Source organism: Mesorhizobium sp. WSM4311, from assembly GCF_002295115.1.
Classification (GTDB): Bacteria; Pseudomonadota; Alphaproteobacteria; order Rhizobiales; family Rhizobiaceae; genus Mesorhizobium.
In genome coordinates, this window is the sequence record NZ_NSFV01000009.1 from 53,432 (window position 1) to 166,943 (window position 113,512).

General features: G+C 63.9%; 106 protein-coding genes and 3 pseudogenes (1 of these 109 only partly in view). 67 read left to right on the forward strand and 42 right to left on the reverse strand.

The genetic code is table 11. The features are described 5' to 3' along the window. Window positions 1-18 precede the first annotated feature (18 nt). Entirely contained in the window at window positions 19-234 is a 216-nt protein-coding gene (locus tag CK226_RS23125) for a hypothetical protein (RefSeq protein ID WP_095787977.1), read from the reverse strand. A 230-nt stretch (window positions 235-464) separates the two neighbouring features. Between CK226_RS23125 and CK226_RS23130 the strand changes: the two genes are divergently transcribed. Continuing rightward, on the forward strand, window positions 465-701 hold the full coding sequence (locus tag CK226_RS23130) for a hypothetical protein (protein WP_095772144.1): 237 nt from the start codon (window positions 465-467) through the stop codon (window positions 699-701). A gap of 29 nt (window positions 702-730) precedes the next feature. Here CK226_RS23130 and CK226_RS23135 read toward each other — a convergent pair whose 3' ends face one another. Then, window positions 731-1,084, reverse strand: coding sequence for a hypothetical protein (locus tag CK226_RS23135; RefSeq protein ID WP_245318089.1), 354 nt, complete (start codon window positions 1,082-1,084; stop codon window positions 731-733). 182 nt (window positions 1,085-1,266) lie between these two features. Between CK226_RS23135 and CK226_RS23140 the strand changes: the two genes are divergently transcribed. From CK226_RS23140 to phoB, 7 genes are all read left to right on the forward strand, one after another. Continuing rightward, the gene (locus CK226_RS23140) at window positions 1,267-5,436 is read left to right on the forward strand and encodes a PAS domain-containing protein (RefSeq protein WP_095793149.1); all 4,170 of its coding nucleotides are present in this window, start codon (window positions 1,267-1,269) and stop codon (window positions 5,434-5,436) included. Window positions 5,437-5,952: 516 nt separating this feature from the next. After that, entirely contained in the window at window positions 5,953-7,008 is a 1,056-nt protein-coding gene (pstS, locus tag CK226_RS23145; protein ID WP_095772147.1) for a phosphate ABC transporter substrate-binding protein PstS, read from the forward strand. Between the two features lie 66 nt (window positions 7,009-7,074). Further along, the gene (gene pstC / locus CK226_RS23150; RefSeq protein ID WP_095772148.1) at window positions 7,075-8,058 is read left to right on the forward strand and encodes a phosphate ABC transporter permease subunit PstC; all 984 of its coding nucleotides are present in this window, start codon (window positions 7,075-7,077) and stop codon (window positions 8,056-8,058) included. A 3-nt stretch (window positions 8,059-8,061) separates the two neighbouring features. Continuing rightward, window positions 8,062-8,913, forward strand: coding sequence for a phosphate ABC transporter permease PstA (gene pstA, locus CK226_RS23155; RefSeq protein ID WP_095772149.1), 852 nt, complete (start codon window positions 8,062-8,064; stop codon window positions 8,911-8,913). Further along, window positions 8,910-9,713 (forward strand): phosphate ABC transporter ATP-binding protein PstB, encoded by an 804-nt coding sequence (gene pstB / locus CK226_RS23160; protein ID WP_095793150.1) that lies wholly within the window; start codon window positions 8,910-8,912, stop codon window positions 9,711-9,713. Before pstA ends, pstB begins: the two co-directional genes overlap by 4 nt. 25 nt (window positions 9,714-9,738) lie before the next feature. Then, the gene (phoU, locus tag CK226_RS23165; RefSeq protein ID WP_010911897.1) at window positions 9,739-10,446 is read left to right on the forward strand and encodes a phosphate signaling complex protein PhoU; all 708 of its coding nucleotides are present in this window, start codon (window positions 9,739-9,741) and stop codon (window positions 10,444-10,446) included. Window positions 10,447-10,465: 19 nt separating this feature from the next. Next, entirely contained in the window at window positions 10,466-11,155 is a 690-nt protein-coding gene (phoB, locus tag CK226_RS23170) for a phosphate regulon transcriptional regulator PhoB (RefSeq protein WP_010911896.1), read from the forward strand. 347 nt (window positions 11,156-11,502) lie between these two features. Here phoB and CK226_RS23175 read toward each other — a convergent pair whose 3' ends face one another. Continuing rightward, window positions 11,503-12,747, reverse strand: coding sequence for an ROK family protein (locus tag CK226_RS23175; RefSeq protein ID WP_095793151.1), 1,245 nt, complete (start codon window positions 12,745-12,747; stop codon window positions 11,503-11,505). Between the two features lie 273 nt (window positions 12,748-13,020). On the opposite strand from CK226_RS23175, the gene xylF reads away from it, so the two are divergent. The 4 genes from xylF to CK226_RS23195 all read left to right on the forward strand — a co-directional run bounded on the left by xylF (window position 13,021) and on the right by CK226_RS23195 (window position 18,154). Beyond that, window positions 13,021-14,061, forward strand: coding sequence for a D-xylose ABC transporter substrate-binding protein (gene xylF, locus CK226_RS23180; protein WP_019861602.1), 1,041 nt, complete (start codon window positions 13,021-13,023; stop codon window positions 14,059-14,061). A gap of 144 nt (window positions 14,062-14,205) precedes the next feature. Further along, window positions 14,206-15,537: a sugar ABC transporter permease gene (locus CK226_RS23185; protein ID WP_095793152.1), complete on the forward strand. Its 1,332-nt coding sequence runs from the start codon at window positions 14,206-14,208 to the stop codon at window positions 15,535-15,537. Window positions 15,538-15,550: 13 nt separating this feature from the next. Next, window positions 15,551-16,363 carry an ATP-binding cassette domain-containing protein gene (locus CK226_RS23190; RefSeq protein WP_095772154.1) on the forward strand — a complete coding sequence of 271 codons (813 nt, stop codon included), beginning with the start codon at window positions 15,551-15,553 and terminating at the stop codon, window positions 16,361-16,363. 150 nt (window positions 16,364-16,513) lie between these two features. Continuing rightward, window positions 16,514-18,154 carry a CHASE domain-containing protein gene (locus tag CK226_RS23195; protein WP_095793153.1) on the forward strand — a complete coding sequence of 547 codons (1,641 nt, stop codon included), beginning with the start codon at window positions 16,514-16,516 and terminating at the stop codon, window positions 18,152-18,154. Between the two features lie 98 nt (window positions 18,155-18,252). Here the strand turns inward: CK226_RS23195 and CK226_RS23200 are convergent, their stop codons facing one another. The 6 genes and pseudogenes from CK226_RS23200 to CK226_RS23225 form a co-directional block, all read right to left on the reverse strand. Next, window positions 18,253-18,498, reverse strand: a complete 246-nt coding sequence (locus tag CK226_RS23200) for a YMGG-like glycine zipper-containing protein (protein WP_095772156.1) — start codon at window positions 18,496-18,498, stop codon at window positions 18,253-18,255. Between the two features lie 82 nt (window positions 18,499-18,580). After that, window positions 18,581-18,906 (reverse strand): annotated as a pseudogene (locus CK226_RS23205) (hypothetical protein). A gap of 131 nt (window positions 18,907-19,037) precedes the next feature. Continuing rightward, window positions 19,038-19,211, reverse strand: coding sequence for a hypothetical protein (locus CK226_RS35005; RefSeq protein ID WP_179295874.1), 174 nt, complete (start codon window positions 19,209-19,211; stop codon window positions 19,038-19,040). Window positions 19,212-19,318: 107 nt separating this feature from the next. Continuing rightward, window positions 19,319-20,353, reverse strand: a complete 1,035-nt coding sequence (locus CK226_RS23215; protein WP_095772157.1) for a sensor histidine kinase — start codon at window positions 20,351-20,353, stop codon at window positions 19,319-19,321. Window positions 20,354-20,542: 189 nt separating this feature from the next. Further along, window positions 20,543-20,707, reverse strand: coding sequence for a DUF1328 domain-containing protein (locus CK226_RS23220; protein WP_010911886.1), 165 nt, complete (start codon window positions 20,705-20,707; stop codon window positions 20,543-20,545). 299 nt (window positions 20,708-21,006) lie between these two features. Next, entirely contained in the window at window positions 21,007-21,801 is a 795-nt protein-coding gene (locus tag CK226_RS23225; protein WP_064990804.1) for a response regulator, read from the reverse strand. A 218-nt stretch (window positions 21,802-22,019) separates the two neighbouring features. On the opposite strand from CK226_RS23225, the gene CK226_RS23230 reads away from it, so the two are divergent. Both CK226_RS23230 and CK226_RS23235 read left to right on the forward strand, forming a co-directional pair. Continuing rightward, on the forward strand, window positions 22,020-22,223 hold the full coding sequence (locus CK226_RS23230; protein WP_010911884.1) for a NepR family anti-sigma factor: 204 nt from the start codon (window positions 22,020-22,022) through the stop codon (window positions 22,221-22,223). Between the two features lie 3 nt (window positions 22,224-22,226). Next, on the forward strand, window positions 22,227-22,778 hold the full coding sequence (locus CK226_RS23235) for an RNA polymerase sigma factor (protein ID WP_095772158.1): 552 nt from the start codon (window positions 22,227-22,229) through the stop codon (window positions 22,776-22,778). A 32-nt stretch (window positions 22,779-22,810) separates the two neighbouring features. On the opposite strand, the gene CK226_RS23240 is transcribed toward CK226_RS23235, so the two are convergent. After that, the gene (locus tag CK226_RS23240) at window positions 22,811-23,170 is read right to left on the reverse strand and encodes a response regulator (RefSeq protein WP_095788050.1); all 360 of its coding nucleotides are present in this window, start codon (window positions 23,168-23,170) and stop codon (window positions 22,811-22,813) included. Between the two features lie 169 nt (window positions 23,171-23,339). On the opposite strand from CK226_RS23240, the gene CK226_RS23245 reads away from it, so the two are divergent. From CK226_RS23245 to CK226_RS23255, 3 genes are all read left to right on the forward strand, one after another. Continuing rightward, on the forward strand, window positions 23,340-24,101 hold the full coding sequence (locus tag CK226_RS23245) for a Crp/Fnr family transcriptional regulator (RefSeq protein WP_095772159.1): 762 nt from the start codon (window positions 23,340-23,342) through the stop codon (window positions 24,099-24,101). Between the two features lie 123 nt (window positions 24,102-24,224). Then, window positions 24,225-24,551: a DUF883 family protein gene (locus CK226_RS23250; protein WP_069090305.1), complete on the forward strand. Its 327-nt coding sequence runs from the start codon at window positions 24,225-24,227 to the stop codon at window positions 24,549-24,551. A gap of 8 nt (window positions 24,552-24,559) precedes the next feature. Further along, window positions 24,560-25,018, forward strand: a complete 459-nt coding sequence (locus CK226_RS23255; RefSeq protein ID WP_095793154.1) for a hypothetical protein — start codon at window positions 24,560-24,562, stop codon at window positions 25,016-25,018. A gap of 32 nt (window positions 25,019-25,050) precedes the next feature. On the opposite strand, the gene CK226_RS23260 is transcribed toward CK226_RS23255, so the two are convergent. Further along, window positions 25,051-26,583, reverse strand: coding sequence for an HWE histidine kinase domain-containing protein (locus CK226_RS23260; protein ID WP_095793155.1), 1,533 nt, complete (start codon window positions 26,581-26,583; stop codon window positions 25,051-25,053). A gap of 134 nt (window positions 26,584-26,717) precedes the next feature. Here CK226_RS23260 and CK226_RS35010 point away from each other — a divergent pair, with 134 nt between their 5' ends. Further along, window positions 26,718-26,909 (forward strand): hypothetical protein, encoded by a 192-nt coding sequence (locus tag CK226_RS35010; RefSeq protein WP_210202254.1) that lies wholly within the window; start codon window positions 26,718-26,720, stop codon window positions 26,907-26,909. A gap of 29 nt (window positions 26,910-26,938) precedes the next feature. Here CK226_RS35010 and CK226_RS23270 read toward each other — a convergent pair whose 3' ends face one another. Further along, on the reverse strand, window positions 26,939-27,859 hold the full coding sequence (locus tag CK226_RS23270) for a diacylglycerol kinase family protein (protein ID WP_095793156.1): 921 nt from the start codon (window positions 27,857-27,859) through the stop codon (window positions 26,939-26,941). A gap of 281 nt (window positions 27,860-28,140) precedes the next feature. Between CK226_RS23270 and CK226_RS23275 the strand changes: the two genes are divergently transcribed. Beyond that, window positions 28,141-29,460 carry a PRC-barrel domain-containing protein gene (locus CK226_RS23275; protein WP_095772164.1) on the forward strand — a complete coding sequence of 440 codons (1,320 nt, stop codon included), beginning with the start codon at window positions 28,141-28,143 and terminating at the stop codon, window positions 29,458-29,460. Between the two features lie 29 nt (window positions 29,461-29,489). Here CK226_RS23275 and CK226_RS23280 read toward each other — a convergent pair whose 3' ends face one another. Next, complete coding sequence (locus CK226_RS23280; protein ID WP_095793157.1) at window positions 29,490-31,058, reverse strand: alkaline phosphatase family protein; 1,569 nt, start codon at window positions 31,056-31,058, stop codon at window positions 29,490-29,492. 226 nt (window positions 31,059-31,284) lie between these two features. Here CK226_RS23280 and CK226_RS23285 point away from each other — a divergent pair, with 226 nt between their 5' ends. The 4 genes from CK226_RS23285 (at window position 31,285) to CK226_RS23300 (ending at window position 34,346) form a co-directional block, all read left to right on the forward strand. Then, a complete protein-coding gene (locus CK226_RS23285; RefSeq protein ID WP_095772352.1) occupies window positions 31,285-32,217 on the forward strand; it encodes a VOC family protein in 933 nt (310 codons plus the stop codon). A 3-nt stretch (window positions 32,218-32,220) separates the two neighbouring features. Beyond that, window positions 32,221-32,841, forward strand: a complete 621-nt coding sequence (locus CK226_RS23290) for an alpha/beta hydrolase (protein ID WP_095793158.1) — start codon at window positions 32,221-32,223, stop codon at window positions 32,839-32,841. Window positions 32,842-32,843: 2 nt separating this feature from the next. Further along, complete coding sequence (locus CK226_RS23295; protein WP_095772167.1) at window positions 32,844-33,143, forward strand: GNAT family N-acetyltransferase; 300 nt, start codon at window positions 32,844-32,846, stop codon at window positions 33,141-33,143. Window positions 33,144-33,287: 144 nt separating this feature from the next. Next, window positions 33,288-34,346: a dipeptidase gene (locus tag CK226_RS23300; RefSeq protein ID WP_095772168.1), complete on the forward strand. Its 1,059-nt coding sequence runs from the start codon at window positions 33,288-33,290 to the stop codon at window positions 34,344-34,346. Window positions 34,347-34,356: 10 nt separating this feature from the next. Here CK226_RS23300 and CK226_RS23305 read toward each other — a convergent pair whose 3' ends face one another. From CK226_RS23305 to CK226_RS23320, 4 genes are read right to left on the reverse strand one after another with little or no spacing between them, the layout of a single operon-like run. Further along, a complete protein-coding gene (locus CK226_RS23305; RefSeq protein WP_095772169.1) occupies window positions 34,357-34,602 on the reverse strand; it encodes a hypothetical protein in 246 nt (81 codons plus the stop codon). 2 nt (window positions 34,603-34,604) lie between these two features. Next, a complete protein-coding gene (locus tag CK226_RS23310; protein ID WP_095793159.1) occupies window positions 34,605-35,864 on the reverse strand; it encodes an aminomethyltransferase family protein in 1,260 nt (419 codons plus the stop codon). A 3-nt stretch (window positions 35,865-35,867) separates the two neighbouring features. After that, window positions 35,868-37,433 (reverse strand): NAD(P)/FAD-dependent oxidoreductase, encoded by a 1,566-nt coding sequence (locus CK226_RS23315; RefSeq protein ID WP_095793160.1) that lies wholly within the window; start codon window positions 37,431-37,433, stop codon window positions 35,868-35,870. Continuing rightward, window positions 37,420-39,039, reverse strand: a complete 1,620-nt coding sequence (locus CK226_RS23320) for an NAD(P)/FAD-dependent oxidoreductase (protein WP_095793161.1) — start codon at window positions 39,037-39,039, stop codon at window positions 37,420-37,422. Before CK226_RS23320 ends, CK226_RS23315 begins: the two co-directional genes overlap by 14 nt. A gap of 278 nt (window positions 39,040-39,317) precedes the next feature. Between CK226_RS23320 and CK226_RS23325 the strand changes: the two genes are divergently transcribed. From CK226_RS23325 to CK226_RS23345, 5 genes are all read left to right on the forward strand, one after another. Continuing rightward, window positions 39,318-40,100 carry a methyltransferase domain-containing protein gene (locus CK226_RS23325; protein ID WP_095793162.1) on the forward strand — a complete coding sequence of 261 codons (783 nt, stop codon included), beginning with the start codon at window positions 39,318-39,320 and terminating at the stop codon, window positions 40,098-40,100. Between the two features lie 27 nt (window positions 40,101-40,127). Beyond that, on the forward strand, window positions 40,128-40,793 hold the full coding sequence (gene betI / locus CK226_RS23330) for a transcriptional regulator BetI (protein ID WP_245318091.1): 666 nt from the start codon (window positions 40,128-40,130) through the stop codon (window positions 40,791-40,793). 48 nt (window positions 40,794-40,841) lie between these two features. Continuing rightward, a complete protein-coding gene (locus tag CK226_RS23335; RefSeq protein WP_095793163.1) occupies window positions 40,842-41,924 on the forward strand; it encodes an ABC transporter substrate-binding protein in 1,083 nt (360 codons plus the stop codon). Window positions 41,925-42,121: 197 nt separating this feature from the next. Further along, window positions 42,122-43,198, forward strand: a complete 1,077-nt coding sequence (locus tag CK226_RS23340; RefSeq protein WP_095793271.1) for an extracellular solute-binding protein — start codon at window positions 42,122-42,124, stop codon at window positions 43,196-43,198. After that, complete coding sequence (locus tag CK226_RS23345) at window positions 43,195-44,478, forward strand: flavin monoamine oxidase family protein (protein WP_095793164.1); 1,284 nt, start codon at window positions 43,195-43,197, stop codon at window positions 44,476-44,478. Before CK226_RS23340 ends, CK226_RS23345 begins: the two co-directional genes overlap by 4 nt. Before the next feature lie 46 nt (window positions 44,479-44,524). Here CK226_RS23345 and CK226_RS23350 read toward each other — a convergent pair whose 3' ends face one another. From CK226_RS23350 to CK226_RS23360, 3 genes are read right to left on the reverse strand one after another with little or no spacing between them, the layout of a single operon-like run. Then, window positions 44,525-45,598 carry an ABC transporter ATP-binding protein gene (locus CK226_RS23350; RefSeq protein WP_095793165.1) on the reverse strand — a complete coding sequence of 358 codons (1,074 nt, stop codon included), beginning with the start codon at window positions 45,596-45,598 and terminating at the stop codon, window positions 44,525-44,527. A gap of 52 nt (window positions 45,599-45,650) precedes the next feature. Further along, on the reverse strand, window positions 45,651-46,472 hold the full coding sequence (locus CK226_RS23355) for an ABC transporter permease (RefSeq protein ID WP_095793166.1): 822 nt from the start codon (window positions 46,470-46,472) through the stop codon (window positions 45,651-45,653). Then, window positions 46,469-47,386 (reverse strand): ABC transporter permease, encoded by a 918-nt coding sequence (locus CK226_RS23360; RefSeq protein WP_095793167.1) that lies wholly within the window; start codon window positions 47,384-47,386, stop codon window positions 46,469-46,471. Before CK226_RS23360 ends, CK226_RS23355 begins: the two co-directional genes overlap by 4 nt. A gap of 334 nt (window positions 47,387-47,720) precedes the next feature. Here CK226_RS23360 and CK226_RS23365 point away from each other — a divergent pair, with 334 nt between their 5' ends. Continuing rightward, complete coding sequence (locus tag CK226_RS23365; protein ID WP_095793168.1) at window positions 47,721-49,139, forward strand: aminotransferase; 1,419 nt, start codon at window positions 47,721-47,723, stop codon at window positions 49,137-49,139. A 38-nt stretch (window positions 49,140-49,177) separates the two neighbouring features. On the opposite strand, the gene CK226_RS23370 is transcribed toward CK226_RS23365, so the two are convergent. Continuing rightward, a complete protein-coding gene (locus CK226_RS23370; RefSeq protein ID WP_095793169.1) occupies window positions 49,178-50,380 on the reverse strand; it encodes an aromatic ring-hydroxylating dioxygenase subunit alpha in 1,203 nt (400 codons plus the stop codon). A gap of 460 nt (window positions 50,381-50,840) precedes the next feature. Between CK226_RS23370 and CK226_RS23375 the strand changes: the two genes are divergently transcribed. Continuing rightward, the gene (locus CK226_RS23375) at window positions 50,841-51,251 is read left to right on the forward strand and encodes a hypothetical protein (protein ID WP_095772182.1); all 411 of its coding nucleotides are present in this window, start codon (window positions 50,841-50,843) and stop codon (window positions 51,249-51,251) included. 242 nt (window positions 51,252-51,493) lie between these two features. Here the strand turns inward: CK226_RS23375 and CK226_RS23380 are convergent, their stop codons facing one another. Together CK226_RS23380 and CK226_RS23385 are read right to left on the reverse strand one after the other, a co-directional pair. Then, window positions 51,494-53,581: a PAS domain S-box protein gene (locus CK226_RS23380; protein WP_179295882.1), complete on the reverse strand. Its 2,088-nt coding sequence runs from the start codon at window positions 53,579-53,581 to the stop codon at window positions 51,494-51,496. 89 nt (window positions 53,582-53,670) lie between these two features. After that, on the reverse strand, window positions 53,671-54,444 hold the full coding sequence (locus tag CK226_RS23385; protein ID WP_171880411.1) for a response regulator transcription factor: 774 nt from the start codon (window positions 54,442-54,444) through the stop codon (window positions 53,671-53,673). A gap of 45 nt (window positions 54,445-54,489) precedes the next feature. On the opposite strand from CK226_RS23385, the gene CK226_RS23390 reads away from it, so the two are divergent. Further along, window positions 54,490-55,191 carry a response regulator transcription factor gene (locus tag CK226_RS23390; protein WP_095793272.1) on the forward strand — a complete coding sequence of 234 codons (702 nt, stop codon included), beginning with the start codon at window positions 54,490-54,492 and terminating at the stop codon, window positions 55,189-55,191. 67 nt (window positions 55,192-55,258) lie between these two features. Here CK226_RS23390 and CK226_RS23395 read toward each other — a convergent pair whose 3' ends face one another. After that, on the reverse strand, window positions 55,259-55,426 hold the full coding sequence (locus tag CK226_RS23395; protein WP_019861555.1) for a hypothetical protein: 168 nt from the start codon (window positions 55,424-55,426) through the stop codon (window positions 55,259-55,261). A 197-nt stretch (window positions 55,427-55,623) separates the two neighbouring features. On the opposite strand from CK226_RS23395, the gene CK226_RS35020 reads away from it, so the two are divergent. Further along, window positions 55,624-55,935: a hypothetical protein gene (locus CK226_RS35020; protein ID WP_179301112.1), complete on the forward strand. Its 312-nt coding sequence runs from the start codon at window positions 55,624-55,626 to the stop codon at window positions 55,933-55,935. Between the two features lie 221 nt (window positions 55,936-56,156). Then, complete coding sequence (locus tag CK226_RS23405; RefSeq protein ID WP_069090292.1) at window positions 56,157-56,612, forward strand: L,D-transpeptidase; 456 nt, start codon at window positions 56,157-56,159, stop codon at window positions 56,610-56,612. A gap of 129 nt (window positions 56,613-56,741) precedes the next feature. On the opposite strand, the gene CK226_RS23410 is transcribed toward CK226_RS23405, so the two are convergent. Together CK226_RS23410 and CK226_RS23415 are read right to left on the reverse strand one after the other, a co-directional pair. Continuing rightward, window positions 56,742-59,825, reverse strand: coding sequence for an efflux RND transporter permease subunit (locus CK226_RS23410; protein WP_095787951.1), 3,084 nt, complete (start codon window positions 59,823-59,825; stop codon window positions 56,742-56,744). Continuing rightward, a complete protein-coding gene (locus tag CK226_RS23415; RefSeq protein ID WP_095787950.1) occupies window positions 59,822-61,147 on the reverse strand; it encodes an efflux RND transporter periplasmic adaptor subunit in 1,326 nt (441 codons plus the stop codon). Before CK226_RS23415 ends, CK226_RS23410 begins: the two co-directional genes overlap by 4 nt. A 145-nt stretch (window positions 61,148-61,292) precedes the next feature. Here CK226_RS23415 and CK226_RS23420 point away from each other — a divergent pair, with 145 nt between their 5' ends. After that, window positions 61,293-61,862, forward strand: coding sequence for a TetR/AcrR family transcriptional regulator (locus CK226_RS23420; RefSeq protein WP_095772185.1), 570 nt, complete (start codon window positions 61,293-61,295; stop codon window positions 61,860-61,862). Between the two features lie 39 nt (window positions 61,863-61,901). On the opposite strand, the gene ugpC (CK226_RS23425) is transcribed toward CK226_RS23420, so the two are convergent. The 6 genes from ugpC (CK226_RS23425) to CK226_RS23450 form a co-directional block, all read right to left on the reverse strand. Continuing rightward, window positions 61,902-62,975, reverse strand: a complete 1,074-nt coding sequence (gene ugpC / locus CK226_RS23425) for a sn-glycerol-3-phosphate ABC transporter ATP-binding protein UgpC (RefSeq protein ID WP_095793171.1) — start codon at window positions 62,973-62,975, stop codon at window positions 61,902-61,904. Then, window positions 62,962-63,900: a PfkB family carbohydrate kinase gene (locus tag CK226_RS23430; RefSeq protein ID WP_095793172.1), complete on the reverse strand. Its 939-nt coding sequence runs from the start codon at window positions 63,898-63,900 to the stop codon at window positions 62,962-62,964. Before CK226_RS23430 ends, ugpC (CK226_RS23425) begins: the two co-directional genes overlap by 14 nt. Further along, window positions 63,900-64,922: an SIS domain-containing protein gene (locus tag CK226_RS23435; RefSeq protein WP_095772188.1), complete on the reverse strand. Its 1,023-nt coding sequence runs from the start codon at window positions 64,920-64,922 to the stop codon at window positions 63,900-63,902. Before CK226_RS23435 ends, CK226_RS23430 begins: the two co-directional genes overlap by 1 nt. Continuing rightward, window positions 64,919-65,764: a carbohydrate ABC transporter permease gene (locus tag CK226_RS23440; RefSeq protein ID WP_095772189.1), complete on the reverse strand. Its 846-nt coding sequence runs from the start codon at window positions 65,762-65,764 to the stop codon at window positions 64,919-64,921. The genes CK226_RS23435 and CK226_RS23440 overlap by 4 nt, the downstream gene beginning before the upstream one ends. Next, complete coding sequence (locus CK226_RS23445; RefSeq protein WP_095772190.1) at window positions 65,764-66,648, reverse strand: sugar ABC transporter permease; 885 nt, start codon at window positions 66,646-66,648, stop codon at window positions 65,764-65,766. Before CK226_RS23445 ends, CK226_RS23440 begins: the two co-directional genes overlap by 1 nt. A gap of 185 nt (window positions 66,649-66,833) precedes the next feature. Further along, window positions 66,834-68,072: an extracellular solute-binding protein gene (locus CK226_RS23450; RefSeq protein ID WP_095793273.1), complete on the reverse strand. Its 1,239-nt coding sequence runs from the start codon at window positions 68,070-68,072 to the stop codon at window positions 66,834-66,836. Window positions 68,073-68,292: 220 nt separating this feature from the next. Between CK226_RS23450 and CK226_RS23455 the strand changes: the two genes are divergently transcribed. Together CK226_RS23455 and CK226_RS23460 are read left to right on the forward strand one after the other, a co-directional pair. Beyond that, on the forward strand, window positions 68,293-69,507 hold the full coding sequence (locus tag CK226_RS23455; RefSeq protein ID WP_095793173.1) for an ROK family transcriptional regulator: 1,215 nt from the start codon (window positions 68,293-68,295) through the stop codon (window positions 69,505-69,507). 102 nt (window positions 69,508-69,609) lie between these two features. After that, on the forward strand, window positions 69,610-71,187 hold the full coding sequence (locus CK226_RS23460) for an inorganic phosphate transporter (RefSeq protein WP_095793174.1): 1,578 nt from the start codon (window positions 69,610-69,612) through the stop codon (window positions 71,185-71,187). A gap of 163 nt (window positions 71,188-71,350) precedes the next feature. Here the strand turns inward: CK226_RS23460 and CK226_RS23465 are convergent, their stop codons facing one another. The 3 genes and pseudogenes from CK226_RS23465 to CK226_RS23475 form a co-directional block, all read right to left on the reverse strand. Beyond that, window positions 71,351-72,196, reverse strand: coding sequence for an MFS transporter (locus CK226_RS23465; protein WP_095793175.1), 846 nt, complete (start codon window positions 72,194-72,196; stop codon window positions 71,351-71,353). Between the two features lie 414 nt (window positions 72,197-72,610). Then, on the reverse strand, window positions 72,611-73,771 hold the full coding sequence (locus tag CK226_RS23470) for a patatin-like phospholipase family protein (RefSeq protein ID WP_095772194.1): 1,161 nt from the start codon (window positions 73,769-73,771) through the stop codon (window positions 72,611-72,613). Beyond that, window positions 73,764-74,553 (reverse strand): annotated as a pseudogene (locus tag CK226_RS23475) (acetoacetate decarboxylase). Before CK226_RS23475 ends, CK226_RS23470 begins: the two are co-directional and overlap by 8 nt. Window positions 74,554-74,799: 246 nt before the next feature. On the opposite strand from CK226_RS23475, the gene CK226_RS23480 reads away from it, so the two are divergent. The 13 genes and pseudogenes from CK226_RS23480 (at window position 74,800) to CK226_RS23540 (ending at window position 88,651) form a co-directional block, all read left to right on the forward strand. Next, entirely contained in the window at window positions 74,800-75,588 is a 789-nt protein-coding gene (locus CK226_RS23480) for a 3-hydroxybutyrate dehydrogenase (RefSeq protein ID WP_095793176.1), read from the forward strand. A gap of 70 nt (window positions 75,589-75,658) precedes the next feature. After that, complete coding sequence (locus CK226_RS23485; protein ID WP_095793274.1) at window positions 75,659-76,432, forward strand: phosphodiesterase; 774 nt, start codon at window positions 75,659-75,661, stop codon at window positions 76,430-76,432. 219 nt (window positions 76,433-76,651) lie between these two features. After that, window positions 76,652-77,980, forward strand: coding sequence for an NAD(P)H-dependent oxidoreductase (locus CK226_RS23490; RefSeq protein ID WP_095772197.1), 1,329 nt, complete (start codon window positions 76,652-76,654; stop codon window positions 77,978-77,980). Window positions 77,981-77,982: 2 nt separating this feature from the next. After that, window positions 77,983-79,011 (forward strand): thiamine pyrophosphate-dependent dehydrogenase E1 component subunit alpha, encoded by a 1,029-nt coding sequence (locus CK226_RS23495; RefSeq protein ID WP_095793177.1) that lies wholly within the window; start codon window positions 77,983-77,985, stop codon window positions 79,009-79,011. Continuing rightward, window positions 79,011-80,009 (forward strand): alpha-ketoacid dehydrogenase subunit beta, encoded by a 999-nt coding sequence (locus tag CK226_RS23500; RefSeq protein ID WP_095793178.1) that lies wholly within the window; start codon window positions 79,011-79,013, stop codon window positions 80,007-80,009. The genes CK226_RS23495 and CK226_RS23500 overlap by 1 nt, the downstream gene beginning before the upstream one ends. Before the next feature lie 3 nt (window positions 80,010-80,012). Continuing rightward, window positions 80,013-81,386, forward strand: a complete 1,374-nt coding sequence (locus CK226_RS23505) for a pyruvate dehydrogenase complex dihydrolipoamide acetyltransferase (protein WP_095793179.1) — start codon at window positions 80,013-80,015, stop codon at window positions 81,384-81,386. A gap of 210 nt (window positions 81,387-81,596) precedes the next feature. Further along, complete coding sequence (locus CK226_RS23510; protein WP_095793180.1) at window positions 81,597-82,583, forward strand: ABC transporter substrate-binding protein; 987 nt, start codon at window positions 81,597-81,599, stop codon at window positions 82,581-82,583. 59 nt (window positions 82,584-82,642) lie between these two features. Then, a complete protein-coding gene (locus CK226_RS23515; protein WP_095793181.1) occupies window positions 82,643-84,346 on the forward strand; it encodes an iron ABC transporter permease in 1,704 nt (567 codons plus the stop codon). Further along, the gene (locus tag CK226_RS23520; protein ID WP_095793182.1) at window positions 84,334-85,410 is read left to right on the forward strand and encodes an ABC transporter ATP-binding protein; all 1,077 of its coding nucleotides are present in this window, start codon (window positions 84,334-84,336) and stop codon (window positions 85,408-85,410) included. The genes CK226_RS23515 and CK226_RS23520 overlap by 13 nt, the downstream gene beginning before the upstream one ends. Continuing rightward, a pseudogene (locus CK226_RS35025) lies at window positions 85,410-85,629 on the forward strand (MBL fold metallo-hydrolase); the annotation flags it as partial. The gene CK226_RS23520 and the pseudogene CK226_RS35025, both read left to right, overlap by 1 nt. Then, the gene (locus tag CK226_RS35030) at window positions 85,621-85,992 is read left to right on the forward strand and encodes a hypothetical protein (protein ID WP_348629097.1); all 372 of its coding nucleotides are present in this window, start codon (window positions 85,621-85,623) and stop codon (window positions 85,990-85,992) included. The pseudogene CK226_RS35025 and the gene CK226_RS35030, both read left to right, overlap by 9 nt. 106 nt (window positions 85,993-86,098) lie before the next feature. Beyond that, window positions 86,099-87,316 carry a DUF930 domain-containing protein gene (locus tag CK226_RS23530; RefSeq protein WP_095793183.1) on the forward strand — a complete coding sequence of 406 codons (1,218 nt, stop codon included), beginning with the start codon at window positions 86,099-86,101 and terminating at the stop codon, window positions 87,314-87,316. A 282-nt stretch (window positions 87,317-87,598) separates the two neighbouring features. After that, entirely contained in the window at window positions 87,599-88,651 is a 1,053-nt protein-coding gene (locus CK226_RS23540; RefSeq protein ID WP_095793184.1) for a DUF930 domain-containing protein, read from the forward strand. A 1-nt stretch (window position 88,652) separates the two neighbouring features. On the opposite strand, the gene CK226_RS23545 is transcribed toward CK226_RS23540, so the two are convergent. Next, window positions 88,653-89,327: an HAD family phosphatase gene (locus CK226_RS23545; protein ID WP_095793185.1), complete on the reverse strand. Its 675-nt coding sequence runs from the start codon at window positions 89,325-89,327 to the stop codon at window positions 88,653-88,655. A gap of 105 nt (window positions 89,328-89,432) precedes the next feature. Beyond that, window positions 89,433-90,074 (reverse strand): hypothetical protein, encoded by a 642-nt coding sequence (locus CK226_RS23550; RefSeq protein WP_095793186.1) that lies wholly within the window; start codon window positions 90,072-90,074, stop codon window positions 89,433-89,435. Between the two features lie 191 nt (window positions 90,075-90,265). On the opposite strand from CK226_RS23550, the gene CK226_RS23555 reads away from it, so the two are divergent. From CK226_RS23555 to ptsP, 5 genes are read left to right on the forward strand one after another with little or no spacing between them, the layout of a single operon-like run. Continuing rightward, window positions 90,266-90,703, forward strand: coding sequence for a transcriptional regulator GutM (locus CK226_RS23555; RefSeq protein ID WP_095787930.1), 438 nt, complete (start codon window positions 90,266-90,268; stop codon window positions 90,701-90,703). Window positions 90,704-90,754: 51 nt separating this feature from the next. After that, window positions 90,755-91,516 (forward strand): PTS glucitol/sorbitol transporter subunit IIC, encoded by a 762-nt coding sequence (locus CK226_RS23560; RefSeq protein WP_095772208.1) that lies wholly within the window; start codon window positions 90,755-90,757, stop codon window positions 91,514-91,516. 16 nt (window positions 91,517-91,532) lie between these two features. Next, on the forward strand, window positions 91,533-92,537 hold the full coding sequence (locus tag CK226_RS23565) for a PTS glucitol/sorbitol transporter subunit IIB (RefSeq protein ID WP_010911816.1): 1,005 nt from the start codon (window positions 91,533-91,535) through the stop codon (window positions 92,535-92,537). A gap of 26 nt (window positions 92,538-92,563) precedes the next feature. Continuing rightward, window positions 92,564-92,944, forward strand: a complete 381-nt coding sequence (locus CK226_RS23570; RefSeq protein ID WP_095787928.1) for a PTS glucitol/sorbitol transporter subunit IIA — start codon at window positions 92,564-92,566, stop codon at window positions 92,942-92,944. Between the two features lie 56 nt (window positions 92,945-93,000). Continuing rightward, the gene (gene ptsP / locus CK226_RS23575; protein ID WP_095793187.1) at window positions 93,001-94,983 is read left to right on the forward strand and encodes a phosphoenolpyruvate--protein phosphotransferase; all 1,983 of its coding nucleotides are present in this window, start codon (window positions 93,001-93,003) and stop codon (window positions 94,981-94,983) included. Between the two features lie 121 nt (window positions 94,984-95,104). On the opposite strand, the gene CK226_RS23580 is transcribed toward ptsP, so the two are convergent. Further along, window positions 95,105-95,899 (reverse strand): hypothetical protein, encoded by a 795-nt coding sequence (locus tag CK226_RS23580; protein ID WP_095787926.1) that lies wholly within the window; start codon window positions 95,897-95,899, stop codon window positions 95,105-95,107. Window positions 95,900-96,054: 155 nt separating this feature from the next. Here CK226_RS23580 and CK226_RS23585 point away from each other — a divergent pair, with 155 nt between their 5' ends. Then, complete coding sequence (locus CK226_RS23585; protein WP_095772212.1) at window positions 96,055-97,080, forward strand: sugar-binding transcriptional regulator; 1,026 nt, start codon at window positions 96,055-96,057, stop codon at window positions 97,078-97,080. Here CK226_RS23585 and CK226_RS23590 read toward each other — a convergent pair. Genes CK226_RS23590 through CK226_RS23600 form a run of 3 tightly spaced genes read right to left on the reverse strand, consistent with a single transcriptional unit; the run spans window position 97,067 to window position 100,248 of the window. Next, window positions 97,067-97,918: a TIGR01459 family HAD-type hydrolase gene (locus tag CK226_RS23590; RefSeq protein WP_095793188.1), complete on the reverse strand. Its 852-nt coding sequence runs from the start codon at window positions 97,916-97,918 to the stop codon at window positions 97,067-97,069. The genes CK226_RS23585 and CK226_RS23590 overlap by 14 nt on opposite strands. After that, the gene (locus CK226_RS23595) at window positions 97,915-99,189 is read right to left on the reverse strand and encodes an FGGY-family carbohydrate kinase (protein WP_095793189.1); all 1,275 of its coding nucleotides are present in this window, start codon (window positions 99,187-99,189) and stop codon (window positions 97,915-97,917) included. Before CK226_RS23595 ends, CK226_RS23590 begins: the two co-directional genes overlap by 4 nt. 15 nt (window positions 99,190-99,204) lie before the next feature. Continuing rightward, window positions 99,205-100,248, reverse strand: coding sequence for a class II aldolase/adducin family protein (locus CK226_RS23600; RefSeq protein ID WP_095772215.1), 1,044 nt, complete (start codon window positions 100,246-100,248; stop codon window positions 99,205-99,207). A 176-nt stretch (window positions 100,249-100,424) separates the two neighbouring features. Here CK226_RS23600 and CK226_RS23605 point away from each other — a divergent pair, with 176 nt between their 5' ends. From CK226_RS23605 to CK226_RS23660, 12 genes are all read left to right on the forward strand, one after another. Beyond that, window positions 100,425-101,207 carry a DeoR/GlpR family DNA-binding transcription regulator gene (locus CK226_RS23605; protein WP_095772216.1) on the forward strand — a complete coding sequence of 261 codons (783 nt, stop codon included), beginning with the start codon at window positions 100,425-100,427 and terminating at the stop codon, window positions 101,205-101,207. After that, on the forward strand, window positions 101,204-102,583 hold the full coding sequence (locus tag CK226_RS23610; RefSeq protein ID WP_095793190.1) for a carbohydrate kinase: 1,380 nt from the start codon (window positions 101,204-101,206) through the stop codon (window positions 102,581-102,583). The genes CK226_RS23605 and CK226_RS23610 overlap by 4 nt, the downstream gene beginning before the upstream one ends. Next, window positions 102,580-104,124: a sugar ABC transporter ATP-binding protein gene (locus CK226_RS23615; RefSeq protein ID WP_095793191.1), complete on the forward strand. Its 1,545-nt coding sequence runs from the start codon at window positions 102,580-102,582 to the stop codon at window positions 104,122-104,124. Before CK226_RS23610 ends, CK226_RS23615 begins: the two co-directional genes overlap by 4 nt. Then, on the forward strand, window positions 104,121-105,113 hold the full coding sequence (locus CK226_RS23620) for a ribose ABC transporter permease (protein ID WP_095787919.1): 993 nt from the start codon (window positions 104,121-104,123) through the stop codon (window positions 105,111-105,113). The genes CK226_RS23615 and CK226_RS23620 overlap by 4 nt, the downstream gene beginning before the upstream one ends. Window positions 105,114-105,193: 80 nt before the next feature. Then, window positions 105,194-106,132: an ABC transporter substrate-binding protein gene (locus CK226_RS23625; RefSeq protein WP_095793192.1), complete on the forward strand. Its 939-nt coding sequence runs from the start codon at window positions 105,194-105,196 to the stop codon at window positions 106,130-106,132. Between the two features lie 69 nt (window positions 106,133-106,201). Next, window positions 106,202-107,095, forward strand: coding sequence for a sugar phosphate isomerase/epimerase (locus CK226_RS23630; protein WP_095793275.1), 894 nt, complete (start codon window positions 106,202-106,204; stop codon window positions 107,093-107,095). A 140-nt stretch (window positions 107,096-107,235) separates the two neighbouring features. Continuing rightward, on the forward strand, window positions 107,236-107,589 hold the full coding sequence (locus CK226_RS23635; protein WP_095793276.1) for a cupin domain-containing protein: 354 nt from the start codon (window positions 107,236-107,238) through the stop codon (window positions 107,587-107,589). A 147-nt stretch (window positions 107,590-107,736) separates the two neighbouring features. Beyond that, window positions 107,737-108,663: a transcriptional regulator gene (locus CK226_RS23640; RefSeq protein WP_095772221.1), complete on the forward strand. Its 927-nt coding sequence runs from the start codon at window positions 107,737-107,739 to the stop codon at window positions 108,661-108,663. A 104-nt stretch (window positions 108,664-108,767) separates the two neighbouring features. Further along, window positions 108,768-110,273, forward strand: a complete 1,506-nt coding sequence (locus CK226_RS23645) for an alpha-N-arabinofuranosidase (protein WP_095793193.1) — start codon at window positions 108,768-108,770, stop codon at window positions 110,271-110,273. Window positions 110,274-110,387: 114 nt separating this feature from the next. Next, entirely contained in the window at window positions 110,388-111,662 is a 1,275-nt protein-coding gene (locus tag CK226_RS23650) for an extracellular solute-binding protein (protein ID WP_095793194.1), read from the forward strand. Between the two features lie 58 nt (window positions 111,663-111,720). Continuing rightward, window positions 111,721-112,605 carry a sugar ABC transporter permease gene (locus CK226_RS23655; protein ID WP_095793195.1) on the forward strand — a complete coding sequence of 295 codons (885 nt, stop codon included), beginning with the start codon at window positions 111,721-111,723 and terminating at the stop codon, window positions 112,603-112,605. Then, entirely contained in the window at window positions 112,602-113,444 is an 843-nt protein-coding gene (locus tag CK226_RS23660) for a carbohydrate ABC transporter permease (RefSeq protein ID WP_095772225.1), read from the forward strand. The genes CK226_RS23655 and CK226_RS23660 overlap by 4 nt, the downstream gene beginning before the upstream one ends. A 37-nt stretch (window positions 113,445-113,481) precedes the next feature. Here the strand turns inward: CK226_RS23660 and ugpC (CK226_RS23665) are convergent, their stop codons facing one another. Beyond that, on the reverse strand, window positions 113,482-113,512 hold the end of the coding sequence (ugpC, locus tag CK226_RS23665) for a sn-glycerol-3-phosphate ABC transporter ATP-binding protein UgpC (protein WP_095793196.1). 1,055 nt of this gene lie beyond the right edge of the window; 31 of the gene's 1,086 nt are visible here — the last part of the coding sequence; its start codon lies beyond the right edge, outside the window; its stop codon occupies window positions 113,482-113,484.

Sequence of the window (113,512 nt, forward strand, 5' to 3'; positions counted from 1 at the left end):
CGCTTCGGAGCCAATTGCTCAGTGGCTCGGGCGCCGTGCCTTGGCGTGCCGCGCCAGATCCGGGGTCTCGAAGACATAGTCGCTCCAGGCCGATTCCGGGATGTGCCCGGCCAGATAGCACTCAAGCAACAGGTTTTCCTCGGGATTGAGCGGTCGTGGCGCGCGCTCGTGGTCCAGCCCGAGAGAATGAAGAAGGTCTCTTGTCAGTTCCGATACCGTGAAGTGGATCGACATCTGCGTTCTCCCTATGCCTTGAACGCGGCAGTCAGGCAAAGGTTCAGCGTCAAGCTTCGGTAACATCGGATTGATCGCTCGCTCGGGCAGCCCACGGCCCGGCAATTCCGATAGTCGCCGGCCCGGGACAGGCGCTGCAGCGCGCCGTCATGATGAAGCCGGCTATGGGGCCTGTCTGGAACGGAGGGGCGCTCACGGCGTTGTGATCGACATCAGCCGGGAGAAAAGCCATGGCCACGTTCAGGGAAATGCGGGTTCTGGAGATCGTCGAAGACGGCTCCCTGACCCATGACGAGAAGGTCGCCGAACTGCGTAAGATCGAATCCGAGGCGCGCGGCCTGCAACGGGCCGCGTCGGAGAGTTCCATGGGTGATGATGACGGCTGGCAGGACGATTTGCGCCAGGTTCGCCTTGCGCTCGACAAGCTTGGCGCGAAGCAACCGAAGAAGGGCGCGGCATCGCTGTAAGGCTGCGGGGAACTCTCCCCGAATTGCGCCTATTCGCAAACCATGCGAACGCGCTCGCCTGGTGCGCTCACGTTCCTGCATGCCAGTTGTTTTTCCGGACCCGACGGCGGGGGAGGCGGCGGTGAATATCGCGTCTGATGCCGTCTGTGCCCGGCAGGTTTCGAAACCTTGCGTTCGGCAAATTGTCCGGGCGGCTGTGGCGGCACCGGAAAGGCGCCGTTGTCGGCCGGCGGCGTGTAGTCGACATTGGGTGGCGGCCGGTCCCAGAAGCGCCTGGCGTCGAGCGGCCGCGGGATGATGACCGTGCCGTCATAGCTGCGCGCACAGCCACTGCCGAAAAGCAGCGCCACGCCCAGCAAGAAAGGCCCTATCCGTCGATACATGAGCAACACCCCTGCGCGGCTTATAACGCGGCCTCGGGCCGCCCGACAACCGGACGGAATAACGCAGGAAGAGCGTGCCGGTTGCGCCGTTAAGGTTAGCGGATCGTTAATGCTTCTCGGGCACATTCCGCCGACGAACCGCGGAGGGAGGGTTCGGCCTTGATTTTCGGGGTGGGGACAGGATGGCGGAAGCGGAAGAAGTCGGCGCGCGCGGCAAGCGTGGGCCCGAAAAGCCGGTGCATCGCGGCGACGCGCCGCCACGCGCGGACATGGATTCGCCCGACGCGCTTCGCCAACTGCTCGATGCAGGCTCGGACTGGGTCTGGGAGACCGATGCCGAACTGCGGTTCTCCTGGCTTTCACCCACCTACCAGGCGGCCACCGGCATCGATCCGGCTGATGTGCTGGGTCGGTTCCGCTTCGATTTCCTCAACCAGGTCCTGAAGGGTAACCACAGCGCGACGGCGCATCTGGAGGACCTGCAGGCGCGCCGGCCGTTCCGCGACTTCGTCTATGAACTGAAGGGAGGCGGCGCCGCCTGCCGCTGGGTGCTGACGTCAGGCTTCCCACGGTTCGACAACGAAGGAAAATTTGCCGGCTACCGCGGCATAGGCCGCAACGTCACCGCATTGGCCGGCGCCTTCGAGACCATGGAGCAAAACCGGTCGTCGGGCAGCGATCCCGACCGGCATCTTGCCGACCTCGAACGGACGATGGACGCCATGCACATGGGCGTCGTGCTGCTCGATGGCAAGCTCGACACGCTGATCGTCAACAAGGCCTATCGCGACCTGTCCAGCATTCCGGACGGGGTTGTAACCGTTGGCGCTCCCTTCAGCCAGTTGATGGAACTCAACCGCCGCAACGGCATCTATGGCGATATCGACGAACAGCAGTGGCAGCGCTACCTCGCCGGCCGTATCGAGGAGATTCGCGCCGGCTCCGTCGCGCCTCGCGAATTTGTCCATGCCGGCGGCAGGACGATGATGTTCTCGGTGACGGCGCTGTCCGGCGGCAAGCGGCTCTTGACCTACTATGAGGTTACCGAACTCAAGCGTCGCGACGCCGAGATCGAAGGCGCCAACGCCAAAATCGCCGAGACCTTCGTCAATCTCCGCACCATGGTCGATGAGATGCCGATCGGTGTTCTCGTGCTGGATGCCGATATGCGCGCCGAAGTCATCAATCGCGCCTTCTACGACTTCTGGAGGATCGATCCAGGCCGCGCCGGGATCGGCTCGGCCTTTCGCGAACTCATGGAAGCCAGCCGCGCCATTGACCCTTACGGCGCCGATGACGCTGCCTGGCAACGTCATACCGCCGAGCGCGAAGCCGAAATCAGGGCCGGCGTCGCCGGCTCCAGACAATTGCCGCACAATGACGGGCGCACGCTTGTCGCGTCGCTGGCACCGCTGCCCGGCGGCAAGCGGCTCATCTCCTATGTCGACGTCACCGACATGAAGGGGCGTGAGACCGAGGCACAGGACGCGCGCAAGTACCTAGCCAGCGTGCTGGAATCGCTGCCGGCCGGCGTCATCATCTACGACCGCGACGACAAGTTCGTCTTCGCCAACCGCAAACTGCAGGACACGCTGCCGGCGCTGAAGCCCTTCTGGCAGCCTGGCTGCAGCTTCCGCGAGGCGCTGGAATTCGGCCAGTCGGTCGGCTATTTCCGCTCGAGCGGCGATGCCGGGATCGACAGGCTGTACGGGGTCGAACCCGAACGCTGGCTCGACAGCATACTGGCCCGGTACCACCTGCCGAATTCTTCCTACGAGCGCCTCAATGCCGATGGGCGCTGGTACCAGGTCTACGACATGCGCACCGATGACGGGACGTTCATCGGCGTGCGCGTCGACATCACCGACATCAAGAGCCGCGAGGCGGCGCTGCGCGACTCGATGCGCCAGATCGATCTCTTCCGCCACGTGATGGACGAGTTGCCGGTGGCCGCCTTCATCAAGGCGCAGGACCTGAGCATCGAATTCGTCAACAAGGCTTGGTGCGCGCTGACCGGCATCGCCAAGGAAGACGTCATCGGCCGGACCGACCGTGAGCTGTTCGGCACACAAGACGCGGAAGGCTACAGCCATGACGATACCCAGGTCGTCGTAACCGGCAAGGGCCTCGAGGTCGAAGAACCTGTCACCCATAGCGACGGCACGGTGCGGCAGTTGATGACGCGCAAGAGCCGCCTGGTGGCGACAGACGGATCGGTGCATCTGGTCGGCTCCAGCACCGATATCACCGACGTCAAGGCGCGCGAGAAGGCTCTGGAAGAGAGCATGCGCGAGAACGAGGTGTTCCGCAGCCTGATCGACAATGTACCGGTGTCGATCTACGCCAAGCGCTCCGATCTCAGGCAGTTCTATGTCAACAAGGGCTGGTGCGATCTGACCGGTCTCAGCAGGGAAGATGCGATCGGCAAGACCGACATCGAGATTTTCGGGGAGGACGGCGAGGCTTTCGTGGCCGGCGATCTCGCCGTGCTGCGCACCGGCGACACCCAGGAGGTCGAGGAGACGGTGCGGCTTGCCGACGGCAGCGTCAGGCATCAGTTCGCGCGCAAGGGCGCGATGATCGCGTCGGACGGTTCGCTCTACCTGATCGGATCGACCACCGACATCACAGAACTGAAAATGCGCGAGGCGGAGCTCAGCGAGGCGCGCCAGCGTGCCGTGCTCGCCGACCGCGCCAAGTCGGAATTCCTCGCCAATATGAGCCATGAGATCCGCACGCCGATGAACGGTGTGCTGGGCATGGCTGAACTCCTGGCCAAATCCAATCTCGATCCCAAGCAGAAAACGTTCACCGACATCATCGTCAAGTCGGGCAACGCGCTGTTGACGATCATCAACGACATCCTGGATTTCTCCAAGATCGATGCCGGCCAGATGGTGCTCGATCCGGCGCCCTTCAACCTTGCCGAGGCGATCGAGGACGTGGCGACGCTGGTGTCGACACGCGCCAAGGAAAAGGATCTCGAACTCATCGTGCGTGTCGAGCCGAGGCTCGAAAGCCTGTTCATCGGCGATGTCGGCCGCATCCGGCAGATCGTCACCAATCTGGTCGGCAATGCGGTGAAATTCACCGACGAAGGCCATGTGCTGGTCGACGTGACCGGTGAGAGGGTTCCGACCGGAACCAGGCTGACGATCTCGGTCACCGACACCGGGATCGGCATCCCCGAGGAAAAACTGAAGCTGGTGTTCGAAAAATTCAGCCAGGTCGACACCTCCTCGACACGGCGGCACGAGGGCACCGGGCTTGGCCTTGCCATCACCTCACGGCTGGTCGAACTGATGGGCGGCACCATCGGCGTCGAGAGCGCCGAGGGAAAGGGCTCGACCTTCTGGTTCACCGTGACGCTGCCCAGGGCCGGACAGAGCGGGCAGCGCATCATGCCGGTGGATGTGACGGGCGCACGCGTGCTGATCGTCGACGACAATGCCGTCAACCGGGCCATCCTGACCGAGCAGATGACCTCGTGGACGTTCGATTCCTGCGCGGCCGAAAGCGGCGCGGAGGGCCTCAAGGTGCTGATCGCGGCCGCCGCCTATGGCGTGCGTGTGGATTGCGTCGTGCTCGACTACCAGATGCCCGAGATGAGCGGCGCCGAAATGGCGCGTGTCGTGCGCAGCACCGAAGGCCTAGCCGACACGCCCATCATCATGCTGACCTCGGTCGACCAGTCGCTCGCCAACACCAGCTACCGCGATCTCGGCATCGACGCCCAGCTGATCAAGCCGGCGCGCTCCTCGGTGCTTCTGGAGACGCTGGTGGCGACTATCCAGCGTCATCGCCACGCCACGGACAGCCAGGCCGTCCAGCCGCTCGCAGCCGAAAGGCCCAATGCTCCCCAGCCGCCGCCGCTGGCGCTGTCCGAACAACGCGCGCAATTGCAGCCGCCGCCGGTTCGGCCTCGGCTGCCCGTCACTGGCGGTGATGGACACAGGCTGGATATACTGGTGGCCGAGGACAATGAGGTGAACCAGATGGTCTTCACCCAGATCCTTGGCGAGACCGGCCATGGTTTCGAGATCGTCGGCAATGGCCGCAAGGCGCTCGAGGCTTTCGGCAAGCTCAATCCATGCATGATCCTGATGGATGTCTCGATGCCGGAGATGAGCGGGCTCGAAGCGACCGCCGCGATCCGCCGGCTGGAGCAGGAAACCGGCACGCATGTGCCGATCATCGGCGTGACCGCGCATGCGCTCAAGGGCGATCGCGAACGCTGCCTGGAGGCGGGCATGGACGACTATCTGCCCAAGCCGATCAGCCCCAGGGCCCTGCTGGACAAAGTCGAGCGCTGGCTCGGCGCCGGCCGCCAGGTCCAGCGCAACGCGGGATAGCCCGGCGTCGCCCGGTTCCAAGGATCCGAATCAATCGCGGATGATGCTGCTACCCCTGCGTGCAATGCCTATGGTGCGATCGCACCATACCAAAGCCGGCGCCGAGCCGGGACAATGGCAAAATCGAATTCCGCCCTTGCAGTTACGGGCGGGAGCAGCGACCGCCGGCAACAAACAGCGTCAACCTACCCCAACGGACCTGTTTTTGGCGATGGCCCGGCCATGACACGCTCTGGCCTTGAGCAACGCGCTCCCGTCCGGATTTTCTTCATCCGAGAAAGCCCCGTCGAATCCGGCGGCGGCTCCGGCCGGTGGATGGCTCAAGTCCCTGATTCCGGGCGCAAACCCGGATCAGGCCACGGCCATCCGACGCGACCGCCTTTTGCACAGCCGGCGACGCGTTACCGGGCTGACACGAAACTGTCATGCGACTGTAATAATCCAAGGCTATTGGCCTCAGCGGGCGCTGGTTTGGAATGGCGCCGAGAGACCATCTTCCGAACAGGAGCAGGCCACATGAGACATTTCATCCGCTCGGCGGCCGTTGCGATCGCAATGGCTACAGCGTCTACCTTCACCCTTTCCGCAGCCATCGCAGCTGATCTTTCCGGCGCTGGCTCGACCTTCATCTATCCGGTGTTCGCCAAGTGGGCCGACACCTACAAGAAGGACACCGGCATCGGCCTCAACTATCAGTCGATCGGTTCGGGCGGCGGCATCAAGCAGGTCATCGCCAAGACCGTGACCTTCGGCGCCACCGACAAGCCGATGTCCGACGCCGATCTGGAAAAGAACGGCCTCGTGCAGTTCCCGATGGTGATGGGCGGCATCGTGCCGATCATCAACCTGACCGGCGTCAAGCCGGGCGAACTCGTCCTCGACGGCAAGACGCTCGCCCAGATCTATCTCGGCGCCATCACCACCTGGGACGATGCCGCGATCAAGGCGCTGAACCCCGGTCTCACCCTGCCGTCGACCGCGATCGCCGTCGTGCATCGTTCGGACGGCTCGGGCACCACCTTCAACTTCACCAACTATCTGGTGAAGCTCTCGCCCGACTGGAAGGACAAGGTCGGTTCGGACTCCGCCGTCGAATGGCCGACGGGCGTCGGCGCCAAGGGCAGCGAAGGCGTTGCCAACACCGTCAAGCAGACGGACGGCGGCATCGGCTACGTCGAATACGCCTATGCCAAGCAGAACAACCTGTCCTACTCCAAGATGCTGAACGCAGCCGGCAAGGTCGTCGAGCCGTCGCTCGAATCCTTCGGCGCTGCCGCTTCGAATGCCGACTTCAAGGGCGCCAAGAACTTCAACGTCATCATCACCAACGAGCCCGGCGACACCACCTGGCCGATCGCTGCCTCGACCTGGGTCCTGATCCACAAGGCTCCGGATGATGCCGCTGCCACCGGCGAAGCCCTGAAGTTCTTTGCATGGGCCTACAAGGACGGCAAGGAAACCGCCAAGGCGCTCGACTACGTCTCGATCCCCGACAGCGTCGTCGACCTGGTCAAGGCTTCGTGGAAGGCCGACATCCAGGCCGGCGGCAAGCCCGTCTACGTTGGCGAGTAACATCCTCCAAAGGAGCGCCGCGCCCGCGGCGCTCGTTTTCCTTCAACCGAAAGAGCCGAGCTTGACATGAGCGCTGTCCAGGAAGCCTTGCCAGCCGTTAGAAGTTCGCGCGATGCCACCGTTCGACGGTTCGCACTGACCGACGCAATCTTCCACGCGACAACCCGCGCCGCCGCGATATTGGTGCTGGTCCTGCTCGGCGGCGTTGCGATCTCGCTGTTTGCCGGTTCCTGGCAAGCCCTGTCGACCTTCGGCTTTTCCTTCCTGACCAGCGAAAGCTGGAACCCGGTGACGGAGAAGTTCGGCGCCCTGGCCCCGATCTACGGCACCATCATCACCTCGGCCATCGCCATCCTGATCGCCGTGCCGCTCGGCATCGGCATTGCCATCTTCCTCACCGAGCTTTGCCCACGCCCGCTGCGGCGTCCGATCGGCATGGCGGTTGAACTGCTGGCGGGCATCCCTTCGATCATCTACGGCATCTGGGGCCTGTTCGTGCTGGCGCCGTTTCTGCAGACGACGGTGCAGCCCTTCATCATCAGCGTGTTCCACGGCATTCCGGGCCTCAACAGCCTGTTCGCAGGCCCTCCTTATGGCATCGGCCTGCTGACCTCGGCGATGATCCTGGCCATCATGATTCTGCCTTTCATCACCTCGATCACCAAGGACGTCTTCGATACGGTGCCGTCGGTGCTGAAGGAATCGGCCTACGGCATCGGCTGCACGACCTGGGAGGTCACGCGCCGGGTCGTCATTCCCTACACCCGCATCGGCATCATGGGCGGCGTCATGCTCGCCCTCGGCCGCGCCCTCGGTGAAACGATGGCGGTGACCTTCGTCATCGGCAACGCGCACCGCATCTCGACGTCGCTGTTTGCGCCGGCAACGACCATCTCGGCGACCATCGCCAACGAATTCACCGAAGCGGTCGGCGACCTCTACACTTCCTCGCTGGTCGCGCTCGGCCTCATCCTGTTCGTTATCACCTTCCTGATCCTTGCCATCGCCCGCTACATGCTGATGCGCATCGACGCCCGCACGGGAGCCTGACCGATGTCGACAGCCGCATCGCTTCACCAGAGCCGCAAGCGCAAGAATGGCGTGATGATGGCGCTGTGCGTCATCGCCGCCTGCATCGGCCTTGCCTGGCTGGCGCTGATCCTTGGCGCCTTGCTCTACAAGGGCCTGGCCGGCGTCTCCCTCTCGGTCTTCACGGAAATGACGCCGCCGCCCGGCGACGCCGGCGGCCTGCTCAACGCCATCTACGGCAGCATCGTGATGACCATCATCGGCATCATCGTCGGCACGCCGATCGGCGTGCTGGCCGGCACCTATATGGCCGAATATGGTCGCTTCTCGAAGCTCACTACGGTGGTGCGCTTCATCAACGACATCCTTCTGTCGGCGCCGTCGATCATCATCGGCCTGTTCGTCTATGAGCTGATGGTGCGGCCGATGGGGCATTTCTCGGCGATCGCCGGTGCCGTGGCACTCGCCATCCTGGTCATCCCCGTCGTCGTGCGCACCACCGAGGACATGCTCAACCTGGTGCCCAACGCCTTGCGCGAAGCCGGCACCGCGATCGGCGCGCCGCGCTGGGTGGTCATCCGCTCGGTTGCCTATCGTGCCGCGCTTTCGGGCATCGTCACCGGCATATTGCTGGCCATCGCCCGCATCTCCGGCGAAACCGCACCGCTTCTTTTCACGGCGCTGAACAACCAGTTCTGGTCGAGCAATCTCAACGCGCCGATGGCCAGCCTGCCTGTCACCATCTTCCAGTTCGCTCTCAGCCCCTATGAGGAATGGCAGCAGCTGGCCTGGACCGGTGCACTCATAATCACATTGACGGTTCTCGCGCTCAGCATCTTTGCGCGCAGCCTGACCGGACGCAGAGAGGACAAATGAGCCAGATGTTGTCTCCAGACATGACGATCGCCGCAGAGGCGGCGACCAAGGCCAAGATCGAGGTCAAGAACCTCAATTTCTACTACGGCCAGTCGAAGGCGCTGAAGGACATCACGCTGTCGCTGCCCGAGCGCAGCGTCACCGCCTTCATCGGCCCGTCGGGTTGCGGAAAGTCGACGCTGCTGCGCGTCTTCAACCGCATCTACGAGCTTTATCCCAGGCAGACCGCCGAGGGCCAGGTGCTGCTCGACGGCCAGAACGTTCTCGACCGCTCGCAGGACCTCAACCTGCTGCGCACCAAGATCGGCATGGTGTTCCAGAAGCCGACGCCGTTCCCGATGTCGATCTACGAGAACATCGCTTTCGGCGTCAGGCTCTACGAGAAGATCAGCAAGGCCGAGATGGACGGCCGCGTCGAGCAGGCGCTCAAGCGCGCGGCACTGTGGACCGAGGTCAAGGACAAGCTCAATGCTAGCGGCCTCAGCCTGTCGGGCGGCCAGCAGCAGCGGCTGTGCATCGCCCGCACCGTGGCGGTGAAGCCAGAAGTCATCCTGCTCGACGAGCCTGCCTCGGCGCTCGACCCGCTGTCGACCGCCAAGATCGAGGAGCTGATCGACGAGCTGCAGGCCGACTATACGATCGTCATCGTCACCCACAACATGCAGCAGGCGGCGCGCGTCTCGAAGCAGACCGCCTTCATGTATCTGGGCGAACTGGTCGAATTCGACCGCACCGAGAAGATCTTCACGTCGCCCCGCGAGAAGCGCACGCAAGACTACATAACCGGCCGCTTCGGCTGATCGCACGCATACGAGGACCAGGATCATGGCCGAACACACAGTCGCAGCCTTCGACGAGGATCTCGGACAGATCAGCAGGCTGATCAGCGACATGGGCGATCTCGCCGGCTCGATGGTCGGCGGCGCCACCAAGGCGCTGCTGAACTCCGACAATGCGCTCGCCCAGCGCGTCGTCTCCGACGACGCCATCATGGATGCGCGCCAGCGCGAACTCGACGACCGCGCCATCACGCTGATCGCCAAGCGCCAGCCGATGGCCGACGATCTGCGCCATGTCGTCGGCTCGATCCGCATGGCCGGCGACCTCGAACGCATTGGCGACCTTGCCAAGAACATCGCCAAGCGCGTCGGCACTGTCGGCCTCAGCGCCACGCCGCGCGACCTGTCGCATTCCATCGACGCCATGGCGCAGCTGGTGCTGATCCAGGTGCAGGGCGTCATCGAGGAGTATGCGGCGCGCGATGCCGCGGCACTGGCGAAACTGCGCGCCGACGATGAGCGCATCGACGTCAAATACACCTCCGTCTTCCGCGAACTGCTGACCTATATGATGGAAGATCCGCGCAACATCACGGCTTGCACGCATCTGTTGTTCTGCGCCAAGAATCTCGAACGCATCGGCGACCACGTGACCAACATCGCCGAGAATGCGTACTATGTCCTGACCGGCACGCAGCTGCCCGCCAACCGTCCAAAACAGGACGAGACGGCGATGTCGGCGCCGGCGGCCTGAGCGCAGGGGTAACCAACCGATGATCGCACCACGCATCATGGTGGTGGAGGACGAGGAGCCGCTCGGCGTGCTCCTCCGCTACAATCTGGAATCGGAGGGTTACCAGGTCGAGGTGGTGACACGCGGCGACGAAGCCGAAATCCGCCTGCAGGAGAACGTGCCCGACCTGCTCGTGCTCGACTGGATGGTGCCGGCGGTATCCGGCATCGAACTCTGCCGGCGATTGCGGATGCGGCCCGAGACCGAGCGGCTGCCGATCATCATGCTGACCGCGCGGGGCGAGGAAAGCGACCGTGTACGCGGGCTTTCCACCGGCGCCGACGACTATCTGGTCAAGCCGTTCTCGACGCCGGAATTCATGGCCCGAGTCAAGGCGCTGCTGCGCCGCGCCAAGCCGGAAGTGCTGTCCAGCGTGCTCAAGGTCGGCGATATCGTGCTCGACCGTGAATCGCACCGGGTCTACCGCAAGAAGAGCGAGATCCGGCTCGGGCCGACCGAATTCCGCCTGCTCGAATTCATGATGCGCCATCCCGGCCGCGTGTTCTCGCGCAGCCAGCTGCTCGACAATGTCTGGGGCGAGACGATCTACATCGACGAGCGCACCGTGGACGTGCATGTCGGCCGGCTGCGCAAGGCGGTCAACAATGGCCGCATGCCGGATGTCATCCGTACCATCCGTGGGGCGGGCTACGCGATCCGCGAGGATTGAGCGCTTTGGCGCGGAAGTCCTGAGGGGCTTGGCACTTCCAACATCCACGCTGGTGAGTAGCCGAGCCGTTTGTGCTTCGTCATCCACGGGCGGAGCAAGGAGCGTAGCGACGCGGCGCATACCCCTGGAGCTACTCCGCAGCCCAAGGGATCCATGCCGGGACTTCCGAGCGTTGCCACGGTCCAGAATTCTGCTCCGTTGCCCTCTACGTCCGAGGTAACGGAATGGATCCCAGGGTCTCCGCGACGCCGCTTCGCGGCTGCTCCGCCCAGGGATGACGACCTGGCAGGGGCTCCGCCAATCTCCGATGTCTGCAATGACCCTCGGAACTAACGACCGAAAGCTGGCTACGCCACGTTTTTCCCGGCGCTCGATTTCGTTGGCACGCCCGGCGCGAAAATCTCCTGGTCGACGAAGGTCAGCGCGCGCATGGCGCAACCTTCGCGGATCAGCGGCAGTTCGTTCGGTTCGGTGTCGAAGGAGATCGATTCCGAGTGCTGACCACCGGCGGTCTGGGCGATCGCCTCGCGCAATGCCGGCTCGATGAGATCGAAGGCGGCGGCGCTGACGCCGACCATGGCAACGGGCGCCGGATCGATCAGCGCGAACAGGCTGCCGAGGCCGTAACCCAACGCCTCGCCGGCCTTGCGATAGGCTTCGCGCTCGGGTCCGTCCCGTTCCCGTGCCGTCGCGGCCAGCGCCCGCATCTGCGCGTCGCTGACATCGGCCACCGGCTCGGTGTCCTCGCCGAGCTGCCTGGCATTGCGCCAGATGGCGTAATTGCCGGCATAGGCCTCGACACAGCCGCGCCGCCCGCAGCGGCAGAGCGCGCCGCCGGGCCGATGGATCATGTGGCCGAACTCGCCGCCCGAGGAATGGGTGCCGGTGAACAGCTCGCCCTTCAGCACCAGCCCCATGCCGATGCCGTGCGAAAGCAGGATGGCGATGAAGTCGTCGCGGTAGCGCTCGGGATCGCGCCTGCGCAGCGCCACCGCCATCATGTTGCAGTCGTTTTCCATGGTGGTGGGGATGCCGAACTCGGCTTCGAGTATGTCGGCGAAGGCGATGTCGGTCTGCGGCGTGATCGGCGACCACAGCATCGCCCGGGCCTCGGTATCGGTGATGCCCTGGATCGCCAGCGCGATGCGGGCGACGCTGCGCACGTCAATGTCGGGATCCTCGAGGCGCCGCCTTACGATGGCCACGCATTCGCCGATCAACGCCTCGCGCGACATGGTCAGCGTGTCCAGCCGGCGCTGTTCTTCCGATATCACCTGGCCGGCATAGTCGATGACTGCGACCGACAGGAAATTCAGCGACAGCACCACGGTCATCACAGCCGCGGCCTCCGGAGTGAGGCCGAGGCCGACCTGCGGCCTGCCGCGTTTCAGCGCGCCGGCCTCGCTCGGCTTGCCCTCGGCCAGGATGCCTTCGCCGATCAGGTCTGAGGAAATCGCCGATATGGTCGAATGGCTGAGGCCGGTGGTCGCGGCGATCTCGGTGCGTGAGGGCCGGCCAGCCTGGCGCACGGCCGCGATCACCATCGCGCGGTTGCGCCGGCGCAGATCGTCGTGGCGGATTCCGACCGACATGTTTTTTCACATCCTCCCGGTCGCCGCGGTTCTTCCGGCCTCCCTCGAACGCTGCCGGCGACACGGTCAAATACTGGCAGAAGCGGCCGGTGCTGTCATTTATTTATTGCGAAGCTCGAAAAAAATTCAGAGGGACATCAAAATCCATCAGAATCGTTGTTGACAGCGTTCCGGTGTTGGATCAGTGTTTTTTCGGGGCTCGAAAAAATAGGGCCTCTGTGCCGGCCTTAGGGCCAGTTTGGTCGCGCCATACGCGGCGCAGGGAGGAATATCATGAAGAGATTCACGGCCGCCATCCTGGCGGGTGTCGCCATGTCGCTGACGCTTGCGTCGGTCGCGCAGGCGAAAGACAAGGTCATCGGCGTTTCGTGGTCCAACTTCCAGGAAGAGCGCTGGAAGACCGACGAGGCCGCCATGAAGAAGGCGATCGAGGCCGCCGGCGACAAGTACATTTCCGCCGACGCGCAGTCCAATCCCGGCAAGCAGCTTACCGATGTCGAGAGCCTGATCTCGCAGGGCGCCAATTCGCTGATCATCCTGGCCCAGGATGCCTCGGCCATCGGCCCGGCCGTGCAGAAGGCGCTGGACGAAGGCATTCCGGTCGTCGGCTATGACCGCCTGATCGAGAACAAGGACGTCTTCTACCTGACCTTCGACAACAAGGAAGTCGGTCGTTTGCAGGCCAGCGCGGTGTTCAAGGCCAAGCCGGAAGGCAACTATGTCTTCATCAAGGGCTCGGGCGCCGATCCGAATGCCGACTTCCTGTTCGCAGGCTCGATGGAAGTGCTCAAGGCCGCCATCGACAGCGGCAAGATCAAGAATGTCGGCGAGGCCTATACCGACGGCTGGCTGCCTGCCAACGCCCAGAAGAACATGGAGCAGTTCCTGACCGCCAACGACAACAAGGTCGACGCGGTCGTCGCGGCCAATGACGGCACCGCCGGCGGCGTCGTCGCGGCGCTGACGGCGCAGGGGCTTGCCGGCACCGTGCCGGTCTCGGGGCAGGACGGCGACCATGCCGCGCTGAACCGTATCGCGCTCGGCACCCAGACCGTGTCGGTGTGGAAGGACGCGCGCGAACTCGGCAAGAACGCCGCCGAGATCGCCTCGCAGCTGGCCGACGGCAAGAAGATGACCGATATCGCCGGTGTGAAGGACTTCACGACGCCTGGCGGCAACACCGTCAAGTCGCTGTTCCTGACCCCGGTCGCCATCACCAAGGACAATCTCAACGTCGTCATCGATGCCGGCTGGATCAAGAAGGACGAAGTCTGCGCGGGCGTTGCCGCCGGCAGCGTCGCCGCCTGCAACTAAACGGCGCAATACCGTTCGATATCGACGCCGCGGCCCAAAAGCCGCGGCGTTTCTCGAGGGGCTTCCCGCTTCAAATGACCGCGGAAAGCAAATAGCATCCATGTTCGGTACCCGCGCCAGACGGTAAACCGGTGGGAGGACAGCATGACCGACACGACCTCTAATCAACCGGTCGGCAGCACGGCAGCGGACAGGGCGCGTGCATCCGAACTCAGCGCCGTCGGACGGTTCCTCAAGGCTACCGAGCTCGATACGCGCATGCTCGGCATGATCGGCGCGCTGCTGGTCATCTGGGTCGGCATCCACATATTGTCGGGCGGGCTTTTCCTGACGCCGCGCAATCTGTGGAACCTGTCGGTGCAGACCTCGTCGGTCGCGATCATGGCGACAGGCATGGTGCTGGTTATCGTCATGCGCAACATCGACCTCTCGGTCGGATCCGTCGAAGGTGTGATCGGCATGATCATGGGCGTGGCGCAGGCCGAATTCCTGATCCGCGTCGTCGGTTTCCAGCTTGGAAACCCCTGGCTCTGGATCATCGCGCTGGCGGCCGGCGTGGCGCTTGGTCTCCTGATCGGCGCGTTCCAGGGCTTCATCATCGCCTATATGGAGGTCCCGGCCTTCATCGTGACGCTGGGCGGCCTGCTGGTCTGGCGCGGCATGGCGTGGCTGATCACCAGCGGGCGCACGGTCGCGCCGCTCGACACGACCTTCCAGCTGATGGGCGGCGGACCACGCGGCTCGATCGGCGCCACCGCCAGCTGGATCGTCGGTGTCGTCGCCTGTGTGGCGGTCGCCTTCATGCTGCTCAACGGCAGGTCGCAGCGCAAGCGGTTCCACTTTCCGCTGCGCCCCGTTTGGGCCGAGACCTTGCTTGGCGTGGTTGCCTGCGCCGCTATCCTTGGCGCCGTCTGGATCGCCAATTCCTATCCATGGCCGATCGGCATCGTGCGCCAGTACGCCCAGCAGAACGGCATTACCGTTCCCGAAGGCGGGCTGTACATCGCGCATGGCATTGCCATACCGGTGCTGATGGCGGTGGCCGTGGGCATCATCATGACCTTCATCACCAAGCGCACGCGTTTCGGCCGTTATGTTTTCGCCATTGGCGGCAATCCGGAGGCGGCCGAACTTGCCGGCATCAACACCCGCTGGGTGACCATGAACGTGTTCATGATCATGGGCGTGCTGGCCGCGGTCAGCGCGGCGATCTCGTCGGCCCGGCTCAACGCGTCGACCAATGCGCTGGGCACGCTGGACGAGCTTCTGGTCATTGCCGCCGCCGTCATCGGCGGCACGTCGCTCGCCGGCGGCTCCGGCACGGTGATGGGCGCCATGCTGGGCGCGCTTCTGATGCAGTCATTGCAGTCGGGCATGGTGCTGCTCGGCATCGACTCACCGCTGCAGAGCATCGTCGTCGGCGCCGTGCTGGTCATCGCGGTGTGGCTCGACACCGTCTATCGCAAGCGGGTTTAGGGGAGAAACGATCATGGCCGACAAAATCGCTCCCACAACTGCCCCCATTGGCACGCCGCTGATCGACATGCGCAACATCTCGATCGCCTTTGGCGGCATCCGCGCCGTCGACGATGCCTCGATCGATCTTTTCCCCGGCGAGGTCGTGGCGCTGCTCGGCCATAACGGCGCCGGCAAATCGACGCTGATCAAGATCCTGTCGGGCGCCTACAAGCGCGATGCCGGCCAGATCTTCGTCAATGGCGAGGAGGCTTCGATCTCCAACCCGCGCGACGCCAAGAAATACGGCATCGAGACCATCTACCAGACGCTCGCCTTGGCCGACAATGTCGACGCCGCCGCCAATCTGTTCCTCGGCCGCGAGCTGATGACGGGCTGGGGCACGCTCGACGACGTTGCCATGGAGGCCGAGGCGCGCAAGGTGATGGGCCGGCTCAATCCGCGCTTCCAGCGCTTCAAGGAGCCGGTGATCAAGCTGTCGGGCGGCCAGCGCCAGTCGGTGGCGATCGCGCGCGCGATCTTGTTCAACGCCCGCATCCTGATCATGGACGAGCCGACGGCAGCCCTTGGTCCGCAGGAAACGGCGCAGGTCGGCGAACTGGTCAGGCAGCTCAAATCCGATGGTATCGGCATCTTCCTGATCAGCCACGACATCCACGATGTCTTCGAGCTGGCCGACCGGGTCTGCGTGATGAAGAACGGCCAGGTCGTCGGCACCGCGCGTACCACCGATGTCACCCAGGACGAGGTGCTCGGCATGATCATCCTGGGCAAATGTCCTCCGGGCGCCATCCCCGGGCCGGGCGCGCTGAAGATCGCCGCCTGAGGCCTGCCGACGGCCCGAAATGGGCTGATCGGCGTGGCCGGTTGCCGCTCACACGATATGCCAGTGATCGCGATGGCTTGGCCTTGCCATTGTGTTGGCCTGATGACTTGCCCATAAAGGTCCGGTATTGCTCATGGACCGCATCATCCGTTGAAGAAACTTTTTCCAATCGTTGCGTTCATCGCCGTAGCGCTGATCAGCATGACCATGGCGGGGTTCGCCTATTTCGCGACGCAGGAAGCCTCCCGCATCAAGTTCGGGGCGGCGGCCGACGACGCCCTCAACCGGATCGAGAGCCGTATCGACCTGCATTTGTCGCTGCTGCGGTCGACACAGGCCCTGTTCGACGCCCGCAATGGGGATATTTCTCAGAGCGAGTTCAAGGCGTTTTTCAACGCGCTGGACATCGACAACAATTTCGCCGGCCTGCGTGGCATCGGATTCCTCAGGCTGGTCAAGACAGGTGACGAGGCGGCGGTCGAACGCGACATCCTGCACGATTTTGGCGCCAGCCATCCGGTCTATCCGGACACGACGCAGCCCTGGCGTGCGCCCATCATGCTCTTCGAGCCGCTGGATCCGTCCAACCAGAGCGGCATCGGATACGACATGTTCAGCGAACCGGTGCGGCGCGCGGCGATCGAAAAGGCGATGGCCGACGACCGCCAGCACGCGAGCGGGCTGGTGCAACTGGGCCAGGGCACAGGCGCGAAACAGACCTTCCCCGGCTTCCTGGTTTTCGTGCGGCTCAACGTCGAAACCGCGCCGGAGGTCATCAACGCATCACGATCCTCGACCGCGGGCTTTCTCTATGCGGCTTTCCGGGCCAGCGACCTGTTCCAGATCGCGCTCAGCCGCGCGCCGCTGCTGCCGGTCAACACCGAGATCTATGACGGCGCGGTGAACGGCGACAATCTCTTGTTCCGGTCGGAGACGCCGCCGGCCTCCGCCTTTGGCGACCGGCTGCTGGTCACCCGCAAGATCACGGTAGCCGGCCGCCCGTGGACTGTACTGTTCCGGCCGACCAGCGCCTTCTCGCAGCCTTCGTCGCGCGCCATCCCGATGATGCTGGGGCTGTTCGGCCTGCTCGCGGCGGGCGCCATCGCGCTGGTGGCGCGCTTTCAGGAGCGCGCCTATGAGGCGGCCTCGCGCCTGCACGAGACGACCGAAAAGAGCCTGCTCGAAAAGGATCTGATGCTGCAGGAGATGAAGCATCGCATCAAGAATTCGATCACCCGGGTGCTGGCGATCGCGCGGCAGACGGCGTCGCGGGCGACCGACGTCAACGAGTTTTCGGCGTCTTTTTCGGCCAGGCTGCAGGCGATGGCAGCCTCCCAGGACATGCTGACGCGCTCGCGCTGGCAGAAGGCCGATCTCGCAGACCTCCTGCGCATCGAGCTTGGCCAGGTGTTCGGCAAGGACCTGCCCGAGGGGTTGTTGTCGGGACCGGAGGTGCTGCTCGACGAGACCACGACGCAGGCGCTTGGCCTGACCTTCCATGAGCTGGCGACCAATGCGCTGAAATATGGCGAAGCCGGCAATTCCGCCAATTCGCTCAGGAGCGACTGGGCGCTCAAGGTCGAGTGGTCGGTGGAAGGGCGCGGGCGGGAGCGGACACTGGTGCTGAACTGGCGGGAGGCCGGGAAGAAAAAAGTCGAGGCGCCGGCCGAGACCGGATTCGGCACCAAGCTGATCGACCTCAACGTCACGCGCGAACTGCGCGGCACGATCAGGCGCGATTTTCGGGCCGACGGTCTGAAGGTGGAAATCAAAATTCCGCTGACAGGCTGAGACGAATATTCAGGGCGATGGCAAACGGCACGCCCATACGTGGAAAATCCGGAGGCCGGCGGACCGGCCTCCGGATCGAAGTTTCGACTGTCGCCGAATCAGTTGCAGCGCGCCGTGTAAATCCGGCCGCGATGATCGCGATACTGGCAATAGCCGTTGCGCAGGTTGCGCACCAGCAGGCCGGAACCGGCACCGACAGCCGCACCGATCAGCGCGCCCTTGCCGCCACCGACCAGACCGCCGACGCCGGCGCCAATCAAGCCGCCGCCAACCACGTCCTGCTCGGTGGTGGTGCAGCCGCTGAGAGCGGCCACCGCAACCATGGCAATAATCATCTTCCGCATTGAGTCACTCCTCACTTGTGTCCACACTTTGGTAAGCTCCAGCAGTCATTTAGCATGAAATGACGGCCTTTGCCGCGCGAATTTATTCTTGGCTAAGATAGTCTTTTTCTGGGCGCACCGCATTCGATGCCATGACAAGGCTGGAAATAGCAAGAGAGGCGTCGAGGCTCCCGTCGGACGCACCTTCCAGACGACCTGGTCGTAGTCATCCTCAAGTGCTGGATCGACAGCGAGACAGCTGGCGACGATGTGCTGCGCCTGCCCCTGCACGTCGCCCATGGCAAACGGCCGTTCGGCAGTGCATTCGTCGGCGGTTTCGAAAATGCTCACCGGCACCTGAAGCTCACGACAATCGGTCATCGAGTTGCTGCAGCCGATGACAAGCAACAATGCAGCGATGTGTTCCATGGCGACATGTCCTCTCGCCACAACAACGGCCCATATCGGCCAAAAGTTCCTGAGCGGGCGGCGTGACATGCGAATAGTGCCCGGCGCTGCAAACGGTTAACAGCGCGCACTGTTGCCAGCAGGGGATTCGGTCAGGTCAGCTGGAACATAGCGATGAGGAGAATTGTCGAGGCTGCCGCAAGGACGATGCCCCACAGCAATGTGTGATGCGGCGTAAGCGGCTCCGCGGACGCTTCGGGATCCTGGAATTCGCCCATCGAAACACGGGCAGCCTGTTCCAGTCTGTTCATGTCGGTGACCGTCAAGCATTCCTCCCATACCGTGCCGCAACCCAGCGGATTGCAGCGGCATCTGGGTAAAATCCGCCCTTATGGTGAACAGCCGGTTAAGGATCGTTGATTGCGCCGGCCGTTCAGTGCGTCTCGAAATTGCTGTGTGGGACGACAAGACGGTATTCAAGGCGGCCGTCCGCGATGTCGAGCCTTGCGGTTCCGCTCAGGGATGCCGGCACCACCCGCTCCAGCGCGATGCTGCCGAAACGCTTTTGACTCCCCCGGCCGCCATTGGTTCCGATGGCTTCGGCCCATGTCAGCGAGAGTGTAACCTCGCCAGGGGTGATGATGTCGAGATTGGCGGTCACTTCGACGAATCCATCCGGCCGGGAGAGAGCGCCGTAGCTGACCGAGTTTACGGCAAGCTCATGCATCGCCAGGCCGATATGCAGCGCGGCATTGGGATTGAGATAGGGGTTGGCACCCCGGAGGCGAAGGCTGTGCGATGTGTTCGTCCCATAGCGCCCGACCTGGCTCGTCACCAGTTCATGAAGGGCCGCGCCTCGCCAGTTGGAGGATGTCACCAGATCCTGGGAGGAGGAGAGCGACTGCAGCCGGCCGCGAAAGCGCGTGAGGAAGTCGCCGATGCCGTCGGAATAGCGACCGGTCTGCGTCGCGATGCTCTGGATGATCGCCAGCAGGTTCTTCGAGCGATGGCTGACCTCGCGCAGCAGCGTCGTCAACGTCTGTTCACGCCGCTTCTGCTCGGTCGTCTCGACCATGGTGGTGACGACACCTTGCACGTCGCCGACGTCGCCCCGGTCGGCATCGACCCAAACCTGAAACCAGCGTACGCCGTTTTCGACCGGGACACTGATCTCAAGGCGCTCCGGGTTGCCGGTGGCGACCACGTCGCGCTTGGCGGTGCTGATGCGGTCGGCCTGCGCCATCGGCAGGATGCCATTGCCGTCGGAGCTGTCCGAAATCCAGGGCGCGCGCATATTGCGGGCCCAGACGGTTTTCATGTCGCGGTCCTGATAGAGGACGGAAATGCCGGCATTATGTAGCGCGTGGAGAAGCGCCCGGCCAAGCTGCATGCCACTTTCGGCCGGATGCATGGCGATGACTTCGTCGCTCCGTGCGCCTTCCGTCTTATCTTCACTCCTGGAACGCATCGGCCGATCTGTCCACTCAACTCACGCTGAACGGCTCACTATGAAATGGGTTCCCAAATGAAGTTTCCGAGAAACCATCCCCCTAAAAACGGTCCGCCGGACGGTCTCCTTTGAAGGATACCGCCCGGCGGTGGCTGGAAACCGTTTGAGGGGTGCGGCTTCCAGTGTTCGCTCGAAGAAGCGTTCGCCTCACGCCCGTCTGAACAGGCCGGCCAGGAGCGAAATGACCAAGAAGGCGAGAAAGATGAAGAACAATATCTGCGCTATGCCGGCGGATGTACCGGCGATGCCGCCGAAACCAAGCGCGCCGGCGATAATCGCCACAACGAGAAATACGAGCGCCCAGTAAAGCATGGTTCATCTCCTTCCGAATGCTGCATGGAAAACGTGGGTGGGTGCGGTTTGTTCCACCCTTTGCCGAAAAAGGCGATGCTTGCAAACCGTTAGAGCAATTCCAGGAAAAATGTGAGCGCTTTCCCTTGGGAATTGCGCCAAAACAACAACTTAGAGCAGCTCGCCGTTTCCGTGAAACCGGTGAACCGCTCGAGGCAAAGCGCCGCGAAATTCGGGACGGATGGGTCCGGTTTGCCAAAAAGGCCGCCCGACGCATCGCATCGGGCGGCCTTTGGGTTGGCTTCCCGGCTGGAAGCGACCTATGCGGCGGCCTTCGCCTGACGGTCGAAGAACAGCGCCTGGCTGATCAGTGCCTTGACCATGTCGGGATTGAACGGCTTGGTCACCAGGAAGGCCGGTTCGGGGCGCTCGCCGGTCAGGAGGCGTTCGGGAAAGGCAGTGATGAAGATCACCGGCACAGAGGTTGACGACAGGATCTCGTTGACCGCCTCGATGCCCGAACTGCCGTCGGCGAGCTGGATGTCGGCCAGCACCATTTTCGGCCGCGTCTTGCCGAACATCGTCACCGCTTCGGCGTGCGTGCGCGCGGTTCCGACAACACGATGACCGAGGCTCTCGACCATCTCCTCTATGTCCATGGCGATCAGCGGTTCGTCCTCGATGATGAGCACATCGGTCGCCACCTGGCGGGAAATCTCGTTGCTTGCCTGGGCAAGCAACTCGGAGAATTGCTGGTCGCCGACGTCAAGGATCTCGGCTGCCTCGTCCTCGCTGAAACCCTCAACGGCAACCAGCAGGAAGGCCTGGCGCGGAAGGGGCGCGATGGCGTTGAGATTGGCGGCGGCGCGCTGTTCCCACGCCGATTGGGCCTGCTCCTGCGGCACGCGGATGGCGACGGACGTGAAAAGTTTTGCGAAGACCTTGTAAAGAGCGATACGGTCGCTCGATGCTTCGGGGAAGATGTCGACATCGGCGATGATGGCCTCAAGCATCGCAGCGACCAGCGCGTCGCCGCTCTCTTGCGATCCCGAGACGGCGCGCGAGAAGCGGCGCAGGAACGGCAGGTGCGGTGCGATGGTGGCGGATAAACTCATGATAAGACGTCTCCCTCAGTATGACGCGATTGCCCGAAATGCAGGCCAAGCTGATCGCAAGCCCCACTAATACAACGCGGGCTTTCTCAAAAAGTTCCGGCCGGTATGGAACGAAAAGCCGGGAACGGCGTTTGGGGTCGGGATGGGCAACCAGACGAGGGTGCCGCTTGTGTTGAGTTTGAGTATGGGCGGCCTAGTGCTGGGAATATAAGGGCGAAATGAAGGATATGACGAAAGATATTTTGGCTGGCGCCGAGGGCAGGCGCCGGAACGGTGTCGGCGACCCGCTCGGGCCCAACTCCGAAATCGGACGCAAACTCAAACAATATTATGACGAGCTGGTCTCCGACGATGTGCCGGATCGCTTTGCCCAGTTGCTCAGCCAGCTGGAACAAGCCGAACCCGCACAGAAGAAGGACTGAGGCATGGCAGCGGTCTCCCAAGGCTTCAAGACCGATCTGCTTGGGGCAATCCCGAGCTTGCGGGCCTTTGCCGTGTCGCTGACGCAGAATGCGGACAAGGCCGACGACCTCGTTCAGGAAACGCTGGTCAAGGCCTGGGACAAGCATGAGAGCTTCCAGCCCGGCACCAACCTCAAGGCATGGCTTTTCACCATCCTGCGCAATGAATTCTATTCGCAGATGCGCAAACGCGGCCGCGAAGTGCAGGACAGCGACGGCATCATGACGGCCAGGCTCGCGGTGCATCCGGCCCAGCACGGCCAACTCGATCTCAAGGATTTTCGCAGCGCTCTGGAGCAGTTGCCGGAGGACCAGCGCGAGGCCATCATTCTCATTGGCGCATCCGGCTTTTCCTATGAGGAGGCCGCTGAAATCTGCGGTTGCGCGGTCGGAACGATCAAGAGCCGGGTCAGCAGGGCGCGCACGCGCCTGCAGGAGATTCTCAAGATTTCCGGCGAGGACGAATACGGTCCCGATGCGATCTCGGCCCAGGTCACGGGGACTGCGGCGCATTGAGGTGGATCCGGGTCGCGGAACCCGGATCTATCTCACCCTGGAGAGCCGCGCCCATAGGCCAGCGCCACCGCTTCGACGAGATCTTCGCCTGAATAGGGCTTGGTGACCAGCTTCACCCCTGGAAAGGATGCCTTGATCTCGTCCGCATCGGAATAGCCGGAGGCAAACACGAAAGGCACGCCTGTTTCACGCAGGCCGGCGGCGAATTCGAGCGTCGATGTGCCGCCCAGCATCAGATCGACGATGGCCGCGTCGAATTGCGTCGCGACCTTTCGGCCATTGAGCTCGGCCAGGTCGCGGGCAACCACCACCTCGCCGGCGCCGTGGTCGCGGCAGAGCTGCTCGACATCCATGGCGATGAGGAATTCATCCTCCAGGACAAGAATTCGCAATCCGTCAAGCAAGTGGGGCACGGGTAATTCGCTCCTTGAAACGCTGGGGAGTCATGATCGCAATTCGGCGCGCTGTCATTTAAAAAAGACATGCCCTTTCGCGGAACTCCGATTCAGGCAAAACGTTTAGGCACACCTGCTGACCGGCAGGCTTTCGAAGAGGGTCGAAATGCCAGGCCAGAATGGGCGTAACTTATCCAGTCGGCAGTATCCTTGCGAGAATTGTCCTTTGCGGCCATTGCCGGTTTTCCGCGAGTTCGAAAAGCAGGAGCTGGCCTTCATCAGCAGCTTCAAGAAGGGCGAACTGGCGGTCGACAAGGGCGCCACGGTCCTCGTGGAAGGAAGCCACAGCGCCCATCTCTACACGGTGCTGTCCGGCTGGGCGTTCCGCTACAAGCTGTTGCCGGACGGTCGCCGACAGATCCTCAACTATCTCATGCCCGGCGATCTCATCGGCCTGCAAGGCAGCGTCATGGGGGAAATGCAGCATTCCGTCGAGGCCCTGTCGCCGATGCTGCTTTGCGTCTTCGAGCGCGACAGCCTGCATGAACTCTACCGCAACCATCCGGGTCTCGCCTACGACATCACCTGGATCGCGTCGCGCGAAGAACGCATGCTGGACGAGAACCTCCTCAGTGTCGGCCGCCGCAGCGCGATCGAGCGCGCCGCCTATCTGATTGCCTTCATCGGCAGCCGTGCCAAGGTCGTGGGGCTGAACGGCAAGCAATCCATCCAGATTCCGATCACCCAACAACATATCGCCGACACGCTTGGCCTTTCGCTGGTTCATACCAACAAGACGATCCGAAAACTGATGGATCGCAAGCTGATCCTCTGGCGCGATGGCGGTTGCGAGGTGGTCGATGCGGAAAGGCTCAAGCAGCTCGCCGGCTGGGAAGGGCTGGGCGAGGGGCGTCGCCCCCTGATCTGAGACGCTTCTGGCCATGGATCGACGATTGGTGCGTATGCGCGTGTTTTCGGCTAGTTTGCCACGATGCCGGAACCATGAGACGCAAGGCGCGTTTGAAATCGAGCAATCACAAGGAGTTAAGCAATGGCAACCGCCGCAGGGAAGACCGCCAACGAGGCGCGGGCGAATTCGGACCTCGAAGCCGACATCAGGCAGTTGAAGGCCGATATCGACAAGCTCACCAAGCAGTTGGCCAAGACTGGCGAACACGGCTATGGCACTGCCCGCCGCGCGGCCACCGAGGGCGTCGAGCAATTGCGCGCGCAGGGCGAAGCCGCCTTCGACAGCCTGCGCGGCAGTGCCAAGGACATCGAGGCGCAGTTGCTGGCAAATGTCCGCGAAAAGCCGGTGACGTCGCTGGCGATCGCCGCCGGTGTCGGCTTCCTTTTCGCGCTGCTCGCACGTCGCTAGTTCCCCAAATGGGACTTCTGGCATCCCTGCTCTCGGGTTTCGCCTCGGGCGAAACCGTGGCCGCCGTGCGTCGCGTACGTACGGCGGCCATCGTCTATGCGCTCGCCGCTTTGGCGGCTTTGTGCGGTCTCGGCTTTCTGATCGGGGCAGCCTATATCTGGGCCGCCGCCCGCTATGGATCGTTCGCCGCGGCGCTTGACTTCGGTGTCGGCTTTCTGGTGATCGCCGGTCTCGTTCTCCTGGTCCATCGTTTGACGTCGGGCGCCCGTGCCCGCCGCGAGGCAAGGCGGCGCAGCGCCGACATGAAGGCGATCGGCATCACCGCCGCACTCGCCGTGCTGCCGACCTTGCTCAAGGGAAAAGGCGGCCTCGGGGTCATTCTAGGCCCGGCCGTGGCGCTCGCCGCCTATGCCATCTATCGGGAGAATGTGAAGCCCGACGATCCGGATGCCGGCGAGGGGAAATAGCGCCGGCACCCCGGCCTGAGATCAAAGATCCCTCACTTGGACAGATCTTCCAGCGGCATCGATATTTCGGCGAACACCCCTTCCGGCCGGAATTCATGGGTCACTTCGCTTGAGATGACCTTGGCCAGGCTGCGGCGGATGAGGATCGAGCCGAAGCCGTGGCGCTCCGGCGGGGCGACTTCAGGGCCGCCGCTTTCGCGCCAGGTCAGCACAAGGCGGCGCTTGCCCTTCCTGCCTTGCGTCTTCCAGTCGAGGGCGACCTTGCCCGATGCAATCGACAGCGATCCATGCTGCAGCGCGTTGCTGGCCAGTTCGTGCAGGATAAGCCCGAGCCCGACGGCCTGGTCCGGCGACAGCAAGAAATCGGCGCCGGAGATCGTGATGCGCGGCTGGTCGGCGGTGTCAAACGGCCTGATCTCGATCTGGACGAGTTCGCGGATGCCGATGCCGCGCCACTCGCGGTCGGACAAAAGGTTGTGGGCGATGCCCAAGGCCTGAAGCCGGGCGCCGAAGGCTTCGAGGAATTCGCTTGGCTGGCGGGCATGACGCACGGTCTGCGTCGCCAGCGCCTGGACGGTCGCCAGCGTGTTCTTGACGCGGTGGTTGAGCTCGCGCAGCAGAAGCCGCTGCCGCTCGTCGCCGAGCTTGCGTTCGGAGATGTCGTAGTTGACGCCGAAGATCAGCGTCGGCTTGCCGTCGCCGTCGCGTTCGATGACGCGGCCGCGCGTGGCCACCCAGCGCGGCGGATGAAAACCTTTCACCCGGTATTCGCCGAAATAGTCGTCGCTGCCGGACAGGGCATCGCGAAAGCGGGTTTCGGTCTGGTAGACATCGCGCGGATCGATGGCGGTCAGGATGTCGTGCGCCCGCAGCCGGGTGGAGCGCGGCAGGTTGAACAGTTCCGACAGGCGGACATCGCATTCGATCATGTCGGTGCGGATGTCCCATGCCCAGCTGGCGAGCGAAGCGGCATCCAGCGCGATGGCGCGCCGCTTTTCCTCGCGCGCCAGGGCTGCCTCGGCCATGGCGCCGCTGCGGGTGGCGTGCTTCAAGGTGAAGAGGCTGGCGGCGAGGCCGGCCAGCGTCTTCAACTGGTCGAGCTTGGCCCCGGAGGGATAGGCATGCGGTTTGCGGTCGAGCACGCACAGCGTGCCGATCCTGGCGCCTGCCACCACCATCGGCGCGCCGGCATAGAAGCGCACATGATGTGTGCCGGTGACCAGCGGGCTGGTTCTGAAACGCGGGTCCGTCGCTGCGTCCGTCACCACCATGGGCTCGTCGCCGGCGGCGATGGCATGGGCGCAGAAGGAGATGCCGGTCGCGGTTTCGGTCTCGTCGAGACCAAAGCACGACTTGAACCATTGCCGTTCGATATCGACGAGCGTGACAAGGGCGGTGGGCGCCTGCATCACGGCCGCGGCAAGGCTGGTGATGCGGTCGAAATCCGGGTCAGCCGCCGTATCGAGCATCTCCAGCCCGTGCAGCACGTCCAGCCGGTTTTCGGCATTGACCGCGAGCGCCACCTCAGCCGGCAGGCTCGCTCGTATTTCTACCTTGTTATCCACCCCAAACCCCAAATGCCCATGCCGGTCTTCGCCGTCCTGCCGACGCACCGGCCCGTGACAAGCTTGCCCCGGAACCATCCTAGCGAGGAACCGTTACCCGACCGTGATTTGCCGAGTGCGCCAACGGGCGCAAAATGAAACAAGGATCGGCCATGCCCAAGATCATTCCCGAGGACAAAGCGCGGCAGGGGCGGTGGGGCTGGCACGGCCTGCGCATCCTGATCGCCGGGTTGCTTCTGGCCTTTGCGGCCTGGGGCATCGCCGAAATCTATGGCGAGGTGGCCAAGACACCGGCCACGCAGCAAGGAAGTGCGCCGAGCGGCTAGATTTTCGGCCGTCACGGTTGGAGATTTCATCAGGCGGCCTTTGCCGCGGCAATGCTGGCCGGCACCAGGACATTCAGCGCGCCGGGCTGGATTTCGATCGTCGTCTCAGGCTCGAGCCTGACCAGTTCGCCATCCATGACGGCGCGGAACTTTCTGCTGCCGGAATGGATTTTCAGGACGGCGCAGTCAGCCTGGTGGATCTCGACATGTTCATTGTCGCGCCATTTTCCGCGCGCCACGTTGAATAGGAATTTCATCAGTTCGGCGCGCTGTTGCGCCACCGTGACGTAGATGCCGAGCACGCCGCCCGAAGGATTGTCCGCATAGGGCAGATGGCCTTCACCGAACAGATTGTTGGTGACGCCGATGCCTGAGATGCGCGCCGTCATCTCGGCCTTGCCGATAGCGAGCGTGACGTTCATCGCCGGCGGGTTCTTGATTGTCGCCCATGCCGCCTTGGCCGAAGCGCCGATCTTGCCCAGGCGCGAGCCGAATTCCATTCCCTGACGCAGTTGCACCATCTTCGCATGCATGCCGATCGAGAATTGATGAACGAAGGGACGGCCATTGGCGGTGGCCATGTCGACGGCGATGATCTCACCGTCGGCGAAGGATTTCAGCGCGGCATCGAGCGACTGCGGAATGCCGAGGCCACGCGCGAACAGGTTCATGGTGCCGGCCGGCAAGATGGCGAGCGCCTTTTTCTTGCCCATCAGCCTAGCGGCCGCCGCTGAAATGGTTCCGTCACCGCCACCCGCCAGCACGACATCGACGGTGCCGCGCGAGGCGGCGCTGTCGAGGCTCTCCACGACGTCCTTGCCGGCAACCACGTCGATGCTCAGCGAATGGCCTGCCGTTTCCAGCGTCTGGCGCATCCGGTCGGAGAAGGCGGCGAGGTCGGTGGCGCGCAAGGTGCCGCCATCCCGGTTCAGCACCGCTGCAAATTTCATGCCCCGCTCCGTTATGTCAAAACGGGCCAGGACGAACCCAGCCGCAGGCTGAAACGTGGTGATACCGGAAAGGTTCCGCTGGAAACGGCGCAATTCAGCGCGTGTTCATCAGCGCTCGCGCAACTGCTGCGTGTTTTTCCGGCGCGAAATCCACGCCAGTTTTGTCGGAACAACGGCATGGTCACGACGTTGTGAACCCGTGGAGATGCCGCGCCCGATCTTCCCAGCGACGGTTCAATCGGGCGCGGCGTGCATGAAGTCAGGCACCAGGAGAGACTACCATGATACGCACCCTTTTTACCACGACCGCACTCGCAACGTTGATCGCGACCGGCGCGTTCGCGCAGAGCACGACGACCCCCGCACCTGCCGCACCGTCCGTTCAGGAGCCGGCCGCGGCCGCTCCGGTGGCGCGCGCCGAAGGCAGCATCGTCACCAACATCATTGGAGAATCCGTCTATAACGGCACCAGCGACGACGCCGAGAACATCGGCAAGGTCACCGATGTCGTCTTCGACAAAGACGGCATGGCCAAATCCGTCGTCATCGGCGTCGGCGGCTTTCTGGGCGTCGGGGCGAAGAATGTCGCCTTCGACTATGACAAGCTGCAATGGGCCGAAAAGAACGGCGACCGCTGGCTGGTGGCCCAGACAAGCAAGGACGAACTGAAGGCGCATGCGGAGTTCGACAGCAAGCCCTACGGGCCTGCGCCGGCTCCTGCCACTTCCACCGACGCGGCAGCACCGAAAGCGCCTGCGACGACGGATACCGCACAGGCTCCCGCAGCCGCTCCGGCCGAGCCGGTGAAGCGCGCCGACGGCAACCTAGCCACCAACATCATTGGTGAGACTGTCTACAACGGCACCGGCGACGACGCGCAGAAGATCGGCAGCGTCAACGACATCGTGCTGTCCAAGGAAGGCAAGGCCGAATCGCTGGTGATCGGCGTGGGCGGCTTCCTTGGCCTCGGCGCCAAGAATGTCACCTATGATTTCAACAAGGCCCAGTGGGCGGAGAAGAACGGCGACCGCTGGCTGGTGGCGCAGACCACCAAGGAAGAGCTGCAGGCGCAGCCGGATTTCAACCGCAAGGCCTATGATCCGGCACCGGCAACGACGGCATCGAATGAGCCGGCGCCAACAGCTCCGGCCGCGACCACCGCTCCCGCCGCCGCCCCAGCGGACAAGACGGCCGCAGCACCGGCGGCTACGACCCCTGATGCCACCGCTCCTGACCAGACGCAGACCGCCGCCATCGACAAGTCCAAACTGACCGCGATGCCGGTCGGCGAAATCAAGGCCGACGATCTGAAGGGCACCACGGTCTACGGCGCCAATGACGCCAAGGTCGGCGAGATCGGCGATGTTGTGCTGACGCCCGACAAGAAGACGGATGCGGTGATCGTCAACGTCGGCGGCTTCCTCGGCATCGGCGAGAAAGAGGTGGCGGTCGGCCTGGATAATCTGAAGTTCATGACCGACAAGAACGGCAAGAAGTACCTCTACACGACCTTCACCAAGGAACAGCTCGAGGCGCAGCCTGCCTATGACAAGGGCAGCTATGCCGAGAAGCGCGACCAGCAGCGGTTGATTGTGAAGTAGGCAGTAGGGCAGTAGGCAGTAGGCGCGCCCTATTGCCTACTGCCTATTCCCTTGCTCACATGTCCCACCACGCCATTTTCCGTCAGCTCCGCCAGCGCCAGCGACTGGTCGAGATGTTCGGCGCGCCAGGCGAGAAGCCGCTCGGCGAATTGCAGACGGGTGGACAGATGCGCAGGGCTGGTGGCGAGGTTGGTCAGTTCGCCAGGGTCTGCCTCGACGTTGAAAAGCAAAGGCGGCAAACCGCCGCCAAAATGCACGTATTTGAATTTTTTGGTGCGGATGACCGCCAGGTTGCACTGGCGCGAGGCAATGCCGAAATGCGCTTCGGCGTCGCCGTCCGCGATCGAGCGAAAATCGAACTCCCAATGCGCGGCGTCGCGCCAGGTGGCGGGGCTTCCGCCGCTCAGGAATGGTTTCAGCGAGCATCCGTCGAGATGCGGTTCGGGGGGCTCGCCAAGCAGGTCCATAAGCGTGGGCAAGATGTCTACCGCTTCGGTGAAGCGATCGACCGTGCTGCCGGCCGCCTTGCGATGCCGCGGGTCGCGAATGATCAGCGGGATGTGGTAGCTGCCGTCGAAGTAGCCGCCCTTGCCCAGCATGAAATGGTCACCCATCATCTCGGCATGGTCCGAGGTGAGAACGATGATGGTGTCGTCCCACGCGCCTGAAAGCTTGAGCGCCTGCCATATCAGGCCAAGCTGGGTGTCGACCTCCGAGATCATGCCGTAATAGATCGCCCGGATGCGGCGGAAATCATCCTCGCTCCAGTCGTGCACCTTGCCAGTGGCGCCGGGGCGGAAATTCGCGCGATACCGCCGGCTGAGATCATAGGCGAGATAGGGATGGCCCTGCGCTTCGGCCCGCCAGCTTTCCGCACGGTGGAAGGCCGGGCCGTCGGCCGGATCGTATAGCGTGTTGTAGGGCTCTGGCACGATGAAGGGCGGGTGCGGGCTGATGAAGGACAGATGCGCGAACCAGGGCGTGGCCTGTTCCTGCTCGCCGAGCCAGCGGATGAACTCACCGGCAAGGAAAGCCGCCGGCGTATGGTCCTTCGAATAGATTGGCGGCGCCTCGGTCACGCTGTCATCGTCTTCCTCGCCGGCAGGACGGTGGATGTCGGGAGAACCGGCGCTGGCATCGATGCCCTGCTGCTTCAGCCAGGAGAGCCACTGCTTTTGATGCTCCGGCAGCAGCTGGCGCACCGTGAATCCGGGCAGCACGCCTTCATAGGTTTTCAGCCTGGGATCACCTGAAGCCAGCAGGCGCGGGTCGAGCGACACGTCGGTGTAGCCGAACAGCGTTGGATCGTAGCCGATGCCGCGCGCGTGCTGCGCGATGTTGCCATGACGGGCGTCGAGCGGTGAGCCGTTGCGGCAGACGCGGTTGTTCATCTGGTAGAGGCCGGTGTAGAGGCAGGCACGCGCCGGCGAGCAAGGGGCCGCGCCGCCATAGTGCTGCTTGAACAGCACGCCCTCGGCGGCCAGCGCGTCGGCATTCGGCGTCTTCACCACGGGATGGCCGGCGGTCGACACGCAGTCACCGCGCCATTGGTCGCAAGTGATCAGGAGAACGTTCGGGCGCCTGGCTTTTCCTGTCACTCGCGATACCTTTCGCTGCATGGTCGAATGCCATTCATGGAACCGATTTCCGCCAAGGGCGCAAGACCGCCCGTGTCAGTCGATTGGTGAACAAAATTCTTTCCATCGTTCACTTTTACAGCACAGTCCATTCTGTGTTTGGCGCCTTTGCCGCAAGCGGTCGCGTCCTCATATTGGCGTGGACAGCGGCGAGGGCCGCACAAACAACAAGGGAAGGAGCAAGACAATGCTCGACCAGATCAAGGGTCTCCATCACGTCACCTCGATGGCCAGGGATGCCCGTCAGAACAATGATTTCTTCACCCACAAGCTCGGCCTGCGCCGCGTCAAGAAGACGGTCAATTTCGACGCGCCCGACGTCTACCATCTTTATTATGGCGACGAGGTTGGCACGCCCGGTTCGGTGATGACCTATTTTCCGTTTCCCAACATCGGCAAGGGCCGTCCCGGCGTCGGCGAAGTCGGCACCACGGTCTACTCAGTGCCGGAAGGCACGCTCGCCTATTGGGAAAGGCGCTTCGCCGACGAAGGCGTGAGCGGTGTTTCCCGCGAGGAGAGTTTTGGTGAGAAGCGGCTCAGATTCGCCGGCCCCGATGGCGACGGTTTCGCGCTTGTCGAGGACAAGGCCGATAGCAGAGCGCCGTGGGCCAAAGGCGGCATCGCGACCGACGAGGCGATCCGCGGCTTTCACTCGGTTTCGCTCAGGCTGAAGGATGGCGGCGCCACCGAGGAGCTGTTGAAATTCATGGGCTACGAGGAAGTCGACAAATCGGGCAATGTCAGACGGCTTGCCGTGAAGAACGGCAACGGCGCCGATGTCGTCGATATCGAATCGCTGCCGACCGCGGCCTTCGCCGACCTTGGCGCCGGCTCGGTGCATCACGTCGCCTTCGCCGTCGAGAACCGCGCCAAGCAGCTCGAAGTGCGCAAGGCGTTGATGGATACGGGCTACGGGGTGACGCCGGTGATCGACCGCGACTATTTCTGGGCGATCTACTTCCGCACGCCGGGCGGCGTGCTGTTCGAAGTCGCCACCAACGAGCCGGGTTTCGACAGGGATGAAGACACCGCGCATCTGGGTGAAGCGCTGAAGCTGCCGACGCAGCATCAGCATTTGCGGCCCTATCTCGAACAGCATCTGCAGAAGCTGGAAGGCTGAGCCATGAGCAAGGACACTTACATCCACAAGGTGCTGCCCGGTTCGCCGGGCGGTCCCATGCTTTTCGTCTTCCACGGCACCGGAGGTGACGAGAGCCAGCTTCTGTCGCCGGGGCGCGATCTCGTGCCCCAGGCCACCATCATCTCGCCGCGCGGCGATGTCTCCGAATACGGTGCGGCGCGCTTCTTTCGTCGCGCCGGCGAGGGCGTCTACGACATGAGCGACCTTGCGCGGGCAACGGACAAGATGGCGGCATTCGTGAAGGCGCATGTCGAGGCTGCGAAGCCCACGGCGGTGCTCGGCCTCGGCTATTCCAACGGCGCCAACATACTGGCGTCCGTGGTGTTCGCCGAGCCCGAACTGTTCGACGCTACCGTGCTGATGCATCCGCTGATCCCGTTCGAACCGCGGGTCAAGGGCAGCCTCGCTGGCCGCCACATGCTGCTGACCGCCGGCAAGCGCGATCCGATCTGCCCGCCGAACCTGACGACGCGGCTCGAGGCCTATTTGCGTGCCGACGGTGCAGATGTCACAGTGGAATGGCACGAAGGCGGGCACGAGGTGCGGCCAAATGAAATCGAAGCGGCCCGGCGGCTCTTTGCCGGTGTCGCTCAAGGAGTTTAGACATGCCCGACCAACTGCCTGAAATCGAACTGGAAGACCGCGGCTCCAAAGGGCGCTATGTGCTGCGTGGCCCCGGCGGCGCCGAGGCCGAGATGACCTTCACCAAGATCGGTGAACACCAGATCATCATCGACCACACCGAAGTGCCGGACGCGTTTCGCGGCCAGGGCGCCGGGCTTCGGCTCGTCACCCGCGCCGTCGAGGATGCGCGCGCGGCGGGCAAGAAGATCATCCCGCTGTGCCCGTTTGCCAACGCCCAGTTCCGCCGCCACGCGGAATGGGCCGACGTGCTGAAACAGTAGGGGAGCGCAGCACGTCATCGATAGGCTGCAGCGGGGATAAGGGGCAGTCCCCGCTGCCGGTTGGCTTTGTCATTTGCCGCGACCGGATATCTTGCCTAGATATGATGTCTCGCCGTGCCGACAAACGAACTGAATGATCCCCCGATGACCGAAACCGACCTCGTCCCCGTCTTCGACGGCCACAACGATACGCTGCTCAGGCTGTATCAATCGAAGGACAGGGACGTCGAAAAGCTGTTCGTCGAAGGCAAGTCGGGCGGCCATATCGACCTGCCGCGCGCCAAGGCGGGCGGCTTCGCCGGCGGCATGTTCGCGATCTTTCCGCCGCCGGTCGAGAAAGCCAGGCGCAGCGCCGTACCCTTGGCGCCGAGCGACAGCGAGCCGCTGCCGCCGGAGGTGCCGCGCGCCGATGCGCTCAACTCGACAATCGCGATGGCCTCGATCCTGTTTCGGCTGGAGCGGGCTGGGGCTCTGGCCGTCTGCCGTACAGCCGGCGACATACACAACGCCATGGCCAAGGGCACGATCGCCGCGGTGTTCCATATCGAGGGCGTCGAGGCGATCGATCCCGAACTGACCATGCTCGACGTGTTGCATGCCGCCGGCCTGCGCTCGCTCGGCATCGTCTGGAGCCGGCCGAATGCTTTCGGTCACGGCGTGCCGTTCCGCTTTCCATCCTCGCCGGATACCGGCCCGGGGCTGACCGATGCCGGCAAGGCGCTGGTCAAGGCCTGCAACGAACTGAAGATCATGATCGATCTTTCGCATCTCAACGAGAAAGGTTTTCGCGATGTCGCTGGTCTCAGCGACGCGCCGCTGGTCGCCACCCACTCCAACGTGCATGCTCTCTGCACCCATTCACGCAACCTCACCGACTGGCAGCTCGGCGCCATACGCGAGTCCGGCGGCATGGTCGGGCTGAACTTCGCCACCGGCTTCCTGCGCGAGGACGGCCGCATGAATGCCGACACCAGCCTCGACATAATGGTGCGTCATGTCGATTCCCTGCTGCAGGCGCTGGGTGAGGACGGCGTCGGCCTGGGCTCCGATTTCGACGGCGCCATGATCCCGGCGGTCATCGGCGACGTCGCCGGCCTGCCGAAGCTGATCGACGCCTTGGCCGCGCGTGGTTTTGGCCGTGCCCTGATCGAGAAGATCGCTTACCGCAACTGGCTGAGCATGCTCGAAAGAACCATTGGGTAGCGCGCTGGCGCTACTCGAAACCGATCCTTTTGAGCCAATCCTTGCCGACGCCGCGGTCGCGGATGATCGGCAGCGGATTCTCCTTGTCGAGCCGCGCGCAGATGCGGTAGACCTCGAGCGTCTCGGCGCTCATCTCGCCGCGCTTGTAGAAGAACATGGCGGCGGCATAGCGCGTGCGGCCCGACCATTTTTCGCCGAGCGGCGTGTTGACCAGCTCCCACTGCTCGGCGGCCTCCAGCTCCGCTTCGTCGGTCATGGTCAGAAATCCGCCGGCGGAGTGGCGGTGCGGCGGTCGAGCTTGATGAAGGGCCGCGCCACCACCGTGGCCCGTTTCATCAGCTTCTGATACTGCAGCTCGCGCATGGCGTAGATCTCGACCCAAAGGTCTTCCACGACAGTATCACCATAGGGCCGCGCCAGCGAGGCGATGGCGATGTTGCGCTTGGCCATTGGCGACCACATGGCGGCGCTGACCAGTCCGACCTCCTGATGCTTCCTGTGATAGACGATGGCGTGTTCGGCCGGGATGTTGCCCTCGATCTCCAGCCCGACCAGCACATGGCGCAGCCTGCGTTTGGCGCGCGCCTCGAGGATGGCGCGGCGGCCGTTGAAATGGGCTTTCCGCGGATCGATCATGAAGCCGAGACCGATCTCGTCGGGCCTGCGCAAGCGATCGGCGCGGATGGCGTGCTCGGCGGTGGTGAAGTCGGCATTGGCAACGATCAGCCCGGCCTCGAGTCGCGCGCGATTGAGGGCGGTGTAGCCGATGGCGCGGATCCCGCGCAGCTCGCCCGCCGCCATCAGCCGGTCCCAGAGGCTCAGCGCCCTGTCGGCTGGCACGAACAGTTCGTAGCCTAGATCGCCGGTGAAGCCGGTGCGCGAGATGGTGACGGAAGTGTCGTCGTGCGGGAAATACGCAAGGTCGAAAACCCTGAGCTTCTCGACACCAGCGAAGCCGGCATCGCGCAGCACTGCGAAGGAGGTTGGCCCCTGCAATGCCAGCCCGGCGACGGCCTCGGTTTCTTCCTCGACGATGACGTCGAAACCAATGGCGCTGTCGAGCAGCCAGGGCAGATGCCGCTCCTGCGAACACAGGCGGAAACGCGTCGGCGACAGGCGAAACAGCGTGCCGTCGTCGAGGACAAACCCCTCGTCGTCACACCATGCCGTGTAGTGGACACGGCCGGGCCTGAGTTTTGTCACATCGCGCAGCGTGACGCGGTCGAGGAAGGCTTCGGCATCCGGCCCCTCGATCCGGTATTTGGTCATCGGCGAGATGTCGAACAGCGCCGCCTGGCTGCGGATGGCGAAATATTCGAGTTCCTCGTCCCACAGCGAATGCGGCGCGTGGTAGCCGGCCCAATTGTACCAGTCCTGGGTTTTGGCCAATGCGTCGAGGCGGGGCTGGAACGGCGTGCCGAGGCGCAGCGTGCGGAAATGCGATTGCGCGGCGATGCGGGCGGAGACAGCCGCATCGGCCGTCTTTGCAACGGACTTCTTCCTGGTTGCCTGGGCCATGACCTATCCCTTCATCGCAATGATGCGCCGCGCCGCGTTGAGGCCTGGGGCGCCGGAGACGCCGCCACCGGGATGCGAGCCGGCGCCGGCCAGGAACAGCCCTTCGAGCGGCGTGTCGTAGCCCGACCAGCCGGAGACGGGCCGCGAGATCAGCATCTGGTCGGCCTGCAACTCGCCATGGTGCCAGTGACCGCCGGGCATGCGGTAGCGCATCTCGATATCGGCCGGTGTCAGAAGCTCGGCGTGAACGACGCTCTTGCCGATGCCGGGCGCGTAAGCCTCGAGCTGCGCCATGATCGCCTCGAGGAATTTCGGCTTGCCGGCAACCCAGCCTTCCTTCAACGCGTAGGGCGCGTATTGCACCACTGCCGACAGCACACAGGCGCCGTCGGGCGCGAGCGACGGATCGGCGAGGCTGGGCAGCGTGATTTCCAGCACCGGCTCAGGCGAGAATTCGCCATACTTGCATGGGTTGAAGGCGCGCTCGACATGATCGGGCGAGGGCGCGATGACCAGGCGGCCCTTTTGAGCGGCGGCATCGGCACCGGTGAATTGCGGCGGCCGGTCGAGCGCCAGATGAAGCTTGGCGGCGTCGCCCTTCATGCGGATGCTTTTCATCTTGCGCACGAAACCGGTGTCGATCTCGCGCGGCCCGACAAGGTCGAGGAAGGTCGTTGCCGGATTGATCGCCGAGACAACAGTCCTGGCGCGCAGTTCCTCGCCACTGTCGAGCGCGACGCCGACGGCATGGCCCTTCTCGACGGTGATTCTTGCCACGGCAACCGACGTGCGGATGGCGACGCCGGCCTTCTCCGCCGCGGCGCGAATGGCGGCGACGACGGCGCCCATTCCGCCTTGCGGCAGGACCTGCGCACCGGCCGCTCCGCCGGTCTCGCCGGCCAGGCGATAGTAGAGGCCGAGCAACGAGGTTGGCGAGCGCGGGCCGAGATGGCTGCCGAGGGTGGCGTCGAAGGCGAGCAGGCCTTTCAGCCTGATATCTTCAAGTTGCTCGTCGAGCAGGTCGGCGACGTTCATCAAGAGCACGCGCAAGAAGTCGCGCATGTCTTCCTTGCCGAGTTTTTTCAGCGCCAACGCGGTCTGGCCAAGCCCTGCGGTCTCCATCAACGACATGCCGGCGAGATCGGGCGGCCGGCGGGAGAGGAAGGGCTTGAGGATGCCGGCATAACGCAGCAGTTGCGCGCGCAAGTCCTTCCAGGCGGACTGTTCGGAGGAACTGGCGCCGGTCAGCACCTCGCCATAGGCGCCATGCAGCATCAGCGCCGGACCGTCCATCGCTAGCGCCACAGACGGCAGGAAGTCGGCGCGGGCGAATTGCAGCCCATGCGTCTCCAGTTCCAGCGTCTTCACCACGTCGGGGTGCAGCCGATTCAGCAGGTGAGCGATCGACGAGACGCGAAAGCCCGAGGCGAATTCCTCGGTGCGCGCGGCGCCGCCGACTTCGCTGCCTGCCTCCAGCACCAGCACCTTGCGGCCGGCCTTGGCCAGCGTGGCGGCGGCGACGAGGCCGTTGTGGCCGCCGCCGATGACGATTGCATCAAATGACGTCATGGGCCGGGCTCATATGCGAGGTGGATTTGGCGAGATCGCGCAGGATTTCGGCTGCCGCATTGCGGCCGGGCGCGCCCATGACACCGCCGCCCGGGTGGGTCGAGGAGCCGCACATATAGAGCCCGCCGACCGGCGAGCGGTATTGCGCGTAGCCCGGCACCGGGCGGTTGAACAGAAGCTGGTCGAAGGTCAGTTCACCCTGGAAGATATTGCCTTCCGTCAAGCCGACCTCGGCCTCGATTTCGCGCGGCGTGCGCACCTCCATATGGACGATGCGGTCGCGGAAGCCGGGCGAGTACTCGGCGATCTGCGCGATCACGCTTTCGGCGAAACCGTCACGGTCGGCATCGGTCCAGTCGCGGCCGTTCACCTTGGGCGGCGCGTATTGCACGAAGCAGCTCATGAAGTGCTTGCCCGGCGGCGCCATGGTCGGGTCGAGCGTCGTCGGGATGACCATGTCGAGGAAGGGATCGGCCGACCAGCGCCCGGCCTTCCAGTCGTCATAGGCGCGCTCCATGCGCTCCATCGAATCGGTGAAATGCATGTCACCGCGATAGACCGGCGAATCCTTCGGCAGCGCCGGGAATTCCGGCAGCGAATCCAGCGCGATGTTGACCTTGCCGGAGGAGCCGCGGATCTTGAAGTTCTTCACCCGGCGCAGGAAAATGTCGGGCAGTTCCCTTTCCCCGACGAGCTTCAGGAAGGTGCGCTTCACGTCGGCATTGGAGACGACGAGCTTGCCGTAAACCTCCTCGCCGCCGGCCAGCACCACGCCCCTGGCCTTGCCTCGGCTCACCAGCACATGGTCGACCTCGGCGCCGGTGCGGATGGTGCCGCCCGAGGCCTTGAACGATGCGGCCAATGCCTTGGTGACCGCGCCCATGCCGCCGCGCGCATAGCCCCAGGCACCGACCGAGCCGTCGACCTCGCCCATATAGTGATGCAAGAGCACGTAGGCCGTGCCGGGTGACATCGGTCCGAGCGCGGTGCCGATGATCCCCGACAAAGCGAAGTTCGCCTTGATGACATCGGTCTCGAAATACTCATCGAGGAAGTCCGAGATCGACATCGTCCAGAAGCGCAGCGTCAGCGCCATTTCTTCCGCCGACAGGCCGGCGAATTTCTTGCCGAGATAGAGCAGTTCGCCAAGGTCGCGCGGCTTGAAACTGGTCGGGTCGGGCGCGGTGCGCATCAGCAGCGGCTGGATGAAGCGGCATTGCCGCGTCACGTCGCGAGCGTAGCGGTCATAGGCCTCGGCGTCGCGCCTGGAGAAGCGGGCGAATTCGCGGCGGTGCGCATCATGGTCGCGGTAGTTGGCGAGATAGTCACCATCCCTCGTGAACACCGCGCCGCCCTCATAGGAAATGACCTGCAGGCCGAAGCGCGGCAGTTCGAGGTCGCGCATGATTTCCGGGCGAAACAGCGAGCAGACATAGGAGCAATTGGAATAGACGAAGCCCGGCGTCACCTCGCGGCTGGTGGCCGCACCCCCGACCCAGCCGTTCTTCTCCACCACCAGCACGTCGAGCCCGGCGCGCTGCAGGTAGCAGGCATTGACCAGGCCATTGTGTCCGCCGCCGATGACGATCGCGTCCCAAGCTTTCATTGTGGCCCGGCCTGTTTGTTTCCAAGCAGTTCCCCAAGGAAAGCGCTACGCGCTTTTCCCGGGAAGACCGCTCGCACCTTTCCTGGAATTGCCCTGTGCGACCCGCTGTTCATTTTTGCGTGATCTGTTCCCGAATACGCGGAATTTGGCATGGTATCGGCCATTCTGTCCAGTCATTCTGAATGAATGTTCAACAAATGATATTGCGTTTTCCCCGGTATGCGCTACGCTTTGCCGGCGTTCGAAACGAGCATTCATCGATTGGGGATCGAGGGCTGATGATCGAAACGGCAGATGCCGAGTATGACGATACCGCCATCCGCTTCCTCGAGGCGCTGTGGGGCGATGGCTACCTGTCGCCGGGTGGACCTGAAGAAGTCGACCGGGTTGTCGAAGGGCTCTCGCTCAAGGGCAAGACGATTCTCGATATTGGCTGCGGCTCCGGCGGCATCACGCTGCATCTGGTCGAGCGCCATGGCGTCGCCCACGCCACCGGCTTTGATGTCGAACAGCCGGTGATCGAGGCGGCCAGGCGGCGAGCCGCCGCGGGTGGCACCGAGCGTGCCAGCTTCATTCAGGCGCCGCCCGGGCCGCTGCCTTTCGCCGATCGCTGTTTCGACGTCGTGGACGCGCTGCTGCATGTGCCTGACAAGGACGGCCTGTTCGCCGAGATCTTCCGCGTGCTGAAACCGGGCGGCGTCTTTGCCGCCTCCAACTGGATGATCGGTCATGACGGCGAACCGTCGCCCCAGATGAAGGCCTATATCGCGGCGGAAGGGCTGTCCTTCGCCATGGCCTCGCCGGTGCGCTATGCGCAAGCGATGCGGCACGCCGGCTTTGCCAATGTCACCGTCAGGGACCGCAATCCCTGGTACCGCGAGGTGGCGCGTGGCGAGCTGGAAAGGCTGAAAGGACCGCTCTATGCGCCGGTCGCCGCCGTGGTCGGCGCTGCCTATGTCGACAAGAACATCAGAACCTGGGAGGCCATGCAGAAGGTCCTTGACAGTGGCGAGCACCGTCCCACTCATCTTCGCGGGTGGAAGCCGGATGCGATTGGATAGCCGGCGATGCTGGAGACGATCACACCCATGAAAACGGCAGACGCCAAGGATGCCCTCCTTGAACCGGCGGGGAAAGCCGAGACCGAGAAGCGGGGACGCAAGGCTTCGAAGGAGGTCCGTCAGCTGCAGCTGATCGAGGCGACGATCGATTCGCTGGCCAAGCGCGGCTATGCCGAGACGACGATGGCCGATGTCGCCGATGGCGCGGGCCTGTCGCGCGGCATCGTCAACTTCCATTTCGAGAGCAAGGAAAAGCTGCTGATCGCGACGCTGCAGCACATGTATGACGAGTATTCGGCGCATTGGCGCGCCGCCCTGCAGAAGGCAGGCGACGATCCGGCGCGGCAGCTGCAACAGCTGGTGTGGGCCGACTTCGACCGCTCGATCTGCAACAAGCGCAAGCTCGCCGCCTGGCTGGCCTTCTGGGGCGAGGCCAAGTCGCGGCCGACCTATCAGGCGCTGAGCAGCTCGCGCGACGCCTATTACCAGCAGGTCTTCGTCGATCTCTGCACGACGCTCAAGCACAGCGGCCCGTATGCCTATGAGCCGCAGGTGATGGCGCTGGCGCTGTCGGCCATGCTGGAGGGGCTGTGGCTGCGGCTGATGATGGGTACCGAGGACACAACGCGCGAAACTGCCTTGCAGGCCGCCAACGCTTTTTTGGCCGCTGCCTTCCCGAAGCACTACGGTTAGCAACATCCGGCCGCCAAGACCGGCAAGACCAAAAGAGGATGGAACAGCATGAAAAAGCTTAGCCGACGCCTGACATTGACATTGGCGCTGGGTGGCGCGCTTGCGGCTTCGGCGGCAGCGTTTGCCGTTGCCGCCGACAAGGACCTGATCGTGTTCGACTGGTCCGGCTATGAGGATGCGAGCTTCCATCCGAAATATGTCGAGAAGAACGGCGATTCGCCGACCTTCGCCTTCTTCGGCGACGAGGACGAGGCGTTCGAGAAGGTGCGCTCGGGCTTCAAGGCCGATCTCGGCCACCCCTGCTCGCAGAGCGTGACGAAGTGGCGCGAGGCAGGCCTCCTGCAGCCGCTCGACACGGGGAAGATCACGGGCTGGAAGGACCTCAATCCCGGTATCATGGCGATGAAAAATCTCGCCACCACCGATGATGGCAAGGCGTGGTTCATGCCTTGGGATTGGGGCAACACGCAGCTCACCTACAACTCCTCCAAGATCGACGCCAAGGACGTCCAGTCGCTGAAGGCGTTTGCCGATCCGAAGTTCAAGGGCCGGGTGTCGATCGGCGACAATGTCGACGACGCCTATGCGCTGGCGAGCCTCGCCATTGGCCTCAAGGACTGGACCAAGATGACGGACGACCAGTTCAAGCAGGCTTCCGACTTCCTGCGCCAGGTGCACAAGAACGTCCGCTCCTACTGGACCGACACCACCGATATCGTGCAGCTGTTGAGCGGTGGCGAGGTCGACCTCGCCTGGGCCTGGAACGATGCCACGGTGCAGTCCGTCAAGGCAGGCGTGCCGATCAAGTCGATAAAGGATACGAATGAAGGCATCTCGACCTGGGTCTGTGGTTATGTGCTGTTCAAGGACGCGCCCGGCAACATCGACAAGGCCTATGATTATCTGAACGCCATCAACGATCCGGAGACAGCCAAGGTGCTGGTCAAGGACTGGGGCTATGGCCAGGCCAACGCCAAGGGCATGGCCGGCGTCGACCAGGCGATCCTCAGGGAAAAGGGCTATGACGACGTGCAGAAATTCGTCGACAAGACGCTGTTCCAGTCGCCGCTGCCGTCCGATCTCAAGCTGAAGATGATCGCCGAATTCGAGAAGATCAAGGCCGGGTACTGAGCATGATCCCGAAAAGCGGGGGCCGGTTTTCTCGGACAAACGGGAGCCCGTTTTGTCCAGAGATCGTGCTCAAACAAGGAATGTAAGCTCTCGTCCCGGCTGCCCGCACGCTGCCGGCACGACGGCGGACGGGCCTCGCCAAAGCGGATGATTTCTCCTAACCTCGCAGAAGCTTTTTCGCGATGGGGGAGTTTGCCATGACGCCGATGCTACGCCGCCTGGCGCTTGCCGCCGCCTGCACGATCGGCGCCGGCGCGGCCTATGCTTGGGCGCAAGGCGGCGGCGATCTCGTGGTGTTCGATTGGTCCGGTTACGAGGACCCGCTGCTGCATCCCGCCTATACCGCCAAACACGGCGCCGAGCCGACCTTCGCCTTCTTCGGCGACGAGGACGAAGCCTTCGAGAAGATGCGGGCGGGCTTCAAGACCGATATCGCGCATCCCTGTTCGCAAAGCGTGGCGAAGTGGCGCGACGCGGGCCTGCTGCAGCCGCTCGACACGTCAAGGATCACGGGCTGGAAAGACCTCAATCCCGGCATCACGGCGATGAAGAACCTCGCCACCACGCCCGACGGCAAGGCCTGGTTCATGCCGTTCGACTGGGGCAACACGGCATTGCTCTACCGCACCGACAATGTAACGGCTGACGAGGCGCAGTCGCTGCGGATCCTGGCCGACCCGAAATTCAAGGGCCGCGTCACCATCGGCGACAATGTCGACGATGCCTACGCGCTGGCGAGCCTGGTCATTGGCTTGAAGGACTGGACCAAGATGACCGACGCGCAGTTCAAGGAGGCGTCTGATTTCCTGCGCCAGGTGCACAAGAACGTGCGTCTCTACTGGACCGACTCGAGCGACATCGATCAGGCCTTTTCCGGCAATGAGGTCGACCTTGCCTGGGGTTGGGGCCAGACACTGATCGCGATGAGCGGGCAAGGCGTTCCCATCGCCATGAACCGCGACACAAGGGAAGGCATGTCCACCTGGGTGTGCGGCTACGTGGTGATGAAGGACGCGCCGGGCAAGCTCGACCAGGCCTATGATTTCCTGAACGCGGTCAATGCGCCCGACATTTCGAAATACATGGTCACGACATTCGGCTACGGCCATGGCAACAGCGCCGGCATGGCCGCGATCGACCACAAGGTGCTGGCCGAGCGCGGTTTCGACGATATCGACAAGTTCCTCGACAAGACGCTGTTCCAGCAACCGATCGCGCCCGAGCTGAAGAAGCGCATGGTCGACGAATTTGAGAAGATCAAGGCCGGCTATTGACGGACGAACTGGAAAGAACCGACGTCGTTATCGTCGGTGCCGGCTTCACCGGCCTGTCGGCGGCGCTTGAGCTGAAGCAGGCCGGCATCGATTTCGTGCTGCTCGAGGCGCGCGATCGTGTCGGCGGGCGGGTGGAAGCCGTTCGGAATGGACTTGGCGAGCGCATCGACAGCGGCGGCCAATTCCTGTGCGAGGACATGCCCGAAGTGATGGCGCTGGCGAAGGCGCGCGGCAAGACATTCGTCGAAACCTATGTCGAGGGCGACTTCACCACACATCCGTCGATGCGGCCCAAGGACGCCAAGCAGACCTATCACGGCGCGATGGCGATCCGCGAGCGCATGAACGGCGTCGAGCCGGACGACCCGTCGATCGCCGGCATGAGCGTCGCGGCCTGGCTGGAACAGCAGCCTGATCCCATCGATGCCAAGACGGCTTTCCGCTCTCTGATCGAAGGCCTGTGGTGCCTACCGATGGATCAGGTGCCGCTCTGGCACCTGATCGACAATGACCGGCGCATCACCAACGAGGTGCCGGAGCTGCAGTATTCCCTGCGCGAGACCATGCAATCGCTGGCCGAGGATCTGGCTGGCGATCTCGGCGATCGGGTGCGGCTTGGCGAACCGGTCACGCGCGTCGAAAATGGGTCGCAAGGCGTTCGTGTCGTCACCGATAATGGCGTGACCCAATCGCGCCGGGTGCTGGTCGCCCTGCCGCCGGCGACGGCCGCGAAGCTCGCTTTCGCGCCGGCCTTGCCGGCGACACTCGCGAAGGCACTTGGCGTCTGGGAGAGCGGCGCGGTGATCAAGATCCTGGTGCGCTATCCCAAGCCATTCTGGCGCGAGCAGGGTTTGAGCGGCATGGTGATGTGGCGCGACCTGCCGGGGCTGTTTGCCTGCGACGCCAGCAGGGACGCGGAGCATGCCGCGCTCGTCGTCTTTGTCGGCGGACCGCTAGCGTTTCGATGGCGTGCACTCAGCGATGCGGCGTTGCGCGCGGAAGTGACGGCAAGGCTGGTGGCTGCTCTTGGTCCGGGCGCGGCCGATAGTGAAGATTTCAGCCAGCGCGACTGGATCCATGACCGCTGGAGCGGCGGCGCTTACAGTGACCTCATCGTCGATGCGACGGCCAGGGATGCCGAGCGGACGATTCTCGCGGGTGCACCGCCGGTGCATTTCGCCGCTTCGGAACTGTCGCCGTCATTCCCCGGCTATGTCGAAGGCGCGATCGTCGCCGGGCGCATCGCAGCGAGAAACATAATTGCTGAGCTTGTTAGCTGAGCATGATCTTTTCCCAAAACCAGTTTCCACTTTTGGGGATCATGCTTCAATCCCCCATCGCCACCAGCGCCTCGGGATCGTAGGCAAGGCGGATCGGTGTGCCGACCGGAATGTCGTCGGCGCCGAAATCGTTGGTCTCGGTCACCGACAGCGGCTTTTCCAGCCCCGGTATCTCGACGATCAGATGGGTGATCTCGCCGAAATAGTGGCGTTCGACCACCTTGCCGGCAACCTCGAATTTAGCTGTCGCATTGTCCCACAGCACGCGCAGACGCTCGGGGCGGATCCCCAGCGTGGCCGCGCCGCCATTGCGCATGAAGGCCTTCGGCTTGTCGGTTTTCACACGGCCGAATCCCAGTGTGTCGACGATCAGCGAGGCGCCGTTCTCCTCGACGATCTCGGCCTTGACGAAGTTCATGCCGCCGAGGAAGTCGGCGACCTGGCGGTTGACCGGGCGCTGGTAGATTTCCTTGGGCGAGGCGACCTGCGCGATCCTGCCGCCGAACATCACCGCGATGCGGTCGGACATTGCGAGCGCCTCATACTGGTCGTGGGTGACCAGCACGAAGGTGATGCCGACGGCCTGCTGCAGGCGGCGCAGCTCGACCTGCATCTGCTCGCGCAATTTCTTGTCGAGCGCCGACAGCGGCTCGTCGAGCAGCAGCACCTTCGGCCGCATGACCAGCGCACGGGCGAGTGCCACGCGCTGGCGCTGGCCGCCGGACAGTTCAGTGGCCAGCCGCTTGCCAAGCCCGGTCAGCGAGACCTGCGCCAGAGCCTCCTCGACGCGGCGTTTCTCCTCTCCGCCCTGCAGCCTCAGCCGCTTCAGCCCATAGGCGACGTTCTGCTCGACATTAAGGTGCGGGAAGATCGCATAGCTCTGGAACACCATATTGGTCGGCCGGCGGTTGGCCGGAATGCCTTCCATCGGCTGGCCGCCGACCGCGATCGAACCGCTGGTCGGGTTGTCGAAGCCGGCGATCATGCGCAAAAGCGTGGTCTTGCCGCAGCCGGACGGGCCGAGCAGCGAGAAGAATTCGCCTTCCTTGATGGTCAGGGACGCGTCGTCGAGCGCCTTGAACGACCCATAGCTGCGGGTGACGTTGCGGATCTCGATCATCGACCGATCAGATTGGGCTGGATCGGATTGGGGGCGCTCGATCGGCGGCTGTTCAGGCATAGAGGCCTCCCTCGTTCTGGGTGCGCCTGGCCGCGCGGCGACGCAGGACTTCGGCGACGGTCATCAAAACGAAGGAGGCAACCAGAAGCAGCGTGCCCAGCGCCAGCACGCCGGGCAGTTTCGAGGCGAAGCGCAACTGGCCCCAGATGTAGATCGGCAGCGTCGCTTCGGTGCCGGTCAGGAAGAAGGCGATGATGAACTCGTCGAGCGAGATGGTGAAGCAGACGAGCAGGCTGGAGATGATGGCCGGCGCCACCATCGGCAGCGTCACGCGGCGGAAGGTGCCGAAGGCGCTCTCGCCGAGATCGGCGGAGGCTTCCTCCAGGCTGCGGTCGAAGCCCTCGAAGCCGGAGGTCAGCACCGTCATCGAATAGGGAATGCAGATCAGGACATGGCCGAGCACGACGGTGAACAGGGAGAGGCTCAAGCCCAGCTGCAGCATCACCAGCAGCATCGAGATGGCGACGATCACCTCGGGCAGCACCAGCGGCGCCATTATCAGGCCGTTGATGGCGCGGCGGCCGGGATAGCGGTAGCGGGTGATCGAGCGGGCGGCGAGGATGCCGAGCACGGTGGCGAGAACCGACGCGCAGACCCCGACCTTCAGGCTGTTCCAGGCGGCGTCGAGCAGCGCCGGCGTGTGCGGCAGGTCCGCATACCATTGCAGGGTGAAGCCGGTGAGCGGGAATTTCGGCGTCGGCGCCGTGTTGATCGAGAAGATCGGCAGGAAGATGACGGGCAGATAGAGGAAGACGATATAGAGAAACGCATAGACCGACAGCCAGCCGCCCGACAGGAGGCGCCGCGCCCTCATCGTGCCAGCCTCTGCAGTGCGCGGATGATCAGCACCGTGGCGCCGGCCATCAGGGTGACGATCAGCATGGTGGTGACGGAAAGGGCGGCCCCCAGCGGCCAGTTGGCCGCCTTGCCGAACTGCGCCTGGATGGCGTTGGCGATCATCACGCCGTCCTTGCCGCCGACCAGCTTCGGCGTGACATAGTCGCCGACGGTCGGGATCATGACGATCAGCGCCGCCGAGATGACGCCCGGCGCCGACAGCGGCAAGGTCACGCGCAGGAATGAACGCAAGGGACCATCGCCGAGATCGGTGGCTGCCTCGACCAGCGTGCGGTCGACCTTTTCCAGCGAGACGAAGATCGGCAGGATGGCGAAGGCCGCCCAGGCATGGGTGAGGGTAATGATGACGGCGCTCGAATTGTAGAGCAGCGCCGTCGACGGCTCGTCGATGAAGCCGAGGCCGATCAGGCCGGAATTGAGCACGCCATTGTAGCCGAGGATGACCTTCCACGACATGACGCGCAGGAGATAGCTGGTCCAGAACGGGATGGTGATGAGGAACAGCCACAGGCTCTTGTGACGGCCGCCATGGAAGGAAATGAAGTAGGCGATCGGGTAGGCCAGGATGACGGTGAACAGGCTGACCGTCAGCGAGATGTAGAGCGAGCGCCACAACAGATCGCGGTAGATCGGCTCGGTCAGCGCCACGCGGTAGTTTTCCAGCGTGAAGGTGCGGTCGATTGTCAGGTAGTGCTGCGTCCAGAAGGAGTGGGCGATGACCACCAGGATCGGCAGGACCAGCAGGACGAGGGCGTAGAGAAAGGTCGGGCTGATCAGGGCAAAGCCCTGGACAGGTTCGGATTGCAGAAGGGCATTTCGTCTGGCCCGCGTCATGCGCAACGGGGGCGACCCTTCCACGGTCGCCGTCATTGCCAGACTCCGGGGGGCAGGGCTCCGGGCGTGATCGCGGTTGCTGGCCTGGACTGTTCCGCCATGCGCATCCCATTGTGCTGATACCGGCTGTTTGTTCCCACTTATCCTTGGAACGCGATCGAAAACAAAACCGGTGACCACTTTTGCTGGTCGCGTTCCTGGCTTGCCGGCTTTCTTTCATCATGCGCGCATCCGTGGATTGAAATCAAGCGCTATTTCTGAGATATTGATTGAACGGACATTCAAAATTAGGTGAAGAAAGCCGCCATTTCCGGCCTTTGCCGCCGAATTTTAAGCTCAAGAGAAAATCGATAGAGATGTGGAGGCGACAATGGCTGCGGTGAGGGACCTGAAGGCGACCGAAATGGCGGCGTCCGGCGGTGACGATGCCATTGAACTGGGCAAGCGCCATCTCATCCAGCCCTGGCCTTATGCCGGTTCCGTCGGTGCCGAAGCCCGCGCGCTGATCGGCGAGGGCGACGGCATCTACATCACCGACAGCACCGGCAAGCGGCTGATCGACGGGCCTGCCGGCATGTGGTGCGTCAATGTCGGCCACCGCCGCGAGGAACTCGCCAGGGTGATGTACGAGCAGGCGATGGCGCTGTCCTACAACACGCCCTGGTACACGATGAACGCGCCGTCGGCCGAACTTGCCATGCGCGTCGCCGGCCATGCGCCGGGTGATCTCAGCCATGTCTTCTACACCACCGGCGGCTCTTCCGCCGTGGAGACGGCGCTGCGCTTCATGCAGTTCTACAACAATGTGCGCGGCCGACCGGAAAAGAAGCTGATCCTGTCGCGCGGCGGCGCCTATCACGGCTCGACCTATCTGTCGGCCTCGCTCAACGGCCGCCCGCGCGACCGCGACTGGATGGACGGCGCCGACAAGCTGGTGATCAAGCTGTCCTCACCCGATCCGTTCCGCCGCCCGCAAGGCATGGGCCTTGCCGCCTTCACAGACTTTCTCGTCGACCAGTTCCGCGACACGGTCGCCCGTGTCGGCGCAGACAAAATAGGCGCATTCGTCGGCGAGCCGGTGCAGGCATCGGGGGGCGTCGTGATCCCGCCCGACGGCTATCTCAAGCGCATCCGCGAGATCTGCCGCGACAACGACATCCTCTATGTCTCCGACGAGGTGGTGACGGGCTTCGGCCGGCTCGGCCATGTCTTCGCCTCGGGCGACGTGTTCGGCATCGATCCCGACATGATCACCTTCGCCAAGGGCGTCACCTCGGGCTATTTCCCGCTCGGCGGCGTCATCATCTCGGAACGGCTGCTGCAGGAGTTGCGCCGTTCGAACCATCCCGACGCGATGTTCGGCCATGGCCTGACCTATACCAGCCACCCCATCGGCTGCGCCGTGGCGTTGAAAAACCTCGACCTGCTGGAAGAGAGCGTGCTTGCTCACACGCGCGCGGTCGCGCCCTATTTCCAGGCGCGGCTGAAGACGCTGGAAGAGCTGCCGCTGGTCGGAGAGGTGCGCGGCGCCGGGCTGATGGGCTGCGTCGAATGCGTCGCCGACCGTGAAAGCAAGAACCCGCTGCAGCTCGACAAGGATGTCGGCAAACGCATCGACGCCCACTGCCATGAGCTCGGCCTGCTGGTGCGGCCGCTGATCAACATGTGCGTGATGTCGCCGCCGCTGATCATCACGCGCGAGCAGATCGACGACATGGTCGGCATTTTGCGCGAGGGCATTTCGCGGACCATGGATGATCTGAGGAAAGAGGGAATGTGGCGGGGGTGAAGGTCCTTCCTTCTCTCGGTAGGGCGGAGAGAAGGAAGCTACGGCCGCGACCTCAGCGCGTCGTTCAAATTCCACATGTCCTTCTCCTCGGGCGCCGTTTCCAGGCCCAGCACCGGCAGCATCTTGCGCAGATGATCGTGGTGGGTGCGCACGCCATATTCGAGGTCGGAGAGATAAAAGCCCTCGAAGGCTTCGGACAGCATGGATTCGTTCGACCACACCGACAGCTGGACATCTTCCGACATGGTGTCGCGGTCGATGCGGAAGGAGAGGTAGCGGGCGGCGGCCTGCTCGCGGCTTTCGTCGCGGTAGCGGTAGATGGCGCCGCGCAGCAGGGTCTCGCCCGTCGACAGCGGAAACTCCTGATAGAACTGCACGGATTCCGGCATCACCGAAATGACCGCATTGGGGAAGATGCCGTAATAGACCCAGGCCTTTTTCAGATAGTCCGGCAGATGCGCCGGCTCTGGCGCGATCTTGACGTAGTTCTTGACGCTCCAGCGGCGGCCGGCATGCGGATTGTAGGTGGCGAAGGAGCGCGATACGCCATTGATGAAGGGCTCATCGAAATAGGTCGCGCCATAAAGATCCTGCAGGGCAGGATGCGCCATGGCGACGTGATAGCCCTCATTGTCGACATCGCGCACCGACTTCCAGTTGACCGGCGTCTTCTGGGTCCAGATGCCCCAGGACGGCACCATGTCCGCGGCGTTGTAATGCGCGAATTCGGGCTCGATCGGCTTCATCAGCTCGGCGACCGAAGGCTGCGGTCCGCCATTGCGGAAGCGGATGAAGATAAAACCCATCCAGACTTCGAGGTCGAGCTGCATCAGGCCGAACTCGGTCTTGTCGAGATCGGGGAAGGAGCGCGGGCGCGCGGCGCCGCGCAGCGTGCCGTCGAGATTGTAGACCCAGCCATGGAACGGGCACACCAGCGCGTTCTTGCAATTGCCCTGGCTGTCGGCGACGACACGGCTGCCGCGGTGGCGGCACATATTGTTGAAGCCGCGCACGACGCCGTCCTTGCCACGCACGATCAAGGCGCGTTCGCCGACCACGTCCATGGTCAGATAGTCGCCGGCGTTCGGGATGTCGCTGACATGGCCGACGATCTGCCAATGGTTGCGGAAGACTTGCTCCTTCTCGAGCTCGAGAAGGGCATCGGAATGGTAGCTCCAGCCCGGTAGTCCCCGCCGGTCCCAACCGTTGGGGATCGCCACGTCACGGAGGTGCGGGTTCATAAAACGTCTCTTCTTTTTGTTGAATAATCATTCAATAAAATCATATTTTGCATTGAAATGCAATGGGTTGCGAAAATTCGAATGATTTCGACGCGGCGACTGCCCGGGAAAATCGCGGAGAATCCGGATGTTAGCCCCGGTTCCGAAATGCCGTTGCCACGTCGTTTCACAAGCGCGGAAGCAGACGAACAAGACGCCTTGCCGGTTGCAAAAAGCGCTCGCTGCGCCGCGGTCGATCTGCCGTCCGGCAGGCGTTGGGGTGGCGCTGCCTGGCTGAAGGCGAACTGGGATTACCTTGCCTCGGCGAAGTGTGAGCCGGAATGACCGATTCTGCCCGGTTTTGCCCGATACCGCTGTTTCAATTCCGTTACATTGCCAGAGCTACACCAATTTTGTGCTGTTACAAAGTGCGATTAAGTTCGTTTCATCATCAAAAAGAAACGCAGCGAAGGGGAAGGCAATGCATGCGAAAGTCGAGATCGTCACCAGCGAACACCGCCTCCAGGCTCCAGAGCGCGCTGACCGCCGTCCGAAACTGGCGCTGCGCCAACGCGCCAGCGACCACCCCATGGCCATGTTCATGGGGCTGGCTGCTTGCGCCATCATCGGCATGGCGCTCACGCCGACAGTCGGGCCGGCCTTCGCCTCGCTAAATCCGCCGGCCAATGTGGTCGACGGGGCGCCGACGACAGTCAAGACTGCTCGGCTGCCGATGCCGGCGCTCGACTTTGCCTGCAAGGGGCAGGCATGGGGCGCCGAGAGCGTCGATTGCCTGCGCGCCATCGCCGAACAGTCCGGGATGCACAAGGCCCGCGCGATCCGGATGATCGCCAATGCCGCGCCGCTGACCACCACGCCAAACATTTTCTGATTTCCGTCGAAGCGTGATCCCGGAACCGTTCCCTTTCGGGGTCCTGCTCTGACCTCCCCGAGCGCTCCTCCAGCGCTCCATTCAGCTCCCGCCGCACAGTCGGCCGGGAGCTTCTTTTTTAGCAATTCCAGCAAAAGCGCGAGCGGTTTTCCCGGGAAAAGCGCGTAGCGCTTTCCCTTGGGAATTGCGTCAGAACAAAGGGTTAGAGCCGGTTCGCCATTTCCATGAAACGGTGAACCGCTCTAGCCCTTCAACACGGTCTGCTCGGCAATGGTTGAAAGCACGCTGCGCACATCCAGCGTGCTGAACGGCTTTTCCAGGATCTGCGGCCGCTGCTGCGCCGGCAAGGCTTCTATTTCCGCCTTGGCGCCGATCAGATCGCCGGTGACCAGCACGAAACGCCGTGCCAGTTCGGGCCGCTCGGCAAGCAGCTCGCGGTAGATGGCCATGCCCGATGTGCCGGGCATGCGCAGGTCCGAAAAGACGATGTCAGGCGGCATATGGCCGCTCAAGGTGGCGGTGCCCGATTCCCAGACCGGCGCGATGCGCGACTTGATGCCCATCAATTCGAGAATGTCGGACAAGGAGCCCGCGACATCAGGCTCGTCGTCGATGATCAAGGCATGGCGCAGGCCGCTCGAGCGTGGCTGGCTCTCGCCGGCAGCAGCGATGCCCGCCGAAATGGCTGGCAACTGGACAACGAAACGCGCGCCTCGGGGCTGCACTTCCTCGAACCAGACATTGCCATTGTGCCGCTCGATGATCGATTTCGAGATCGACAGGCCGATGCCGGTGCCCACACCGACCGGCTTGGTGGTGAAGTAGGATTCGAAGATGCGGTTGCGGATCGCTTCGGGAATGCCGGGCCCGTTGTCCTCGACCGAGAAGCCGGGATTGCCGCGATCGCCGCGGAAGGTCCGTACCTTGATCAGCCGGTCGCCGGCAATGCCGGCCAGGGCGTGCTGGCTGTTGATGAGGAAATTGGCCGCCACCTGCGTCACATGGTCGGCGTCCGCCATGGCCAGCAGCGGACCCGGCGCGAAATCGGTGTCGATGATGATGCCGCTCGAGCGTGCGCCATAGGCGGTCACCTCGAGGGCAGCGCGGATCACCTGGTTGAGATCGGTCTCGGCCTGGGCCGCGGGGTGAAGCCGGACCATCGACAGGAAGCTCTTGACGATGCGGCCGCAGCGCTCGGCCGCGGCGCGCACCTTCTCGGCGCGGACCTTGGTCTGCGGGTCGGAGGCGAATTCGTGCAACAGCGTCGATTGCGCGACCACCACCGCCAACGGATTGTTGAGCTCGTGCGAAACGCCGGCCAGCAGCGAGCCCATCGCCGCCATCTTCTCGTTCTGGTGCAGCTTCTCGCGCTGCCGGTTGATCTCTTCCTCGGCACGCAGCCTGTCGCGCAGGTCGCGGATCGAGCCGAAGATCAGGCGGCGGTCGGCGACCCGCATCTCGGTCGCCGTCAGCTCGATCGGAAACACCTCGCCGGCGGCATTCTGCGTCACGGTCTCGAGTCGCTGGCCGACCATCGGCGCGCCGCGGCCCGACATGTAGTCGGCGCCCGAGGAATAGCCCTTGCGGTAGTATTCCGGCACGACGGTGTCGAGCAGATCCTTGCCGAGGATGTCGCTGCGCTGGAAGCCGAACATCTTTTCGGCGGCAGGATTGAATTCGATGATCGATCCAGCCTCGTCGATGACGATGATGGCGTCGAGCGAAGCCTGCAGCATAGTGCGGCGGATCACTTCGCTGGCATGGGCGTCGGAGGGCGAGTGCTCGATGGCGTCGCCGATGGCGAGCGCGATGATGTGCAGCGTCGCCTCCTCCTCGTCGGTCCACTCGCGCTCGTCGACGCAGTCATTGACGGCGAGCGTGCCCCACAGATGGCCATGGGCGAAGACCGACACCGACAGGAACGACTTGATGTTCTGCTTTTCGAAATCGGTTCTCAGGAATCCTTCGAGATTGCGCGTGTGCCCGGCAAAGATCTTGCCCTGCCGTTCGTCCTCGGCGACGCGCTCCAGCAGAGGGTCCGAATTGACGATCGACTGCATGATCACGGTCGGCGAGGCCAGTTCGCCGCCAAAGTCGGGGTCGATCCAGTAGGCGGCAACCGACTGGGCAAAACCCTGGCCCGGCAGTTCGCGCAAGCGGAACAGGATGCCACGCTGGCATTCGATGGCCCGGCAAAGGGTTTCCAGTATGCCGTCCATCTCGCGCTGCCAGTCGCCGGCCTCGCGCAGCCGGCGAACGACGCGCACGGCCGCCATCGCAGCACCTTGCCTGAAACCCTGCATATCCCTGCTTGTTGCTTCGCCCGTCATTTCAGCCGTTATTCCAAAGTATGCCAATCCGGTCGGCCATTCGATCGGCGAGCAACGGCTGTGAACCCGAGACCCTGTGGGCCTGGCGCTCAGTTGCTGTCGCCGGTCGGCAGCGAGAAAATATAGCCTTCGCCGCGCACCGTGCGCAGGAATTTCGGGTTGGCCGGATCCGCCTCGATCTTCTTGCGCAGGCGCATGATGCGGATGTCGACGGCGCGCGATGATTCCGGATCCTCGGTGAAGCCGATCGCCTCCGAGATCGCGGCGCGGGTCAGCAACCGGTTGGCGCGGGTCAGGAAAACCTCCAGCACATCGAATTCGCTCTTGGCCATGTCGATCACGGTACCGTTGGCGCCGGTGACCAGCCTGCCGTCAAGATCGGCCTGGAACGGGCCGAAGGCGACGGAACGGCGGTCCGTCCTGGTCTTCCTGTCGAGCAGCTCCGTTGGCTGTGGAACGCGGCGCAGCACGCTGCGCACCCTCGCCAGCACTTCGCGCAGTTCGTATGGCTTGACGATATAGTCGTCGGCGCCGAGCTCCAGCCCGACGATGCGGTCGAGCGCCGTGCCGGCGGCGGTCGCGTAGATGATGCCGATCGGCATTCTCGAGCGCAGCCAGCGGCCCAACGACAGCCCGTCCTCGCCGGGCATGGCGATGTCGAGAATGGCCAGATGAAAGGCTTGGGTCTCGATCAGGCTGCGCGCGGCGGCGGCGGTTTCAGCGGTCGCCACATCATAGCCGGCGGCGCCGAGATACTCGGCAACCGCGTCCCTCAGGTCGGGCTCGTCCTCGACGATCACTATTCTTGCCCGCACGATGCTCTCGCTCCCACTTTCAGTGGAAAGTAGATTGGGTATAAACATCATGTCCAGCACTCATATCCGGTTGCAAGGGAACGGTTGGAAAACATGGCCGCACGAGCCGTCATTGCACTTGTTTGCGTCGCCGACGTGGTCGCGACCGAACTTGCCGACCATCTCGAGCGGCGTGGCCATGATGTGCGCCAGGCGCGACAGCCCTGGGAGGCGGAATCGCTGCTGGCGGGAGGAGGCATCGATGTCGTCGTCGTCGGTGACAGTCTCAGCCAGGCGGAAGGGCGGGATCTGCTCAGGCGTCATGGCGGCCAAGGCGAGGGCGGCCGGGATGGGGCCGATTTCATCCTGATCTGCCGGCCGGCCGATCTCGTCGACAAGGTGCTGGCGCTCGAACTGGGTGCGGCCGACGTCGTCGAAAGCCCGCTCAATGTCAGGGAGCTTGCCGCCAGGGTCGGCGGCCTGCTGTCGCGTCGTGGCAGGGGCACGCAGGAACTGATCGTGCTGGAGAACGCGACCGTCGATTTGAGATCCGCCATCGTCATGCACCGGTCCGGTACGGAGGAACAGCTTTCGCCCGGCCAGGTGGCGCTGCTCAGGCTGTTCCTGGCGAGCCCCCGCAAGGTGCTGACGCGTGACGACATCATCGCCGCGGCACCGGCCGAGAACGCCGACGCGTTCGATCGTTCGATCGATTCGCGCATCGTGCGGCTGCGCCGCAAGCTCGACACAGAGACCATTACCACCATACGTGGCGCGGGCTACCGGTTCGATCCGCCGCAGCAGTTCACCGACTGACGGCGGCGTATCCGGGCTATCTTGCTGGCTGAGCATCGGATTTTCCTCCTGCCGATGCTCCCGCGGTTCAGCGCACCACCAGCAGCGACGGACCCGATGGCATGTCGCTGCTCACGACGAGTCCGTTTGCGTGGGCACGCTCCTTGAGGAGCACTGTGGCCAGGGCGGCAAAGCCAAGCAGGCCCTGCGCATAGAGCAGTGCGGAAAGCACAGAGGCGGCGAATTTCGTCTTCATCGTTGCAACTCCCCAGAAATGCCAATTCTTCAAAATGAGTATGTCGCGGGTCGCTTCAGGAAACTCCCGAAGTGCCCGCGCCGCTCACGGAGCCCCCCGCTGCGGCGCGGGCCTTCGGTCCTCTCGGCAGCAAGTTGCCGGAGGGGCCGCGCAATGCCAGCAACCGAAGGCCAACCCGCCAGAGGGCCTTGAGCCGGATGATGCGCAGGCTGGAAACAATCCAGACCGAGGCGGAAAACAGGGCGACGTGCACAGTAGAGATCTCGCTCGAACTCATCGCCGCCAGCCTTGCCACGGGGCCGCCGGCAACCGTGCCGACACCGCCTATGACTGCCGTTGCGATGCTGATCCTGAAGAGCCAGGACCGCGTGTTCGTTTTCGTTCCCATGGTCGTTGCCGTCTGCTTTCGTTACGTCAACCTTGAGTTCGGCCCGTATCCGGATCATGCCGCCCGAAGCCGCGCTTTGTTGCAGGTTGGTTTCGAGTTTGCCTATGGATCTTTCATATAGAGGCAATTCGAACTTTCGTTTTGCGAGGAATACCTATGTGCTGCACATCGCCGCCGTCGTCGGGGTGCGATCGTCGTCGCTGTGGCCGCTTGGCCTGTTAACCAGAGGAAACAGATTCGAAACACAAACGAGGATTTCGCGAAATCGCCCCGAAACATGCCGCAACGATAAGCCGCTCATCGAATTTGGAGCCGGCCTGACCGGCAGAGAGAGGGGACATCATGCACACCACCATTTCCGCCAAGCTCATCAACATCACCGCCGCCGCGCTCACGGGTGCAGCACTTTTGTTCGGCGCCAATGCAGCCCATGCCGCCAACAAGATCGTGGCGCGGGTCTCGCTTTCGCAGCAGATCATGGAGGTTTCGGTCGATGGCCGGCCGACCTTCGCCTGGAAGGTTTCCACCGGTGACAGGGCGCATGTGACGCCGACCGGTTCGTTCAAGCCGACGCGCATGCATGAGATGTGGTACTCGAAGAAGTATGACAACGCGCCGATGCCGCACTCGGTGTTCTTCAGCGGCGGCTACGCGGTGCACGCCACCTATGCCATCAAGCGCCTCGGCCAGCCGGCTTCGCATGGCTGCGTGCGGCTGCATCCGGACAATGCGGCCGATTTCTATCAGCTGGTCGAGACCTTCGGGCCGGCCAACACCAGCATCGTCATCGTCAAGTAGCAGGCTGTGAGCAGGCCGACGGATCGCCGCGCCTGTTCAGGACTCCTGCCGGAACATTCCGGCGGTATCGAGCGCAGCCAAAAAAAGAGGCCGGATTTTTCCGGCCTCTTTTTTGTTCTTCGGCTTCCATCAGTCCGGCAATGCCGGCATCAGCCTCGGATCCGGCTTTTCCGCGAGATGCGGCAGATCCTTGCTGGCGATGAAGGTGTAGAACATGGGCACGACGAAGAGCGTGAACATGGTGCCGACCAGGATGCCTGTGAAGATGACCAGGCCCATCGAATAGCGGGCAGCAGCACCGGCGCCGCTCGACGTGATCAGCGGTACGACGCCTAGCGCCATAGCCGCCGTCGTCATCAGGATCGGCCGCAGGCGCACCTTGGCCGAGGCGATGATGGCGTCGCGCCGCCGCAGGCCATGCGCCTCGCGCTGCTGGTTGGCGAATTCGACCAGCAGGATGCCGTGCTTGGTGATCAGGCCGATCAGCGTGATCAGACCCACCTGCGTGTAGATGTTGAGCGTGCCGAGGCCGAGATTGAGCGGCACGATCGCGCCGAAGATCGACAGCGGCACCGCCATCATGATGATCAGCGGGTCGCGGAAGCTTTCAAACTGCGCCGCCAGCACCAGATAGATGACGATGACAGCCGCTGCGAAAGCGATCAGGATGGTGTTGCCCTGTTCCTTCTCCTGCCGGGACTGGCCGGAATAGTCGATGAAGAAGGTGTCGGGCAGGCTCTCCCTGGCAATATCCTCGAGGACCTTCAACCCGTCGCCCGTGGTGACGCCGGGTAGCGGCAGTGCCGAGATGGTCGACGAATTCAGCTGGTTGAACTGTTCGATCGCCGCCGGCGAGGCATTGTTCGAAATCTTCACCACGGCCGACAGCGGCACCATCTCGCCCGTCACGCTGCGCACGAAATACTCGCCGAGCTTTTCGGGGTTGTCGCGGAATTGCTGCGGCACCTGGGGGATAATGTCATAGCTGTTGGAGTCGCGGTCGAACTGCGCCACTTCGGCACCGCCGACCAGCAGCGTCAGCGTCCGGCCGATATCGGCGATCGGCAGGTTCAGCGCGGCGGCTCGGTCGCGGTCGATGGTGACCGTCACCTGCGGCGAATCGTAGGACATCGAGTTCTGCACGACGATGAAACGGCCGGAGGCCTGTGCCTTGTTCTTGATCTGCTCGGCGGCCTTGTACACTTCCGCGGTATCGCCGGTCGAGCGCACGACCAGGGCGATCGGCAGGCCGCCACCGGAGCCCGGCAGCGTCGGCGGGGCGAAGACGAAGGCCTGCACGCCCGCCACCTTGGCGATACGAGCCGTGATGTCGGCCTGCAGTTCCTTCGAATTGCGCTTGCGCTCCGCCCAATCCTTGAAGGCAAAGCCGACGAAGGCGCTGTTTGTCGTGCCGCCGAAGGCGACCGCCGAGAACTGCGCCCGCGTTTCCGGAATATCCCTCACCAGGCCGAGCATCTGGTTCACATAGGTTTCGGTGTAATCCGATGTCGCATAGGTCGGTCCGGTCACGAGCGAGAGCAGGAAGCCCTGGTCCTCTTCCGGCGCCAACTCGCTCGAGGTCTTGGTGAACATGAAGCCGGTCACGCCGACGAGCGCGAGCACGATGATCAGCGTCAAAGGACGATAGTTCAGCGAACCGGTGACGGCACGCTCATAGACGTGCTCGACCCGCGCGAAAATGCCGTCGACAATGCGCTGGAAACGGCCTGGTGTGCCGGCCTTCAGGAGGCGCGCCGACATCATCGGGGTGATGGTCACGGCGATGACGCCCGACAGCACCACCGAGCCGGCGAGCGTCACCGCAAATTCGCGGAACAGCGCGCCGGTCAGGCCGCCGGTGAAGGCCAGCGGCGCGAACACGGCGGCCAGCGTCATGGTCATGGCGACGATGGCCGAGGCGATCTCGCGCATGCCGCTGAACGCGGCCTGCATCGGCGTCATGTGGTCCTCTTCCATGTGGCGGTGGATGTTCTCCACCACCACGATGGCGTCATCGACCACAAGACCGATCGCCAGCACCATGGCCAGCAGCGACAGAAGGTTGATCGAATAGCCCACCGCAAACAACAGGAAGCAGACGCCGATCAGCGACAACGGAATGGTGATGATCGGCATCATCACCGAACGGAACGAGCCGAGGAACAGAAGGATGACCAGGACGACGATGGCAACAGCCTCGCCGATGGTCTTGAACACCTCCTCGATCGAGGCACTGATCTGCCCGGTCGCGTCGTAGACGACCTCGATGGTCATGCCTTTCGGCAGCGTTTCCTGGATCTGCGGCACGAGCTTGGTGAGCGCCGCCGCGGTGGTCAGCGGGTTGGCCGCGGGGGTCGGGAAGATGGCGAGGAAGGTGCCGGGCTTGCCGTTGAAGGAGACCCTGGTGTCGGTATTTTCCGCGCCGAGTTCGACGCGGGCGACGTCGCGCAGCCGCACCACATTGCCGTCGGTCGAGCGCAAGGGCAGTTCGGCGAAGGCTTCCGGCGTCTGCAGCGTCGAGCGCACGGTGATCGACGAGACGACATATTCGTTCTGGGTGTTGCCGGGCGCCGACAGGAAGTTGGAATTGTTGATCGCCGTCAGCACTTCCGCCGCCGTCACACCGCGTGCGGCAAGCCGGACGGGGTCGATCCAGACGCGCATCGAGTATTGCTGGGCGCCGAAGATCTGGACGTCGGCGACGCCTTCGACCGTCGACATGCGGGGCCGGATGACGCGCTCGATATACTCCGTCAGCTGCTCCTTCGTCATGTTCGGATTCTGCATCGAGATGTACATCATCGCGAACTGCTGGCCGGTGCCCTTGACGATGACAGGGTCCTTGGATGCATCCGGCAAGGTGCCGCGCACGCCCTGGACCTTGGACAGCACTTCGGTCAGCGCCACGTCGGGGTTGGAGCCGAGCTTCATCTGCACCGTCACGGTGCTGGAGGACGGACGGCTGGACGAAGTGACGTAGTCGATGTTCTCGGTCGAGGCGACGGCGCGCGCGATCGGGGCGGAAATGAAGCCCTGGATCAGGTCGGCGCTGGCGCCCGGATAGGCCGTCGTGATCGTGATCGCGGTTTCGTCAACCTTCGGATACTGGCGGATCGACAGGTTGAAGATGCCCTGGAAACCCAGGAGCAGGATCATGCAGGCAAGGACCGTCGACAGGACGGGCCGGCGAATGAAGAGATCGGAAAAGCTCATTGCTGGTCGGCCTGCTTGTTCGCCGATTTGGTCGGGTCGATGGTGTTGTCGACATTGACGGACATGCCGTTGAAGAGGCGGTTCTGACCTGCGGTGACGACCTCGTCGCCGGCCTTCAGCCCTTCGACGATCTCGACCATGCCCTGATTGCGGCGGCCGGGCTTGACGAAGACCTGCGACAGCACCAGCGCGGGCTTGTCGCCCTCCGCCGCCGGCTTGGCCGGGTCGGTGGCCGGTTTGGTGGCATCGGAAGCGGTCTTGTCCGCCGGCTTTGTGGCATCGGCGGCAGGCTTCATGGCATCGGCTGGCTTGGCATCCGCCGGCTTGTCGGTAGCCGCCGCGGCTGGCTTTTCTTCCGGCTTGGCGGGCTGCGCCGGGGCCGTGCCGGCGGGCTTGGCCGGCTGCACCACGAAGATGTAGTCGCCATAAAGGCTGGTGGTCAGCGCCGTCTGCGGCAGCGTCAGCACGTTCTGCTCCTCGGGCAGTTCGACACGCACCTGGACGAACTGGCCAGGGGTCAGCTTGCCGTCGGGATTGGCGACTTCCGCCCGGATGTTCACCAGCCGGCTGGACGGGTCGATCTTGGGGTCGATGCCCCGGATCTCGCCGGCAAACGGCATGTCCGCGCCGCTCAAGCCCAGCCGAACCGTCTGGCCGATCTTGAGCAGCGGCAGCTGCTGTTCGGGGATCGAGAAATCGACCCGCATCGTGTCAAGATCCTGCAGTGTCACCACGGCGGTGCCGGGCGCCATATACTGCCCGACATCGATCTTCGGAATGCCGACCGTGCCGCCGAAAGGCGCCGTCAGCTGCTTCTGGTCGAGCACGGCCTGCAGCTTGGTGACCTGGGACGCCGAAGCCGAGGCCGCCGCACGTGCGGTGTCCAGCGTCGAATCGGAACCGACGCCACGTCTGGTCAGTTCGATCGCGCGGGCCAGCGATGTCTGATCGAGCGCGGCCTGCGCCTTCTGTGCGTCGAGATCGGCGCGCTCGACGGCATCGTCGAGCTGCAGCAGCACCGCATTGGCCGCCACTTTCTGGTTGGCATGGAAAAGGATGTCCTTGACGATGCCGGTGGTCTCGACCGTCAGGTCGACGCCGCGCACGGCTCGCACCGTACCGATCGCCTCGACGCCCGGCGTCCAGCTCGACGGCTTGGCGATGGTCGTTGAAACGGTCGCCGCCGGCGGCTTCATCGTGGCGAAAAACTGCTTGATGCCGTTGTCGCGCAGGAAGTTGAACCCGACGATGCCGCCGACCACAACGACCAGAACGGCCAGAACGAGAATGATGACGAAGAAACGGAGTATGCGCTTGAACAAGGAAGTCCCCTCAGTCGAAATCCGGCGCGAAGCGCGGACACCGGGACACATATCGACTGCGGGTCCCGATTTCAAATGGTGGCGGCTTTACTGTACCGTCTGGACGGTCTTGTCAATTGGGCCTAAGCTTGCGAAGGGAGGCGCCATGAGAGCCCAACGACGGAACTCGCGCGAGAAGATACTCGCGGCGGCGGCTGATGTTGCCCGGGAATCCGGGCCCGGCAGCCTGTCGCTGGATGCCGTCGCCAGCCGCGCCGGTGTGTCCAAGGGTGGGTTGCTCTACAATTTCCCAACCAAGGCCAAATTGATGCAGGGGCTGGTCGAAGGCTATCTGCGTGATTTCGAGCAGGCGCTGGAGACCGCCAACAGCAACGACGATGGTAAAAATCCGCTCGCCGTCTACATCAGGCTGTCGGCCGATGATTGCGAGGAAAAGCGACCCTCGGCCTCATGGATCTTTTCGGCGATCGCCGAGGATCCCGATTTCATGACGCCGATAAAGACATTCAAGCGGCAGCTTTTCGAACGGCTGAAGGGCGAAACATCAGATCTCAAATCGCTGCTGGTCTGTTACCTCGCCATCGAGGGGCTGCGCAGCATGAACCTTTTCGATTCCGATGTGCTGTCGAAGGACGAACGGGAACTGCTGGTGGCGTCGCTGCTGGAGATCGCCAGTTCGCCCGATGCCCACCAAGCTTCCGGGACGCAATCTTGACGGCTTTCCGCCGGCAGGCACCGGGTTTCCGTCGCAGACTCAAAGAGCCTTGCCGGTGTCAGGATCGAAGAGCCGCAGCGCGTTCTCGCTGAAGGCGAAGCTTGCCGCCTGACCTTTCGCGACGCGGGACGCCGGTGGCAGGCAGGCCGTCAGCCGCTGTGTGCCGATCCGTGCGGTGGTGACCAGTTCGGGACCGGTCAACTCGACGACTTCTATTTCCACCGGCAGTGACGGCGCGGTCGCATCCGCGGCGACCCGCAATGCTTCGGGCCTGATGCCGACCACAACCCGCGCTCCGTCCAACACCATGTCGCGGAAATGGGCGGGCAAGGGCAGGCTCGCCTTGGCGCCATCGATGGCCAGCATGGTCCCTTGAACCGTCGCCTGCAGCATGTTCATCGACGGCGCGCCGACAAAGCCGGCGACATAGAGCGTTGCCGGCTCGTTGTAGATCTCCTCGGGCGTGCCGAGTTGCTCGATCCTGCCGTCGCGCATCACCGCGATGCGGCTCGCCAGCGTCATTGCCTCGATCTGGTCGTGGGTGACGTAGACGACGGTTGTCTGCAGCATCTGGTGCAGGCGCTTCAGCTCGGTGCGCATCTCCAGGCGCAGCTTGGCGTCGAGATTGGACAAAGGCTCGTCGAAGAGGAAGACCTGCGGCTTGCGCACCAGTGCCCTGCCGATGGCGACGCGCTGGCGCTGGCCGCCGGAAAGCTGGCTCGGCTTGCGGTCGAGCAGGGCTTCGATCTGCAGCAGTCTTGCCGCCTCGGCCACCGCCTTTTCGCGCTCGTCGGCGGCGACGCCGCGCATTTCCAGCCCGAAGCCGATATTACGGCGCACGGTCAGGTTCGGATACAGCGCGTAGGACTGGAAGACCATGGCGATGTCGCGGTTCTTGGGGTGAACGCCAAGGATCGAGCGGCCGCCGATCAGTACGTCGCCGCTCGTCGCTTCGGCGAGGCCGGCGATGATGTTGAGAAGCGTTGACTTTCCGCAACCCGACGAGCCGAGCAGCACCAGGAATTCGCCGCTCTGCAGCGCGATGTCGATGCCTTTGAGCGTTTCGACGCTGCCGTAATTCTTGCGGACGTTGCGGATTTCAAGCGCGCTCATGCGTGGCTTCCCTTGGATGCACCGGTTCGCCGTAGTTACGGGGCAAGGTTGATATGGCGCGCGACGCCACCTGCGTCGCGGCTGCAAGCGAGGCGGTCAGCGTCTGGTCCTGCGCCAGTGCGGCCAGGAAGGCCGCATTGAAAACATCGCCGGCGCCGATCGTGTCGATGACCTTGACGTCCGGCGCGGTCGCCGTGACCAGCGCTCCGCCCGGCCCGATGGCGACCGCCCCTTCGGGGCCGCGCTTGGCGACGGCGGTCGCGCCCTTCTTCATGCTGGACTGGATTTGCCGCGCGGCCTCGACCGGATCGGGCAGGCCGGCCAGGGTCACGGTCTCCACCTCGTTGAACAAAGCAAGGTCGCAACGCGCGAGCCAGGTGCGGGCCGCCTTGCAGTTCGCCGGGGTCCAGCCCTCAATCGGCCAGCCGGTGTCCAGCGCCACAGCTATGTCGTGCCCGCTCGCCCAGTCGAAGAACGCGTCGTAGTCGCGGGTCAGATCATCGGTGAGGAAGGAGCCGCACAGCAACGCATAGCCGCCGGTGAGGCGCTTGCCGTCGAGCACCGAAAATACGTCGGCAAGGCTGAAGCGAGGCAGGTGGCCACGCGTGGTGAAAAACGTCCTTTCGCCGTCGGGATGGGTCATGCCGACCGAAAGCGTCGTGCTCTCCGGGCGCACCGGCCATTTGTCGGCGCGGGCGCCGAACGCCTCACGCAGCCAGCGGCCGAACTGGTCGTCGCCGACATTGGCGGCGATCTCGAAATCAATGCCCAGCGCCTGCCAGGCGAGCCCGGTGTTGCCGGCCTGTCCACCAACGCGCAGATCGTCGTGATCGACGACGGTTTCCGTGCCTGCCTTCGGCCATGGCGCGACCGGGCCGACAATCAGGTCGACATTGACATTGCCGATCACCGCGAGCGGACGCATCACTCGCTCCTGGTGATCTTGGTCGAGCGCACGGGCGTGCCGGCATTGTCGACGCGGCTGTCGGCGAAGGCGATCATCAGGCGCTGTGCCACCGGCAGCATGGCGAAGATCGCGGCGAGACCCGAAGCCGGCTTGAACGAGAGCGTGACAGCGCCCGCGACCGGCGATTGTCCGGAGGCGTCGAAGATGATCAGCGGCGCGCCGGCGTCGGCCACGGAAAGGGCCATCGCCGTCACCAGTTCCGCCGTCGGATCGTTGCCGCGAAACAGGATGACGCCGATTTTTGGGCCGAGCATCTCCATCGGTCCGTGCCGCAACTGGCCGCCTTCGAGCGAGAAGCAGGGCAGCCGCGACAGTTCGGTGAGGCCGAGCGCCAGCGCCTCGGCCACGCCTTGCAGGCGGCGGCCGGAGGTGACGATGGTCGTCACCTCCTCCAGCGCTGCGAGCGCTTGCGTGATGTCATTGTCCTGCTTCTGATCCAGTGCGACAAGAGCGGCACTTGGGTCCTCACCCAACGCGGCCAGGATGGCCAGATGCAAGGCGAAGGTCACGGTCAGGCTGCGGGTGGCGGCGAAGGCCAGTTCGGTGCCGCCGGCGCCGACCAGGCAAGGCGCGGTGCGGGCGAGAAAGGAGCCGCCCTCGAGCGTCAGACCGAAAATATCAGCAGTGCTTCCAGCTTCCGCAAACCACCTGACGACCTCCGCGCTCTCGCCGGACTGCGAGGTGACGAGCACCGTCCTGTCGTCCAGCGGCACCGGCTGGCCGAGCTGTTCCGAGAGCGGCAGTGCCAGCGCATCGATGCCGAGCGCGCGATAAAGCGGTTCGACGGCGCGCCCGACGGCATGCGAGCCGCCCATGCCGAGCAGCAGCAGCCGGCCGGTCTTCCCGATCGAGGCTGCGACCTGAGCCGCCATCGCAGCGTTGTTCTCGAACGAAGCACGCGCATCCGCATGCTGGCGCGCCATTTCGCGGTCGATGGCGACCAGTCCGGCCGGTCGAATTCTTGTTGCAGTCATCGTCATCCTTTCACACCGCCGCTGGTCAGGCCCGAGATCAGCGCCCGCTGCATGACGAGGCCGATCAGCACCGGCGGCAAAGCGGCCAGCACGCCGGCGGTGGCGATCAGCCCGTAGTCGGAAACACGGCCGCCGGCCAAATCGGCGATGGCGACGGTCAAGGTCTTGGCACGCTGGTCGGAAGTGAACAGCAGCGCATAGAAGAATTCGTCCCAGGCAAGCAGCACGGCAAACAGCGCCGATGTCGCCATCACTGGTGCCGCCAGCGGCAGCGTGATGATGCGTAGCGTCTGGAACAGGCCGGCGCCGTCGATCATCGCCGCCGCCTCGATCTCGCGCGGGATCGAGTCAAAGCCGGATTTCATCAGCCAGGTGGTGAAGGGCGCCAATATGGTCAGATAGACCAGCGCCAGGCCGAAGACATTGTTGAGCAGGCCGAGATGCGACAGACCCATATAGAGCGGCACTGCGAGCGCCACCGGCGGCAGCATGTAGGTGGCGATGACCATCGACAGCGACCAGCCGATCGCCGGCGTGCGCGACACCGCCCAGCCGGCGGGGATCGCCAGGGCCAACGCTGCCAGCGTCGCCATGCCAGCGATCTCCAGGCTGTTGCGCAGCGACGAGGTGAAGGCCGCGCCGGCGCTGTTTTCGGCGGTCGACAGCAATGTCTGGTAGCGCGAGAAGTCGGCAGCCTGCGGCCACCAGCGCAGCGGCTTGGCGGCGAGATCGGCGGCCGGCGAAATGCTCATGATGAACAGCCAGGCGATCGGCGCCAGGATGATGGCGGCGAGCAGCAGCGCGCAGGCATAGATGAACATGGTGAAGGCGGAGCTTCTGCGTTCCATCAGACGGCACTCCCGGCGGTCTTCTTCACCAATGCCGCATAGGCGACGGCGAGCACGGTGACGAGCAAGGTGACGATCAGCGCCAGCGACGCGCCGGAGCCGGCGCGCTGGAAAGAGAAGGCTTCCTGGTAAACGAGGATCGACAGCGTGCGCGTGCTGTTTGCCGGGCCGCCGCGGGTCATCACCCAGATGATGTCGAAGACCTTGAAGGCCTCGATGGTGCGCAGCACCAGCGCCACCATCAGCGGGCCGGCGAGATAGGGCAGGATGACGAAGCGGAAGCGGTTGAACGGTCCCGCGCCATCGACAAGCGAGGCGGCGGTGATGTCGCGCGGCACCGCCTGCAAAGCGGCGAGCGCGATCAGCGCCACCAGCGGAAAGTTCTTCCAGCAGTCGGCGACGATCAGCGCCGTCAGCGCCGTTCCCGGCTCACCCAGCCAGGAGCGGTAGGCGTCGATGAGATTGAGTTGCGTCAGCGCGGCGTTCAGCGCGCCATATTCGGGATTGTAAATCAGCCGCCACAGCGTGGCGTTGACCACGGTCGGCAATGCCCAGGGCAGGATCATCAAGGCGCGCAGGACGGCGCGGCCGTGGAACTGCTGATTGAGCAGCAAGGCGGCGAGAACGCCGATCACCATTTCGGCGGCCACCGAAATGACGGCGAACAGCGTCGTGGTGACCAGCGTGCGCGAGAAATTCGAGCTCGACAGCATGTTGGCGTAATTGTCGAAGCCGACGTAATTGCCGCCAGTGCCGACCAGCTTGGCGTCGGTGAAGGAAAGACCGACCGTATCGACCAGCGGCCAGCCGATGACGGCGACCATGACCACGAGCAGCGGCAGCATCAGCAACCAGGCACGGGTCGTCATCCAGGTGCTCGACATCAGAGCAGCCTCTCTTCATTCATGGTGATTTCAGACATAGCACGGGCGGCACTCGCGCATGACCCCGGAAGTCGGAACCGACTTCCGGAAAGGATCATGCGCAAGATCAGAAGTGCTACAGCGTCCTTTGCGCGTCCAAGGGACGGGCGGCCCTGTAGTGCCGCCCGCAACTGGAGAACAATGCCTCAGAGGCCACTGTTTTGCGCGGCGGTCTTCAGGGCGTCTTCCGGCGACGATTGGCCAAGCAGCGATTCCTGGATGGCCTGCTGCAGCGCGGTCGACAGTTCCTGGTATTTCGGCGTGGTCGGACGCGGATACATGGCGGCGAGGCCGAGCTTGGCGGCGGCGATCAGCTCTTCCTGGCCCTTGGTGACGGCCGGGTCGTCATAGGACGAGGCCCAGATCGGCAGCGACAGCTTGGCGTACTGGTTCTGCGTCGCCTGCGAGGTCATGTATTCGATGTATTTCCAGGCTTCGTCCGGATGCTTCGAGACCGCGGTGACGCCGAGGCCCATCGACCCGTTGACGGCCGACACCTCGCTGATGCCGGTGACACCCGGCGCCGGCACCACGCCGACCTTGCCCGCGACCTTCGAGTCCTTCGGATCGTTGGCCATGTTGTACATGTAGGTCCAGTTGAGCGCGAAGGCGGCGTCGCCGTTTTCGAAGACCTTGCGCACGTCCTCTTCCAGGAATTCCTTGGAATTCGGGTTGGTGAGGCCGGACTTGTAGCTGTCGACCATGTATTTCAGCGCCGAGAGGCCGCCGCCATTCTGGAAGTCCGGCTTGCCGTCCTTGAGGAAGTCGCCGCCATAGGCGCTGACCAGCGTGGTGTAGTCGCAGATCGCGGCCTCGGCCTGCGACCAGCTCCAGGCGATCGGCGTCTTCAGCAGGCCCTTGTCCTGGATGGTCTTGGCCTGCGCGCCAAGCTCTTCCCAGGTCTTCGGCGGCGTCTTGATGCCGGCCTTTTCCAGGATGTCCTTGTTGTAGAACAGGTATTTGGTGTCGAGAATCCACGGCATGCCATAGTATTTGCCGTCGTACTGGACCGTGGTCCAGGCGCCGGGCAGCACGCCCTTCTTCATGTCGTCGGTGATCTTCGACGAAACGTCGACCAGCACCTTGTTGGTGGCGTATTCGGCCGGCCAGATGACGTCGAACAGCACGACGTCGTAGCCGCCGCCCGAACCCTGGGCCAGCACGGTTTTGTCGTGCAGGCCTTCGTAGGGAACGAATTCGAGATTGACCTTGACGTCAGGATTGGCCTTGGTGAAGGCGTCCGTCATGGCGCGCACGTCGGCCTCGCTGTAGGCGGCCTGCGCCATGAACAGCGCATTGAGCGTCGTTTCGGCGAAAGCGTGAGGGACGAGCAGTCCTCCGGCGAAGACCGCGCCGACCAGTGTCTTGGTGATTGTCTTAAGCATCTTCTTCTCCCATTTCCGGCGTTGACGGGCCGGCGATGCGGGCGTTTCGCTTCGCCTTCCCGGATCCATGTCGCGTGACCTGATGCTTACCCGGCTGACCGGTGGCGACAGGCGGAAGCCCTTGGCCATCTTGTTCTGGGACATTCAGTTTGCATTAAGTCAACTCGCTTGACTTAATTAGTCGATCAATATTCTAATGGAGTCAAGAGGGGAAAAGCCGGTGGATGACATCAGCCCGATCCGCGCCAAAAGCGGCACCAACCAGGAAGGCACCAGCGCACACAACCGCCGGGTCATGATCGAGGCGCTGCGTCTCAATGGCGCCCTGTCGCGGGCCGACCTGGCGCGGGCGACGCAGCTCACCAAGCAGGCGGTCTCCAACATCATCGAAGATCTCGAAAGCGACGGCCTGGTCGTCGCGCTCGACGCGGTGCGCAAGGGCAGGGGGCAGCCGTCGACGCCCTACAGGCTGGTGCCTGAAGGCGCCTTCGCCATCGGCTTGCATATAGACCGCCATCTGACGCGCGCCGTGGCCGTCGACCTGATGGGCAGCGTGCTGGCGCGGGCCGAGGCGAACCTGCCTTTCGATGAGCCGTCGAAGGGTGTCGAGATCATCCTGAAGCTGATCGCCGGTGTGCGCCGTGACCTGGCCAGCATTTCGGTCCAGTCGGAAAAACGGCTGGTCGGTCTCGGTGTTGCCATGCCCGGTCCTTTCGGACTGAAGGATTCGGACGACAAATGGATGATGCCGGCCTGGCAGAAGTTTCCGCTGCTGGAGGCGCTGGCCAAAGGCACGGGGCTGAATGTCGGCCTGCAGAACGATGCCGCCGCCTGCGCCACTGCCGAACGTATCGTCGGCGCGGCACATGGCGTCGACCACGCGGTCTGTCTCTATGTCGGCTACGGCATCGGCGCCGGGCTGATCCTCAATGGCGAACTCTACAGCGGCGGCCATGGCAATGCCGGCGAAATCGGCATGGCGCTGCTGGCGCCCGCCGGACCGGGCTCGACGCCGCTCGAGCACCGCGCCTCGCTGGCCTCGCTCTACCAGCATCTAGGCCTCAATCCGGCGGACAGTGATATCTACGAACAGATGAACGCCCTGGTGCTGGCCGAGGATGCCAAGATGATGGCCTGGATCGACGGGGCAGCGCATGATCTGCGCTGGAGCGTGCATCTCATCGAGACGATCTTCGATCCGCAGACCGTGATCCTGACCAGTGGCGCGCCGGAAGCGCTGGCGCGCCGGCTTGTCGAGGCAATGCACCCGCTGCTGCCGTCGATCGCCGACCGGCCCGCAAGAATGTTGCCTCGCCTGCAACTCGGCACCACCGACCCCTGGTCGATCGCGCTCGGTGCGGCCGCGGCGCCGATCAGCCGCGCCTTCGATCCGCTGTTCTCGGCGATCCTGAAGACGCGTTCCGCTCCGGCATAGGAGCTCCCAAGGCGGAGACCCTTATTTCGGCGTCACACAGGGTTCATCGTGCGGACATAGCGTCTTTTCCAGTTCTTTGCTGCAATGCAATAGGAGTGGGACATGGTGGACATAGTGTCTAGTGAGGCGGGCATTCCGAGACCGGATCATCCGCTGGACAGTTCGGGCGGCGCGAAGTGGTTCCTGCCGGCCTTCGGCGTGCTGGTTCTGGTCGGCGTGGTCTATGTCGGCTACGCGCTGAGCCAGGACCTGGCGGTGGCCAAGACCGTGCCGTGGATCCTGCTCGGCATCGCCTTGCTGATCGCGCTCGGCTTCGAATTCGTCAACGGCTTCCACGACACCGCCAATGCTGTGGCGACCGTCATCTACACGCGCTCCCTGCCGGCCGAATTCGCCGTCATGTGGTCGGGGGTCTTCAACTTCCTCGGCGTTCTCACCTCCAGCGGCGCGGTGGCCTTCGGCATCCTGTCGCTGCTGCCGGTCGAGCTGATCCTGCAGGTCGGCTCCTCCTCCGGCTTTGCCATGGTGTTCGCGCTGCTCGTCGCCGCGATCCTGTGGAACCTCGGCACCTGGTTCCTCGGCTCGATCATCGGCGTAGGCCTCGCCAACCAGTTCATGGCGCCGTCCGGCAGCGCCACCAGCGGCGTCGACTGGTCACAGGCGACCAATGTCGGCGTGACCTTGCTGGTGTCGCCGATCATCGGTTTCTTCGCCGCCGCGATCCTGCTCTATGCGATGAAGCTTCTGGTTCGCAATCCGGCCCTCTACGAAGCCCCGAAAGGCAATGCTCCGCCGCCTTGGTGGATCCGCGGCCTGCTGATCTTCACCTGCACCGGCGTCAGCTTCGCGCATGGCTCCAATGACGGGCAGAAGGGCATGGGCCTGATCATGCTGATCCTGATCGGCGTGGTGCCGACGGCCTATGCGCTGAACCGCACGCCCGACATCAACTATCTCGAAGCCTACAAGTCGGCTTCAGCCAATGTCGAAACGGCGCTGGGCAAATATGCGAAGCCCGGCGTCACCGTCACGGATGCCAAGGATGCCAAGGCAGCCGTCCAGGATGCCGTGCGCACCCGCAGCTGGAGCGACAAGACAACGGTCGCGCTGCAGACCTACATCCACAACACGACGGCGGGACTGCAGCCCTATGCGTCGGTCGACAACGTGCCGACCGATCTGGTCAGCAACGCCCGCAACGACATCTATCTGATCGGCGAGGCGCTCAAGCTGATCGACAAGAAGCAGCTGTTGCCGATGCAGGGCGCCGATCTCAAGGCGGTGACCGACTACCACAAGGCCGTCGACAATGCGACGAAGTTCATCCCTCTCTGGGTGAAGATCGCGGTGGCGCTGGCGCTGGGTCTCGGCACCATGGTCGGCTGGAAACGCATCGTCGTCACGGTCGGCGAGAAGATCGGCAAGAGCCACCTGACCTATGGCCAGGGCGCGGCGGCCGAACTCGTCGCCATGGTGACCATCGGCATGGCCGACCGGCTCGGCCTGCCGGTTTCGACCACCCATGTGCTGTCGTCGGGCGTCGCCGGAACGATGGCCGCCAATGGCTCAGGCCTGCAATGGTCGACGGTGCGCAACCTGCTGCTGGCCTGGGTGTTGACCCTGCCGTGCTCGATCGCGCTTGCCTTCGTGCTGTTCATCGTCTTCCGCCAGGTGTTCTGAGCGTCAGACCCTCAAGAGAACGGCGCCACCTGCGGCGCCGTTCTCTTTCTCGGCCTATCCTGCGAAGACCAATGAAGAGTCAGAGCGTGCGTCTTCCCAAGCGGGCGCGCCGCTTCGAACGGTTCAGCTTTCGATGGAATGGTTGGCCGGCTCCAGCCGAGGCTCACCGCCGCACAACGTCCGCCCTGTTACGGCGGCGCAGCTGGCGTAGCGACAACATGTGCAGCAGGATCGAGCTTGGCACCACGAATGCAGGGGTCAGCACACCCGGATAATCGCCTGCGCCGATGCTCTGCACATCCGGGACAATCAACTGCAATGGGCCGGGCGAGGTGATCATGCCCATGGTGATCGCGACAGCGAAGTCGGCAAGCCCGAGGATGTTCCAGAGAGTTGCCGCCCTCCGGCCTTTGTCTGTGCCGGTCGCCACTGCGATCGCAGCCGGCAACGCGAACAAACCGGTCAGCATGTCGCCGATGCCTGCCGGCGCTGCGAAAACGCCAGGCAGTGTGCCACGCAGCCAGGCCGCGATAGCCCAGGTGCCGAACACGCGGTAGAGCTGAAGCATCACGAGCCAGCGCGCTGGCATCGCATCGAGCACCAGCCCGATCCGCTTCGAGAGCAGCAGGAGCGGCGCCCCGATGATCACCGGCAGGAAGATCGCCGATGGCAATACCGGAAAAGACGCGGTGTCCGCGTGGAAGAAGCCGTTGATCGCGGCGCTCCAGGCGAAGGCGAGCCACAGCGTGTCCGGGATCATGATCGCCAGCCAGGTCGTGCGGCGTTGAGCTGGCGTCAGGCTCGTGTGTTCGAGGCCGAGCCACAATCCCAGCGCGATGAGCCCGTGGGCCGCGAGCTGGTGGGCCGTGGTCGGAATGCCGGTGGCCGGGATCGCCGGCCATCTGTAGATCACCAGAAGCCAAAGCAACGTGAGCGGCGCAAACCAGAGCAGGCCGCGCCAGGCGTCACGCGACGGAACGATAGCAGGGGAAACAGCTTCGACGGTCATCAGCGGTACTCCATTAAGCCCAGGGCAATTCCAGGAAAAGTGTGAGCGGTTTTCCGTCTGGAATTGCGTCAAAACAAAGAGTTAGAGCGGTTCGCCGTTTCCATGAAACGGTGAAACGCGCTAGCGCATTTGCCTGCTCAAATGTACGCCCGCTTTCAGCGAGCCAATATCCGCGACAATCTTGATAGGCTGTGAAGAAGAACTTCACAGTCCGGCCGGGCTTGCTCGAAGGCGTGCCTACGCGGTCGCACCGTAGTTTCGCCGACCTGCCGCGGAACTCATGGTGACGGCCAGGCGGATCGCATCCTTGTCCCGCATGCCTGGCAGCGCTTCTGATAGGCACGATGCGCCGCGCCGGTTGATCAACCGGCGAAGGATTCCGTAAGATTGCTCCGCTTGTCCTGGACGCAAATGTCAGGTCGGGTCTTCGCGGTGCAGATCGTGGATGGTGACGCCGTCGGCATTGGTCGGCAGTGTCAGCCATTTGCGATGGCGCAAGGTGCGTTGCGTGTCTTCCAGGCCCGTGTCCCAATGCTCGCGCATCGAGGTGCCGGAGAACTCGTAGTCCTTGGCGTGACCTTCATAGCCCTTGTGCTGGTAGATCAGGTGCACGATGTTGACCAGGCCGGCATCCGAATAGTCCGCGATCAGCGCTTCTTCCGCCGGCGTCAGCTGCTCCTTGGGCACGCGCTTCAGCGCCTCGAGCAGGCGCATCTTCAGGCCATGAATGCGCTTGAAATTGTCGGTGTTCTGGCGCGTGCGGCTGGAATACATGATGTCCTTGTGGCGCGACAGCACGTCCGGCATGCTGCGCGGCAGCACGCCGCGCGCGCTGAACAGGTCGACCTGGAACACCAGCGACGAACGGTCCTCTTCCTGGTCGAGCAGATATTGCAGCGGCGTGTTGGAGACGATGCCGCCGTCCCAATAGTACTCGCCTTCTATGCGGACCGACGGAAAGGCCGGCGGCAGCGCGCCGCTGGCCATGATGTGCTCGGGCCCGATGCGGACCTTGTCGGTATCGAAATAGACGAAGTTGCCGGTCCGCACATTGACCGCGCCGACGCTCAGCCGTTTCTTGCCGTCGTTGAGGATGTCGAAATCGATCAGGCTCTCCAGCGTGTCCTTCAGCTCGGCGGTGTCGTAGAAGCTGGTGGCGCCCTCGGCGCCGGGATGCTCGAACCAGGGGTTGGGATTGCGCGGCTTGAAGAAGCCGGGCTGGCCCATGGTCATGGTCATCCACGACGAGGTACGGTTGCGGATGTCGCGGTAGATGTCGCCTTCCGGCGTATAGGCCCAGATCTTGCGGCCCGAGATGGTCTGCCAGAACTGTTCGAGCCGCTGCAGGCGGCGGCTGGACTCGTTGCCGGCGATGATCGAGGCGTTGATGGCGCCGATCGACACGCCCGACAGCCAGCTCGGCTCGCAGCCGGCATCGGCCAGCGCCTGATAGACGCCGGCCTGGTAGGCGCCGAGCGCGCCGCCGCCCTGGAACACCAAAGCGATGCGGTCATATTGCGCCGAGATCTCCGCGATCGTGGCGGCGGCTTCCTTGTTTCGATAGCGTTCAAGCACGAATTTTCTCCGGCTGGGTTGTGCTGGTTGCGAGCCGGCTGTGATCGGCAAGATAGTCGTGGACAACCTCGCCCAACCCAAGCGTCAAATCGGCCTTGAAGTGGACGGCGGAGACGATGTCGAGCACCCGGCAGCTTGGCCACGTCGGCCATGACGTGGGGCCTGAGATCAAGCGCCGCCGGCGCCGTCCAGGCCTCCTTCAGCGTGATGTCGGTGAGGTAATAGCGCACCAGCTCGCAGATACGCGGGCCGCCGTCGACATGCGGGATGATCTTGATCAGGAAATTGGGCGCGGCGAGCGCGGCGAGCACGGAATCATGATCAGCTTCCCGGTGTTTGTAGCCCATCGTGCCGGTGGCGCACAGAACGCTGCCATAATGCAGCGTGCCGACGATCACCTCGCCTTCATGGACGATCTTGGGATTGGCCAGTTTCTTCGGAAAGCCCCACAGCTCACGGCCGCCGGCGATCGGCGCGTCGTCGTCGAGATACATCGAGTGGACGTAGCCGCCATGCTGGCCCTTGTACTTCACCGGAATGACCTGGCCGGTCTCGGTATAGTCGCCGAAGCCGGTGGAGTCGAGCATGCGGATGAATTCATACTTGACCAGCGGTTCGTCGATCTCCAGGGGCGCCGGCACGACGGCCTCCAGCGCCTCGCGTGTCGTGCGATAGGTGATGATGATGTATTCGCGGTCGAAGAACCGGTAGGGACTTGGCGGGAAGGACGGGTTGGTCAGCGGCATCGCATAGGCGCGCTTCACGACATCGGCGATTTCCAAGCTGCACCCCCAAGGTTCTGTCGGATGAATTTCGTTCAGGAATGACCGCGCGAATGCGCAACCGATTATGTTGCACGGCGCCATGACAGTGCCGTGTCAGCCGAAAGACCATGGTTTCGCAGTGGGGCGAGGCCATGCCGGTGCTGTCGTCTGGCTGTAATCGCACCGACACATGGCTCTGTCATTGTCATGTTGCGACGCACAATTATATGCTGTCATTCCCCTCCCACCGTTCGTGAGATCACCATGGGTTCCCTGACTTCGAAGAATGCCCTCGTCACCGGCTCGACCAGCGGTATCGGCCTGGCCATTGCCCGCGCTTTCGCCGCCGAGGGCGCCAACGTCACCATCAATGGTCTTGGCGACCCCGCGGCCATCGAGCAGGAGCGCTTGGGCATCGAGAGGGATTTCGGCGTCAAGTGCCGCTACTCCGACGCCAACATGATGGATGGGGGGGCGGTAAGCGCCATGGTGCATGATGCCGAGGCGGCGTTCGGCAGTCTCGACATCCTAGTCAACAATGCCGGCATCCAGCATGTCGCGCCGATCGAGGAGTTTCCCGACGACAAATGGGAAGCCATCATCCGCATCAATCTTCTGGCGGCCTTCTATGCCATCAAGGCTGCGGTGCCGGGCATGAAGGCGCGCAAATGGGGCCGCATCATCAACACGGCTTCGGCGCACGCGCTGGTCGCCTCGCCGTTCAAATCGGCCTATGTGTCGGCCAAGCATGGCATTGCAGGGCTGACCAAGACGGTGGCGCTGGAAGTCGCGCAGGACGGCATCACAGTCAACGCCATCGCGCCCGGCTATGTCTGGACGCCACTGGTCGAAAAGCAGATCCCCGACACGATGAAGGCGCGCGGCATGACCGAGGAACAGGTCAAGCATGACGTGCTGCTCGCCGCACAGCCGACGAAAGAATTCGTCACCGTGGAGGAACTTGCCGCGCTGACGCTGTTCCTGTGCTCGGATGCCGCCAGGCAGATCACCGGCACGACCTTGCCGATGGACGGCGGCTGGACGGCACAGTAGAGGGGCAATCGAGCGTCGCGTGTTCTGGCCGGCGCCACGCGGCACCGGCGGGAAGGGTACGGACAGTTCCATGAAAATCATCCAGCTCTCCGACCCGCATCTGATGACGCCGGGTGGGCTGCTCTACGGTTCCGATCCGCTCGCAAGGCTGGAGGCCTGCCTGGCCGACATCGGCAAGAAACATGGCGATGCCGAACTGGTGGTGATCTCGGGCGACCTGACCAATGACGGCGAGCGTGCGGCCTATGCGGCGTTGCGGGACGGGCTGGCGCGATTTTCGCCGCCCTGCCGGCTGATGCTCGGCAACCATGACGACCGGGCGCTTTTCCTCGAAATGTTCCCCGATGCCGCCGCCGAGCAGGGGTTCGTGCAGAGCGTGTTCGATGGCACAGAGGGCCGGCTGATCCTGCTCGACACGCTGGACAGCGGCCATGTCGAGGGCAGGCTCTGCCCGGCGCGCCTCGACTGGCTCGACGAACGGCTGCAAGAGGCGGGCAACCGGCCGGTCTTCCTGTTCATGCATCACCCGCCGTTCCGGATACACATGCCGGTGCTCGATGAGGTCAGGCTTGCGGACGCCGATGCCTTCCATGACGTGCTGTCGCGCCACGGCAATGTCCGCCATATCTTCGCCGGCCATGTCCACCGGCAGATCGCCGGCAGCTGGCGCGGAATACCGGTCAGCACGCTGCGCAGCACCAACCACCAGACCGCGCTCGATTTTTCGCAGAGCTGGAGCCTGGGGCACGAGCCGCCCGCCTATGCCGTGATCTTGATCGATGCGGAGGGGGCGATCGTGCATTTTCACGATTTTCCCGTCGGCGCTGCTGAGCGGGCTCCGTAAGGCCGTCCATCCCTGGATAGCGGTCCTGACGACACAGTCGCCATGGCCGGTGGACAAGTCCTGTGCCGCCGTCGCGGCTGCGGGCTTTTACACTTGTTCGCAGTCTGCGCAGCGACGTCAAAAAGCATTCGGATTTGGACATTAGTCTTGACAGAAATACAGATGTTCAATACCCGTCAAGCGAATGAACAAGCCTGCAATGTGGGAGGAATGAGCGGTATGGCTTCCAATATTTCGTTGACGGGCCTTGCCCGCGATCTCGATGAGCGCGGCAAATCGGGCAAGCCCATCCGCATCGGCCTGATCGGCTCCGGCGAGATGGGAACCGACATCGTCACCCGCGTCGCCCATATGTCCGGCATCGAGATCGGCGCGATCTCGGAACTGAACCTGCCGGCCGCCAGCAAGGCGGTGGACATCGCCTTCCAGGAAACCGGCCATGCGCGTGAAGTGTCGAACGCTTCGGCGATGACGGCTGCCATGGAGGCCGGCAAGGTGGCGGTCACCAATGACGCCAGCCTGGTCATCAACAATGATCTGATCGACGTGGTGATCGACGCGACCGGCGTTCCCGCCGTCGGCGCCGAGATCGGCCTGCGCGCCATGGAGCATGGCAAGCATCTGGTGATGATGAATGTCGAGGCCGACGTCACCATCGGCGCCTATCTGAAGAGCGAGGCCGACCGGCTGGGCGTCACCTATTCGCTGGGCGCCGGCGACGAGCCGTCCTCCTGCATGGAGCTGATCGAATTCGTCTCGGCCATGGGCCATCCCATCGTCGCGGCCGGCAAGGGCAAGAACAATCCGCTCAACATCGACGCCACGCCGCCCGCCTATGAGGAAGAGGCCAGGCGCCGGCATATGAATGTGCGCATGCTGGTCGAATTCGTCGACGGCTCGAAGACCATGGTCGAGATGGCGGCGATCGCCAATGCCACCGGGCTGGTGCCCGACAAGGCCGGCATGCACGGCCCCGCCGCGACACTCGGCGAGCTCTCGAAAGTACTGGTGCCTGAAAAGGATGGCGGCGTGCTGTCCAGGGTCGGCGTCGTCGACTACTCGATCGGCAAGGGCGTGGCGCCCGGCGTCTTCGTCGTCGCCGACATGTCGCATCCGCGCATTTCGGAGCGCATGGAAGATTTGAAGATGGGCAAGGGCCCGTATTTCACCTTCCACCGCCCCTATCACCTGACCTCGCTCGAAGTGCCGCTGACCTGTGCCCGCGTCGTGCTCTACGGCAAAGCCGACATGGTGCCGCTGGCCAAGCCCGTGGCCGAAGTCGCCGCCGTGGCCAAGAAGGACATGCAGCCCGGCGAGAAGCTCGATGCGATCGGCGAATATTGCTACCGCGCCTGGATCATGACGGCGCCGGAAGCGCATGCCGCCAGGGCCATTCCCTGCGGGCTGCTGCAGGGCGGCTCGGTCACCGCGCCGATCAAGAAGGGCGAGCTTATCACCTATGCCAATGCCGCCCCGGCCCCGGGCTCCAAGATCGCCGAACTGCGCGCCCGCCAGGACAAGCTCGTCTACGGAACCGTGGGAGCCTGATCATGGCCGGAGCCAGCAAAGCCGTCGCGGACAGTCGCGCCAACCTGCCTTTCGTCTATCGCCAGTACAGCGCCGAGCAGCTCAAGCAGGTGCTCTACAAGATGTACCTCATCCGCCGCTTCGAAGAGGGCGCGGAGGAGAGCTACACGCGCGGCCTGATCCACGGCACCATGCACCTGTCGATCGGCCAGGAAGCCAGCGCCATGGGCATCTGCATGCCGCTTGGCGAGGATGACCAGATCACCTCGACGCATCGCGGCCATGGCCACTGCATCGCCAAGGGCGCCGAGGTCAAGCGCATGTTCGCCGAGTTCTTCGGCAAGACCACCGGCTACTGCAAGGGCCGCGGCGGTTCGATGCACATCGCCGATGTCGCCAAGGGCAATCTCGGCGCCAACGGCATCGTCGGCGGCGGCATTCCGATCGCCGTCGGGGCGGCACTCTCCTCCAAGATGATGAAGACCGGCAAGGTCGTCGTCTCCTTCTTCGGCGACGGCGCCAACAATGAAGGCGCCTTCCACGAGGCGCTCAACATGGCGGCGGTCTGGAAGCTGCCGGTCATCTTCGTCTGCGAAAACAATGGTTACGGCATGTCGACTTCGACCGCCCGTTCGACCGCGGTCAAGAACATCGCCGACCGCGCCGCCGCCTATTCGATGCCCGGCGTCATCGTCAACGGCAACATTTTCTCGGAGGTCGCCGAGGCCTCGTACAAGGCCGTCGAGCGCGCCCGCGCCGGCGAGGGGCCGACGTTGATCGAGTCCAAGACCTACCGCCATCGCGGCCATTCCAAGAGCGACCGCAACCGCTATCGCACCAAGGAAGAGATCGAGGACTGGATGTCGAACCGCGACCCGATCACGCTATTCGAGAACGAACTGCGGGAATTCGGCTTCATCGACGACAAGGGCATCGAAGCCATCCGCAGTGAGGTGGCGCAGGAGATCGCCGATGGCATTGAGTTCGCCAAGGCGAGCCCGTCGCCCGACGTCAGCGAGACCGGAAATTACGTGTATACGGAGCAGGCGTGATGGACGCGATGGTGCGTGAACTGAGCTACGCCCAGGCGATCCAGGAAGCCATGGCGATCGCCATGGACATGGACGAACGCGTCTTCCTGATGGGCGAGGATATCGGCGTCTATGGCGGCGCCTTCCAGGTGACCGGCGATCTGGTCGAGCGCTATGGCACCGAGCGGGTGATCGACACGCCGATTTCGGAACTGGGCGGCGCGGGCGTTGCGGTGGGTGCGGCGCTCACCGGCATGCGGCCGATCTTCGAGTTCCAGTTTTCCGATTTCGCCACGCTCGCCATGGAGCAGATCGTCAACCAGGCGGCCAAGATGCGCTTCATGCTGGGCGGCGAGGTTTCGGTTCCCGTGGTGATGCGCTTTCCCGCGGGCTCGGGCACAGGCGCGGCCGCTCAGCACAGCCAGAGCCTGGAAGCCTGGCTCGGCCATGTGCCTGGGCTGAAGGTCATCCAGCCGGCGACGCCCTATGATGCCAAGGGCATGCTCCTGGCGGCCGTCGCCGATCCCGATCCGGTGATGATCTTCGAGCACAAGCTGCTCTACAAGATGAAGGGTCCGGTTCCCGAGGGCTATTACACGGTGCCGATCGACAAGGCCGACATCCGCCGCGAAGGCCGCGACCTCACCATCGTCGCCACCTCGATCATGGTGCAGAAGGCGCTCGACGCCGCCGCCACGCTGGAAGCCGAAGGCATCGACGTCGAAGTCGTCGACCTCCGCACCATCCGGCCGATGGACAAGCAGACCGTCATCGACAGCGTCAAGAAGACGTCGCGGCTGATGTGCGTCTACGAGGCGGTCAAGACGCTGGGCATCGGCGCCGAGGTCAGCGCGATGATCGCCGAGAGCGAGGCGTTCGACTATCTCGATGCGCCGATCGTGCGGCTGGGCGGTGCCGAGACGCCGATCCCCTACAATCCGGAGCTCGAAAAAGCCACGGTGCCACAGGTTCCCGACATCATCAGCGCCGCGCGCGACCTCGTCAAAGGGGTTCGCTGAGACATGCCGACCGAAGTCATTCTTCCCAAGGTCGACATGGACATGGCGACCGGACAGATCTCGCGCTGGTTCGCCGAGGAAGGCGCGCGCGTCAAGAAGGGCGATGTGCTGTTCGAGATCGAGACCGACAAGGCGGCGATGGAGATCGACGCGCCGGCCAGCGGCGTGCTGCGCGACGTCACCGGCAAGGAAGGCATCGACATTCCGGTCGGCGCGCCGGTTGCGTGGATTTATGCCGACGATGAGGCTTATGGGGCTGATGTCACTGCGGCAAAGCAGGACAAAGGGCCAATCTCCCCACCCGTGGAGGAGATGTCGGCGAAGCCGACAGAAGGGACCCCGCCAACGTCGCATTCGGTCACGCCCCCCTCTGCCCTGCCGGGCATCTCCCCCACAAGGGAGGAGATTGGCCAATCGCGGTCGGGCGCACGCGCGACACCGCTTGCCCGACGTCTGGCTCGTGAGGCAGGACTTGCTCTTGCCAGCATCATCGGCAGCGGCCCATACGGCCGCGTGGTCAAGGCGGACATTGACGCGGCGATTGCCAAGGGTGGCTTTAAGGAGGCTTCGGCGGTGATTCCTGAGGCTCCCGCCGCTGCTACCGCAGCAGTCCCGTCAGCAAAGCCGATGTCGGACGACCAGGTGCTGAAGTTGTTCGAGCAAGGCTCCTACGAACTCGTCCCGCACGACAACATGCGCAAGACCATTGCGCGTCGCCTGGTCGAGGCCAAGTCCACCATCCCGCATTTTTATCTCACGCTCGACTGCGAGCTCGATGCGCTGCTGGCATTGCGCACGCAGATCAATGCGGCCGCACCAATGAAGAAGACCGAAAAGGGCGAGGCTCCGGCCTACAAGCTGTCGGTCAACGACATGGTCATCAAGGCGATGGCGATGGCGCTGAAGGCGGTGCCGGATGCCAATGCCTCATGGACCGAAAGCGCCATGGTCAAGCACAAGCATGCCGATGTCGGCGTCGCCGTGTCTATCCCCGGCGGCCTGATCACGCCGATCATTCGGCATGCGGACGAAAAGACACTCTCCACCATTTCCAACGAGATGAAGGACCTGGCCAGCCGCGCCCGCAGCCGCAAGCTGAAGCCGGAAGAGTATCAGGGCGGCACGACGGCCGTCTCCAATCTCGGCATGTTCGGCATCAAGGATTTTGCCGCTGTCATCAACCCGCCGCATGCGACGATCCTGGCGGTCGGCGCCGGCGAGGAGCGGGCGGTGGTCAAGAATGGCGAGATCAAAATCGCCACCGTGATGTCGGTGACGCTGTCGACCGACCATCGCGCCGTTGATGGCGCCCTTGGCGCCGAACTTCTGGTCGCCTTCAAACGGCTGATCGAGAACCCGATGGGCATGCTGGTCTAGAAGCCTGTCAAAGCAGCCCTGAGGCTCGTGGGACGCCCGTTCCGCGGGCCCGTATCGTCATGCCGTGAGAGCATTCAGCGCCAGGCTGTTGCCTGATCTGTTTGCCCATGCGCAGTGTCATCCACCAGTCATATGCGCCGTGCAGGGAGGAAGAGACGGGGAGCCGGCCAGGGGCCGGACCGGTCATGCACAGACAAGACAGGAGGTCTCATGAAGACGCTACTCATCAAGCTGCTGGCCAGCCAGCTGGCGCTCGCGGCAACTTTGTTTGCCGGCGTGGCAAACGCCGAAACACTGACGCTCTACACATCGCAGCCGGAAGCCGACGCGGCCAAGACCGTGGACGCCTTCAAGAAGGCGCAGCCCGGCACCGACGTGACCATCTATCGTTCCGGGACCAGCGACATCCTCACCAAGATGGCGGCCGAGTTCGCCGCCGGCAGCCCGCAGCCCGACGTGCTTTTGATCGCCGACGCGGTCTCGATGGAGCTGTTGAAGAAGGACGACCGGCTGCTGCCTTATCCCGAAGCCAAGCTCGATGGCATCGAAGCCGATGCCTATGACGCCGACAAGACCTATTTCGGCAGCAAGCTGATCACCACCGGCATCGTCTACAACACTGCGGCTGCCGAAAAGCCGCAGCATTGGGCCGATCTCGCCAAACCCGCCTATGCCGATGGCCTGGTCATGCCGAGCCCGCTCTATTCGGGTGCGGCCGCCTATCTGCTTTCCGGCTTTGCCGGCGATGCCAACTATGGCTGGGACTTCTTCCAGAAGCTTAAGACCAACAACACCGTCAGCGTGCGCGGCAACGGTGCCGTGCTGAAGTCGGTGGCATCAGGCGAGAAGCCCTATGGCATCCTCGTCGACTTCATGGCGATGAACGCCAAGAAGAAGGGCTCGCCGGTCGAGTTCGTGTTCCCGAGCGAAGGCGTGCCGGCGGTGACCGAACCGGTCGCCATCATGAAGACCGCCAGGGATGTCGACGGCGCCAAGAAGTTCGTCGACTTCATTCTGTCGGATGAAGGCCAGAAGCTGGCACTGTCCATGGGCTATCTGCCGGCGCGTGCCTCGGTCGGCCGTCCCGAATGGCTGCCGGAAGGCGTCAAGGTCAAGGTGATGCCGTTCGACACCAAGGCGATCGTCGCCAAGACCGACGCCGACAAGGCGAAGTTCCAGGAACTGTTCGGCGGCTGAGCCGGCAATCGGGGCGGGATGTCGTTTCGGCGGCATCCCGGATCTCAGGAAACACAACCATGCCAACACGCATCGGGGAAAGCCGGGGCCAGGAAATGGCCCTGACGGCGGCGGTAGCCGTCGTCATCGTACTGCTTTCGCTGCTGCCCATGCTGCGCCTGGTCAGGGAGATCGTGGCACCTGGCGGCACGCTGTCGACCGTGGCCATAGCGGCCGGGCTGAGAAGCCCGGCGACCTGGATCGCGACATGGCATACGCTGGTCGTCGGCATCGGCGGCACCTTGCTTGCGGTGTTGTCGGGAACGATGGTGGCGGTGCTGGTCTCGTTGACCGACATACGCGGCCGCGGCGCACTGGTGCTGTGCTACGTCATGCCGCTGATGATCGCGCCGCAGGTGACGGCGCTGGCCTGGCTGCAGCTGTTCGGCCCGGCAAGCCCATTCCTCAAGCTGTTCGGAGCCGCGCCGCCGCTCGGCACGAAAAACCCGCTTTACTCGACGTCAGGCATCATCCTGCTGTTGGGCGTCCAATATGGCCCGCTGGTGTTCCTGCTGGTGCGTGCCGGCCTGCGCAAGCTGCCGCGCGAACTGGTGGAGGCGGCACGCGCCGGTGGCGCCGAATGGTTCACGGTGCTGGTCACCATCGTGCTGCCGCTGATGACGCCGTCGATCATGGCGGCGGCGGCACTTGCCTTCGTGTCCTGCGTCGGCAATTTCGGCATTCCGGCTTTCCTCGGCATTCCCGCCAACTATCTGGTGCTGCCGACCCTTATCTATCAGAAGCTGACCGGCGGTGGTCCGGCCGTGCTCGGCGACACCGCGTTCCTATCGGTGCTGATCGGCGTCATCGCCATGGCCGGCATTCTCGCCCAGGAGGTGATGAGCCGCCGCCGCGACTACCGCATCTCTTCGACATCGCTGCCGGCCGAGCCTTACGAACTCGGCCGCTGGCGAGCCATTGTCCAGGCCGGCATGTGGCTGCTGATCATGCTGGTGCTGTTCCTGCCGCTGTTCGGGCTGGTGCTGACCTCGCTGGTGCCGGGCTATGGCATCGCGCTCACCGCCAAGACGGCGACGCTCGACAATTATCGTTTCGTGCTGTTCGAGCATGACGCCGCCAACCGCGCCTTCTTCAACAGTTTCTGGCTGTCGATCGCGGCCGCCTTCTTCGCTGTCGTGGTCGCCGTGCCGATCGGCTACCTCATCGCCTGGGGCAAGCAGCGCTGGGTGCGGCTGCTCAATCTGGCGGTCGAACTGCCCTATGCCTTGCCCGGCGTGGTGCTGGCGATCGCCTCGCTGCTGCTCTTCCTCAGGCCGATCCCACTGACCGGCATCCAACTCTACAACACGGTCTGGATCATCCTCTACGCCTACCTCGCCCGCTTCCTGGTGCTGGCGCTGCGGCCGACCATCAGCGGCTATCACCAGATCGACCGGGCGCTGGAGGAGGCCGCGCAGGTGGCGGGCGCCGGCCTGTTCACGCGCATGCGCACCATCATCTTTCCACTGGTCGCGCCGGCGGCGATCGCCGGTGGTCTGCTGATCTTCATGACGGCGCTCAGCGAACTCACCGTCTCGGCGCTGCTGTGGTCGTCAGGCTCGGAGACGATCGGCGTGGTGATGTTTTCCTTCGAACAGGGCGGCGATTCCAACTATGCGGCGGCGATGTCGGTCATCACGGTCGCGGTCACCTTCGTGCTGATGCTGGTGACCAATCTGCTTGCCCCTTACCTTCCCAGCGGAGTGTTGCCATGGCGCGACTGAGCCTGGACCATGTGACCAAGAGCTTCGCCAACTTCGACGCCGTGAAGGACGTCTCGATCGACGTTGCCGACGGCGAGTTCCTCGCCGTGCTCGGACCTTCCGGCTGCGGCAAGACGACGTTGCTCAGGCTCGTCGCCGGATTCGAGAAAGTGAGCTCGGGCGAAATCCGCATCGGCAGCGATGTCGTGTCGAGCAGCGTCGGCAGCGTCGCGCCGGAAAAGCGGCGCGTCGGCATCGTCTTCCAGAACTATGCGCTGTGGCCGCACATGACGGTGGCCGAGAATATCGGCTATTCGCTGAAGGTGGCGAAGCTCGACAAGGCGGTGGCGCGCCAGAAGGTGCAAGACGCGCTGGCTCTGGTCAATTTGCAGGGACTGGGCGAGCGCAGGCCGGCCAATCTTTCCGGCGGCCAGCGCCAGCGCGTGGCGCTGGCGCGCTGTCTCGTCGCCGCACCGTCGCTGGTGCTGTTCGACGAGCCGCTCGCCAATCTCGACGTGCATCTGAGGGCCTCGATGGAGGATGAGTTCGCCGCTTTTCACAAGCGCACCGGTACGACCATCGTCTACATCACCCACGATCAGGCCGAGGCGATGGCGCTGGCCGATCGCATCGCCGTGATGGATCATGGCCGCCTGGCGCAGCTGGCGACGCCGCGCGAGCTCTATCATGAGCCGGCAAATGAGATGGTGGCGTCTTTCATCTCGCAAGGCATCCTGCTGCCGGCGGATGTCCTGACGGGCGAAGACGGCGGCCATTGCAAGGTCAGGGTCCTGGGAACCGAGCTGGTGGTCCGCTGCCGCCCCGGCGAACGGCCGCGTGCGGGAGCCAAGATCTGCTGCCGGTCGGCCGATCTCGACGTCTCGCCGGATGGGCCAGGCTTTGATGGTTTCGTCAAACGGCTGATCTACCAGGGTGGCGGTGCGCGCATCGAATTCGCGCCCGCCGCGGGGCCTGACCTCACCTTGCATTTCGAGCAGCCAGACCCGGTTGCGCTCGGGAGCGGAGCCCAGGCACGGCTGCGCATAAGATCCGGCTGGCTGATCCCGGCGGGGCCCGGTTCGTGATGATGCTGGACCTGCTTGGCGGCTTCGGGGAAAAGGGCCGGACCAGCCTTGCCGTCGGCAGCGGCGGCGACCGCATCCTGCTCGATATAGGCATCAAGGTCGGCGCCTCCGGCGCGGAATATTATCCGGCGCTCGACGGTCCGGTCGACGACATAGACGCTCTTCGTCTCGCACGCCCACGAGGATCATGTCGGTGCGCTGAGCTGGCTGTTGTCGCGCGTGAAGAATCCTGAGTTCACCGACGGCGATGACCCATGGCTTGGCGCGATGATCGCGTCATTGTGGCAATCGCGCGCCAACTGGGCGACAGAAGGCCATTGGTTGAGCGTGAACCTGCCGACCGCGCTGCCGGCGGAAATCCGGCAGCCGCGCATCGGCCGTGACAAGATCGGCCGCACGGCCGAGATCGTGGAAAGCGAAGGCGATCGTACCGTCATCACGGTGGCGCGCGGGCGCGCTCACGCCAGTGAGCCGGGCGACGAGAACGAGGCGATCGATACCGGCTTCGTTAGCGTCAACAGGCTGAACTGGTTTGGCGAAACGCGGCTGGACGAACGGTTTGTGGGCGGGATTCTGGACTGAGCTTCCTATGTCCGACCGTCCCGATCACCAAGCTGTCAGCGGCTAAACCGCGCCAATCCGATGCCTGTGCTTGAAGCCGCCGCTATTTCATTCCACATCGGGCGCAATGAACGGCAAGATACGAGAGTGGTTTCGCAATTGGCGATGGGCCTTGGCCGCATCGCTGATCCTGCATGCCTTGATCGCAGCGTTCTTGTTCTTTGGCGTGCCGAGATCCGAGCAGCAGCCGCAACAGCAGGAACAGCCCGTCAATGTCGCGATTGTGCCGCCGCCCGAGAAGCCTAAGCCGAAACCTGCTCCAAAGCCACCTGAGCCGAAACCCGAAAACAAGGCTGAAAAGCCGCCTGAACAAAAGCCGCCTCCGGAGCCCCCGAAACCGCCAGACGACCATGTTCTGAAGCGCGTTTTCCAGTACGGCCAGAAAGATACGGGACCGGAGAAATCGCTCGACGGAAGCAGCGCCAAACCCAACACGCCGTCACCGGACAAGGATGAGGCGGCGAAGCCGCCTATAACATCGACACCCGCGCCGACCCAGCCCGCCCCGGCTGCAACGCCGCAGCAGAAGGCAGAGCCCAGCAAGCCTGACGAGAAGCCGGCTACCGCCGCGCCGGACGAAAAGCCCGCGCAAGGCGAGGAAAAGCAGGAGGCCGCCTCGCCGGACGCCAATCCCGCGCAAAACGAGGAGAAGCAGGCGACCGAGGACGCTGACAAACAGCAGCCGGACAAACATGGGCTCGCACCGCAGCCCGCCGAAAAGCAAGCGGTTGTGACACCAAAGCCATTGGCGGCCGAGACTGGTAGCAAGCCAGCGCCTCCAGCCTCAACCGGAAAGGCAAAGCCCAAACCGGCCAAGACGTTGACGTTCAAACCCGCTAGGGCCTTCAAAGCGCCGATCGGGAATGCTGGAAGGTCAAATCCCGCCAACGACGATGTTGCAGGATCGCCAATCTATTCCGGCCTTCCGGGTGTCAGAAAGCTTTACTCGCAGGGAGCAACCGGCAATGCCTTCGCCACAAGCTCCATGGAGAATGTGCCGCGCGGTCAGCGCGTGGCCACCCTTTGCGGCAATGTTCTGAGCCAGGAACTGCAAAGCGCCGACTATTCGGTCAAATGGGTGCCAACCATTACGCTGGACAAAGGCAATGTTCTCAACCCTGGCCAAGCGGCCTTCAGCACCAGAAACACCTGGTACAATCTAAATTTCCGATGTGAAGTCGACCCCGATGCGACGAGGGTCCTGTCCTTCAACTTCCGTGTGGGGCCATTGGTCCCGCCTGGCGAATGGGCTAGCCGTGGATTCACCAAGTATCCGCTGAATTAGGCCGGCACGCCGAGCCCGGACAATTGCCGGCTAATTCTTGCCAGTCCGCGCAGACGAAATCGGCACCGGCCGCCGTCAGCCGCGCGGTGTGCCCGGCACAGGTGTGCCCGCCGCCGGTATAGCCGATCGCCGTCATGCCGGCGGCGGCGCATTGAGCCGCCCGGGCGCCTTGGCCGGGCCGCCCTGGGTGTGGTGATGCAAATCGACAAGCTGTCGTGGCCATATGCGCAAATCCGGTGCTTATGCTTGAAGCCGCCGCTATTTCATTCCACATCGGTCAGGATGAAGGACGAGGCACGAGAACGGCGCCGGTATCTGTTGTGGGGCATTCCCGCATCGCTGATCCTGCACGTGCTTGCTGCGGCGCTCCTTGTGTATGGCCTGCCCGTGCCTCTCCAACCGCCGCGCGAGGAGCAGCCAGTCAATGTCGCGATCGTGCCTCCGCCCGATCAGCCAAAGCCGAAACCTGTTCCGCCTGCGCCAAAGCCACCGGAACCGAAGGTTGAAAAGCCGCCTGAGCAGAAAATTGAAAAACAACTTCCGTCCGAGAAGCCGCCGCCAGGCGAGGTCCTGAGGCCTGTCTTTCAGTTCGGCGACAAGGATACCGGCCCGAGGAAATCGCTGGACGGGACCAGCGCCCAAGACAGCTCGCCGTCGCCGGCCAAGGATGACGATCCGAAGCCGCCTGTCGGGCCGAAGCCTGCAGACAGCCAACCTGTCACGCCGGCAGACGCCGAGGGGCAGGCAGCTTCAAGCGCGGAGATGGATAAACAACAGGCAGCTAAACAGGAGCCAGACAAGCAGGCGGCGCTCGACGACGCCAAGCAACAGGGCGGGGCACCAGCGCCTTTGGCTGCCGATAGCGGCGGCGAGATCGAGCTTCCCACATCAGCCGAAGCACCAAAGCCCAAACCCGCAACTGCGCCGAAGCCCAGCCCCTCGAAGGCCTCGAAGTCTGCATCTCGCAACGACTCGGGCCTTCCGGGTGTTCGCAGGCTCTACTCGCAGGGCGCCACCGGCGATGCGCTGGCCACGACCTCGATGGGCGGGGTGCCTCGCGGTCAGCGTGTGGCCAAACTCTGCGCCAGCGCGTTGCAGCAGGAGTTGCTGGATGCTTCCTATTTTCCCAAATGGGTACCGTCTCTTCCGCTGAAGGTGGGCAATATTCTAGACGCCCCGGATGTCGCTTTCAGCACGACAACCACATGGTACCATCTGGGCTTTCGGTGCGAGGTCGACACCGATGCGACGAGGGTCCTGTCCTTCAACTTCCGCGTGGGGGTACCAATCCCGCCCAGCGACTGGGGCGGTCTTAGATTACCCAGCCCCTACTAGATCAGGCCGGCACGCCGAGCCCGGACAATTGCCGGCTAATTTCTTGCCAGTGCGCGCAGACGAAATCGGCACCGGCCGCCTTCAGCCGCGCGGCGTGCTCGGCATAGGTGTGGCCGCCGCCGGTGTAGCCGATCGCCGTCATGCCGGCGGCAACCGCGCCCTGGATGCCGAAGGGCGAATCCTCGATGACGATGCAGTCGGCCGGATCGGCGCCCATCCTGGCGGCGGCGAACAGGAAGATGTCGGGCGCCGGCTTGCCGTTCTTGACCATGGAGGAGCTGTAGATCGCCTCGCCGAAGAACGGCGCCAGCCCGGTGACGGCCAGGCTGTGGTTGATGCGCTCGACGGAGGACGACGAGGCGACGCAGCGTTCGCCCTCGAGCGTCTCCAGAAACGCCGCGATCCCCGGGGTCGGTTTCAATTCCTCGGTAAACAGGATCTTGGTCTCGGCCCAGATGTCGCCGTCGGCGGCAGCGGGAAACTGATGGCCGGTCAATTCCCTGATCCTGGCGATGATGTCGGACTGCTTCATGCCGACGCATTGGGCGATGATGCCGCCATGGACGCCCGGCATGCCGTGCTTTTCATAGACGCGTTCGTAGGCCCTGGCGGCCAGCGGCTCGCTGTCGACGAGAACACCGTCGCAATCGAAGATGATAGGCCTTGGTCGCGCCACGCGCTTGTCTCCTCACGTCAAATTTCGCACATCGCTATCGGCAAAAAGTCAAATGTTCAATAGTGCGATGTCTTCAGCGCGTTTTGGGGCTGCAACGGCGGGCAGTCAAAGCTGGCGCAGCGCATCGCTTGCGCGGCCGGATCCGAGCGCCCGTTGCATGGCTTGCCGGGATTGTGCGCGGTCGGGCGTGATCCAGTTCGGCTCCGCACCGAGGAAGCGGTCGAGGAACGCCACCGCATAGGCCGGCATCTCGGTCACATTCTCGCGATAGGACCACCAGGTGCGCAGATCGTCGGCGCATTGGTCGATGCTGGGCGCCTTGCCGAACTCCTGCTCATAGATCGCCGAAATCACCGAGACGCAGTAGTTGGTGTAGAGGAAGCCTTCCGGCCAGAAGCGGATGATGTCCAGCGTGCCGCCATTCTGATCCGTTTCCATGAGTTGCGCGAGGCCGGAGATCTCCCTGGCCGGCGCCTGTTTGATCAGCTCGCGCAGCACGAGGCCGGCGGCAAAGACGATGAAATCGGCGCGGTCGATCGCGGCGAAGCGCTTCTGCGCTTCCATGATCTCGACCCAGTCGAGAAAGGCCCGCGTCAGCTTCGCCTCGTCGATCTCGAAACGCACGCCGAACGTCTCCGAGACCACCTTGGCGCTGCCGCGGAAAGTGGCGCGAAACCAGCGCAGCTGCCGCAGCCGGTGGCGCAGGTCGGGCATAAGGGCCAGTTCATCCCTGAAGGGCAGTTCCATTTGATGCATCCCGTTTGACGACAGGCTAGCACAGCCATGCCGCCGCCGAAATCGGCAGACGGCTCTGTGGATGGCGTAGCGGAGACTAATATCTTACATATTGACATTCGCGGAAACAAATGTTCTCACTTTGATGTTGTCGCGTGCCGGTCCAAGGTGCGGTTCAACGGAGGCTTCGGGAGGAGAACCGAATGGCGATTTGGCAGTGGGGACTGCTTCTGCTGGTTATTGTGTGGGCGCTGCAGTCGCTCGGCGTCTGGCTGCAAATGCGGCACTATTCGGATGTCTTCCGGGGCGTCACCGACCAGTACAAGGACGGCTTCGTCGGAGCCGGCAATTTTCGCGGTCGGCTGGCCAAGGGCACCATCGCGCTCGTCGTGGTGACGCCCGACTTGATCGTGCGCCGCCTGATGGTGATGAGCGGCCGGTCCGTCTTCACCAAGTTCAAAAGACATGAAGAATTCGAGGGTGTTCCCCTCGATCGACTCCGGTCCAACCCTGCGATCATGGGGGAGGGGGAACCCGGTGTGGCCGAGGCCGTGAAACGGGCGATCGAACAGATCGACAAAACACGGTCGGAGCCGGGGAAGAAGCCGGGCCTGGCCGGCTTGAACGTAGCAAGGGCTTAGAGGACGCCGCGCACCGACTGGGATAACCGGCGGGCGGCATAAGGAGGAGAAATGTCTGTATTTTCGTTGTTGGCGCAGCATGCCGACATGGCCGTGCACAATCTGCATGTCGCAGGTACCATGGTCTCGGATGCCGCATTGCATGGCAAGCTCGCCGTCGAGCATGCTTCCGACCATCTCGTTGTCCTGGCACAAGCGGACAGCGGACCCATAACCGTCGATCAGTTCAAGGAAAAGCTGAAGGAAGTCCAGCAGGAAGAGCAGCTCGGCTGGCTGACCGCCATCGGCAAGTACTTCATCGGCATCTTCCAGAAGGGCGGCGAAGTGTTCGCCGGCTTCGTCACCGGCATCATTCCGACGCTGGTGGTGCTGATGACCGCCTTCTACGCCGTCACCGAACTGGTCGGCGAAGAGCGCGTGCATGGCCTGGCGCGCGGCGCCGGCAGGATTGCCTTGACCCGGTATACGCTGCTGCCGCTGCTGGCTGTGTTCTTCCTCACCAACCCGATGGCCTATACGTTCGGATCGTTCCTGGAAGAAAAGCACAAGCCGGCCTTCTATGACGCGGCCGTGTCCTACGTGCATCCGCCGCTTGGCCTGTTCCCGCACATCAATCCGGGCGAATATTTCGTCTGGGGCGGCATTCTCGTGGCTCTGCTCGAGCTTGAGAAGAAGGGCGTTGTCGTCGCCGGTTACCACGTCAAGGTGGCGATCTGGTACGCCATTGTCGGCCTCGTCGTCATCCTGCTCAAGGGCATGCTCACCGAGCGCATCACCACCATCATGGCACGCCGCCAGGGCGTCGAGCTGTAAGGGCGGGGAGGACATCATGGACAGGACATTCAAAGCCGTAAAGATCTCCCGGGGCAACACAGGCTGGGGCGGCCCGCTCGTCATCGAGCCGACCGCGCAGCGCGACAAGGTCGTCTCCGTCACCGGCGGCGGCATCCATCCCGTCGCCCAACTCATCGCCGACATGACCGGCGCCACGGCGGTCGACGGCTTCAAGGCGCCGCCGATCGAAGGTGAGATGGCAGTGGTCGTCGTCGATTGCGGCGGCACCGCACGCTGCGGCGTCTATCCGCGCAAGCGCATCCCGACCGTCAATCTGACGCCGGTCGGCCAGGCTGGGCCGCTCGCCCAGTTCATCACCGAGGACATCTACGTTTCGGGCGTGAAGCCGGCCAACGTCACAATGGCGGACGGATCCGAGGCGGTCACCACTGCGGGGGGAGCAGCATCGATGAGTTCAGGCAATAACACAGCAGCGGCGGCGCCACAGCCGCTGCCGAGCGAAGGCGGTCTGATCGGCCTGATCAGCTCGATCGGACGCGTCATGGGCCGGGTGGTCGGCATCTTCTTCAATGCCGGCCGCCGCACGATCGACCAGGTGGTGCGCAACGTGCTGCCGTTCATGGCCTTCGTGACCATGCTCATCGGCCTGATCCTCTACACCGGCATCGGTGACGTGCTCGCCCAGCCGATGGGACCGCTGGCCAACAACATCGTCGGCCTGCTGATCATCTCGGCCATTTGCGGCCTGCCGTTCCTGTCTCCCATCCTCGGGCCGGGCGCCGTCATCGCGCAGGTCATCGGCGTGGCCATCATCGGCCCGCAGATCGCCAACGGCACGATTTCGCCGGCGATGGCTCTGCCGGCGCTGTTTGCCTACAATACCCAGGTGGGCTGCGACTTCGTCCCCGTCGGGCTGGCGCTCGGTGAAGCCAAGCCGAAGACGATTGAAATCGGTGTGCCTGCGGTGCTCATCAGCCGCCAGATCATGGGTCCCGTATCCGTGCTGATCGCATGGGTCGTCAGCCTGATCGTATTCTAAGGACATAAGAGAATGAGGTTCGCCACATGACGGTTCTGCTGAGAACACGGGTCACTTCCATCGGGCCCGAAGTGGCGGATCTTGCCGAAGGGGGCGTGGTCATCCTGTTTGCGGATGGCTCGCCGCCGGAGCTTGCCGAGGTTTCGGTGCTCCACAAGACGGAGGTCGGACCGAGCGACGGTGCGCCGCAAAAGGGCGCTTCGATCACCCTTGGTCCGGTTTCCGCGGTCATAACCGCCGTCGGCTCCAGCGCGTGGAGCAAGGTGCTCGAGATGGGCCACGTCGTCATCTCGTTCAACGGCGCCACCGAGGCCGAGAGGCCGGGCGAGATCTGCGCATCGCAGGTCGATGCCCAGGCGCTCGTGTCCGCACTGAAAACGGACGCGATCATCACCATCGCCGCCTGAAGCATTCGCGCCGCGACCCATCTGGTTTTGGCGCTTAAAAAAGCAGAGTATTTGCCATGGAACGCTCGACCATCGTCAGAGTGCATGAAGGTTTGCACGCCCGTCCCGCCACGCGGTTCGTCAAGCTCGCCAAGGGCTTCGAATCCGATGTCGAGCTGGTCAAGGACGGCAAGGCGGTCAGCGCCAAGAGCTCCGTCAAGCTGATGCTGCTGGCGGTCAAGGAAAACCAGGAAGTTACCGTGCGGGCGAACGGCGCCGACGCCATCGAGGCGATCGAAGCGCTGATCGGCTATCTCGAGAATCCCAAGGCGGGTCTCGACGACGAAGCCGAGCCGCAGCGCCCGGCCAATGATGCCGGCCAGGCGGCATCCTTGTCAGCACCCCAATCCGTGCCGGCTGCAACAGGCCAAGCGAACGGCCTGCGCGGGGTCGCGGCAAGCGAGGGCGTCGCCATCGGGCCGGCCTTCGCGCATTTCCCGCCCGAGATCGCCGGACAGGGCCGCATGCTGCAGGCGGAAGAGATCGCCGGCGAGATTGACAGGTTCCGTGCCGCCGTCGCCGCCGTCCAGGCGCGCATGGACCGGACCTTGGCGCACGACAGCCTGTCTGCCGCAGACCGCGGCATCGTCGCGGCACTCAGGGATATCGCCGCCGACGACAGCCTGACCGGCGAGGCCGAAAAGGCGATCAGGGGCGGCAACGACGCGGTGTCTGCCGTCATCACCGCAGCCTCCACGATCGCCGCCGATTTCAGCGCGGTCGACGATCACTACCTCAATGCGCGGGCCGACGATGTCCACGCCGTCGGACGGCAGATCTGCCTGGTGTTGCTGGGCCAGGACGACGTCAGCCTCGAAAGCATTCCCGAAGGCGCCATTCTGATCGCCGACGACATCGGCGCCTGGGATCTGGCGCGGGCGCCGCTGAAGCGCATTGGCGGGGTTATTTGCGGCCATGGCGGCGCCACCTCGCACATCGCCATCATCGCGCGCTCGCACGGCATTCCGGCGGTGCTGGGCCTTGGCGACCAGGTCAATGCCTTGCGCACCGCGCGCGACGTGGCGCTCGACGGCAACACCGGCCACGTGATCATCGACCCGGACGCGGCGACGCGCGCAGACTATGCCGGCCGCGTCGAAGCGGCGGCGAAGGAGCGCGCCGGCCTGACCGCCTTCAAGACGGTGACGCCGAAACGCGCCGACGGCAAGGTGATCGAGGTCGCGGCCAATATCGGCTCGCTAGAGGAGATCGAGGCGGCGCAGGAGGCGGGCGCCATGGGCGTCGGCCTGTTCCGCACCGAACTCCTGTTCATGCGTCATATGCATCTTCCCTCGGAGGACATGCAGGCCGAGACCTATGCAGCGCTGGCCAAGGCCTTCGCGCCCTATCCGGTCATCGTGCGCACGCTCGACATCGGCGGCGACAAGCCGATCGCCGGCATCGAGTTTCCCGACGAGGAGAACCCCTTTCTCGGCTGGCGCGGCATCCGCATGTGTCTTGACCGGCCCGATATCTTCAAGCGCCAGCTTAGGGCGCTGCTGCGGGCCGCCGTGCACGGCAACATCAAGGTGATGCTGCCGATGGTGTCCGATATTTCCGAAGTCACGCGCACCCGCGCACTGGTCGATGAATGCGCCGCCGAACTCAAGGCCGAAGGCGTGCCTTATGCGACATTCGATCTCGGCGTGATGATCGAAACCCCGGCGGCCGTGCTGATCGCGCCGGCGCTGGCCAGGGAAGTGGCCTTCTTCTCGATCGGCACCAATGACCTGACCCAATACATCATGGCCGCCGACCGGCTCAACCCGACGGTCGCCAGGCTCAACGACGTCACCAATCCGGCGGTCATGTCGGCGATCGAGCTGACGGCCAAAGCCGGCGTCGCCGCCGGCATCATGGTGGGCATGTGTGGTGAGGCGGCCGGACGCCCGGATCTGATCGCGGCCTTCATCGAAATGGGTCTGACCGAGCTTTCGATGAGCCCGGCCTCCATCCAGCGCGCCAAGAAGACGATCACGGCCATGGCGGCCGGGGATTAGCCATTCCAGGAAAAGTGTGAGCGCTTTCCCTTGGGAATTGCGTCAAAACAAAGAGTTAGAGCGGTTCGCCGTTTCCATGAAACGGTGAGACGCTCTGGATTTCCGGAAGCGCTGCTGGAGCTTACGGCAAATGCGCAAGCAAGGTGGCGAAGACTGGCGTCAGTTCATCGACCGGGCTTGCCTTGGCGCAGGCCTGTACGATGCGATCGTGACGGATATCGGCAGCCAGGATCGCGATCTCCAGCATGTCGGGTTCAGGCGCGCCGTCACGGCCGGTTGTCGCCAAGCCGCAGGCCAGAACCACAGGCGCCAGGCAGCTTATGTCGAGCGCGCGCTCCCCGGCGATTCCCGGCGCGGCTTCGCCAAAGTGCACCGGACGCTGGCTGAGCAACTCGACCAGCAACGCCGCACAAGTGGCCGCGATTGCCTGCAGCCCGGAGCCCGGCGCGGTCAACGCGGACAGGAAATCACCATGGCGCTTGCGCATCGTGGCATGCGCGGCGGCGAAATCGGCTTCGTGGATGCGGGCGTTGTCGATCTTCAGCTCGGCGAGCACCGCCTTCGTCAAATAGTACATGTCGCGCCGGAACAGGCGCTCGGCGCTCAACTGCCGCTCTTCGTTTCCGGCCGGAAAATAGGTGCCGAGGCCTTTCACGGTCGTGCCGTCCACCTTGATCGGGCGCTCGTGCGGGACAAAGGATTCGGCGATCGACAGCGCCTCGTCGACGGCGCTTGCGGCATGGCTGAGCAGGCCTTCGATGCCTTTGCCCGGAAACGGCGGCAGATGGCTGGTCGCTTCGTGCAGCACGCTGGCGTCACCGGTGCCGTCATGGCGGCTTTGCCGGATGATGTCGCGGACCTCCCGCAACCGGTCCTTCAAATTGACGCGGACGTCTTCGGAGATTTGTCGGAGCATCGCGGTCTGCCTCGAAAGTGCCTTGCAGGACGGCCGGCCAGGGCCAGCCACCGACTCTACATTGTTCCTATCGATTGGTAGATCAATAGGCGATACTAGACCAGCATGCAGAATCGGCGACGGCGCGCTCGTCCGTCGCCGCGGGGGAGGGATGATTGGCCAGGCGACGACAAACTGAAGAAGGGCGGGCCGAAGAAGGGCGGACAGGAGCGGAGACGACCGAGCAGGTCGCTGGTGAAAGCCGGACGGACCGCCTCAGGATTCGCGCCGCCTGGATGTATTTCGTCGAGCAGATGACGCAGAACGAAATCGCCGACGTGCTTGGCGTCGGCCGCGTCACCATCGTGCGCATGCTGGCCGAGGCGCGCTCGCGCAACGAAGTGAAGATCACCATCGAGAGCGAATTGTCGGAGATCGTGCGGCTGGAGCGCGCGCTGGAGCGGACCTTCGGCCTGCAGCAGGCGCTGGTCGCCCCGCTCACTGCACCCAATGCCGATCCGATCCCCGCAATCAGCGCCAAGACCGGTGCTTTCCTGTCCGACACGATGAAATCCGGCATGCGCGTCGGCGTCGGCTGGGGCCGGACGCTGTTCTCCAGCCTGCCCTTCATCAGCGCCAAGTCGCTCTCCGATTTCAAGGTCATTTCGCTGCTGGGCGGTGTCGGCGTCGTGCGACGCTACAACCCGGCCGAGTTCGCCTGGCGCTTCGCCCAGATCTTCCAGGGCGACGGCTATCTGATCCCGACGCCGGCCGTTGTCGACAGCGTCGAGACCAAGATCGCGCTGGTCGAGCGCTGCGGCCTGCAGGAGGTCTTTGAGATGGCCAACGTGCTCGATGCGGTTCTGTTGAGCGTCGGCGGCATCGCCTCGGCCACCACCTTCTCTCGCGGCGGTTTTCTCAGGGAAGCGGACCGCGAGGCCCTGCTCGAGCGTGGCGCTGTCGGCGACCTTCTGTTCCATTTCTTCGACCGCAACGGCGATCTGGTCGACCATCCCGTCAACAGCCATGTGATGTCGGTGGAAGTCGACCGTCTGCGCGCGGCGCCAATCCGCATCCTCACCTCCGGCGGCGAGGAGAAGACCGAGGCGCTGCTCGGCGCGATGAACCTGATCGCGCCGACGATCCTGATCACCGACGAGGAAAGCGCCAAGCGCATGCTCGAGGCGGTCAGCGCAAGCTGAAGGATGCCGTGATGTAGTCGGGCCAGGCCTGTTGCTCGTCGAAAACGGCGGCAAGGTCCGGCGTGTCCGCCAAAATGCCGCCGAGCACCAGCGCCGTGGCGACGCCGGCGCCGTTGCCGCCAGCTATGTCGTGCTCGACGCTGTCGCCGATGCAGACGACGCTGCCGCGGTCAGGTTCGCCGGCCAGCGCCAGGGCCGCGTCGAAGATCGCCGGATAGGGCTTGCCGATGCGGGTGACGCTGCCGCCCAGGCTTTCGTAGAGGTCGGCGATCTCGCCGGCGCCGAAGCGCGGTCCGACCGCCGCCAGCATGATCCTGTCGGGGTTGGTGCAGAAGCACGGCACCTGTCGCGCCGCCGCCGGGGCGAGCAGCCGGCGATAATGGTCGAGGTCGTGGCGGTCGCCCTCGCTGGCCGAAATCAGTACCAGTTCGGCGTCCTCGCCGGCCTCGGTCAGCACAAAGGGCAGGCCCTCGACCGCCGTGCGGTCGTTGTCGCGGCTGATTAGCAGGCATTTTGTCCCCGGACGCAGCTTTCCCGATGCCGCCATCTCGTTGAAGGATCGCCACGCCACCTCGCCGGAGGAGACAAAATGGTCCCAACTGCCGGCGGCGAAGCCGAGTTTCAGCAAGCGGTCCTCATTGGGCCTGGCGCGTTTGCCGGAATTGGAGATCAGCACCACCGTCTTGCCGCCGCGCTTCAGCGCCGACAATGCCTCTACCGCGCCTGGATAAGGAGCCTGGCCGTCATGCAGCACGCCGAACTGGTCGAGCAGGAACACCTGATAGCGCTCGGCCAGCGGCCCGATACCGTCGAAGCGTTCGATTGCTTTCGCGCTCATGCCAGTCCTGCCTTGCTTGCAGCCTTTAGCGCCAGCCGCGCCGTGCCGGCGGCCGCCTCGTCGGACAGTGCGGGCAGGAAATCGACGCCGAGCTTGCGTCGCCGAATCGCGGTCCAGGCCGGATTTGCGGCGCCGCCGCCGACGCTCCTGACAGAGGTCAGCGCCGGCGCGCCGAGCTCGGCCAGCCTGCGGTAGCCGAACGCCTCGATCGCCGCCATGCCCTCGAACATCGCCTTGAGATAGTCGGCATCATCAGCTGGTCGCGGCGAAAGACGCGGCGGCAAAGTGGGATCGGCGATCGGAAATCGTTCACCCGTCGTACTAAGCGGATAGTAGTCGAGACCGGTTTGCGTCGTAGGATCGATTGCCGCGCTGAGTTCGATGATCCGCGCCAGCGGAAAATGCTGGGCCAGCACCTTGCCGCCGGAATTCGACGCGCCGCCGGCCAGCCAGGTGTCGCCAAGGCGATGGCTGTAGATGCCGAAGCGCGGTGCCGAGATCGGCCGGCCGGACAGGATCTTGATGGTGAGCGAGGATCCCAGCGCCGTGACGCCGTCGCCGGCCGTCGTGGCGCCCGTCGCCAGGAACGAGGCACAGCCATCCGTCGTGCCGGCGACCACGACCACATCGCGCGGCAGGCCGAACAGTTCCGCCGCGGCCACGGTGAACGTGCCGGTGACATCGCCCGGCTCGACCACATGAGGCAGCAAGTCCATGCGCATGCCGGTGGCCGCGATCCAGTCCGGCCAGCGGCGCGCCTCGACATCAAAGCCCGTCTTCAGCGCATTGTTCTCGTCACTGACGTCGTAGCGGCCGGAGAAGTTTGCGGCGATCCAGTCGGCCTGGTGCAGCACGGCTGCGATGCCGGGCAGATGCTGAAACCGTAACGCCTTGGCCAGGCCTGAAGTCGCGCCGTGCGCGGCGCTCGCCTCAGGCGCCTCGCGGGCGATGGCTGCCAGGATGCCGGCGTCGTCGACCTTGTCGTTGTACATCAGCGGCTCGGCCAGCGGTTGCCCGGCGGCGTCGACGGGCAGCAGCGTGCCCGACGTGCCGTCGACGGCGATGGCGCGGACAGCAGTACGGTCGATGCCCGAAAGCAGGTCTGTCAGAGCCGCCCGGACCGCTTGCCACCATGCCGCGGGGGAGCGGGGATTTTGGCCGAATTTGTCGAGCCGGACCGCCGACTGGCCGGCAATGGAAAAATCCGGACGCATGGCGACGGCGCGCGCGCCCGATGTGCCGATGTCGATGCCGATGACAAGAGGCATCATGTCTTCAGTCCTTTGCTAGCCGCCTGTGGCATTGAGCTTCTGGCGATACTGCTCGGCGTCCCAATTGACCAGTTCGTCGTTCTCGGCAGCGGTGAGATAATTCAACCGCGCCGCGACGTCGACGCGAGCCGTCACGTCGGCGAGGCAGCGCTGCATGGCGTCGGCGCCAGCACTGGCGTCGCCGCGCATCAGCACGCCGGCGCCGGGAAACAGGATCGCCACAGGGGCCGTGCCGAGGCGCGCGGCGACGCTAGCCGCGTTCTCGCCTGGCTTGGCCACCACCGAACCTTGGCCGAGGAAGATGACATGGTCGGGATAGAGGCTGCCGGCCTCCGCCATGCGGCGGCTTTGCGCATCGAGCGCAACTGCGTGGGCTTCCAGATCCACCGGCAGCCGGTAGGCGCTGTCGGCGGCAAGCGCTGTCAGGGCCGCGATGTCGGGCGCGGCGGTCGCGCGCGCCGGCCGTGCCAACAGCGAGCGGACGCGATGGAGCAGCCGCTCCGCCTCGGCCACGGTTTGCGCGGCGACGACCAGCCCATGATTGCCAAGGATCAGCACATCGACACCAGGCCGCAGTTTCTCGGCAATGCCGCGGGCGAGCGGCAGACCCGGCCGGCAATAGGGCACATAGGCACATTCGACGCCGCCGAGCCGCCTGGCGACCTCGGCCTCGCCGTCGGCCTGCACGGCAAGCGAAATCGTGTCGACGCAGTGGACATGCAGAACCACACGTTGCGGCATCAAGGCATGCACCGTGGTTTCGATCGAGGGGCGCAGGCCGCGCGGATTGAGTTCGTCGATGGCGAAGGCCTGCGGCTTGTCGGCGGCGGGATCGCGCTCTTCGACCGCCTTGAGCAGCGGCGCCATCGCCACCGGAACCATGATGTCGTCGCTGAGTGCATCCTTCAGCCAGGTGCCGGAGGCCTTGATCCACAGCGTGTCGCCGGCCTTGAGCGACGTGTTGCCGCCCGCCGCCTGGGTCATATGCGGGTTGAGCCCGATACGGGCTGAAAGCGTCCGCAAGGCCGCCAGTTCCTGCGCGTCAGCTTGGGTTGCCATGGCGCCTTTCCTTCAACGCTTGCCCGGGATCCGCCGCCGGGTGTTGGCGCTGATATCGCAGATGCGAGCGACTTACGTCAACAGTGATCTACTATCATCAAAACCAGCTTGCAATCTGACTAATGTTGAGTAAGTTGCACCAATTGCCGTGGAAAATGGCATTGGGAGGAAAAGAGTTGAGCGACTCCGGCCGCCAGCGTCAGATCGTCGAACTGCTGCGGGACCGCCCGTTCGCCTCGGTGCGCGAGCTGCAGGAGCGGCTTGGCGTTTCGGCGGCGACGGTCAGGCGCGACATCGACCGGATCGACGAGGCCGGCGAGGCGCGCAAGGTCTATGGCGGGATTTCCGCGCTCGACGGCGCATCGCATGCGGGTGTTGCCTATGCCCGGCCCTATGACGAGAACCGTGACCTCGCAGTCGAGGCCAAGCGGCAGATCGCGGCCATCGCGGCGACCATGGTGCGCGACGGCGACGCGGTCATCGTCCATGGCGGCTCGACCTGCTTCCATCTCGGCGTCAAGCTCGCCGAGCGCAACATCCGCCTCTACACCAATTCGATGCCGCTCGCGGCCTATCTGAGCGACCATGGCCATTGCAGCCTGACCGTTGCCGGCGGCGAGCTGCATCGCGAACCCGGCATCATCCATTCGTCGGTCCAGGCGACGCCCTTCTACGCGTCGAAATTCTTTCTCGGCGCGCAAGGCCTCAACCAGGAAGGCGTGCTGGAATCGCATCCGCTGCTGGTGCGCTCCATTGTCGATCTCAGCCTGTGCGCCGACCAGATCGTGGTGCTGGCCGACAGCCGAAAACTGTCGATCCACGCGCGCAATGTCGCTCTGCCGCTGTCGCGCATCGGCACGCTGATCACCGATGACGGTCTTTCGGATGCCGATGCGCGCATGCTGGAGGATGCCGGCGTCATGGTGCGGATCGCGTCCACCACGGGAGCCGTCCCGTGAAAGTGGCGGTGCTCGATTTTGGCAAGACCAATTCGAAGCTGTTCGTCTTCGGCCAGGATGGACGCATCCTCGACGAGCGCCGGACCCAGCCGAAATGGATGCGCCAGGACGGCTTCAGCGTGCTCGACGAGGCCGCCCTCCATGACTGGGCGCTCGCTGCCGTCACGGACGCGGTCGAAAACCATGGCGTGGAAGGGGTGATGGTGTCGGGCCATGGCTGCACCTTCGCCCTCGTGGACGACGCGGCGCTGACGCATCCGATCCTCGACTACGAACAGGAGCCGCCGGCCGAAATCGCTGCCCGGATCGATCGCCGCATTCCGGATTTTGCCGAGACGTTCTCGCCCCGCCTGCCGCTCGGCTTCAACTATGGCCGTCACATGCTGTGGCTGCAGGACGTCGATGCCGATGCGTTCGCGGCGGCGAAATCGATCCTCGGCTACCCCCAGTTCTGGAGCTGGCGCCTCGGTGGCAGGCCGGTCTCGGAGGTATCCTATCTCGGTTGTCATTCGCATTTGTGGGCGCCGCGCAAACGGGACTTTTCCTCATTGGTCGATGCCGAGGGCTGGCGCCGCCAGATGCCGGCCTTCGCGCGCGCCGGCGCGGTCATCGGCGAGCGGCGTCTTGGCCGAGCGGCACGGCCAATCGCCATCCACAATGGCGTCCACGACTCGAATGCGGCGCTCCATGCCTATCGCCGCCAGGAGCTTGGCCCGCTGACCGTGGTGTCGACCGGCACCTGGGTCGTCGTGCTCAATCCCGACTGCCCGCTGGACGTTCTCGACCGTGACCGCGACATGCTGGTCAATGTCGATGTCGACGGCGGCCCGGTGCCGACCATCCGCTTCATGGGCGGGCGCGAATTCGCCGCCATCAGCGGCGACTGGCAAGGCGCGATCCCGCATGGCTCGATCCAGCAAGCGATCGATGCCGGCATCATGGCGCTGCCGAGCTTCGCGCCGGGCGGGCCGATGCCGGACCATCCCGGCCGCCTGGTCGGGCGCACGCCCGATGCCGCAGAACGCGCCGCGGCGGCGCTGCTCTATGTGGCGCTGATGGTCGATCTCTGCCTTGACCTCATCCATTCTCAAGGCACCGTCATCGTCGATGGCGGGCTGAACGCTGGCGGCCTGCTTGCCGGAGTGTTGGCTGAGCTGCGTCCCGGCCAGGCCTTCCTGCAGGGCGCCACGCTGGAGGGCAGCGCCACGGGCGCGGCAGCACTTGCCTTCGAGGGCGTCGGACGCGACTTCGCCGCCGAGGCGCCGGAGCCGGTGCATGCGGCACGCTTCGCCGGCCTTGCCGGCTATCGCGACGCCTGGCGCGATCGCGTTGGCGGGCGGGGCGACGCCATCAAGGCGGCGGGTGGTGCACGATGAGCGCGGCGGCACAAAAGCGGGCAAGCGGCCATCCGGTGCTGGAGATGCGGCACATCTCCAAGACCTTCGGCGCGATCCGCGCCTTGCAGGATGTTTCGCTCACCGTCCAAGCCGGCGAGCTGCATGCTCTGATGGGTGAGAACGGCGCCGGCAAGTCGACGCTGATGAAGGTGCTGTCGGGCGCCTATCGGCCGGATGCCGGCGGCGAGATCCTGATCGATGGTGTGCCCGCCGCGACCGGCGATCCGATCAAGGCTCGCGCCGCTGGCATCGCGGTGATCTATCAGGAGCTGTCTCTGGCGCCCAATCTGACGGTGGCGCAGAACATCTTCCTCGGCAACGAGCCGCGGCGCTTCGGCATTGTCGACCGCGATCAGTGCAACCGGCGGGCGAACGAAATCATCGCGCGGCTCGGCGTCTCCTTCTCGGCGCGTGCGCTGGTCTCCAGCCTGTCGCTCGGCGAGCGCCAGCTGGTCGAGATCGCCCGCGCGCTGTCGACCAATGCGCGCATCATCGTCATGGACGAGCCGACGACGTCGCTGACGTCGCGCGAGACCGACAGCCTGTTCGAGGTGATCGCGACGCTGAAGGCGCATGGCATCGCCATCATCTACATCAGCCATCGCATGGAAGAGGTCTACCAGCTCGCCGACCGTGTCAGCGTGCTGCGCGACAGCGGCTATGTCGGCACACTGGAGCGCGCCGACCTCAACGCCTCGCGGCTGGTGTCGATGATGGTCGGCCGCGATCTCTCCGCCTTTTACAAGAAGGATCATCGTCCGCCGGACGCGAAGCGCGCCATCGCACTCTCGGTGCGCGGCATGTCCGACGGACGTCTGCTGAAGAACTGCTCGTTCGACCTGCACAAGGGCGAGGTGCTGGCTCTGGCAGGTCTTGTCGGCTCCGGCCGCACCGAGCTCGCCCGGCTGATCTTCGGCGCCGACAGGCGCAGCGCCGGCACGCTGGAACTCGACGGCAAACCGATCTCAATCGGCTCGCCGCGCGAAGCGCTCGACGCCGGCATCGCCTACCTAACCGAGGACCGCAAGGAACTCGGCTTGTTCCTCGACATGTCGATTTCCGACAACATCAGCATGGGCGTGCTGGCCAGGGACGCGCGGACCGGCGGATTGCGCGACTTCGGCGCCGCCGACAGGCGCGCGGCTAAAGCCATCGCGGACCTGTCGATCCGCACCCGCTCGGCGCAGGCCAATGCCGGCTCGCTGTCGGGCGGCAACCAGCAGAAAGTGCTGCTCGCCCGCCTGCTGGAGACCGAGCCGAAGGTCGTCATCCTTGACGAGCCGACGCGCGGCGTCGATGTCGGCGCCAAGTCGGAAATCTACCGGCTGATCGACAACCTCGCCAACCGGGGCATCGCCATCCTGATGATCTCCAGCGAATTGCCCGAGGTGATCGGCGTCGCCGACCGCGTGCTGGTGATGCGCGACGGCTCCATAGCAGGCGAGGTGACGGCATCCGGAGGCGAGCCGCTGCGCCAGGAGGCGATCATGGAACTTGCGACGGGAGCGGCCCAGGAATGACCGACAGAACGACGACGAGCGTGGATCAGGCGGCGGTCAGGAGCCGGCGGCTGCGCACAACCTTCGCGGCGCTCGGCATGCTGCCGGTGCTGGTGCTGCTGGCGGCCGGCTTCCAGTTCATCAATCCCCGCTTCCTCACCGAGACCAATCTGCTCATCGTCACGCAGCAATCGTCGATCAACATCGTGCTTGCCGCCGGCATGACCTTCGTCATCCTGACCGGCGGCATCGACCTGTCGGTCGGCTCCATCCTCGCCGCGTCGGCGATGGTGGCGGTGCTGGTGTCGTTGGTGCCTGACTGGGGTCTGCTCGGCGTGCCGGCGGCCATCCTCGTCGGCCTCGGCTTCGGGCTCGTGAACGGGCTGCTCGTCGCCTATATCAGGCTGCCGCCGTTCATCGTCACGCTGGGTTCGCTGACGGCCGTGCGCGGCATCGCCCGCCTGCTCGGGCAGGACACGACGGTGTTCAACTCGGACCTGCCTTTCGACTTCATCGGCAATGGCTCGCTGTTCGGCATTCCCTGGCTGGTCGTCATCGCGCTGTCGGTCGTCGTGCTGTCCTGGCTGGTGCTCAAGCGCACCGTGCTCGGCACCTGGATCTATGCCGTCGGCGGCAATGCCGAGGCGGCGCGGCTGACCGGCATCAAGGTGCCGCTGGTGCTGCTCTTCGTCTATGGCGTGTCCGGCCTGCTCGCCGGGCTCGGTGGCGCCATGTCGGCGGCAAGGCTTTACGCCGCCAACGGCCTGCAGCTCGGCCAGTCCTACGAGCTCGACGCCATCGCCGCCGTCATCCTTGGCGGCACCAGCTTCGTCGGCGGCGTCGGCTCGATCTGGGGCACGCTGATCGGCGGCCTGATCATCGCGGTGCTCTCCAACGGGCTCATCTTGGCCGGTGTCTCGGACATCTGGCAGTACATCATCAAGGGATTGGTCATCATCGTGGCGGTCGCCCTCGACCGCTACCGGCTCCAGGCAGGGGCGAGAACGTGAGTGACCTGGTCGCCGGCATCAAAGACCGGCTTGTGTAACGCACCGTGAGAGGCTCGGTGCATCAGGAGGAAGTAAGCGTAATGAAGACCATCGCCAAACTGCTCTGCGGCGCCGCGTTCGCGGCCGCCGCCATCGCGCCGGCATCGGCCAAGGACCTCAACAAGGTCGGCATCTCGGTCGGCCTGCTCGGCAACCCCTTCTTCGTCGCCACCATCAAGGGCATCGAGGACGCGGCCAAGAAGATCAACCCGAAGGTCGAGGTGACGTCGGTATCGGCCGACTATGATCTCAACAAGCAGGTCTCGCAGGTCGATTCCTTCATTGCCGCGGGCGTCGACGTGATCATGCTCAACGCGGTGGACGCCAAGGCGATCGCGCCGGCGGTGAAGAAGGCACAGGCCGCCGGCATCATCGTCGCCGCCTTCGACGTTTCGGCGCCGGGCGCCGACGTCACCGTGATGACCAACAACGTCAAGGCCGGCGAGGAAGCCTGCCAGTACCTGGTCGATCATACCGGCGGCAAGGGCGACTACGTCATCCTCAACGGTCCGGCATCGTCGTCGATCCTGGAGCGGGTAAAGGGCTGCAAGAACGTGCTCTCGCAGCATGCCGACATCAAGATCCTGTCCGACGACCAGAACGCCGAAGGTTCGCGCGACGGCGGCCTGAAAGTGTTCCAGTCGCTGCTCACCCGCTTCGACAAGATCGACGCGGTGTTCGCCATCAACGATCCGACGGCGATCGGCGCCCAGCTTGCCGCCAAGCAGCTCAACCGCTCGGAATTCATCTTCACCGCGGTCGACGGCGCGCCCGATATCGAAAAGGAGCTCTCGTCCGGCTCCTCGATGATCAAGGCCTCGGCCTCGCAGGATCCCTATGTGATGGCCGGCCAGTCGCTGACGATGGCGGCCGAGCTGCTTGCCGGCAAGAAGCCGGCTGAGGCCACAGTGCTTCTCGATCCGAAGCTGATCACAGCCGAGAACCTGAAGGACTACAAGGGCTGGACCGCGGCCCGCTGATCACTCCAACAGGCGCGGCCGGACTTGTCCGGCCGCGCCTTTCTTCATCACCGCGAACCGGAGACGATCATGGCGCGCATCGGAATCCATTCTTTCGTCTGGTCGGCAAGCTCGGCACAGAGCGAGCTTGAACGCACGCTGGCCAACACCAGGGAGGCCGGCTTCGATCTGATCGAGTTCTCCTATCTCGACCCGGCCAATGTCGACATTGGTGGGCTTGCCAAACGCATCGCCGATCTCGGCCTCGGCGTGGCGATCAGCATCGGATTGCCTGGTGGCGGTGACATATCGAGCGCCGACAAGGCGGTCGCCGCGCGGGGCGTCGAGATCCTCAACGAGACCATCGCGCTGACGCGCGATCTAGGCGGCCGCAAGGTCGCCGGCATCCTGTCGGCAAGCCATGGCCTGCAGGTCGAAGCGCCGACGCGCGACCAGTGGACCCGCAGCGCCGCAACGCTGGCCAAGGTCGCCGAGACGGCGAAGGCGGCCGGCGTCACGCTCAATCTCGAAATCGTCAACCGCTTCGAAAGCAACCTGCTCAACACCGCCGCGCAAGGTCTCGCCTTCATCGAGGATACCGGCTCGGACAACATCTTCCTGCATCTCGACACGTTCCACATGAACATCGAGGAAGCCGATGTCGGGCTGGCCATCCGCAACGCCGCGGGCAAGATCGGCTATGTCCATATCGGCGAGAGCCATCGCGGCTTCCTCGGCACCGGCAATATCGATTTTGCAGCGATATTCGATGCGCTGACCGCCATCGGCTATGCGGACGATCTCAGCTTCGAATCCTTCTCGTCGGAGATCGTCGACGAGAACCTGTCGAAGAAGACCGCCATCTGGCGCAATCTGTGGACCGACAATATGGCGCTCGCCAAGCACGCGCGCGCTTTCATCGGCCTCGGGCTGGAGACGGCGCGGCGCAAGGCGGAACTGGTCTCGGCCCGTCACAAGGCGTAGGGCGGCCGCGGGCGGCAGGCCCCCCGCAGGCGTGATGCCTGGATGCGTAAACGCTTTTCGTTCCCGGGGTGCATGCATTGCCCCGGTCCCATGCATCGGCTATCCGACCTCCGCGACACATGAAGCAGAAGGAACCCGGCATGACGAACAAGACGATCCTCAAATTCGGCCCCGTCGAACACGCGGAAGCCGGCGACCTGCCTGGCTGGGTCGTGGTCGAAGGCCACCCGACCATGCAAACCGCTGTCCAGCACACGACGGAGGACGGCAAGGTGATGTCGGGAACCTGGCGGGCGTCGCCCGGCACCTATCACGCGACCTACACCGACTATGAGTTCGTGCACATGATCGCCGGCCGCATCATCATCACCCCCGACGGCGGCACACCGGTCGAAGTCGGCCCCGGCGACGCTTTCGTGGTGGAAGCCGATTTCAAGGGAACCTGGAAGATCATCGAGCCGGTGACCAAGCATTTCGTCGTCCGGGTGGCCTGAGCCGGCCGCCTCGGTTGTGCCAAGCTGGCAGGTCGGCAATGGGCCGACCTGCAAGTGGCGGGGACCATGCGGTTCGATTTACAACGCCGTGGCTTTATTTGTATCTGATCTGCTGATACATAACCCGTGTGACCAGTGCGGGGCCATATGTCGAATGAAATCATGGTTGTCGATCCGCTTGAGCGGCTCGACTTGTTGAAGAGCCTGGCGAGCGAGGTTCGGGTCCGGATTCTCGAACTGCTGCACCGCAAGGGGCCGAAAAACGTCAATCAGGTGGCCGAAGAACTGGGTCTTCCGCAATCGACGATTTCGGCAAACATCCAGGTTCTTGTCGATGTCGGTTTGATCGAGACGAAATCACAGAAGGCGCGCAAGGGAAGCCAGAAGGTCTGCTATTCGACCTTCTCCGAGCTGGTTGTCGTCTTCAAGGACCGCACCCCGGCGCAGGATCTCGGCGTCATAGAAGTGGCGATGCCGCTTGGGCTCTATACAAGATGCGAAGTTTCCGCTCCCTGCGGCCTGTGTTCAAAGGACGGCGTCATCGGACTTCTCGATGTGCCCGACACCTTCCTTGATCCCGACCGTATGCGGGCCGGGCTGCTGTGGTTCACGCGCGGCTTCGTCGAATACCAGTTTCCCAACAATGCGACGCTTGCCAATGCCAAAGTTGGCGGGCTGGAGCTGGCGATGGAGCTTTCGTCCGAGGTGCCGGGCACATCGAAGGATTGGCCGTCGGACATCACGGTCGCGATCAACGGACACGAGATAGATACCTGGACGGCGCCGGCCGACTATGGCGACAAGCGCGGCAAGCATACGCCCGGCTGGTGGAAGCTGGCCGGATCACAGTATGGCGACCTCGCACACTGGCGCGTCACGAACAACGGCACCTATCGCAACAACACCAAGGTTTCCAAATGCTCGCTGGCTGATCTGGAGCTCGAGCGGCACCGCTCGATCCGGATACGAATCGGCGTGAAGGATGATGCCCGTCACCCCGGCGGCATAAACATCTTCGGCAGCGGCTTCGGCAATTACAGCAACGACATCGTCCTGCGCCTGCTGAAGGCCTGAGAGCATATTTGGCCCTTGACGGGCGGACGAACTCGACCCTTAACTGATCCACGACACGGATATAGATCAGAAAGTCGGATTGATAATCCGCAGTGGGAGGGATCATGAAGGCCAGAGTCACGGCGAACGCGGCCTATGCCGTCGCGGATATCGACAAACGCCTTTACGGCTCGTTTCTCGAGCATCTTGGCCGGGCGGTCTACACGGGCATCTACGAGCCCGGACACCCGCAAGCGGACGCGGAGGGGATGCGCAAGGACGTGATCGAGCTGGTGCGTGCGCTCGACACTCCGATTTGCCGCTACCCAGGGGGCAACTTCGTGTCCGCCTATAATTGGGAAGACGGCATAGGCCCAAAGGAGAACCGCCCGCGGCGGCTCGATCTTGCGTGGCGCACCACGGAGCCGAACCTGGTGGGCATCCACGAATTCGCCGACTGGGCCGAAAAAGCCGGCACGGAGATGATGCTTGCCGTCAATCTCGGATCCCGCGGCCTCGACGAGGCGCGGGCCTTCGTTGAATACGTCAACCACCCGGGCGGCAGCTACTGGTCCGACCTCAGGGCCAAGAACGGACGCGCGCAACCCTGGAACTGCCGCCTCTGGTGTCTCGGCAATGAAATGGACGGCCCCTGGCAGGTCGGCCACAAATCGGCGAGCGAATACGGCCATCTCGCCAACGAGACCGCCAAGGCCCTGCGCGGCCTCGACCCGACGGTGGAACTGGTCGTCTGCGGCTCGTCGCATTCCAATATGCCGACCTATCCGCAGTGGGAAGCGACCGTGCTGGAGGCGACCTACGATCAGGTCGACTACATCTCTCTCCACATGTATTTCGAGAACTACGAGAAGAATACGGCCGAATATCTCGCTCTTCCGGCCAAGCTCGACCGGTACATTGGCACGGTCGCGGGGATCATCGACTACGTGAAGGCCAAGACCCGCTCGAAGCGGGACGTGAAGATCTCCTTCGACGAGTGGAACGTATGGTACCATCAGCGCAAGCAGGACGCCGCGCGCATGCGCAGCTGGGACTGGCCGGAAGCTCCCAGGCTTCTGGAGGATATCTACAATTTCGAGGACGTGCTGCAGGTCGGCTGCATCCTCAACACCTTCATCCGCCGGTCGGATGTTGTTCGCATCGCCTGCATTGCGCAGCTGGTGAACGTTATCGCGCCGATCATGACCGATCCCGGCGGCAGCGCCTGGAGGCAGACGATCTACTGGCCTTTCATGCTGGCCTCCAGGCACGGCCGCGGCACCGCGCTGCAGCTCGCGGTCGAGGTCCCTACCTATGACGCGGCCGCGGCCGACAAGGTGCCATGGCTCGACATAGCAGGCGTGCACGATTCGAACGCCGGCACGCTGACCTTCTTCGCAATCAACCGGCATGGGTCCGAGACGATAGAGGCCGAAATCGCCCTCGAGCGGTTCGCCGCCAAGTCCATCGAGCATACGATCATCCGTCATGACGATCTCGAGGCCTGCAACACGAAGGAGGCGCCGGACAACGTATCACCGGTCAAAGGCAATGGGGCAACGCTCAGCAGCAAGGGAATGACGCTGAACTTGCCGCCGCACTCCTATTCGATGGTGCGCGTGACGCTCTGAGTTAATATCCGACCATCAGATACATACCGTAAAATCCGTTGCAGGCGGATTGGTTTGGTGTAGCATTGAAACGTTCAAGGCGGATCTAACCGCCGTACTCGGGAGGAAGCTGAGATGAACTTTCGCAGGATGATGGCCATAGCGGTGGTTGCGGCCGGAGGAATTTGGGCCGTCGCGGCCCAGGCCGAAGAAACCGTCATGTGGTGGGATTTCCTCGGCGGCGGCGACGGTGTGCGCATGAAGCAGATGATCGCCGACTTCAACACCGCTCACGCCGGCAAGATCAAGATCGACGCCACGACGCTGGAGTGGGGCACGCCCTTCTACGCGAAGGTGCAGACCTCGGCGGCGGTCGGTGAGGCGCCAGACGTCATGACCTACCACGCCAGCCGCATCCCCCTGGCGGTGAGCCAGGACATTCTACAAGAAATCACCGCCGACGACATGAGCAAGATGGGCCTCTCGGCCTCGGACTTCGCCGAGACGACGATGGGCGCCGTGACGGTCGACGGCAAGCAATACGCAGTGCCGCTCGATACCCATCCGATCGTCCTGTATTACAATCGCGCCCTTCTGAAGAAGGCAGGCGTGCTCGGCGACGACGGCCGTCCCATGGGCATGAAAAACAAGGAGGAATTCACCGCGACACTGCAGAAGCTGAAGGATGCCGGCGTCGAGTTCCCGCTGGGCAGCGTCACCGCCGACGGCAACTTCATGTACCGCACCATTTACTCGCTGGTGTGCCAGCAAGGCGGCGAGCTTCTGACGGGCAACGAGTTCCTCGCCGGCGACAACGGCAAGAAGCTGGCGAACGCATTGACAGTCCTGCAAGGGTGGACGAAGGCCGGGCTGCAGTCGACCTACACGGACTATCCCGCAACCGTCGCCCTGTTCACCTCGGGCAAGGCCGCAATGATGATCAACGGCGTCTGGGAAGTTCCCACGATGACCGACCTCGCCAAGCAAGGCAAGCTGTTCGACTGGGGCGCCGTCGAGATCCCGGTGATCTTCGACAAGCCATGCACGTATGCGGACAGCCATTCGTTCGCAATCCCGAAGAACAAGGGCAAGGAGATCAGCCCGCAAAAGCGTGCCGCCGTTCTCGAGGTGATCTCATGGATGGACAAGCACTCGCTGTTCTGGGCGACGGCAGGCCACATCCCGGCGTACAAGCCAGTCACCGAGACGGCCGAATACAAGGCAATGCAGCCCAATGCGACCTACTCGACGCTGACGGCCAACATGATCTTCGATCCGAAGTCGACCAAGGCCGGTGTCGCCGGGCCGATCTTCGACATCATGTCCAATTATTTCGTGCCGACCCTCAACGGCGAGATGGACCCAGGCGAGGCGGTGAAATCCATCAAGGAAGAGCTGAACAGCATGTAGGGCTCAAAGGCTGGGACCGCCCGCCCAGGGCGGCCCCAGCCGTGTTCGAGGAAGAGCCATGCTTCGCAACTCCCGCACTGAACGTCTTGTCGCGCTGGTGCTGGTCGCTCCCTTCCTGGCGATCTACCTGCTGGCGTTCGTCTATCCGACGGTCCAGATGTTTCGCATCTCCTTCACCGATGCGCCGCTGATCGGCACGGGGCGGTGGGTCGGTCTCGACAACTACCTGCGGCTCGACAACGACCCGATGTTCCGGCGCGCGCTCTGGAATACCGCCTACTTCGTGGTGATGACGGTCGTCCCCGGGACACTCATCGCCCTGCTGATCGCGCTTGGCGTTTCACGTCTCAAGGGCCGGTTCCAGGCGATCGTGCTGGCGCTGTTCTTCCTGCCCTACATACTGCCGGTGTCCGTCGTCTATCTGATCTGGGACTGGACGCTGAATTTCCAGTTCGGGATCGCGATGCATGTGCTGGACTGGCTGGGAATCCCGCGCGTGCCGGTCTTCAAGTCGCGCGTCTGGTTCTTGCCTGCGGTGGCCGGGGTGACGATCTGGTGGACCGCGGGCTTCTCGATCCTCCTCTTCCTCGCCGGATTGCGGTCCATACCAATGGAGATCTACGAAGCCGCCGCACTCGACAACTCGACGCGATGGACGACCTTCCGGCGTATCACCTGGCCCCTGCTGTGGCCGATCACCTCGCTGGTATTCACCATTCAGCTCATCCTGCAGCTCAAGATCTTCGATCAGGTCTATCTGTTCTCGATAGGCGGCCGGCCGAACGACAATATGGTGCTTGTCTACTACGTCTTCCAGAAGGCCTTCCAGCAGAACCAGGGAGGCAGGGCGGCGGCTGTCGCCGTCACCCTCTTCGTGCTCGTGGTGGTCGTCTCGGTCCTGCAATTCCAACTGCTCCGGTTTGCCGAAAGGCGGCGCCGATGAACGCCATGGCAGCGAAACGCTGGAACGTCTGGGGCGGGATTATCACGGCGCTGACGCTCGTCTGGGCCATCCTGTGGGCGTTCCCGCTCTATTGGGGCGTGATCTCATCGCTCAAACCGGACGACGAGGTCATCCGGCCTTACATCGAACTCTGGCCCGAGACGCCGACGCTGGAGAACTACATTGACGCCCTGACCACCACCCAGATCGGCGCCTGGTACGTCAATTCGGTGGCGGTCGCGGTCGGCGTGACGATCATCACCATCTTCATCTCGATGCTGTGCGGCTACGCGATCTCGCAGTTGCGGTTCCCGGGGCGGATCGCGCTGTGGTATTTGATCCTCGCCTCCTTCATGGTGCCGACTTCGGCGCTGATCATCAATCATTTCGTGCTGGTCGCCAACCTTGGCCTGCTCAACAGCTGGGCCGGGATCATGTTGCCGCAGCTCATCCACCCCGTCATCATCATCGTGTACAAGCAGTTCTTCGACCAGGTTCCGAAGGACTTCCGCGAGGCCGCGGTCATGGACAATGCGTCTGAATTCGGGATCCTCTTCAAGATCTACATGCCGATGAACTGGGGGGTAACGACGGCGCTGTCGATCGTCTGCTTCATCTGGACGTGGAATGCGTTCTTATGGCCGTTCCTCTCGGTGACCCGCACCGAGATGATGACGATCACCGTCGGCATCACGCAGGTCAATGACGCCTTCGGTGTCTACTACGCGCGCCAGCTGTCGGCAGCCGTACTGGCCGGCCTTCCGGTGGCACTGGCCTACCTCTTCTTCCAGCGCCGGGTAACCGAAGCGATAACGCTCTCGGCAGGCATCAAGGGCTAAAGCGCGTCGCGTGGAACCGGATTTAGGCTCGGCAGGTTCAGGCCCCGTCAGCGCCCGCGTGCCAGGCC

Bases quoted from the DNA above. Each gene is read 5' to 3' on its own strand.
- CK226_RS23640 (WP_095772221.1), top strand. From the start codon at position 107,737: ATGTCGAATGAAATCATGGTTGTCGATCCGCTTGAGCGGCTCGACTTG.
- CK226_RS23590 (WP_095793188.1), bottom strand. From the start codon at position 97,918: ATGAGCGCGAAAGCAATCGAACGCTTCGACGGTATCGGGCCGCTGGCC.
- pstC (WP_095772148.1), top strand. From the start codon at position 7,075: ATGAGCGCTGTCCAGGAAGCCTTGCCAGCCGTTAGAAGTTCGCGCGAT.
- CK226_RS23130 (WP_095772144.1), top strand. From the start codon at position 465: ATGGCCACGTTCAGGGAAATGCGGGTTCTGGAGATCGTCGAAGACGGC.
- CK226_RS23285 (WP_095772352.1), top strand. From the start codon at position 31,285: ATGCTCGACCAGATCAAGGGTCTCCATCACGTCACCTCGATGGCCAGG.
- pstA (WP_095772149.1), top strand. From the start codon at position 8,062: ATGTCGACAGCCGCATCGCTTCACCAGAGCCGCAAGCGCAAGAATGGC.
- CK226_RS23135 (WP_245318089.1), bottom strand. From the start codon at position 1,084: ATGTATCGACGGATAGGGCCTTTCTTGCTGGGCGTGGCGCTGCTTTTC.
- CK226_RS23225 (WP_064990804.1), bottom strand. From the start codon at position 21,801: ATGAGTTTATCCGCCACCATCGCACCGCACCTGCCGTTCCTGCGCCGC.
- CK226_RS23495 (WP_095793177.1), top strand. From the start codon at position 77,983: ATGGCCGGAGCCAGCAAAGCCGTCGCGGACAGTCGCGCCAACCTGCCT.
- CK226_RS23485 (WP_095793274.1), top strand. From the start codon at position 75,659: ATGAAAATCATCCAGCTCTCCGACCCGCATCTGATGACGCCGGGTGGG.
- CK226_RS23550 (WP_095793186.1), bottom strand. From the start codon at position 90,074: ATGGAACTGCCCTTCAGGGATGAACTGGCCCTTATGCCCGACCTGCGC.
- CK226_RS23175 (WP_095793151.1), bottom strand. From the start codon at position 12,747: ATGTCGGTCGGAATCCGCCACGACGATCTGCGCCGGCGCAACCGCGCG.
- CK226_RS23315 (WP_095793160.1), bottom strand. From the start codon at position 37,433: ATGACGTCATTTGATGCAATCGTCATCGGCGGCGGCCACAACGGCCTC.
- CK226_RS23325 (WP_095793162.1), top strand. From the start codon at position 39,318: ATGATCGAAACGGCAGATGCCGAGTATGACGATACCGCCATCCGCTTC.
- ugpC (WP_095793171.1), bottom strand. From the start codon at position 62,975: ATGAGCGCGCTTGAAATCCGCAACGTCCGCAAGAATTACGGCAGCGTC.
- pstB (WP_095793150.1), top strand. From the start codon at position 8,910: ATGAGCCAGATGTTGTCTCCAGACATGACGATCGCCGCAGAGGCGGCG.
- CK226_RS23125 (WP_095787977.1), bottom strand. From the start codon at position 234: ATGTCGATCCACTTCACGGTATCGGAACTGACAAGAGACCTTCTTCAT.
- CK226_RS23365 (WP_095793168.1), top strand. From the start codon at position 47,721: ATGGCTGCGGTGAGGGACCTGAAGGCGACCGAAATGGCGGCGTCCGGC.
- CK226_RS23565 (WP_010911816.1), top strand. From the start codon at position 91,533: ATGGACAGGACATTCAAAGCCGTAAAGATCTCCCGGGGCAACACAGGC.
- CK226_RS23440 (WP_095772189.1), bottom strand. From the start codon at position 65,764: ATGGAACGCAGAAGCTCCGCCTTCACCATGTTCATCTATGCCTGCGCG.
- CK226_RS23620 (WP_095787919.1), top strand. From the start codon at position 104,121: ATGACCGACAGAACGACGACGAGCGTGGATCAGGCGGCGGTCAGGAGC.
- CK226_RS23430 (WP_095793172.1), bottom strand. From the start codon at position 63,900: ATGCGTCCGCTCGCGGTGATCGGCAATGTCAATGTCGACCTGATTGTC.
- CK226_RS35010 (WP_210202254.1), top strand. From the start codon at position 26,718: ATGAAACAAGGATCGGCCATGCCCAAGATCATTCCCGAGGACAAAGCG.
- CK226_RS23490 (WP_095772197.1), top strand. From the start codon at position 76,652: ATGGCTTCCAATATTTCGTTGACGGGCCTTGCCCGCGATCTCGATGAG.
- CK226_RS23200 (WP_095772156.1), bottom strand. From the start codon at position 18,498: ATGCGGAAGATGATTATTGCCATGGTTGCGGTGGCCGCTCTCAGCGGC.
- CK226_RS23510 (WP_095793180.1), top strand. From the start codon at position 81,597: ATGAAGACGCTACTCATCAAGCTGCTGGCCAGCCAGCTGGCGCTCGCG.
- CK226_RS23300 (WP_095772168.1), top strand. From the start codon at position 33,288: ATGACCGAAACCGACCTCGTCCCCGTCTTCGACGGCCACAACGATACG.
- CK226_RS23245 (WP_095772159.1), top strand. From the start codon at position 23,340: ATGCCAGGCCAGAATGGGCGTAACTTATCCAGTCGGCAGTATCCTTGC.
- CK226_RS23390 (WP_095793272.1), top strand. From the start codon at position 54,490: ATGGCCGCACGAGCCGTCATTGCACTTGTTTGCGTCGCCGACGTGGTC.
- CK226_RS35020 (WP_179301112.1), top strand. From the start codon at position 55,624: ATGATGCGCAGGCTGGAAACAATCCAGACCGAGGCGGAAAACAGGGCG.
- CK226_RS23320 (WP_095793161.1), bottom strand. From the start codon at position 39,039: ATGAAAGCTTGGGACGCGATCGTCATCGGCGGCGGACACAATGGCCTG.
- CK226_RS23340 (WP_095793271.1), top strand. From the start codon at position 42,122: ATGACGCCGATGCTACGCCGCCTGGCGCTTGCCGCCGCCTGCACGATC.
- CK226_RS23350 (WP_095793165.1), bottom strand. From the start codon at position 45,598: ATGATCGAGATCCGCAACGTCACCCGCAGCTATGGGTCGTTCAAGGCG.
- CK226_RS23515 (WP_095793181.1), top strand. From the start codon at position 82,643: ATGCCAACACGCATCGGGGAAAGCCGGGGCCAGGAAATGGCCCTGACG.
- CK226_RS23540 (WP_095793184.1), top strand. From the start codon at position 87,599: ATGAAGGACGAGGCACGAGAACGGCGCCGGTATCTGTTGTGGGGCATT.
- CK226_RS23445 (WP_095772190.1), bottom strand. From the start codon at position 66,648: ATGTCGAGCACCTGGATGACGACCCGTGCCTGGTTGCTGATGCTGCCG.
- ptsP (WP_095793187.1), top strand. From the start codon at position 93,001: ATGGAACGCTCGACCATCGTCAGAGTGCATGAAGGTTTGCACGCCCGT.
- CK226_RS23140 (WP_095793149.1), top strand. From the start codon at position 1,267: ATGGCGGAAGCGGAAGAAGTCGGCGCGCGCGGCAAGCGTGGGCCCGAA.
- betI (WP_245318091.1), top strand. From the start codon at position 40,128: ATGAAAACGGCAGACGCCAAGGATGCCCTCCTTGAACCGGCGGGGAAA.
- CK226_RS23635 (WP_095793276.1), top strand. From the start codon at position 107,236: ATGACGAACAAGACGATCCTCAAATTCGGCCCCGTCGAACACGCGGAA.
- CK226_RS23185 (WP_095793152.1), top strand. From the start codon at position 14,206: ATGACCGACACGACCTCTAATCAACCGGTCGGCAGCACGGCAGCGGAC.
- CK226_RS23435 (WP_095772188.1), bottom strand. From the start codon at position 64,922: ATGACGATGACTGCAACAAGAATTCGACCGGCCGGACTGGTCGCCATC.
- CK226_RS23655 (WP_095793195.1), top strand. From the start codon at position 111,721: ATGCTTCGCAACTCCCGCACTGAACGTCTTGTCGCGCTGGTGCTGGTC.
- CK226_RS23570 (WP_095787928.1), top strand. From the start codon at position 92,564: ATGACGGTTCTGCTGAGAACACGGGTCACTTCCATCGGGCCCGAAGTG.
- CK226_RS23460 (WP_095793174.1), top strand. From the start codon at position 69,610: ATGGTGGACATAGTGTCTAGTGAGGCGGGCATTCCGAGACCGGATCAT.
- CK226_RS23615 (WP_095793191.1), top strand. From the start codon at position 102,580: ATGAGCGCGGCGGCACAAAAGCGGGCAAGCGGCCATCCGGTGCTGGAG.
- CK226_RS23230 (WP_010911884.1), top strand. From the start codon at position 22,020: ATGAAGGATATGACGAAAGATATTTTGGCTGGCGCCGAGGGCAGGCGC.
- CK226_RS23355 (WP_095793166.1), bottom strand. From the start codon at position 46,472: ATGAGGGCGCGGCGCCTCCTGTCGGGCGGCTGGCTGTCGGTCTATGCG.
- CK226_RS23520 (WP_095793182.1), top strand. From the start codon at position 84,334: ATGGCGCGACTGAGCCTGGACCATGTGACCAAGAGCTTCGCCAACTTC.
- CK226_RS23215 (WP_095772157.1), bottom strand. From the start codon at position 20,353: ATGCGTTCCAGGAGTGAAGATAAGACGGAAGGCGCACGGAGCGACGAA.
- CK226_RS23270 (WP_095793156.1), bottom strand. From the start codon at position 27,859: ATGAAATTTGCAGCGGTGCTGAACCGGGATGGCGGCACCTTGCGCGCC.
- CK226_RS23395 (WP_019861555.1), bottom strand. From the start codon at position 55,426: ATGAAGACGAAATTCGCCGCCTCTGTGCTTTCCGCACTGCTCTATGCG.
- CK226_RS23505 (WP_095793179.1), top strand. From the start codon at position 80,013: ATGCCGACCGAAGTCATTCTTCCCAAGGTCGACATGGACATGGCGACC.
- CK226_RS23560 (WP_095772208.1), top strand. From the start codon at position 90,755: ATGTCTGTATTTTCGTTGTTGGCGCAGCATGCCGACATGGCCGTGCAC.
- CK226_RS23500 (WP_095793178.1), top strand. From the start codon at position 79,011: ATGGACGCGATGGTGCGTGAACTGAGCTACGCCCAGGCGATCCAGGAA.
- CK226_RS23310 (WP_095793159.1), bottom strand. From the start codon at position 35,864: ATGGCCCAGGCAACCAGGAAGAAGTCCGTTGCAAAGACGGCCGATGCG.
- phoB (WP_010911896.1), top strand. From the start codon at position 10,466: ATGATCGCACCACGCATCATGGTGGTGGAGGACGAGGAGCCGCTCGGC.
- CK226_RS23275 (WP_095772164.1), top strand. From the start codon at position 28,141: ATGATACGCACCCTTTTTACCACGACCGCACTCGCAACGTTGATCGCG.
- CK226_RS23385 (WP_171880411.1), bottom strand. From the start codon at position 54,444: ATGTTTATACCCAATCTACTTTCCACTGAAAGTGGGAGCGAGAGCATC.
- CK226_RS23295 (WP_095772167.1), top strand. From the start codon at position 32,844: ATGCCCGACCAACTGCCTGAAATCGAACTGGAAGACCGCGGCTCCAAA.
- CK226_RS23630 (WP_095793275.1), top strand. From the start codon at position 106,202: ATGGCGCGCATCGGAATCCATTCTTTCGTCTGGTCGGCAAGCTCGGCA.
- CK226_RS23465 (WP_095793175.1), bottom strand. From the start codon at position 72,196: ATGACCGTCGAAGCTGTTTCCCCTGCTATCGTTCCGTCGCGTGACGCC.
- CK226_RS23380 (WP_179295882.1), bottom strand. From the start codon at position 53,581: ATGACGGGCGAAGCAACAAGCAGGGATATGCAGGGTTTCAGGCAAGGT.
- phoU (WP_010911897.1), top strand. From the start codon at position 9,739: ATGGCCGAACACACAGTCGCAGCCTTCGACGAGGATCTCGGACAGATC.
- CK226_RS23650 (WP_095793194.1), top strand. From the start codon at position 110,388: ATGAACTTTCGCAGGATGATGGCCATAGCGGTGGTTGCGGCCGGAGGA.
- xylF (WP_019861602.1), top strand. From the start codon at position 13,021: ATGAAGAGATTCACGGCCGCCATCCTGGCGGGTGTCGCCATGTCGCTG.
- CK226_RS23190 (WP_095772154.1), top strand. From the start codon at position 15,551: ATGGCCGACAAAATCGCTCCCACAACTGCCCCCATTGGCACGCCGCTG.
- CK226_RS23255 (WP_095793154.1), top strand. From the start codon at position 24,560: ATGGGACTTCTGGCATCCCTGCTCTCGGGTTTCGCCTCGGGCGAAACC.
- CK226_RS23290 (WP_095793158.1), top strand. From the start codon at position 32,221: ATGAGCAAGGACACTTACATCCACAAGGTGCTGCCCGGTTCGCCGGGC.
- CK226_RS23220 (WP_010911886.1), bottom strand. From the start codon at position 20,707: ATGCTTTACTGGGCGCTCGTATTTCTCGTTGTGGCGATTATCGCCGGC.
- pstS (WP_095772147.1), top strand. From the start codon at position 5,953: ATGAGACATTTCATCCGCTCGGCGGCCGTTGCGATCGCAATGGCTACA.
- CK226_RS23580 (WP_095787926.1), bottom strand. From the start codon at position 95,899: ATGCTCCGACAAATCTCCGAAGACGTCCGCGTCAATTTGAAGGACCGG.
- CK226_RS23250 (WP_069090305.1), top strand. From the start codon at position 24,225: ATGGCAACCGCCGCAGGGAAGACCGCCAACGAGGCGCGGGCGAATTCG.
- CK226_RS23595 (WP_095793189.1), bottom strand. From the start codon at position 99,189: ATGATGCCTCTTGTCATCGGCATCGACATCGGCACATCGGGCGCGCGC.
- CK226_RS23375 (WP_095772182.1), top strand. From the start codon at position 50,841: ATGCATGCGAAAGTCGAGATCGTCACCAGCGAACACCGCCTCCAGGCT.
- CK226_RS23450 (WP_095793273.1), bottom strand. From the start codon at position 68,072: ATGCTTAAGACAATCACCAAGACACTGGTCGGCGCGGTCTTCGCCGGA.
- CK226_RS23335 (WP_095793163.1), top strand. From the start codon at position 40,842: ATGAAAAAGCTTAGCCGACGCCTGACATTGACATTGGCGCTGGGTGGC.
- CK226_RS23420 (WP_095772185.1), top strand. From the start codon at position 61,293: ATGAGAGCCCAACGACGGAACTCGCGCGAGAAGATACTCGCGGCGGCG.
- CK226_RS23600 (WP_095772215.1), bottom strand. From the start codon at position 100,248: ATGGCAACCCAAGCTGACGCGCAGGAACTGGCGGCCTTGCGGACGCTT.
- CK226_RS23305 (WP_095772169.1), bottom strand. From the start codon at position 34,602: ATGACCGACGAAGCGGAGCTGGAGGCCGCCGAGCAGTGGGAGCTGGTC.
- CK226_RS23360 (WP_095793167.1), bottom strand. From the start codon at position 47,386: ATGACGGCGACCGTGGAAGGGTCGCCCCCGTTGCGCATGACGCGGGCC.
- CK226_RS23530 (WP_095793183.1), top strand. From the start codon at position 86,099: ATGAACGGCAAGATACGAGAGTGGTTTCGCAATTGGCGATGGGCCTTG.
- CK226_RS23370 (WP_095793169.1), bottom strand. From the start codon at position 50,380: ATGAACCCGCACCTCCGTGACGTGGCGATCCCCAACGGTTGGGACCGG.
- CK226_RS23625 (WP_095793192.1), top strand. From the start codon at position 105,194: ATGAAGACCATCGCCAAACTGCTCTGCGGCGCCGCGTTCGCGGCCGCC.
- CK226_RS23405 (WP_069090292.1), top strand. From the start codon at position 56,157: ATGCACACCACCATTTCCGCCAAGCTCATCAACATCACCGCCGCCGCG.
- CK226_RS23660 (WP_095772225.1), top strand. From the start codon at position 112,602: ATGAACGCCATGGCAGCGAAACGCTGGAACGTCTGGGGCGGGATTATC.
- CK226_RS23645 (WP_095793193.1), top strand. From the start codon at position 108,768: ATGAAGGCCAGAGTCACGGCGAACGCGGCCTATGCCGTCGCGGATATC.
- CK226_RS23555 (WP_095787930.1), top strand. From the start codon at position 90,266: ATGGCGATTTGGCAGTGGGGACTGCTTCTGCTGGTTATTGTGTGGGCG.
- CK226_RS23410 (WP_095787951.1), bottom strand. From the start codon at position 59,825: ATGAGCTTTTCCGATCTCTTCATTCGCCGGCCCGTCCTGTCGACGGTC.
- CK226_RS23235 (WP_095772158.1), top strand. From the start codon at position 22,227: ATGGCAGCGGTCTCCCAAGGCTTCAAGACCGATCTGCTTGGGGCAATC.
- CK226_RS23480 (WP_095793176.1), top strand. From the start codon at position 74,800: ATGGGTTCCCTGACTTCGAAGAATGCCCTCGTCACCGGCTCGACCAGC.